Source organism: Tessaracoccus sp. MC1756 (assembly GCF_014164735.1).
Lineage (GTDB): Bacteria > Actinomycetota > Actinomycetes > Propionibacteriales > Propionibacteriaceae > Arachnia.
Genome location: NZ_JACJFZ010000001.1, coordinates 517,749 through 633,091, shown reverse-complemented (window position 1 = coordinate 633,091; position 115,343 = coordinate 517,749). Strand labels below are relative to the sequence as shown.

Annotated in this window: 105 protein-coding genes and 4 tRNA genes (2 of these 109 cut by a window edge); 26 read left to right on the top strand and 83 right to left on the bottom strand. The window is 67.3% G+C overall.

Annotated elements, in window-relative coordinates:
* The 3 genes from truA to H5393_RS02895 all read left to right on the top strand — a co-directional run.
* Positions 1-701: the 3' portion of a tRNA pseudouridine(38-40) synthase TruA gene (truA, locus tag H5393_RS02905; RefSeq protein WP_182763760.1), read on the top strand. It extends 103 nt beyond the left edge of the window; 701 of the gene's 804 nt are visible here — the last part of the coding sequence; its start codon lies off the left edge, out of view; it ends in the stop codon at positions 699-701.
* Complete coding sequence (locus tag H5393_RS02900; protein ID WP_182763761.1) at positions 698-1,294, top strand: class I SAM-dependent methyltransferase; 597 nt, start codon at positions 698-700, stop codon at positions 1,292-1,294. Before truA ends, H5393_RS02900 begins: the two co-directional genes overlap by 4 nt.
* A gap of 108 nt (positions 1,295-1,402) precedes the next feature.
* On the top strand, positions 1,403-2,014 hold the full coding sequence (locus tag H5393_RS02895; RefSeq protein WP_182763762.1) for a superoxide dismutase: 612 nt from the start codon (positions 1,403-1,405) through the stop codon (positions 2,012-2,014).
* Between the two features lie 66 nt (positions 2,015-2,080).
* Here the strand turns inward: H5393_RS02895 and H5393_RS14790 are convergent, their stop codons facing one another.
* The 14 genes from H5393_RS14790 to infA form a co-directional block, all read right to left on the bottom strand.
* Positions 2,081-4,048: an acyltransferase family protein gene (locus tag H5393_RS14790; protein ID WP_182763763.1), complete on the bottom strand. Its 1,968-nt coding sequence runs from the start codon at positions 4,046-4,048 to the stop codon at positions 2,081-2,083.
* Between the two features lie 17 nt (positions 4,049-4,065).
* Positions 4,066-4,707 (bottom strand): hypothetical protein, encoded by a 642-nt coding sequence (locus H5393_RS02885; protein WP_182765417.1) that lies wholly within the window; start codon positions 4,705-4,707, stop codon positions 4,066-4,068.
* A complete protein-coding gene (locus H5393_RS02880) occupies positions 4,704-5,849 on the bottom strand; it encodes a glycosyltransferase (RefSeq protein ID WP_182765416.1) in 1,146 nt (381 codons plus the stop codon). Before H5393_RS02880 ends, H5393_RS02885 begins: the two co-directional genes overlap by 4 nt.
* A 63-nt stretch (positions 5,850-5,912) precedes the next feature.
* Positions 5,913-6,704, bottom strand: a complete 792-nt coding sequence (locus H5393_RS02875; RefSeq protein WP_182765415.1) for an ABC transporter ATP-binding protein — start codon at positions 6,702-6,704, stop codon at positions 5,913-5,915.
* Entirely contained in the window at positions 6,704-7,606 is a 903-nt protein-coding gene (locus tag H5393_RS02870) for an ABC transporter permease (RefSeq protein WP_076058055.1), read from the bottom strand. The genes H5393_RS02875 and H5393_RS02870 overlap by 1 nt, the downstream gene beginning before the upstream one ends.
* A gap of 7 nt (positions 7,607-7,613) precedes the next feature.
* Positions 7,614-8,579, bottom strand: a complete 966-nt coding sequence (locus H5393_RS02865; protein ID WP_182765414.1) for an ABC transporter substrate-binding protein — start codon at positions 8,577-8,579, stop codon at positions 7,614-7,616.
* A gap of 77 nt (positions 8,580-8,656) precedes the next feature.
* Positions 8,657-9,619: an ABC transporter substrate-binding protein gene (locus H5393_RS02860; protein ID WP_076058049.1), complete on the bottom strand. Its 963-nt coding sequence runs from the start codon at positions 9,617-9,619 to the stop codon at positions 8,657-8,659.
* 88 nt (positions 9,620-9,707) lie between these two features.
* On the bottom strand, positions 9,708-10,244 hold the full coding sequence (rplQ, locus tag H5393_RS02855; protein WP_076058046.1) for a 50S ribosomal protein L17: 537 nt from the start codon (positions 10,242-10,244) through the stop codon (positions 9,708-9,710).
* A 36-nt stretch (positions 10,245-10,280) separates the two neighbouring features.
* Positions 10,281-11,303, bottom strand: a complete 1,023-nt coding sequence (locus H5393_RS02850) for a DNA-directed RNA polymerase subunit alpha (RefSeq protein ID WP_076058045.1) — start codon at positions 11,301-11,303, stop codon at positions 10,281-10,283.
* Between the two features lie 127 nt (positions 11,304-11,430).
* Positions 11,431-12,036, bottom strand: coding sequence for a 30S ribosomal protein S4 (rpsD, locus tag H5393_RS02845; RefSeq protein ID WP_076058042.1), 606 nt, complete (start codon positions 12,034-12,036; stop codon positions 11,431-11,433).
* Positions 12,037-12,068: 32 nt separating this feature from the next.
* Positions 12,069-12,476: a 30S ribosomal protein S11 gene (rpsK, locus tag H5393_RS02840; protein WP_182763770.1), complete on the bottom strand. Its 408-nt coding sequence runs from the start codon at positions 12,474-12,476 to the stop codon at positions 12,069-12,071.
* Between the two features lie 50 nt (positions 12,477-12,526).
* On the bottom strand, positions 12,527-12,901 hold the full coding sequence (gene rpsM, locus H5393_RS02835) for a 30S ribosomal protein S13 (protein WP_076058038.1): 375 nt from the start codon (positions 12,899-12,901) through the stop codon (positions 12,527-12,529).
* 192 nt (positions 12,902-13,093) lie between these two features.
* Complete coding sequence (gene rpmJ, locus H5393_RS02830; protein WP_002514836.1) at positions 13,094-13,207, bottom strand: 50S ribosomal protein L36; 114 nt, start codon at positions 13,205-13,207, stop codon at positions 13,094-13,096.
* 276 nt (positions 13,208-13,483) lie between these two features.
* Positions 13,484-13,705 (bottom strand): translation initiation factor IF-1, encoded by a 222-nt coding sequence (gene infA, locus H5393_RS02825; RefSeq protein WP_040284660.1) that lies wholly within the window; start codon positions 13,703-13,705, stop codon positions 13,484-13,486.
* 128 nt (positions 13,706-13,833) lie between these two features.
* On the opposite strand from infA, the gene H5393_RS02820 reads away from it, so the two are divergent.
* A complete protein-coding gene (locus tag H5393_RS02820; protein WP_182765413.1) occupies positions 13,834-14,121 on the top strand; it encodes a YciI family protein in 288 nt (95 codons plus the stop codon).
* 69 nt (positions 14,122-14,190) lie between these two features.
* Here H5393_RS02820 and H5393_RS02815 read toward each other — a convergent pair whose 3' ends face one another.
* The 16 genes from H5393_RS02815 to H5393_RS02740 form a co-directional block, all read right to left on the bottom strand.
* Positions 14,191-15,111, bottom strand: coding sequence for a neutral zinc metallopeptidase (locus H5393_RS02815; protein WP_182765412.1), 921 nt, complete (start codon positions 15,109-15,111; stop codon positions 14,191-14,193).
* Between the two features lie 44 nt (positions 15,112-15,155).
* The gene (locus H5393_RS02810; protein ID WP_182765411.1) at positions 15,156-15,515 is read right to left on the bottom strand and encodes a DUF1707 domain-containing protein; all 360 of its coding nucleotides are present in this window, start codon (positions 15,513-15,515) and stop codon (positions 15,156-15,158) included.
* Positions 15,516-15,546: 31 nt separating this feature from the next.
* A complete protein-coding gene (gene map / locus H5393_RS02805; protein ID WP_182763774.1) occupies positions 15,547-16,359 on the bottom strand; it encodes a type I methionyl aminopeptidase in 813 nt (270 codons plus the stop codon).
* Positions 16,360-16,361: 2 nt separating this feature from the next.
* Positions 16,362-16,940 (bottom strand): adenylate kinase, encoded by a 579-nt coding sequence (locus H5393_RS02800; RefSeq protein ID WP_182763775.1) that lies wholly within the window; start codon positions 16,938-16,940, stop codon positions 16,362-16,364.
* Positions 16,937-18,250: a preprotein translocase subunit SecY gene (gene secY / locus H5393_RS02795; RefSeq protein WP_182763776.1), complete on the bottom strand. Its 1,314-nt coding sequence runs from the start codon at positions 18,248-18,250 to the stop codon at positions 16,937-16,939. Before secY ends, H5393_RS02800 begins: the two co-directional genes overlap by 4 nt.
* 183 nt (positions 18,251-18,433) lie before the next feature.
* Positions 18,434-18,874, bottom strand: coding sequence for a 50S ribosomal protein L15 (gene rplO, locus H5393_RS02790; protein WP_182763777.1), 441 nt, complete (start codon positions 18,872-18,874; stop codon positions 18,434-18,436).
* A gap of 1 nt (position 18,875) precedes the next feature.
* Positions 18,876-19,058, bottom strand: a complete 183-nt coding sequence (gene rpmD / locus H5393_RS02785; RefSeq protein ID WP_076058020.1) for a 50S ribosomal protein L30 — start codon at positions 19,056-19,058, stop codon at positions 18,876-18,878.
* The gene (rpsE, locus tag H5393_RS02780) at positions 19,058-19,672 is read right to left on the bottom strand and encodes a 30S ribosomal protein S5 (RefSeq protein WP_076058018.1); all 615 of its coding nucleotides are present in this window, start codon (positions 19,670-19,672) and stop codon (positions 19,058-19,060) included. Before rpsE ends, rpmD begins: the two co-directional genes overlap by 1 nt.
* Positions 19,673-19,696: 24 nt before the next feature.
* Entirely contained in the window at positions 19,697-20,080 is a 384-nt protein-coding gene (gene rplR, locus H5393_RS02775; RefSeq protein WP_076058016.1) for a 50S ribosomal protein L18, read from the bottom strand.
* Between the two features lie 3 nt (positions 20,081-20,083).
* A complete protein-coding gene (gene rplF, locus H5393_RS02770) occupies positions 20,084-20,626 on the bottom strand; it encodes a 50S ribosomal protein L6 (protein ID WP_076058013.1) in 543 nt (180 codons plus the stop codon).
* 27 nt (positions 20,627-20,653) lie between these two features.
* Positions 20,654-21,058, bottom strand: a complete 405-nt coding sequence (gene rpsH / locus H5393_RS02765) for a 30S ribosomal protein S8 (RefSeq protein WP_182763778.1) — start codon at positions 21,056-21,058, stop codon at positions 20,654-20,656.
* Between the two features lie 76 nt (positions 21,059-21,134).
* Positions 21,135-21,320: a type Z 30S ribosomal protein S14 gene (locus H5393_RS02760; RefSeq protein WP_076058010.1), complete on the bottom strand. Its 186-nt coding sequence runs from the start codon at positions 21,318-21,320 to the stop codon at positions 21,135-21,137.
* A 7-nt stretch (positions 21,321-21,327) separates the two neighbouring features.
* Complete coding sequence (rplE, locus tag H5393_RS02755) at positions 21,328-21,957, bottom strand: 50S ribosomal protein L5 (protein WP_076058008.1); 630 nt, start codon at positions 21,955-21,957, stop codon at positions 21,328-21,330.
* The gene (gene rplX / locus H5393_RS02750; RefSeq protein ID WP_076058006.1) at positions 21,957-22,325 is read right to left on the bottom strand and encodes a 50S ribosomal protein L24; all 369 of its coding nucleotides are present in this window, start codon (positions 22,323-22,325) and stop codon (positions 21,957-21,959) included. Before rplX ends, rplE begins: the two co-directional genes overlap by 1 nt.
* A 1-nt stretch (position 22,326) precedes the next feature.
* On the bottom strand, positions 22,327-22,695 hold the full coding sequence (gene rplN / locus H5393_RS02745) for a 50S ribosomal protein L14 (protein ID WP_076058004.1): 369 nt from the start codon (positions 22,693-22,695) through the stop codon (positions 22,327-22,329).
* Positions 22,696-22,977: 282 nt separating this feature from the next.
* Positions 22,978-26,277, bottom strand: coding sequence for an ABC transporter ATP-binding protein/permease (locus H5393_RS02740; protein ID WP_182765410.1), 3,300 nt, complete (start codon positions 26,275-26,277; stop codon positions 22,978-22,980).
* A 146-nt stretch (positions 26,278-26,423) separates the two neighbouring features.
* Between H5393_RS02740 and H5393_RS02735 the strand changes: the two genes are divergently transcribed.
* From H5393_RS02735 to H5393_RS02725, 3 genes are all read left to right on the top strand, one after another.
* Positions 26,424-28,340 (top strand): hypothetical protein, encoded by a 1,917-nt coding sequence (locus H5393_RS02735; RefSeq protein ID WP_182765409.1) that lies wholly within the window; start codon positions 26,424-26,426, stop codon positions 28,338-28,340.
* Between the two features lie 75 nt (positions 28,341-28,415).
* A complete protein-coding gene (locus H5393_RS02730; protein WP_076060654.1) occupies positions 28,416-28,796 on the top strand; it encodes a phage holin family protein in 381 nt (126 codons plus the stop codon).
* Between the two features lie 26 nt (positions 28,797-28,822).
* Positions 28,823-29,446, top strand: coding sequence for a DUF6498-containing protein (locus H5393_RS02725; protein WP_182765408.1), 624 nt, complete (start codon positions 28,823-28,825; stop codon positions 29,444-29,446).
* 61 nt (positions 29,447-29,507) lie between these two features.
* Here H5393_RS02725 and rpsQ read toward each other — a convergent pair whose 3' ends face one another.
* The 14 genes from rpsQ to H5393_RS02655 all read right to left on the bottom strand — a co-directional run bounded on the left by rpsQ (position 29,508) and on the right by H5393_RS02655 (position 43,357).
* Positions 29,508-29,801 (bottom strand): 30S ribosomal protein S17, encoded by a 294-nt coding sequence (gene rpsQ, locus H5393_RS02720; RefSeq protein ID WP_076060656.1) that lies wholly within the window; start codon positions 29,799-29,801, stop codon positions 29,508-29,510.
* A 2-nt stretch (positions 29,802-29,803) separates the two neighbouring features.
* A complete protein-coding gene (rpmC, locus tag H5393_RS02715; RefSeq protein WP_076060659.1) occupies positions 29,804-30,034 on the bottom strand; it encodes a 50S ribosomal protein L29 in 231 nt (76 codons plus the stop codon).
* A complete protein-coding gene (gene rplP, locus H5393_RS02710; RefSeq protein WP_076060661.1) occupies positions 30,034-30,453 on the bottom strand; it encodes a 50S ribosomal protein L16 in 420 nt (139 codons plus the stop codon). The genes rpmC and rplP overlap by 1 nt, the downstream gene beginning before the upstream one ends.
* A gap of 2 nt (positions 30,454-30,455) precedes the next feature.
* Complete coding sequence (rpsC, locus tag H5393_RS02705) at positions 30,456-31,265, bottom strand: 30S ribosomal protein S3 (RefSeq protein WP_076060663.1); 810 nt, start codon at positions 31,263-31,265, stop codon at positions 30,456-30,458.
* A 3-nt stretch (positions 31,266-31,268) separates the two neighbouring features.
* The gene (gene rplV, locus H5393_RS02700) at positions 31,269-31,670 is read right to left on the bottom strand and encodes a 50S ribosomal protein L22 (RefSeq protein ID WP_076060665.1); all 402 of its coding nucleotides are present in this window, start codon (positions 31,668-31,670) and stop codon (positions 31,269-31,271) included.
* A gap of 27 nt (positions 31,671-31,697) precedes the next feature.
* On the bottom strand, positions 31,698-31,979 hold the full coding sequence (rpsS, locus tag H5393_RS02695) for a 30S ribosomal protein S19 (RefSeq protein WP_076060668.1): 282 nt from the start codon (positions 31,977-31,979) through the stop codon (positions 31,698-31,700).
* Positions 31,980-31,997: 18 nt separating this feature from the next.
* A complete protein-coding gene (rplB, locus tag H5393_RS02690; protein ID WP_182763783.1) occupies positions 31,998-32,834 on the bottom strand; it encodes a 50S ribosomal protein L2 in 837 nt (278 codons plus the stop codon).
* Between the two features lie 28 nt (positions 32,835-32,862).
* Positions 32,863-33,174 (bottom strand): 50S ribosomal protein L23, encoded by a 312-nt coding sequence (gene rplW / locus H5393_RS02685; RefSeq protein WP_182763784.1) that lies wholly within the window; start codon positions 33,172-33,174, stop codon positions 32,863-32,865.
* The gene (gene rplD / locus H5393_RS02680) at positions 33,171-33,908 is read right to left on the bottom strand and encodes a 50S ribosomal protein L4 (RefSeq protein WP_076060672.1); all 738 of its coding nucleotides are present in this window, start codon (positions 33,906-33,908) and stop codon (positions 33,171-33,173) included. Before rplD ends, rplW begins: the two co-directional genes overlap by 4 nt.
* Positions 33,905-34,561: a 50S ribosomal protein L3 gene (gene rplC, locus H5393_RS02675; RefSeq protein ID WP_076060674.1), complete on the bottom strand. Its 657-nt coding sequence runs from the start codon at positions 34,559-34,561 to the stop codon at positions 33,905-33,907. Before rplC ends, rplD begins: the two co-directional genes overlap by 4 nt.
* A gap of 11 nt (positions 34,562-34,572) precedes the next feature.
* The gene (gene rpsJ / locus H5393_RS02670; RefSeq protein WP_040284687.1) at positions 34,573-34,884 is read right to left on the bottom strand and encodes a 30S ribosomal protein S10; all 312 of its coding nucleotides are present in this window, start codon (positions 34,882-34,884) and stop codon (positions 34,573-34,575) included.
* 350 nt (positions 34,885-35,234) lie between these two features.
* Positions 35,235-38,195, bottom strand: coding sequence for a glycoside hydrolase family 2 TIM barrel-domain containing protein (locus H5393_RS02665; protein WP_182765407.1), 2,961 nt, complete (start codon positions 38,193-38,195; stop codon positions 35,235-35,237).
* 263 nt (positions 38,196-38,458) lie between these two features.
* Entirely contained in the window at positions 38,459-41,035 is a 2,577-nt protein-coding gene (locus H5393_RS02660) for a glycoside hydrolase family 101 beta sandwich domain-containing protein (protein ID WP_182765406.1), read from the bottom strand.
* Between the two features lie 33 nt (positions 41,036-41,068).
* Positions 41,069-43,357, bottom strand: coding sequence for a sulfatase-like hydrolase/transferase (locus tag H5393_RS02655; protein ID WP_182765405.1), 2,289 nt, complete (start codon positions 43,355-43,357; stop codon positions 41,069-41,071).
* Between the two features lie 203 nt (positions 43,358-43,560).
* Here H5393_RS02655 and H5393_RS02650 point away from each other — a divergent pair, with 203 nt between their 5' ends.
* The 5 genes from H5393_RS02650 (at position 43,561) to H5393_RS02630 (ending at position 49,470) form a co-directional block, all read left to right on the top strand.
* On the top strand, positions 43,561-45,387 hold the full coding sequence (locus H5393_RS02650; RefSeq protein ID WP_182765404.1) for a DUF294 nucleotidyltransferase-like domain-containing protein: 1,827 nt from the start codon (positions 43,561-43,563) through the stop codon (positions 45,385-45,387).
* Positions 45,384-46,055 carry an exonuclease domain-containing protein gene (locus tag H5393_RS02645; protein WP_182765403.1) on the top strand — a complete coding sequence of 224 codons (672 nt, stop codon included), beginning with the start codon at positions 45,384-45,386 and terminating at the stop codon, positions 46,053-46,055. Before H5393_RS02650 ends, H5393_RS02645 begins: the two co-directional genes overlap by 4 nt.
* A gap of 72 nt (positions 46,056-46,127) precedes the next feature.
* The gene (locus H5393_RS02640) at positions 46,128-47,879 is read left to right on the top strand and encodes a DEAD/DEAH box helicase (protein WP_182765402.1); all 1,752 of its coding nucleotides are present in this window, start codon (positions 46,128-46,130) and stop codon (positions 47,877-47,879) included.
* Between the two features lie 69 nt (positions 47,880-47,948).
* Positions 47,949-48,905: a glutathione S-transferase family protein gene (locus tag H5393_RS02635; RefSeq protein WP_182765401.1), complete on the top strand. Its 957-nt coding sequence runs from the start codon at positions 47,949-47,951 to the stop codon at positions 48,903-48,905.
* 22 nt (positions 48,906-48,927) lie between these two features.
* Complete coding sequence (locus tag H5393_RS02630) at positions 48,928-49,470, top strand: hypothetical protein (protein ID WP_182765400.1); 543 nt, start codon at positions 48,928-48,930, stop codon at positions 49,468-49,470.
* Positions 49,471-49,507: 37 nt separating this feature from the next.
* Here H5393_RS02630 and H5393_RS02625 read toward each other — a convergent pair whose 3' ends face one another.
* Positions 49,508-50,335 carry a uracil-DNA glycosylase gene (locus tag H5393_RS02625; RefSeq protein ID WP_182765399.1) on the bottom strand — a complete coding sequence of 276 codons (828 nt, stop codon included), beginning with the start codon at positions 50,333-50,335 and terminating at the stop codon, positions 49,508-49,510.
* 73 nt (positions 50,336-50,408) lie between these two features.
* Between H5393_RS02625 and H5393_RS02620 the strand changes: the two genes are divergently transcribed.
* Entirely contained in the window at positions 50,409-52,127 is a 1,719-nt protein-coding gene (locus H5393_RS02620; protein ID WP_182765398.1) for an NAD-dependent malic enzyme, read from the top strand.
* A gap of 51 nt (positions 52,128-52,178) precedes the next feature.
* On the opposite strand, the gene H5393_RS02615 is transcribed toward H5393_RS02620, so the two are convergent.
* Together H5393_RS02615 and gltX are read right to left on the bottom strand one after the other, a co-directional pair.
* Positions 52,179-56,999, bottom strand: coding sequence for a GDSL-type esterase/lipase family protein (locus tag H5393_RS02615; protein ID WP_182765397.1), 4,821 nt, complete (start codon positions 56,997-56,999; stop codon positions 52,179-52,181).
* Between the two features lie 146 nt (positions 57,000-57,145).
* Positions 57,146-58,525, bottom strand: a complete 1,380-nt coding sequence (gltX, locus tag H5393_RS02610; RefSeq protein ID WP_370585937.1) for a glutamate--tRNA ligase — start codon at positions 58,523-58,525, stop codon at positions 57,146-57,148.
* Positions 58,526-58,677: 152 nt separating this feature from the next.
* On the opposite strand from gltX, the gene H5393_RS02605 reads away from it, so the two are divergent.
* Both H5393_RS02605 and H5393_RS02600 read left to right on the top strand, forming a co-directional pair.
* On the top strand, positions 58,678-59,283 hold the full coding sequence (locus tag H5393_RS02605; RefSeq protein WP_182765395.1) for a DUF4112 domain-containing protein: 606 nt from the start codon (positions 58,678-58,680) through the stop codon (positions 59,281-59,283).
* A gap of 24 nt (positions 59,284-59,307) precedes the next feature.
* Positions 59,308-60,987 carry a glutamine--tRNA ligase/YqeY domain fusion protein gene (locus H5393_RS02600; RefSeq protein ID WP_182765394.1) on the top strand — a complete coding sequence of 560 codons (1,680 nt, stop codon included), beginning with the start codon at positions 59,308-59,310 and terminating at the stop codon, positions 60,985-60,987.
* 168 nt (positions 60,988-61,155) lie between these two features.
* Here H5393_RS02600 and H5393_RS02595 read toward each other — a convergent pair whose 3' ends face one another.
* From H5393_RS02595 to H5393_RS02565, 7 genes are all read right to left on the bottom strand, one after another.
* Positions 61,156-66,423 carry an alpha-L-fucosidase gene (locus tag H5393_RS02595; protein ID WP_182765393.1) on the bottom strand — a complete coding sequence of 1,756 codons (5,268 nt, stop codon included), beginning with the start codon at positions 66,421-66,423 and terminating at the stop codon, positions 61,156-61,158.
* Between the two features lie 236 nt (positions 66,424-66,659).
* The gene (tuf, locus tag H5393_RS02590; protein WP_182765392.1) at positions 66,660-67,853 is read right to left on the bottom strand and encodes an elongation factor Tu; all 1,194 of its coding nucleotides are present in this window, start codon (positions 67,851-67,853) and stop codon (positions 66,660-66,662) included.
* Between the two features lie 182 nt (positions 67,854-68,035).
* Entirely contained in the window at positions 68,036-68,497 is a 462-nt protein-coding gene (locus H5393_RS02585) for a GNAT family N-acetyltransferase (protein ID WP_182765391.1), read from the bottom strand.
* 91 nt (positions 68,498-68,588) lie between these two features.
* Positions 68,589-70,670 (bottom strand): elongation factor G, encoded by a 2,082-nt coding sequence (fusA, locus tag H5393_RS02580; protein WP_370585907.1) that lies wholly within the window; start codon positions 70,668-70,670, stop codon positions 68,589-68,591.
* Positions 70,671-70,752: 82 nt separating this feature from the next.
* Complete coding sequence (gene rpsG / locus H5393_RS02575; RefSeq protein WP_076060714.1) at positions 70,753-71,223, bottom strand: 30S ribosomal protein S7; 471 nt, start codon at positions 71,221-71,223, stop codon at positions 70,753-70,755.
* Entirely contained in the window at positions 71,223-71,594 is a 372-nt protein-coding gene (rpsL, locus tag H5393_RS02570; RefSeq protein ID WP_076060716.1) for a 30S ribosomal protein S12, read from the bottom strand. The genes rpsG and rpsL overlap by 1 nt, the downstream gene beginning before the upstream one ends.
* A gap of 350 nt (positions 71,595-71,944) precedes the next feature.
* Positions 71,945-75,073 carry a discoidin domain-containing protein gene (locus H5393_RS02565; protein ID WP_220488148.1) on the bottom strand — a complete coding sequence of 1,043 codons (3,129 nt, stop codon included), beginning with the start codon at positions 75,071-75,073 and terminating at the stop codon, positions 71,945-71,947.
* 420 nt (positions 75,074-75,493) lie between these two features.
* On the opposite strand from H5393_RS02565, the gene chvE reads away from it, so the two are divergent.
* From chvE to mmsB, 3 genes are all read left to right on the top strand, one after another.
* Entirely contained in the window at positions 75,494-76,639 is a 1,146-nt protein-coding gene (chvE, locus tag H5393_RS02560; protein WP_182765389.1) for a multiple monosaccharide ABC transporter substrate-binding protein, read from the top strand.
* A gap of 76 nt (positions 76,640-76,715) precedes the next feature.
* A complete protein-coding gene (gene mmsA, locus H5393_RS02555) occupies positions 76,716-78,251 on the top strand; it encodes a multiple monosaccharide ABC transporter ATP-binding protein (protein ID WP_182765388.1) in 1,536 nt (511 codons plus the stop codon).
* Between the two features lies 1 nt (position 78,252).
* The gene (gene mmsB / locus H5393_RS02550) at positions 78,253-79,443 is read left to right on the top strand and encodes a multiple monosaccharide ABC transporter permease (RefSeq protein WP_182765387.1); all 1,191 of its coding nucleotides are present in this window, start codon (positions 78,253-78,255) and stop codon (positions 79,441-79,443) included.
* 303 nt (positions 79,444-79,746) lie between these two features.
* On the opposite strand, the gene rpoC is transcribed toward mmsB, so the two are convergent.
* From rpoC to rplJ, 4 genes are all read right to left on the bottom strand, one after another.
* On the bottom strand, positions 79,747-83,676 hold the full coding sequence (gene rpoC / locus H5393_RS02545) for a DNA-directed RNA polymerase subunit beta' (protein ID WP_370585936.1): 3,930 nt from the start codon (positions 83,674-83,676) through the stop codon (positions 79,747-79,749).
* A 145-nt stretch (positions 83,677-83,821) separates the two neighbouring features.
* Entirely contained in the window at positions 83,822-87,295 is a 3,474-nt protein-coding gene (gene rpoB / locus H5393_RS02540; RefSeq protein WP_182765385.1) for a DNA-directed RNA polymerase subunit beta, read from the bottom strand.
* Between the two features lie 272 nt (positions 87,296-87,567).
* Positions 87,568-87,966: a 50S ribosomal protein L7/L12 gene (gene rplL, locus H5393_RS02535; RefSeq protein ID WP_182763807.1), complete on the bottom strand. Its 399-nt coding sequence runs from the start codon at positions 87,964-87,966 to the stop codon at positions 87,568-87,570.
* 45 nt (positions 87,967-88,011) lie between these two features.
* Positions 88,012-88,629 (bottom strand): 50S ribosomal protein L10, encoded by a 618-nt coding sequence (gene rplJ, locus H5393_RS02530; protein WP_076060734.1) that lies wholly within the window; start codon positions 88,627-88,629, stop codon positions 88,012-88,014.
* 335 nt (positions 88,630-88,964) lie between these two features.
* Here rplJ and H5393_RS02525 point away from each other — a divergent pair, with 335 nt between their 5' ends.
* The 3 genes from H5393_RS02525 to H5393_RS02515 are packed head-to-tail and all read left to right on the top strand — an operon-like array spanning position 88,965 to position 91,581.
* Positions 88,965-89,867, top strand: a complete 903-nt coding sequence (locus H5393_RS02525) for an ABC transporter substrate-binding protein (protein ID WP_182765384.1) — start codon at positions 88,965-88,967, stop codon at positions 89,865-89,867.
* A gap of 5 nt (positions 89,868-89,872) precedes the next feature.
* Positions 89,873-90,814: an amino acid ABC transporter permease gene (locus tag H5393_RS02520; protein ID WP_256437877.1), complete on the top strand. Its 942-nt coding sequence runs from the start codon at positions 89,873-89,875 to the stop codon at positions 90,812-90,814.
* A 14-nt stretch (positions 90,815-90,828) separates the two neighbouring features.
* A complete protein-coding gene (locus H5393_RS02515; RefSeq protein ID WP_182765770.1) occupies positions 90,829-91,581 on the top strand; it encodes an amino acid ABC transporter ATP-binding protein in 753 nt (250 codons plus the stop codon).
* 119 nt (positions 91,582-91,700) lie between these two features.
* On the opposite strand, the gene H5393_RS02510 is transcribed toward H5393_RS02515, so the two are convergent.
* The 12 genes from H5393_RS02510 to H5393_RS02455 all read right to left on the bottom strand — a co-directional run bounded on the left by H5393_RS02510 (position 91,701) and on the right by H5393_RS02455 (position 102,914).
* Positions 91,701-91,847 carry a hypothetical protein gene (locus tag H5393_RS02510; protein WP_182763810.1) on the bottom strand — a complete coding sequence of 49 codons (147 nt, stop codon included), beginning with the start codon at positions 91,845-91,847 and terminating at the stop codon, positions 91,701-91,703.
* A 244-nt stretch (positions 91,848-92,091) separates the two neighbouring features.
* A complete protein-coding gene (locus tag H5393_RS02505) occupies positions 92,092-92,730 on the bottom strand; it encodes a pyroglutamyl-peptidase I (protein ID WP_182765383.1) in 639 nt (212 codons plus the stop codon).
* Between the two features lie 83 nt (positions 92,731-92,813).
* A complete protein-coding gene (gene rplA, locus H5393_RS02500) occupies positions 92,814-93,515 on the bottom strand; it encodes a 50S ribosomal protein L1 (protein WP_182765382.1) in 702 nt (233 codons plus the stop codon).
* Positions 93,516-93,611: 96 nt separating this feature from the next.
* Positions 93,612-94,043: a 50S ribosomal protein L11 gene (gene rplK, locus H5393_RS02495; protein WP_076060749.1), complete on the bottom strand. Its 432-nt coding sequence runs from the start codon at positions 94,041-94,043 to the stop codon at positions 93,612-93,614.
* Positions 94,044-94,103: 60 nt separating this feature from the next.
* The gene (gene nusG / locus H5393_RS02490) at positions 94,104-94,904 is read right to left on the bottom strand and encodes a transcription termination/antitermination protein NusG (RefSeq protein ID WP_182765381.1); all 801 of its coding nucleotides are present in this window, start codon (positions 94,902-94,904) and stop codon (positions 94,104-94,106) included.
* Between the two features lie 4 nt (positions 94,905-94,908).
* Positions 94,909-95,403, bottom strand: coding sequence for a preprotein translocase subunit SecE (gene secE, locus H5393_RS14435; protein ID WP_370585906.1), 495 nt, complete (start codon positions 95,401-95,403; stop codon positions 94,909-94,911).
* Positions 95,404-95,487: 84 nt separating this feature from the next.
* Positions 95,488-95,560, bottom strand: a tRNA-Trp gene (locus H5393_RS02480).
* A 127-nt stretch (positions 95,561-95,687) separates the two neighbouring features.
* Positions 95,688-96,344, bottom strand: coding sequence for a response regulator (locus H5393_RS02475; protein ID WP_370585905.1), 657 nt, complete (start codon positions 96,342-96,344; stop codon positions 95,688-95,690).
* A 9-nt stretch (positions 96,345-96,353) separates the two neighbouring features.
* Entirely contained in the window at positions 96,354-97,583 is a 1,230-nt protein-coding gene (locus H5393_RS02470; RefSeq protein WP_182765380.1) for a histidine kinase, read from the bottom strand.
* Positions 97,584-97,667: 84 nt separating this feature from the next.
* Positions 97,668-99,110 (bottom strand): DEAD/DEAH box helicase, encoded by a 1,443-nt coding sequence (locus H5393_RS02465; protein WP_370585904.1) that lies wholly within the window; start codon positions 99,108-99,110, stop codon positions 97,668-97,670.
* Positions 99,111-99,307: 197 nt separating this feature from the next.
* Positions 99,308-101,128 carry an ABC transporter ATP-binding protein gene (locus H5393_RS02460; protein WP_370585903.1) on the bottom strand — a complete coding sequence of 607 codons (1,821 nt, stop codon included), beginning with the start codon at positions 101,126-101,128 and terminating at the stop codon, positions 99,308-99,310.
* Positions 101,118-102,914 carry an ABC transporter ATP-binding protein gene (locus H5393_RS02455; RefSeq protein WP_370585902.1) on the bottom strand — a complete coding sequence of 599 codons (1,797 nt, stop codon included), beginning with the start codon at positions 102,912-102,914 and terminating at the stop codon, positions 101,118-101,120. The genes H5393_RS02460 and H5393_RS02455 overlap by 11 nt, the downstream gene beginning before the upstream one ends.
* A 71-nt stretch (positions 102,915-102,985) precedes the next feature.
* Here H5393_RS02455 and H5393_RS02450 point away from each other — a divergent pair, with 71 nt between their 5' ends.
* Together H5393_RS02450 and H5393_RS02445 are read left to right on the top strand one after the other, a co-directional pair.
* A complete protein-coding gene (locus tag H5393_RS02450; RefSeq protein WP_182765378.1) occupies positions 102,986-104,176 on the top strand; it encodes an anaerobic sulfatase maturase in 1,191 nt (396 codons plus the stop codon).
* Between the two features lie 118 nt (positions 104,177-104,294).
* Positions 104,295-105,458, top strand: a complete 1,164-nt coding sequence (locus H5393_RS02445) for a M20 family metallopeptidase (protein ID WP_182765377.1) — start codon at positions 104,295-104,297, stop codon at positions 105,456-105,458.
* Between the two features lie 10 nt (positions 105,459-105,468).
* Here H5393_RS02445 and H5393_RS02440 read toward each other — a convergent pair whose 3' ends face one another.
* From H5393_RS02440 to H5393_RS02410, 7 genes are all read right to left on the bottom strand, one after another.
* A complete protein-coding gene (locus H5393_RS02440; protein ID WP_182765376.1) occupies positions 105,469-106,530 on the bottom strand; it encodes a peptidoglycan-binding protein in 1,062 nt (353 codons plus the stop codon).
* A 63-nt stretch (positions 106,531-106,593) separates the two neighbouring features.
* Positions 106,594-107,658, bottom strand: a complete 1,065-nt coding sequence (locus H5393_RS02435) for a UDP-N-acetylmuramate dehydrogenase (protein WP_370585935.1) — start codon at positions 107,656-107,658, stop codon at positions 106,594-106,596.
* A 43-nt stretch (positions 107,659-107,701) separates the two neighbouring features.
* Positions 107,702-108,109 carry a MaoC/PaaZ C-terminal domain-containing protein gene (locus tag H5393_RS02430; protein WP_182765374.1) on the bottom strand — a complete coding sequence of 136 codons (408 nt, stop codon included), beginning with the start codon at positions 108,107-108,109 and terminating at the stop codon, positions 107,702-107,704.
* Positions 108,102-108,533: a MaoC family dehydratase N-terminal domain-containing protein gene (locus H5393_RS02425; protein WP_182765373.1), complete on the bottom strand. Its 432-nt coding sequence runs from the start codon at positions 108,531-108,533 to the stop codon at positions 108,102-108,104. The genes H5393_RS02430 and H5393_RS02425 overlap by 8 nt, the downstream gene beginning before the upstream one ends.
* A gap of 77 nt (positions 108,534-108,610) precedes the next feature.
* Positions 108,611-108,781, bottom strand: a complete 171-nt coding sequence (gene rpmG / locus H5393_RS02420; protein ID WP_076060775.1) for a 50S ribosomal protein L33 — start codon at positions 108,779-108,781, stop codon at positions 108,611-108,613.
* A gap of 48 nt (positions 108,782-108,829) precedes the next feature.
* Positions 108,830-108,905: transfer RNA gene (locus H5393_RS02415), tRNA-Met, on the bottom strand.
* Positions 108,906-108,941: 36 nt separating this feature from the next.
* Positions 108,942-109,014: transfer RNA gene (locus H5393_RS02410), tRNA-Thr, on the bottom strand.
* A gap of 125 nt (positions 109,015-109,139) precedes the next feature.
* Between H5393_RS02410 and putP the strand changes: the two genes are divergently transcribed.
* The gene (gene putP / locus H5393_RS02405; RefSeq protein ID WP_182765372.1) at positions 109,140-110,627 is read left to right on the top strand and encodes a sodium/proline symporter PutP; all 1,488 of its coding nucleotides are present in this window, start codon (positions 109,140-109,142) and stop codon (positions 110,625-110,627) included.
* A gap of 1 nt (position 110,628) precedes the next feature.
* Here the strand turns inward: putP and deoD are convergent, their stop codons facing one another.
* Positions 110,629-111,339, bottom strand: a complete 711-nt coding sequence (deoD, locus tag H5393_RS02400) for a purine-nucleoside phosphorylase (RefSeq protein ID WP_182765371.1) — start codon at positions 111,337-111,339, stop codon at positions 110,629-110,631.
* Positions 111,340-111,426: 87 nt separating this feature from the next.
* Positions 111,427-111,511 (bottom strand) — tRNA-Tyr (locus tag H5393_RS02395).
* A gap of 125 nt (positions 111,512-111,636) precedes the next feature.
* Between H5393_RS02395 and H5393_RS02390 the strand changes: the two genes are divergently transcribed.
* Positions 111,637-112,128 (top strand): YajQ family cyclic di-GMP-binding protein, encoded by a 492-nt coding sequence (locus H5393_RS02390; protein ID WP_182763824.1) that lies wholly within the window; start codon positions 111,637-111,639, stop codon positions 112,126-112,128.
* Between the two features lie 17 nt (positions 112,129-112,145).
* The gene (locus H5393_RS02385; protein WP_182765370.1) at positions 112,146-113,027 is read left to right on the top strand and encodes an exodeoxyribonuclease III; all 882 of its coding nucleotides are present in this window, start codon (positions 112,146-112,148) and stop codon (positions 113,025-113,027) included.
* Here H5393_RS02385 and mptB read toward each other — a convergent pair.
* The 4 genes in view from mptB to H5393_RS02365 are tightly spaced (each overlapping or abutting the next) and all read right to left on the bottom strand, a layout consistent with a single transcriptional unit that may run on beyond the window.
* A complete protein-coding gene (gene mptB / locus H5393_RS02380) occupies positions 112,987-114,486 on the bottom strand; it encodes a polyprenol phosphomannose-dependent alpha 1,6 mannosyltransferase MptB (RefSeq protein ID WP_182765369.1) in 1,500 nt (499 codons plus the stop codon). The genes H5393_RS02385 and mptB overlap by 41 nt on opposite strands.
* Positions 114,470-114,790 carry a 4Fe-4S binding protein gene (locus H5393_RS02375; protein ID WP_182765368.1) on the bottom strand — a complete coding sequence of 107 codons (321 nt, stop codon included), beginning with the start codon at positions 114,788-114,790 and terminating at the stop codon, positions 114,470-114,472. Before H5393_RS02375 ends, mptB begins: the two co-directional genes overlap by 17 nt.
* Positions 114,787-115,239 (bottom strand): NADH-quinone oxidoreductase subunit C, encoded by a 453-nt coding sequence (locus H5393_RS02370; protein WP_182765367.1) that lies wholly within the window; start codon positions 115,237-115,239, stop codon positions 114,787-114,789. The genes H5393_RS02375 and H5393_RS02370 overlap by 4 nt, the downstream gene beginning before the upstream one ends.
* Positions 115,232-115,343: the 3' end of an NADH-quinone oxidoreductase subunit B gene (locus tag H5393_RS02365; protein ID WP_182765366.1), read on the bottom strand. The gene runs 275 nt beyond the window's last position; the window shows 112 of its 387 coding nt (coding positions 276-387); the start codon falls outside the window, past its right edge — the gene reads right to left on this strand; the stop codon is at positions 115,232-115,234. The genes H5393_RS02370 and H5393_RS02365 overlap by 8 nt, the downstream gene beginning before the upstream one ends.

Here is a 115,343-nt window from a genome sequence, read left to right as displayed (position 1 = left end):
GCAAGGTGCTGCGCCTCGCCGGGCCGCCCACACTGGTGGTCGCGGGCCGCACCGACGCGGGCGTGCACGCCCGACGCCAGACCTGCCACGCCGACCTGGACCTCGACGAGGACCCGTCGGCCACCCTGCTGCGCCGTCTCCGCCGCGTCCTCCCGGACGACATCGCCATCCGCGACGTCACCCCGGCCCCCGAAGGTTTCGACGCGCGGTTCTCGGCCATCTGGCGGCGCTACTGCTATCGCCTGACCGACGGGGTCGCCGATCCGCTGCTGCGCGGGCACATCACACCGTCGCGCGAACCGATCGACGTCGGCGCGCTCAACGCCGCCGCGGAACTGCTGATCGGGCTGCGGGACTTCGCCGCCTTCTGCCGGCCGCGCCAGGGTGCCACCACCATCCGCGACCTCCGGGAGCTCAGCGCCACCCGCCGCCCCGACGGCGTGATCGAGGTGCACCTGCTGGCGGACGCGTTCTGCCACTCGATGGTGCGCTCCCTGATGGGCGCGCTGACCGCCGTGGCGGCGGGGCGGCGCAGCCTCTCCTGGTTGGAGGAGGTGGCCGCCAGCAGCGTGCGCCATGGCGAGGTGCAGGTCATGCCGGCCCGTGGCCTCACGCTGGAAGAGGTGGGCTATCCGCCCGACGATGAACTGGCCGCCCGCGCCACCGCGGCGCGCGCCATGCGCACCCTGGAGACATCATGAGCCACTACTTCGACACCCCTGACCAGCCGCTGGTCACGCACGAGTTCACCGCCACCGTCTTCGGCAACGACCTGACGTTCACGACAGCCGGTGGCGTGTTCTCCGGGGGCCGCCTCGACCTCGGCACCTCCGTCCTACTGCGCGAGGTGAGCCCACCCGAGCGGGGCCATCTGCTGGACCTCGGGTGCGGAGTCGGCACCATCGCCGTCGGGCTGGCCGTGGCGGCGCCCGGCGTCACCGTCGACGCGGTCGACGTGAACGGCCGCGCCGTCGAGCTGACCCGGATGAACGCGCAGCGGCACGGTGTCGCCGAGCGGGTGCACGCCGTCGCCCCCGACGAGGTGCCCGCGGACGTGCGCTACGACGAGATCTGGTCGAATCCTCCGATCAGGATCGGCAAGCAGGCGTTACACGAGTTGCTCCTGACGTGGTTGCCGCGGCTCCAGCCTGACGGTGTCGCCTGGTTGGTCGTCGGGAAGAACCTCGGCGGTGATTCGCTGCAGCGCTGGCTGACGGACCAGGGGCATCCGACGGAGCGCGTGGCGTCGGCCAAGGGCTTCCGTGTGCTCAGGGTCGCCGCCTCAGGGGCCTGATTTCCCCGCCAGCGGAACCCGCTGAGAAGTTGAAGCGGTGACCAAATGGGCGGCATAGGATGGGGACCGTCAGCGCGCAACGGCGCGAGTCAACGATCAGGAGACACCATGACCTACACCCTTCCCGACCTCGACTACGACTACGGGGCACTCGCCCCGCACATCGCCCCGGAGATCATGGAGCTGCACCACAGCAAGCACCACGCCGCCTACGTGGCCGGTGCCAACACCGCCCTCGAGCAGCTCGCGGCCGCGCGCGACAAGGGTGACTTCGGCGCCGTGAACAAGCTCGAGAAGGACCTCGCCTTCCACTTGGGCGGCCACATCAACCACTCCGTCTTCTGGAAGAACATGTCGCCCAACGGCGGCGGCGAGCCCACCGGCGACGTGGCTGAGGCGATCGGCGAGTTCTTCGGTTCGTTCGACGGCTTCAAGAAGCAGTTCAACGCCGCCGCCAACGGCCTGCAGGGCTCCGGCTGGGCCATGCTCGTGTGGGACACCCTCGGCCAGCGCCTCAACATCAACCAGCTGTTCGACCAGCAGTCGAACGTGCCGGTCGGCCAGCTGCCCGTGCTGCAGCTGGACATGTGGGAGCACGCCTTCTACCTCCAGTACAAGAACGTCAAGGGCGACTACGTCAACGCCTGGTGGAACGTCATCAACTGGGACGACGTGGCGCAGCGCCTCTCCGCCGCCAAGAACGTCCAGCTCACCTACTGAGCCACCGCGTAACACGAAGACCCCGGGCCCAGGCCCGGGGTCTTCTCGTTTCGGCTGAGCCGCAGATCAGCTGCTGGCGGCCGTCAACACATTCTCGAGCACCTTCTCTGCGGTCTCGTAGCCGAAGGGGTCCACCAGGATGTGGCTGCCGTCGGGCCGCAACAGCTGCCCACCGGGCCGGGAGTCGTCGCACAGCGCCGGGCCGTCGGCACTCTCAGGCTCGGGGTCCTTGCACAGCAACGGATCCATCCGGAAGGTCTCCACCCTGTCGTCGCGCTGGGCCAGGTCGACGACGATGTCGTTCCACCGGCGGCGGTACTCGTCGTGGTTGACCATGAGATCCAGCAGCGGGTGGCACTCGTCCTCGGTGCAGCGGCTGAGCATGCCGGTGCCGGGGCGCTCGGTCTGCGCGATCACCAGAGTGGCGCCCTGAGAGGTGAGCCGATCGACGCTGGCCGCCAGGTCCTCTTCGAGCGCCTCCCAGAAGATTTCTTCGTCCGGTCCGACGATCCGTCCGTCGAGCCAGCGCTGGTGCACCTCGTAGCGCGACCACCAGAACACCGTCGCCGGACGCTCGGAGTCGATCTTCTCTGTCTGGATGTCGGCGACCATGGTGCAGTCGCCTGCACCCTCGTGGTCGGGCTTGAGGTACTCCTGCAACTCGATCGAGAGGGGCGGGCAGCCACCACGGGAGGCGTTGTCGACGACGAAGTCGTTGTCGCTGGCCACCTGGTCGAGCGATTCCATGAGGCGGAACGGCACGGAGTCGCCCACCACGATGAGGAGGTCCGGGTTGGTCTGCGGCACCGGCGAGCCGCCGGGGCTGACGGGTGTCGCGGGCGGGCGCGTACTGGGCACGGGCAGCCCGCGCAGCGCGGTAGCCCAGGTCATGATGATCACCATGATCACTGCGACGGTGAGCATCGTGCGCTTGAAGGTGAGCCACGTGGTGAAGCGGCCGCGACGGATGGGCTCCTCCACGAAGTGGTAGCTCAGCACCGCACAGATCAGCGTCGCCGCCAGCGCCACCGGAGCCCGCAGCATCCGGAACTCCTCCTTGTGGGCCACGTCCAGCCACACGCTCCACGGCCAGTGCCACAGGTACAGCCCGTAGGAGATCTGCCCGAGGTAGGTCATCGGCCGCCAGGACAGGAAACCCGACAGCATCGTCGGCGGAGAGACCACCAGCGCGCCGATCAGGAGCGTGACGCCCACGCTGAGGATCACCGCCCCGCCCTGGAAGTAGAAGGCGCTGGGTCCGGCCAGGAACGGCAGCACGGCCACGGCCGTCACCACGCCGACCGCCGCGATGAGACGGTGGTGGCGGTAGAAGACGGTGCGCACCGCGTGGTTGCTCATCACGATGGCCAACAGGGCACCGAGCAGCGGCTCGAACGCCTTGGTGTCGGTGCCCATGTAGGCGCGGTCAGGGGACGCCGGGTCGTACAGCACCATCAGCAGTGCTGCCGAGACGACGATGAGCACTGCCGCCACCACTCCGATGATGGTGGTGACCCGCTTGCTGCCACCCAACTTCGCGGCGACGAACGCGACGATGCCGATCAGCACTGGCCAGAAGAAGTAGAACTGCTCCTCGACGGCCAGGGACCACATGTGCAGCAGCAACGACGGCGTGCCGTCGGAGGCGAAGTAGCTGTTGGCGCCCATGAACCGCCAGTTTCCGAGGTACAGCACCGTCCAGAAGATGTCCCAACTGGCGTTGGCCTTGCGGAACAACGGCATCAGGAACGTGGCGTAGAGGAGTACCAGCAGCAGGATCAGCGTGGCGGCGGGCAGCAGGCGGCGGAATCGGCGCTGCCAGAACTTCCCGTACTGCGGCCTCCCGTGGCGCACGGTGTCGCGCAGCAGGCCGGAGGTGATCAGGTACCCGGACAGCACGAAGAACACGTCGACGCCGGCGAACCCCAGTTCCAGGTTGGGAACGCTGAGGTGGAACGCGATGACCAGGCCCACAGCGATGGTGCGGAGGCCATCAAGGCTGGGCACATAGGTGATGTTGTCTGCCGGCTGCACCCCGGGAGTCTAACGCGTCAGCCCGCGGAAGCACTTCCCCGGCGCCCCTTGCGGCCGTACACCCAGGGCGCCACCTCACGACCCGTCAGCCAGGCGTGCCAGACCGCGATCGCGACGAAGGAGCCCATCCAGGCGCCCAGCGCCCACCGGGTCACGCGGCGCAGCGGGAGTTCCCTGGTCAGCGGGACGAAGTTCACGGCCCCCACGCGGTTCGTCTCGTCCGAGGCGCAGGCGTCGAGCTCGTAACCGCCGACGGTCACCTTGGCCCAGGTGTGCCCGCGCAGCCACCAGGGGTTCTGGAAGCCGCGGACCATGGCCGCGTGCACCAGGCGGGTCTTGAAGCCCAGTTCGCGCAGCACGAGGAGGAGCACCGTGTTGTACTGGTGCGACCATCCCCGGTGCGAACTGAGCGCGCGCTCCGGCGGCTCCCACAGGTGCCACAGCGAATAGTAGGGAAAGGCCCGCGCGACAGCCTTCACCGCCTCGTCGGCCAGCGCCCGCCCGGTGGCTCCCGTCTCGCGGCACTGCTGGGCCAGGGCGGCGACGGTGTGGGGCCCGGACGCCAAAGGTCTGCACGGCGCCAGTGCCACCACCGGGACCAGCGCGCCGACCAGCGCCACCAGCGGCGACCAACCGATCTTGAGCCGCTTCTTTCTCACAGCCGTCTTCCCTTCGGATTGTGCGCGAAGCCTCGCAGCTTCCGGTACGGCACCTCGTCTGCCAGTTGTCTGTGCAGCGCCAACATCGCGTCGGTGGTGCGCTGCCAGGGATACCGCTCGGCGCGCGCCCGTGCCGCACGCCGCAGCTCTGGGCCGAGGCGCGGGATCAGGCGTTCCACGGCGTCGGCCAGGGACAGTGGGTTGGCGTCGCCGCGCTCGCCGGACGTGGCGTCGACCAGTTCGCTGGCTCCCCCGCTGGTGGAACTGACGACGGGGGTGCCGCACGCCAGCGCCTCGAGCACGGCGAGTCCGAAGGTCTCCGCGGGACACACGGACAGCGACACGTCGTGCTGCGCGATGCGCCTGGCCACCTCGTCGCGGCCGGGCACGAAGCCGTGGAAGAACACCGGCGCGTTGCCGGCGACCGCCTCCAGTTCGGCCTGGTCGGGGCCGGTGCCGTACAGGTCGAGCCGCACCGGATGGCCCCTCCGGTGCAGTTCGACGACGGTGGCCACGGCCAGCTGGGGGCTCTTCTCGTGGGAGAGCCTGCCCACGTAACAGAACTTGAGCACGCCGTCGTCGGCCGGTTCGCCCTTGTCGGGGTGGAACGTCTCCAGGTCCACGCCGAGCGGCACGAGCGCCAGGTTGGCGCCGGTGTCGGCGAACTCCTCCTCGGCGAAGCGGCTGGTGACCACGACGGAGTCGAAGTTGCGGGACAGACGGCGGTTCAGCCCACCGACGATGGTCTCGACGCCGAAGCTGGAGCGCACGAACATCGCGAGCATGTCGGATAGCCGCTCATGGCTGAAGAGCACGGAGCCGACGCTGCGCTTGGCGGCCCAGTTCGCCGCCGGCGAGAGGGTCCACTTGTCCGACACCTCGATGGAGGTGGGCCGGAACCTGTCCAGCACGTCGAGCACCCGCCAGGGTTGGAAGATCATGCGGTACTGCTCGGTGACCTTGGGGGCGCGGACCTGCACGAGGATGCCGGCCTCGGTCTCGAGGATCTGGTCCCTCTCCCCCGGCGCGACGAAGATGCGCGTGTGCCCGGCGTCGACGTAGCCCTGGCCCAGGGTTTCGATGACCACCTTCATACCCCCAGACGTGGGGCCGACGAAGTTGGCCAGCTGGGCGATGCGCATTGCCCTACCGTACCCATTCTGCGGGGCGTGAGCTCCCAGGGAACGAGGGACTGAGCCTGAGCGTCAGTCGAGCAGCGTGCGGTCCGACAGGCTGGCGCCCTTGATCTTGGCGAACTCCTGCGTGAGCTGCTCGGCCGTGATCGACTTCTTGGCCTCGTCGTCGACCTCGAGGACGATGCGGCCCTCGTGCATCATGATCAACCTGTTGCCCAGCTCGATGGCCTGGTGCATGTTGTGGGTGACCATGAGGGTGGTCAGCCGATGGCGCTCCACGGCCTCGCCGGTCAGGCGGGTGACCAGGGCGGCGCGCGCCGGATCCAGCGCGGCCGTGTGTTCGTCGAGGAGGAGGATGGCCGGTTGCGCATAGGTGGCCATCAGCAGGCTGAGTGCCTGGCGCTGGCCGCCCGACAGCATGCCCACGCGCATGTCGAGGCGGTTCTCCAACCCGAGTTCCAGCGTGGTGAGGGCCTCCTTGAAGACCGCGCGCTTGGGGCTGGTGACGGCCATCCGCAGGCCGCGCTTGCGGCCACGCTCGAACGCGATGGCCAGGTTCTCCTCGATGGTGAGGTGGGGCGAGGTGCCGGCCATGGGGTCCTGGAAGACGCGCGCGACCCACTTGGCCCGCTGGTGTTCCGGGGTGCGGCTGACGTTCTTGCCGTCGATCGTCACCGTGCCGCCGTCCACCGGGTACCGCCCGGAGACCACGTTGAGCATGGTGGACTTACCGGCGCCGTTGGAGCCGATGACGGTGACGAAGTCTCCCTCGTGGAGGGTGAGGTTGATGGCGTCCAGCGCGACCCGCTCGTTGACGGTGCCGGGGAAGAAGCGCTTCGTGACTGAGGCGAGTTCGAGCATCAGGCGACTCCTGCCTCTGCGGCCTGACGACGACGGCGTTGGCGGCGCAGTTTCTTGAGGGGACCCCACTGCGGCAGCACCAGGGCGAGCACGACGAGCACCGCCGAGATGAGCTTCATGTCGTTGGGGTTGAAGCCGTTGTTGAGGGCGATCTGGATGACGCCACGGTAGATGACCGAGCCGAGGGCTGCGGCCAGCACGGCCTGCCACACTGCGGTCATCCCGAAGATGGCCTGGCCGACGATGACCGAGGCCAGGCCTGCGACGATGAGGCCGATACCCATGGAGATGTCCGAGAATCCCTGGTACTGCGCCACGAGCGCGCCACAGAGGGCCACCATGCCGTTGGAGATCATCAGGCCGACGATCTTGGTGACGCCGGTGTTGATGCCCTGCGATCGGGCCATCATCTCGTTGTCGCCGGTGGCGCGGATGGACACCCCGAAGCTGGTGCCGAGGAACCAGTAGACCACCAGCCCGACGAGGAGCACGACGACGCTGAACGCCGCCACCGACATCCAGGTGCCGAGCAGCCGTTCGCCCCGGAACCAGCTGAACAGCGTGTCGGTGCGCAGCAGCGGCACGTTGGCCCGGTTGCCCATGATGCGCAGGTTGATGGAGTACAGCGCGATCTGGGTCAGGATGCCTGCCAGCAGGGGGTTGATGTTGCCCCAGACGTGGAGCAGCCCGGTGATGGCGCCGGCGAGCATGCCGGCGACCATCCCGGCGATCATCGCGGCCCAGACCGGCACCCCGTTCACGAGCAGGATGGCGCACGTGGCGGCACCTGTCGTGAACGAACCGTCCACCGTCAGGTCAGGGAAATCCAGGACCCGGTAGGTGAGGTAGACGCCCAACGCCATGATGGCGTAGAGCAGGCCGATCTCGAGCGCGATGATCATCTGGTACTCAGAACTTCTTGGTTGCGCGGTCGAGGACCGCCTGGGGCAACTCGATGCCCTGGGCTGCGGCCGCCTCTTCGTTGACGAACAGGTCGAACTGCTTCTGCGTCTCGACCGGGATGTCGGAGGCGGGAGTGCCCTCGAGCATCTTGAGCAGCACGGCAGCGGCATCCTTGCCCTGCTGGATGTAGTTCACCGAAAGGCCTGCGGTGGCGCCACGCTCCATGGTCGACTCGTCCGAGGCGAAGACCGGGACGGACTTCTGTTCGGCCACCTGCACGAGGGACTCTGCGGCGGAGACGACGGTGTTGTCGGTGGGGATCAGGTAGGCGTCGACGTCGAGCGACTCGGCGGCCTGCTGCACCTCTGCGGAGTTGGTGACGGTGGCCGTCTTGATCTCCATGCCACGGGATTCGGCGGCCTTCTCGGCCTCAGCGACCTGGACCTCGGAGTTGACCTCGCCGGAGGAGTACACGATGCCGACGGTGACGGCCTCGGGCAGGATCTCCTTGATGAGGTCGAGCTGCGCGTCCATCGGGTTGAGGTCCGACACGCCGGTGATGTTGGCATCTGGGGCGTCCCACTCCTGCATGAGGCCGGCGGCGACCGGATCCGTGACGGCGGCGAAGGCGATCGGCTTGTCGGTGATCACGTTGGCCAGTGCCTGGGCAGTGGGGGTCGCAATGGCGAGGTAGCCGTTGAAGTCCGCGCTGGCGAACGTGTTGGCGATGCTCGTGAGCGTCGACTGGTCGCCCTGGGCGTTCTGCAGGTCGATGGTGAGGTTCTCGCCCTCCGTGTAACCGGCCTCCGCCATGGCTTCCTTGAAGCCGTCTGCGACGGCGTCGAGCGCCGGGTGGGAGACGATGGTGGCGATGCCGATCTTGTAGGACTCGGTGGAGCCCTCATCTGCGGCGCCACAGCCGGTCAGTGCGAGCGCGGCGATGGTGCCGAGCGCGACAACCTTGAGTTTCATGTTTCTCCTTGCGCGAAAGGGTGAGTGCCTGTAAAGCGTAGGCTTCCGCGGCGCCGGTGGGCGCCGGCGTCCACCCCTCAGTACGTGGTGGCGGCTTCCTCGATGACTGCCTTGGGGATGGTCACGCCCATCCGCTCAGCGGCGGCGGGGTTGACCACGGTCTCCAGGGATTCCTGCAGTTGGACGCTGGTGTCGGCCGGCTCCCCTCCCTTGAGGAGTTCGACGATCATCTTGGCTGTCTGCAGACCCTGCGCCTTGTAGTCGGTCGAGAGTGCCGCGGCGGCACCGCGCTCCACCGAATCAGGATCCGAACTGACCAGCAGCGCCTGCTTCTGTTCAGCCACCTGCACCATGGACTCCATCGCCGAGACGACGGTGTTGTCGACGAGGGTGAAATAGGCGTCGACGTCCAGCGACTCAGCGGCCTGCTGCACCTCGGAGGAGTTCTGGATGGTGGCGGTCTTGACCTCGACCCCGAGTTGCCTGCCCGCCTCGATGGCCTTCTCGGCCTGCACCTGGGCGTTGACCTCGGAGGCCGAGTAGACGATACCCACGGATTCGACGGTGGGGTCGATGTCGAGGATCAGTTTCAACTGCTGGTCGGTGGGCAACTGGTCGGAAGTACCCGTGACGTTGCCGCCCGGCTTCTCCATCGAATCCACCAGGCCCGCGGCGACCGGATCGGTCACGGACGCGAACACGATGGGCCGGTCCTGGATCACCTGCGCCATGGCCTGGGCCGGCGGCGTGGCGATCGCCACGAACAGGTCGTGCTGAGAGGCGGCGTAGGTGTTGGCGATGTTGGTCAGAGTGGGCTGGTCCCCCTGGGGGTTCTGGAACTCGAGTGTGAGGTTCTCCCCCTCGACGTAACCCGCCTCGGCGAGGCCCTCCTTCACGCCCTCCCAGATGAGGTCCAGCGACGGGTGGGAAACGATGGTCACTCCACCGATCGACACCTGGTCCGGGGCGCTCTGTTGCGCGCCGCAGCCAGTGAGCAGCAGGGCGGCGACAGCCGCACCTGCAAGAACCCGTCGCAGCATCTGGTGTCTCCTCTGAACGGCCAAAACTAACGAAACCCTACCGGTAAAACAGAAGGGGCCCCACGACGGGGGCCCCTTCCGGATGGTGTCACTTGGACTCTGCAGCGTCCTCGTCAGCGGCCGTCTCGTCGGCCGCGGCGGGCGACTCCTCGGTCTCGGCGACCTCGTCGGTTTCGGCGACCTGATCAGTCTCCTCAACCTCTGCGATCTCCTCGGCCTTGGGCTCCTCGGCCGGTGCGGCCTTGGGCGCCTTGGCCTTCGGGGCCACGGCCTCGGTGATCAGTTCGATCACTGCCATGGGGGCGTTGTCGCCCTTGCGGGGGCCGATCTTGGTGATGCGGGTGTAGCCACCGTTGCGGCCTTCGAAGGTGGGGGCGATCTCGTCGAAGAGACGACGCACGACGTCGACGTCGGTGACCGACTGCAGCACCAGGCGACGGTTGTGCAGGTCACCGCGCTTGGCCTTGCTGATCAGACGCTCGGCAACCGGCTGCAGCAGCCGGGCACGGGTCTCGGTGGTGGTGATTCGGCCGTGCTCGAAGAGCTGGGTGGCCAGGTTGCGCAGGATGTGGCGCTGATGGGTCGGGCTACCGCCCAGACGGGCACCCTTGGTCGGCTTAGGCATTGATCAATTCTCCAGTGTGAGTAGCGGTGTGGGCGGTCAGTACTGCTCGGTCTCGGCGAAGTCAGCGTCTTCGTCGTTGTCCTCGTCGTAGCGCTCGATGGCCTGCAGCGGGTCGAAGCCCGGGTGCGAGTCACGCAGCGACAGGCCGAGGTTGGCGAGGGTCTCGCGAACCTCGTCGATCGACTTGCTGCCGAAGTTGCGGATGTCGAGCAGATCCTCTTCGCTGCGGGCCACGAGCTCACCCACGGTGTGGATGCCCTCGCGCTTGAGGCAGTTGTAGGAGCGGACCGACAGTTCCAGATCCTCGACAGGGAGGTTCAACGACTCGGCGATCTGCTCGTCGACGGGCGACGGGCCGATCTCGATGCCTTCGGCGTCCACGTTGAGCTCGCGGGCAAGGCCGAACAGCTCGACGAGGGTGGTACCGGCCGAGGCGACGGCGTCACGCGGCGTCATCGACGGCTTGGTCTCGACGTCGACGATGAGACGGTCGAAGTCGGTGCGCTGGGCGACGCGGGTGGCCTCGACCTTGTAGGTGACCTTGAGCACCGGCGAGTAGATGGAGTCGACCGGGATGCGGCCGATCTCGGAATCGGGATCCTTGTTCAGCACTGCGCTGACGTAGCCACGGCCGCGTTCGACGACGAGCTCCATCTCGAGCTTGCCGGTCTCGTTGAGAGTGGCGATGTGCAGCTCGGGGTTGTGGATCTCGACGCCTGCCGGGGGCTGGATGTCACCGGCGGTGACGGATCCGGCGCCTGCCTTGCGGAGGTACATGACGACGGGCTCGTCCTCCTCCGAGGAGATCACGAGGCCCTTGAGGTTCAGGATGATCTCGGTGACGTCCTCGACGACGCCCTCCACCGTGGAGAACTCGTGCTGGTTGCCTTCGATCTTGATGCTGGTGACCGAGGCACCCGGGATGGACGACAACAGGGTGCGACGCAGCGAGTTGCCGAGCGTGTAGCCGAAGCCGGGCTCGAGGGGCTCGATGATGAACCGGGACCGGTGGTCCGAGACGACCTCTTCCGTGAGGCCCGGGCGCTGTGCGATGAGCATGGTGTTTCCTCCCCGCGCCGACCGCTATATGAAGGCGCGAAATAGTGCTGAGCCCGACCGTCGGGCCCAGCGCCCCGCCCGGAGCGAGCCGGACGGGGCGGGTGGTGGGGCACAAGGCCCCGACGGATCACTTCGAGTAGAGCTCGACGATCATCTGCTCCTGGACATCGACCACGATCTGCTCGCGGACGGGGAGCTGGTGCACGAGGATGCGCATCCGGTTGGGACGGGCCTCCAGCCATGCGGGAACCGAACGCTCGCCGTGGGTCTCACGGGCGATGACGAACGGGGTCAGGTTCAGCGACTTCTCAGCCACGTCGATGATGTCCTTGGCGCGGACACGGTACGACGGGATGTTGACGCGCCCACCGTTGACCAGGAAGTGGCCGTGGACGACGAGCTGACGGGCCTGACGACGCGTCGAAGCGAAACCGGAGCGGTACACGACGTTGTCGAGACGCGACTCCAGGATCTGCAGCAGACGGTCACCGGTCTTGCCGGGGTGACGGTCGGCCTCTTCGTAGTAGCGACGGAACTGCTTCTCGAGGACGCCGTAAGCGAAGCGCGCCTTCTGCTTCTCACGAAGCTGCAGCGAGTATTCGGAGTCCTTCGTGCGACCGCGGCCGTGCTGACCCGGAGGGTACGGACGACGCTCGAAGGCCTTGTCGTTGCCGACAAGGTCAGTCCCGAGTCGACGGGACTTCTTGGTGATCGGGCCGGTATAACGAGCCATAATGTATTAGTCCTATTCTCTCTCGGGCCGGATCAGACGCGACGGCGCTTCGGCGGACGGCAGCCGTTGTGCGGTGTGGGGGTCACGTCGGAAATGGCGCCGACCTCCAGGCCGACGGCACCGAGCGAACGGATAGCGGTCTCGCGGCCCGAGCCCGGGCCCTTGACGAACACGTCGACGCGCTTCATGCCGTGCTCCATGGCACGACGGCCAGCGGCCTCGGCGGCCATCTGAGCGGCGAACGGGGTCGACTTACGCGAGCCCTTGAAGCCGACGGTGCCGGCGGAGGCCCACGAAATCACATTGCCCGTGGGGTCGGTGATCGAGATGATGGTGTTGTTGAAGGTGCTCTTGATGTGCGCCTGACCGGCGAGCACGTTCTTCTTTTCCTTGCGGCGGCCCTTGGTCTTGGCGCCGGCCTTGCGGCTTGCAGTAGCCATATGTTCTTAAGTCTCCTTGAGTCCTTGAGAGGAGGCGCTCGACCCGGAGGTCAGCGTGCCTTCTTCTTGCCAGCGACGGCCTTCTTCTTGCCCTTGCGGGTGCGGGCATTGGTGCGGGTGCGCTGACCACGAACCGGGAGGCCGCTGCGGTGGCGACGGCCCTGGTAGTTACCGATCTCCACCTTGCGGCGGATGTCGGCGGCAGTGCTACGACGGAGGTCACCCTCGATCTCGTAGCTGCCTTCGATGTGGTCGCGCAGCGCGACGAGCTGGTCGTCGGTCAGCTGGTGGACGCGGAGATCGCCGGAGACTCCAGTCGCGGCGAGGGTTTCGGCGGCGCGGGTACGACCGATGCCGAAGATGTAGGTGAGTGCGACCTCGAGGCGCTTTTCGCGCGGCAGGTCAACACCAACTAGGCGTGCCATCAGGCGGATTCCTTTCCTATGCGAAGGTGTGGGCGTGACGCGTCCCCGCCGCCTATGGCGCTCGACTCGAGCACCGACGGGGCCTTGGCCTTCGTCCAAGGGTGGTCGATCCCGCAGGGGGATCTAGCTATCACGTTGTTTCAGTTGTCAGGCGGAACCAGGCCTGGGGCCCTCGTCCGCGGTGGCCTGTGATCAGCCCTGGCGCTGCTTATGGCGCGGGTTGTCGCAGATCACCATCACACGACCGTGCCGGCGGATGACCTTGCACTTGTCGCAGATCTTCTTGACGCTCGGCTGAACCTTCATTCGAGCAACCTTTTCAATCGGCGACTGGGAGCGCAGGGCGCGCCCAATCTTGCGGTGGATGAGCTTGGTCGAAGTGGCCACGGGCACGCGGGCGCGCACGGGCATTGACGACCGAGGAGCAACTTTACGCTAGGCGTGCGCGGAAGGCAAAAGCACGCCCCACGTCCCGCCTCGGTGCGGGCAAGTGACCAACTCGCCGGTATGCAAAATAGAAAGCGCCGCCGGCCCACGGGGGACCAGGCAGCGCTGGAGAGGGTGCGGCGGGAGCCGCAGGTCTCACTTGTGTCGGTAGACGATGCGGCCGCGGGTGAGGTCGTAGGGCGACAACTCCACGACGACGCGGTCCGACGGCAGGATGCGGATGTAGTGCTGCCGCATTTTGCCACTGATCGTGGTCAACACCTTGTGGCCGTTGGCCAGTTCGACGCGGAACATCGCGTTGGGCAGGGCCTCGACCACGGTGCCCTCGAGTTCGAGAGCTCCCTCTTTCTTCGCCATAAACTCTCTTCTGTTCGCACCGGGCGCTCTGAGCGCGCGCCGGATGATACTGCAATCGGCAAGTTTACGCCCACAGCGGCCCCTCGCCAAACGGCGGTCCACACCCGCCGCGCCACTAGCCTGTCCCCATGGCCTATTTCGCAGTCCGCTACACCTACTCCGACGACAACGCCGAGCTCGACAGGGTGCGCCCCAGCCACCGGGAATTCCTGGCCTCCCTGACTGCCGGGCCCCTCGTGGCCAGTGGCCCGTTCGTCGGCGCCGCGCACCCCAGCGCAATGCTCCTCCTCAAGGCCGGATCCGCGGACGAGGTGGCGTCGGCCCTCGACGCCGACCCCTTCTGGGAGGCCGGCCTCATCGCCGAGCGCCTCGTCGAGGAATGGAATCCCATCATCGGCGTGTTCGCGGACAACTGAGTGGTCAGTTGACGCAGAACGCCGCGGGGTCGCGATGCTCGCAGGCCAACACCTCCCCAGCAGGAACTCCTAGGCGACCTGGTCGTCCGGCACGGCCCAGGTGTTGCAGTCGTTCATGGTGGCCGCGTAGAGGCCCCGGGTGCCCCAGTACAGCAGCGACTCTCGTGAGCCATGCACCCCGTCGGCACGCATCGTCTCGAGGCGCTCCATCCAGGACTCGTACTGTTCCTGCCCGAAGCTGAACGCGCTGTTGTGCCGGGTCATCGCGGCGGACCAACAGGTGGCCTGCAGCTCCGCGCGCCGCTCCAGCACGGGGGTGTTGGCCAACGCAGTCTTGGCCCGGGTGATGCCTGCCAGGCTCTGCAGGTGGTGTCCGTACTCGTGGTTGACCATCTCGTTGACCGACAGGTCCCAGGTGCGCGCCATGTCGAAGTGCCGGGCACCGAAGTGGACGCTGCCGCCCCCGGCCGAACAGTAGAACGCGGGCGCCTCCAGGTAGCCGCAGGCGCTGTCGTCACCCTCGCCGGCGAAGAACTGGACGCCCGGCGCCGTCGTCAGCCAGCCCAACTGCTGGAAGGTGGGCACCCAGGAGCGGTGCACGCAGAACCACTGGTCGCGCACCGCAGCCTCCCACTCCGCCTCGTCGCGGACGGTCTTCGGGGTGGCGCAGTGTTCCAGCGTGGCCGGCGCCAGCGCGTTCAGGGTGGTGACCTGCGCGTCGTAGAGCGGCGACAACGGGTCCGGGCCCGGCAACGGCTCCCAGGTCTGCTCCGGTAGGTCCCACTCCCCCGGCCCGGCCCCCGGCGCTGGGACCGGCTCGCCCTCGGCAGGAGCTGGTCCGGTATCGGGAGCGCGCTTCAGATTCATGCCGAAAATGACGAGGGCGAGCGACAGCACCAAGGTGGTCACCACAGCGATGAGGGTGGTGGGCCCCAGCCGGAATCGCGGCCTGGCCCGCCGAGGGCGGACGGTGTGGGATGAAGTGCGCATCCGTCACTCCCCCCGTCGGCTGCACTGCACGTGCAGGAAGTATCTCAGAAGATCAGCACGAGCAGGATGATCAACACCGCCACCAGGGCCACGCCCACGACGCCCACCATCATCGCGGCGGGCACCAGGCTGCGCGACTGCGCGATCTGTCCTGCCGGAACCCCGCCCTGCTCCACGATGGCGGGCACATGGGCAGCGGCTGCGGGCAGCTTCTCCATCACCGGGACCAGGTCGCCGAGGGTGCGCGCGTCGTAGACCACGTCCATGGCGGTCGAGTACTCGTCGTGGGTGAGACGTCCGTCGGCGAACGCGTCGTTGAGCCGCTGGGTGATGGAGGCGCGCTCCGTCTCGTCGATGGGGTCGCCTGGGCGTTGCAGGTACTTCGAGCTCGGTGGCAGCGGCATGAGGACAATCATAGGCCGCTGAAGGAGCGGCTCAGTCGGACAGCGGGCCGAACAGATCGCCGAGCCGGGAGGCCCCGCCGTCATGCTCTGTGAGCACCCAGATGCCGTGCTCTGTGAGCGCCACGGTGTTCTCCCAGTGGGAGCCGTTCGAGCCGTCGCGGCTGACGACAGTCCAGTCGTCGTCGAGCTCGAGGGTCTGGTGCGTGCCGGTGGTCAGCATGGGTTCGATGGCCAGCGCCATACCCACCGACAACCTGGGAGTGGGCCGACGGCGGTGCCAGTTGGGCACGTCCGGGTCCATGTGCATCTCCGAGCCGATGCCGTGGCCGGTGTACTCCCGCAGCGTGCCGTAGTGCGTGGGGAGGCTCTTGACGTAGCCCTCGATGGCCTTGGAGACGTCGCCCACCCGGCCGCCGTCGCGCATCGCCCTGGCGCCGGCCCAGAAGGCCTCGCGGGTGGCGTCGATGAGCGCTTCGTCCTCCGCGGTGCCGGACCCGACGATGATGGTGCGTGCCGCGTCGCCGTGCCAGCCCTCCACGATGGCGCCGAAGTCGATGGAGACCACGTCGCCGTCCTGCAGCACCCTGTCACCGGGGATGCCGTGGACCAGTTCGTTGTTGGTGGAGATGCACGCCACGCCCGGGAACGGGGTGCCGTAATCGCCGTAGCCCAGGAAGGAGGACTCCGCCCCATGGCGGGCCAGCACCTCGCGGCCCACCGCGTCGACCTCGGCCGTCGTGACCCCGACGGTGGCGGCCGCCACCATGGCGTCGAGGCCTTCGGCGACCACCAGGCCGGCCCTGCGCATGAGGCGCAGCTCGTCGGCCGACTTCAGTTCGATCATGCTCACCGGCGGCTGAGGTGCAGGTCGAGTTCGTCAAACATGCGCTGCTGCACTTCCTCGACAGTGCCGGTGCCCTCGATGTCGACGAGGAGGCCCTTCGACTCGTAGTGGAACAACAGCGGAGCCGTCTGGCCGGCGTAGACCTCCATGCGGCGACGGATGGTGTCGGCGTTGTCGTCCGCCCGGCCCTCCTTGGCCGCACGGGCCAAGAGCCGTTCGACGAGCGCCTCAGGCTCGACGTGTAGCGATACCACCGCGTCGAGTTGCTGGCCCTGCTCCGAGAGGTAGCGGTCCAGGAAGTACACCTGATGCATGGTGCGGGGGAACCCGTCCAGCAGGAAGCCGGGCTCGCAATCCGGCTGCGCGAGCCGATCGGCGACGATCTGCTCAGTCATGTCGTCGGGTACGTACTCGCCCGCGTCGATGATCTCCTTGACCTTGATGCCGAGCGGCGTCTGGTTCTTGATGTTGAACCGGAAGATGTCGCCGGTGGAGATCGCAGGGACACCGTAGCGGTCGGCCAGCGCTGTTGCCTGCGTGCCTTTCCCCGCGCCTGGGGCACCCATGATCAGCAGTTTCACCGCAGGAAGCCCTCATAGTTGCGCTGCTGGAGCTGGCTCTCGATCTTCTTGACCGTGTCCAGGGCTACGCCGACGATGATCAGGATGGAGGTACCGCCGAAGGGGAAGTTCTGCTGGGCGCCCACTGCCATGAAGGCGATGGTGGGGATGAGGGCGATGGTGGCCAGGTAGAGCGAGCCGGGCGCCGTCAGACGCGAGAGCACGTAGGCCAGGTAGCGCTCCGTCGGCTTGCCTGCGCGGATGCCCGGGATGAAGCCGCCGTACTTCTTCATGTTGTCCGAGACCTCTTCAGGGTTGAAGGTGATCGACACGTAGAAGTAGCAGAACGCGACGATGAGCACGAACTGGACCAGGTTGTAGACCCACGAGTACATGCCCGTGCCGGTGAAGTTGGCCTGGATCCACTGGGAGACGCCGCTCTCCGGCCGGAAGGTGGCGTAGAGGACGGGCAGGTACATGATCGACGAGGCGAAGATGACCGGGATGACGCCGGACTGGTTGACCTTCAGCGGGATGTAGGTGGTGGAGCCGCCGACGAGGCGACGACCGACCATGCGCTTGGCGTACTGCACCGGGATGCGGCGCTGGCCCTGCTCCACCCAGATGATGCCGAGCATGACGAGAAGACCGATGCCGATCACGAGGAAGAAGAGGATCCAGCCGGTGGCGCCCTGGTGCGACTGCTTGATGGACCACAGGCCCGTCGGGAAGCTGGCGATGATCTGGGTGAAGATCATGATCGACATGCCGTTGCCGACGCCGCGCTCGGTGATGAGCTCGCCCATCCACATGATGATGCCGGTTCCGGCAGTCATGACCATGACCATGGTGACCAGCGGGAACAGTTCATCGGAGTAGAGGATGCCCTCACAGCCCGGGAGCAGCTGTCCCGTGCGGGCCAGAGTCACGAACGCGGTGGCGTTCAGGATGGCCAGGACCAGCGTCAGGTAGCGGGTGTATTCGGTGATCTTCGCCGTGCCGGAGGCGCCCTCTTTCTTGAGGGCCTCCAGACGCGGGATCACGACGGTGAGGAGCTGGAGGATGATCGACGCGGTGATATAGGGCATGATGCCCAGCGCGAAGATCGTCAACTGCAACAGCGCCCCGCCCGAGAACAGGTTGATGATGTTGTAGATGCCGGCGGATGGCCCCTGAGTGGCGATGGCCAGACACTCATCGATGCGTGCCATGTTCACGTTCGGGGAAGGGATCGTCGACCCCAGGCGGAACACGGCGATGATGCCCAGCGTGAAGAGGAGCTTCTTACGAAGGTCCGGCGTCCTCAACGCATTAGCCAAGGCGGAGATCATCCGACCCCTACTTTCCAGGTAGCAGATACTTTCGACCGCGCAATCGCTGCACGGCAACCAGGGCAGCCTATCAAGCTGATAGTCCCTGCTGAAACTCAACTCACAGTGTGAGTGAGCGGGACAGGAAAGCGGGGCGGCTCCGGAACCGGAGCCACCCCGCCGTCTCTGTCTCTGGTGACCGAATCAGAGTTCGGTCACGGTGCCACCGGCACCCTCGAGCTTCGCCTTGGCGGAGTTCGAGAACGCGTTGGCGGTCACGTTGAGGGCAATGGAGACATCCCCGTTGCCCAGCACCTTGACCAGGTTGCCTGCGCGCACCGCGCCGGCCGCGACCAGATCCTCGACGCCCACTTCGCCGCCCTCAGGGAAGAGCTCAGCGAGGCGGCCGACGTTGACGACCTGGTATTCGACACGGAACGGGTTCTTGAAGCCCTTGAGCTTCGGGAGGCGCATGTGCAGAGGCATCTGCCCGCCCTCGAAGTTCGCAGGGGTGTTCTTACGCGCGCCGGTGCCCTTGGTGCCGCGACCTGCGGTCTTACCCTTCGATCCCTCACCACGGCCAACACGGGTCTTAGCCGTCTTGGCGCCCGGGGCGGGCTGCAGATGATGCAGTTTCAGCGCCATCTCACTTCACCTCTTCCACGGTGACCAGGTGGGCCACGGTACGGATCATGCCGAGAACCTCGGGACGATCCTCCCGCACCACCGAGTCACCGATGCGCTTGAGTCCGAGCGTACGCAGCGTGTCACGCTGGTACTGCTTGCCGCCGGCCGAAGACTTGGCCTGCGTGATCTTGAGGTCTGCCATCAGGAGGCCACCCCTTCTTTGGTCTCGCGGGCAGCGCGGAGGAGAGCCGCCGGGGCGACATCCTCAACCGGCAGACCGCGGCGCTTGGCCACGGCTTCCGGCATCTCGAGCTGCTTGAGCGCCACCACAGTGGAGTGGACGACGTTGATGGCGTTGGCCGAGCCGAGCGACTTGGCGAGCACATCGTGCACGCCGGCGCACTCGAGCACCGCACGGGTGGCGCCACCGGCGATCACACCGGTACCGGGGGACGCGGGGCGCAGCAGCACGACGCCACCGGCCTTCTCGCCCTGAACCGAGTGCGGGATGGTGCGCTGGATCAGCGGCACGCGGAAGAAGTTCTTCTTGGCCTCTTCAACGCCCTTGGCGATAGCGGCCGGAACCTCCTTCGCCTTGCCGTAACCGACACCGACCATTCCCTCGCCGTCACCGACGACGACCAGTGCGGTGAAGCTGAAGCGCCGACCGCCCTGGACGACCTTGGCGACACGGTTGATCGCCACGACCTTCTCGAGGTACTTGTTCTCTTCCTTGGAAGCCTGCTGGCCACGACGATCGTCACGGCCACGACGCTCCCCCTGAGCACCGCTACGGCGCTGCTGGGTTTCACTCATCGTGATATCCCTTTCCTTTCGTCGTTAGAAGCCGAGCCCGGCCTCGCGGGCGGCGTCGGCAAGTGCCGCGATCCGCCCGTGGTACTTGTTGCCGGCACGGTCGAAGACGACGTTCTCAACGCCGGCTGCCTTCGCACGCTCAGCGATGAGAGCACCCACCTTGCGGGCCTTCTCGGACTTGTCGGCCTCAACGGTACGCAGGTCGGCTTCCATGGTGGAGGCCGAAGCGAGCGTCTTGCCGGCCCGGTCGTCGATCACCTGAACGAACAGGTGACGAGCGGAGCGGGTGACAACCAGGCGGGGGCGCTCAGGCGAACCGCTGATCTTCTTACGGGCACGGAGCTGGCGACGCGAACGCGCAGCGCTCTTGGCGGCCAACGTCTTGTTGGTCCTGATCGAAATCGCCATGGATTACTTACCAGCCTTTCCAGCCTTGCGGCGGACGTGCTCGCCCGCATAGCGGACGCCCTTGCCCTTGTAGGGCTCAGGCTTGCGGAGCTTGCGGATGTTTGCCGCAGTCTCTCCGACGACCTGCTTGTCGATGCCCTGGATCGTCAGCTTCGTGGGGGTCTCCACGATGAAATCGATGCCCTCAGGGGCGTCGATGATCACCGGGTGCGAGAAGCCGAGCGCGAACTCGAGCTGCTTCGGACCCTTGGAGATGACACGGTAGCCAACGCCGACGATTTCGAGTTTCTTCTCGTAGCCCTCGGTGACGCCCACGATCATGTTGTTGACCAGGGTGCGCGTCAGGCCGTGGAGGGAGCGGGACTCACGCTCGTCGTTGGGACGGGTGATTTCCAGCTGGCCCTCGTCGGTCTTGTCAACGCTCAGCGGCTCAGAAATGGTCAGCGACAGCGAGCCCTTGGGCCCCTTGACGTCGACCTGTCGGCCATCGAGCTTGACGTCGACACCGGACGGGATGGTGATGGGCATCCTGCCAATTCGCGACATATCAGTTTCTCCTCTTCCTTCGCCCGGTCACCAGACGTAGGCGAGTACTTCGCCACCGACGGACTTGGCCTTGGCGTCACGATCGGTCAGAAGACCCTGCGACGTCGAGATGATGGCGATACCCAGGCCGCCGAGGACCTTGGGGAGATCGGTGGCCTTCGCGTAAACGCGGAGGCCGGGCTTACTCACGCGCTTGAGGCCCACAATGGAGCGCTCGCGCGAGTCGCCGTACTTCAGGGTCACCTTCAGGACCTTGCCGACCTGGCCTTCGACCTCGGTGAGCTCGTAATCGGTGATGTAACCGTTCTTCTTGAGGATCTCGGCGATGCCCACCTTGATCTTCGACGACGGCATGGACGTGGAGTCCTGGTACGCCTGGTTGGCGTTACGCAGACGTGTCAACATGTCTGCGATCGGATCAGTCATCGTCATGACTATTGCCTCTTTCTCACACCGGTTTCCGGCTGCCCGGACCTGGTGTTAGTTGATTCTGACGTAGTGGGTCTCGTCACCAGGACGACTTGGTCACGCCCGGGAGCTGACCCGCGTGGGCCATCTCGCGCACGCAGACGCGGCACAGGCCGAACTTGCGGTAGACCGACTTCGGCCGGCCACACTTCTGGCAACGGGTGTAGGCGCGCACCGCGAACTTGGGCTTGCGGGCTGCCTTGACCTTGAGTGCTGTCTTAGCCATTAGTTACTCACTTCTTCTTCTTGGCGTAGAACGCAGGACCGCGCTTGGTCTTCTGCTTCTTCGGGTCGTCCTGCGCCTTGAAGGGGAAGCCGAGGTGCTTGAGCAGAGCGCGACCTTCCTCATCGTTGGCGGCCGACGTCACAAAAGTGATGTCCATGCCACGGACGCGGTCGATCTTGTCCTGGTCGATTTCGAGGAACATGACCTGCTCAGACAGACCGAAGGTGAAGTTGCCGTTGCCGTCGAACTGGTTGCCGTTCAGGCCACGGAAGTCACGGATACGGGGCAGCGCCAGGGTCAGGAGACGGTCGGCGAATTCCCACATGCGGTCACCACGGAGGGTGACGTGGGCGCCGATCGGCATGCCTTCGCGCAGCTTGAACTGGGCGATCGACTTGCGGGCCTTCGTGACGGTGGGCTTCTGACCGGTGATCGCCGTGAGGTCCTTGAGGGCCCCTTCGATGATCTTCGAGTCACGTGCAGCCTCACCGACACCCATGTTCACCACGATCTTCACAAGACCGGGGATCTGCATGACGTTGGCGTAGTCGAACTCCTGCTGGAGTGCGGGCACGATCTCTTCGCGGTACCTGGTCTTCAGGCGCGGCATCGCGTTGGTGGTAGCGGTGGCGGTCATCAGATCTCCTCCCCCGTCTTGCGCGCGATGCGCACGGAGCGCTCCGCCTTGTACTCGGAACCGTCGGGACGACGCTTGGACACCTCGACGCGCTTGTAACCGACGCGCGTCGGGACCTCCTTACCGTCGACCTTCACCACGAGCTGCACATTGCTGACGTGGATGGGGGCCTCGACGTTGATGATGCCGCCTTCGACCTTGCGACCGGTCGCGGTCTGGGACTCACGACGGTGCTTCTTGACGAGGTTGACACCCTGGACCGTCACACGCTCGTTGGCGGGATCGACAGCGATGACCTCGGCGACAACGCCCTTGTCCTTACCGGACAGGACCTTGACGCGGTCACCCTTCTTGACGTGGAGCGACATGTCAGATCACCTCCGGGGCGAGCGAGATGATGCGCATGAACTTCTTGTCACGCAGCTCGCGGGCCACAGGCCCGAAGATGCGCGTGCCGCGGGGTTCACCGTTGGCGTTGAGGATCACGGCGGCGTTCTCGTCGAACTTGATGTAGGAACCGTCGGGACGACGGCGTTCCTTGGTGGTGCGGACGACGACGGCCTTGACCACGTCGCCCTTCTTCACGTTGCCGCCAGGGATCGCGTCCTTGACGGTGGCGACGATGGTGTCGCCGAGGAATGCGTAGCGACGTCCGGAACCGCCGAGCACACGGATGCAGAGAATTTCCTTTGCACCAGTGTTGTCGGCGACCTTAAGTCGCGACTCCTGCTGGATCATTACTACTCCTTGCTCCACCGGTTCCTCGTGAAAGGCCTTGTGAAACTAGAAACGAACCCCCTGGATTTTGCCAGGAGGGAACCCCCAGCTCGAGGGAGAGGAGGTTGTGGCGAAGCCTGGGAAAGGTCCCCCCGAAGGGGCACAGACCCAAGGCAACCTGATTAGTCTAGCCCAGCGGCACCAACGCGCGAAATCGCCCCCACTGAGCGGTTCACCCTACCCCACACCGGCCGCCCGGACCTGAGCGCCACTCCCCTGACCCGGTGGCCGACGCCGGCGGCGTCACTCGCTCCGCAGCGCCTCGACGGGGTCCTTGCGCGAGGCGGACGAGGCGGGCAGCAGACCCGCGACGGCGGTGAGCGCCATGCTGATCAGGACCAGGCCGACCGCCGCCTGCCACGGGAGGACCGCCACATTCGGGACGTCGAACCGGGCATAGACGATGGCGTTGGCCGGGATGGTGAGCAGCGCGGTGATCGCCACGCCCAACACGCCGGCGACGAAGCCGACGATGAGGGTTTCGGCGTTGAAAACCCGACGGATGTCGCGCTTGCTGGCGCCGACGGCGCGCAGGATGCCGATCTCCTTGCGCCGCTCCAGGACCGAGATGTAGGTGATCACGCCGATCATGATCGACGACACCACCAGGGAGATCGCCACGAACGCGATCAGCACGTAGCTGATGGTGTTGATGATGTCGGTGACCGAACTCATCAACGCACCCACCAGGTCGGAGTACGTGATGACCTGTCCTTCGCGCCCGGTGTCACGCATCCGCTCGTTGTAGGAATCGAGCAGGTCGGTGATCTGCGCTTTGGACTCGAAGTCGATGGGATAGATGTTGACGGCCGACGGCTCGTCGGGCGACGCGTAGCCCAGGGTCCTCATGGTGGACTCGTAGGTCGCCGCCCGGGTGGAGGCGGCCGACATCAGCAACTGCGTGAGCTCCTCCTGGCTCTTGTCCATCTGGAACGAGGCCATGAACGCGTCCTGGTCGATGCTCACCGCCCCCCGCAGGTCGTCGGCCAACCCGGCCATCGAGGATTCGACCGCACTGCCCAGCTGCGCGGTGATCTCGTCGGTCAGTTGCGCAGCGACATCACCCATGTAGACCTGCATCACCTGTTCGAGGTAGGAGCCGAGCTCCGCCTGGAGTTGCCGCTCCAGCGCGTCGGTGTCCACCACGTCCAGGGCGGTGTCGAGCAGCGCCTCCTGCTGGTCCGCGAGGAACACCTGGGCGTTGCCGCTCACGTCAGCGGGATCCAGGCCCTGCTCGGCGGCCCAGGCGAGGTAGGCACCCAGCTGGGTCTCGACGGCGGTTCGGTCGATCCCCAGTTCCAGCGCGATCGCAGTCAGCGTCGAGTCCGCCTCGGGTGAGGCCAGGAAGGCGGGCATGGCGACGGTCGGATCAGCCGGGTCCAGACCGTTCTCATTGGCGTAGATGGTGTACGTCTGCAGGAAGACCGGCAGCTGGGCCAGGATCTGTTCGGTGCTGACGGCGGGCAGCTCCGGCATCGGCACCGCGGGCATCTCGGGCAACCGGATGAGGCTGGCCGGATCGAGACCCTCCAGCACCGAGGTGAGGTCCAGCGGGGGCAGCTTCGCCGGGTCGACGCTGAGCGACGACATGTCTAGGTCCAGCTCGAGGCCGCTCAGATCGGGCTGCAGCTTCGATTCGTCGACGGTGAACGCGGCCGTGACGGCCTCCTCGTCGATGGTGAACAGTGAGGTCAGGTCCAGCTCCTCGCGGGGCGCCTCATCTGTGAATCCCCGGCCGGTGAACACATTGACCGACGGCTCGGCGAGCTGCTCGCGGACGATGGGCGCCTCCGCCGCCTCCGCCATCAGGTACTCGGTCATGGCCGGCGTGTAGTAGATGCCGGGGCTCAGGGTGGCGCTCCCGTCGCCGGTGGGCCGCGCGATCCCGACCACCTTCACCGGCGTGCCCTCCGCCACCAACTGCGCGACGTGGCTCTGGTCCTGGCTACGGTCCGTCCACACGTCGAAGTCGTCGTCGTGCACGTAGTAATCCGCCGCGTTCACCAGCTTGAACGAGACGTCCATCACCTGGTCGTAGGAGAAGTCCCGGGTGGTGGTGGGTGTGACGACGTCTTCTTCAGCCATCATCTGCCGGACCATCTCGTCGAGCTGGGCGGGATCGAGCAGTCCCATGGCGTAGAGCGCGAGGTCGCTGACGCCTCCGGTGTCCGTCAGCACCACGAGCATCTCGTCGTGCGCGGCGGGCCAGCGCCCGGAGACCACGTCGTACTGCTCCTCGACCAGACCCAGGTCGCCCACCAACTCGTCGAAGGCGCTGCTCCGCAACCCGGCGGTCACCCCGCCCGCCGCAGGGGAGCGCGCGAAGCCGAGCGCCACCATGGCCGCGTCGGGGTTCACCTGGCGGGGGTCGCTGCTCCCGTCGTCGGCGTACAGCTGGGGGGTGACGTCGTAGGTGTACTCGACGGCGTTGACCAGCGAGTCGATCCCGCCGCCGTTGTCGTCGAGGTAGGTCTTGAGTGAGCCCAGGTCGTTGGTGCCCACGCTCGAGAACATCTTGGCCATGAGCGGCACCTCACGCACCTGCGCGTCGTCCGCGCCGCCCGGCCCGTCGTCCCCCAGCCCGCCGGACACCAGCATCGCGGTCATGTCGAAACCCTGCGCTTGAATGGTGAGCGGGTACTGCGAGAGCGTGTCCTCCTCCACACCCTTGATGTAGCCCTGGACACCGTTGGCCAGGGCCAGGATGGCGGCGATGCCGATGATCCCGATGCTGCCGGCGAACGACGTCATGAGCGTGCGCCCCTTCTTCGTCATCAGGTTGTTGAAGGACAACGCGATGGCGGTGAGGAAGCCCATGCTCGTGCGACGGGCCCAGCCGTGGCCGGCCGGGGCGAGCGCTGCGGGGAGGAAGGGATCCGTGTCCTCCACCACCCGGCCGTCGCTGAGGTGCACCGTGCGCGTGGCGTACTGCTGGGCGAGCTCGGGGTTGTGGGTGACCATGACGACGAGCCGGTCCATCGCGATGCTCGTCAACAAGGCCATGATCTGGACGCTGGTGGCCGAATCCAGGGCGCCGGTGGGCTCGTCGGCCAGCAGGATCTCCGGATCGTTGATGAGCGCCCGGGCGATGGCGACGCGCTGCATCTGCCCGCCGGAGAGCTGGTTGGGCCGCTTGTGGATGTGCTCCCCCAGCCCCACATCCTCGAGTGCCGCCCGCGCCCGGCGGCGGCGCTCCGAACGCGTGACACCTGCCAGCGTGAGCGCGAGTTCCACGTTGGCCAGCACGCTCTGGTGCGGAATGAGGTTGTAGCTCTGGAAGACGAAGCCGACGCGGTTGTTGCGGTAGGTGTCCCAGTCGCGGTCGCGGTACCGCTCGGTGGAGACGCCGTCGATGACCAGATCGCCAGAGTCGTACTGGTCGAGCCCACCGATGAGGTTGAGCATGGTGGTCTTGCCGGAACCGGAGGGGCCGAGGACCGCGACGAACTCACTGTCGCGGAAGGCGATGGAGACGTCGTCGAGGGCGACCTGACTGAAGTCGCCTGTGGTGTACGACTTGCGCACATCCCTCAACTCGAGCATGTCGGGCCTCTCCTGATGGCGTGTGTTCCCGTTCCAGTTTCCCACTGACCGAAAACGGGTTGTCCACAGGGTCGGCAACGCGTGGTGATCCCGTGGACGGTTTGACCACAGTGGTGGTGCCAGACCCCATCCCCCTTGGAGAAACAATGACGTGGCGTCCGCTCTGTACCGCCCTGATCGCGCTGTTCACCTTCGCGCTCATGATCCCCACCGCCTCCGCCCGTCCGCAGGACGGCCACCTCACCGATTCGGGTCACATGGTGGCCCTTTCGGGCACCGGCACCAACTGGTACGGCGCCTACCACGTGGACAGGCAGACGGCCTACTGCGCGGACCTCATGGCGGACGGTCCCCGCAACGCCTCGTCCTGGGTACAGGCCCCGGCAGGCTACGTCCTCCGCAAGCAGAACCGGGCCAGCCACGGCACTCACGGCAACGGCAGCGCCGCGGCCACCGACCGTGAGTTGGCCGAACTGGCCTGGGTCCTCATGGCCACCGGACAGCAACCCGCGCCCGATATCGGTGCGGCGGTGGAGCACTTCGTGCGGCTACGGACCATCGACGGCGCACACCAGCAGGCCCGCGAGGAGCAACGCTGGGGCGCCGTCGTCACGGCGCACCCGGGTGCGCGGGCCCAGTTCGACCGGCTCGAGAGAGAGGCACGGCTCTATGCCGGCCCCTACACTCTGGAGTTCAACTGGCAGGTCCGGCCATCGCGCAAGTCCCCCACGGGGCACGTGATCGTGGCGGTCCGGAGCGCGGCTGGGGTGGCGGTCCCGCATCGTGCGTTCAGCGTCGCGGGAAGCGGCAACCTTCAGATCGTCGAGGCTCCCACGTCCACTGGGGAGGGCGGCGGCGCCCACGTGCGGGTTTCCCTCCCGTCCCCCGAGGAGTCCACGGTGCGGGGCACGTTGTCGGTCCAGGTGCGGGGTCTGCCCGGCGCCCGACCAAAGCTGTACCTCCCCCAACCGGCCACCGTGCAGCGCCTGCTCGCCGCTCCGGACCTGGTCAAACTGAACGACTCCGTGAGCGTGGAATTGAAGCCAGAGGTCTTCCACCCCACGCTCACCACCAGGACCCGCGACGTCATCGCGCACAGCGGGGCACCGGCGGTTGACATCATCACCCTGACGAAGGGCCGGCCAGGTGCGGAGTTCACCGGCACCAGCGCGCTGTACGGGCCGTTCGCCTCCCTGGCAGAACTGAAGACGTCCTCGCGCTCGGACGCGCCCCTGGTGGACACCGCAACGTTCTCCGGCAGATACGACGCCCATGGCGACGCGGAGGTGGCCACCACCGAGCTCCGCTTCCCAGAGGCCGGCTACTACACCTGGGCGGAATCCCTGGACGCGCGGCCGACGGTGGTGCCACCCGCTCCCCCTGCCTGGCCACAGCTGCCGGAGACCAGCGTGGTGCTGAACCCGAGCGTCACGTCAGTGCTGACCGCCGACGGGGCGCGGGAACCCGCGGAGGTCGGCACGGTACTGGCGGACCGGATCGACCTCGGCGGCATCCCTCCCGGCCTGGAGGTACCCGGCAGTGATGAGCCCCTCAGCGTCAGCGTCTCCGGGAGGATCGCCGGCCCCGTGGCCGCCGTCCGGACGGCGGCCGGGGACTCCTGCGAGGCCGTCGACTGGACGGATGCCGCCACCCTCGTCGAGTACGAAGACACGGCATGGACAGGGGAATCACTTGACGGGTTGGCGCGCTCTACGCCGACGACGCCGGGCTGCTACTCAGCGGAGGCGACGGTGACCATCAGGCACGGGACCGCCACTGTGGGCACCAGCCGGCATCCGTTGGGCGTCCCGGAACAGACCATCCTCGTCACCCCGGCACCACGGCCCACCCCCGAACTGCCCTCCCCCAGCCCGTCCCCGACTCCGTCACCGACGCCTTCACCGACGCCTTCACCGGCACCTTCGCCGACACCTTCGGCGCCGCCCTCCCCGCAGCCCACGCCGCTCGCAGCCCCGCCGTCGGGATCTGCCACGCAGACCACCCACAGCCCGTTCCCTGCAGTCACCCGCACCCGGCCGGGTCTCCCCTCCACCGGACGCTGACGGATGCGCGCAGATCAGGGGTTGATCAGGGTGCGAACCCCAGACGCGCACCACGCGCCGTGGCAGGCTTGAGACATGCAGTTCATCGGCAGGCTCATCGTCACCGCACTCGCCACCGCCATCGCGGTCTGGCTGGTGCCCGGAATCACGCTGTCTTCACCCACCCTCACGGACAAGGTGCTCACGCTGCTGGGCGTTGCGATCGTCTTCGGGCTGGTCAACGGCATCGTCGCGCCCCTCGTGAAGGGGCTGGGCACCTGTTTCATCGTGCTGACCCTCGGCCTCGCCCTGCTCGTCATCAACGCGCTCATGCTGATGCTCACCTCGTGGCTGGCGCGCCTCCTCGGCCTGGGATTCCAGGTCGACGGCTTCTGGCCCGCCTTCTGGGGAGCGATCGTGATCGCCATCGTCGGCGCCCTGTTCGGCGGCCTCCTCGGTAGCCGCAACAAGGACTGAACCCGTCCCCCGGCATAGTGGAGCCGGTGAATTCACCGTATCTACCAGCGATAGGGCTGGCGGTCATCAACTCGGCTGTGCAACTCGTCGGGGTGCTCGCCTTCGGCTGGCCGGCCGGCAACATCTTCCTGCTGCTCTGGATCGAGAACCTGATCATCACGCTGGTGGCGATCGTCCGCATGGCCCGCGTGACCGGCGCCCCAGATGGCGACGGCAGTGCGAAGGTGAACATCTCCATCCGGCTGCTGCTGGGCACCTTCATCCACGGCGTCTTCAGCGGCATCCTGGCCGTCTGGAGCGGTGTCGAACTCACGCTGGCCATGTTCGTGGGGCCGTTCGTACTGCTGGTGGTGCGCTACGCCGTCGAGACCCTCACCTGGTACCTGCGCGACGAGCGCCCCACCACTCTGTCGCAGGCCCATGGCTTCGCGGTGCGCCGAGTGGTCATGCTGCACTTCGCCATCATCGTGTGCTGGATGGTCATGGTGTTCGGCACCGTGCAGGAACAGCTCAACGGACTGCCTTCGGGGCTTCCCCCTCTCCCGCTCCTGGCGCTCAGCGCACTCCTGGTGATCAAGACCATCGCGGAGGTGCGTGCCGTCAGGCGCGGCCCCAACGCCGGCACGTCCTGGAAGTTGCCCACTCACTGACCCCGAACAACGCATTGGCCCGCCCCCGTGAGGGGGCGGGCCAATGTATGCGAACGGTGCCTTACTTGGCGCGCTCGATGATCTCAACCAGACGCCAGCGCTTCTGCGCCGACAACGGGCGGGTCTCCATGACGCGGACGCGGTCGCCGATACCGGCTTCGTTGTTCTCGTCATGGGCCTTCAGACGGGAGGTCTTGTTCATGACCTTGCCGTACAGCGGGTGCTTCACGCGATCTTCGACGACGACGACGATGGTCTTGTCCATCTTGTCGGAGGCGACGATGCCGGTGAGCACCTTGCGGCGGTTACGGTCCTCGACCACAGGGGTCTCGGAGGGGGTGGTGGAATCAGTCATGGTCACTTCTCCTCAGCGGGCTCGTCCACGATGCCGAGGTTGCGTTCCTGCAGCACGGTGTAGATGCGGGCGATGTCCTTGCGGACGTTGCGCAGCCGGCTGCTCGACTCCAGCTGGCCGGTGGCCGCCTGGAACCGAAGACCGAACAGTTCCTCCTTGAGCTCAACTACCTTGGCGTTGAGCTGGTCACGCGACAGACCACGCAGGTCGTGTGCGGCGAGAGACTTACTCATCAGTTGTCACCTGCTTCGCGCTTGATGAAGCGTGCCTTGAAGGGCAGCTTGTGGATGGCCAGACGCATGGCCTCGCGGGCGACATCTTCAGTAACACCGGAGAGTTCGAAGATGACCCGACCGGGCTTGATGTTGGCGATCCACCACTCGGGGGAACCCTTGCCGGAACCCATGCGGGTTTCGGCCGGCTTCTTGGTCAGGGGGCGGTCCGGGTACACATTGATCCAGACCTTACCGCCACGCTTGATGTGACGGGTCATGGCGATACGAGCGGCCTCGATCTGACGGTTGGTCAGGTACGAGGGTTCGAGCGCCTGAATGCCGAAGTCACCGAAGGCGAGCTTGGTGCCGCCCTTGGATGCACCGCTCCGCTTGGGGTGGTGCTGCTTACGGAACTTGACGCGACGAGGAATCAGCATGCTCAGGCTCCTGCGTTCTCAGTTGCGGGCGCAGCCTCAGCCTGGGCTGCGTCGGCGCGACGGCGACCGCCGCGCTCGGGACGGTCACCGCGACCTTCGCCGCGTGCCGGGCGACGGCCCGGACGCTGCTGACGGCCAGCGGGGGCGGCCTGACGGGCAGCCTTCTGAGCGGCGCGCTCGGCGCGGGTGCCGGCGACGTCGCCCTTGTAGATCCACACCTTCACGCCGATACGGCCGAACTGGGTGCGGGCCTCGTAGAAGCCGTAGTCGATGTCTGCGCGGAGGGTGTGCAGCGGCACCTGGCCGTCGCGGTAACCCTCGGAGCGGGACATTTCAGCGCCACCGAGACGACCGGAGCACTTGATGCGGATACCCTTGGCGCCCGCACGCATGGCGGTCTGCTGGGCACGACGCATGGCGCGACGGAAGGCGACACGGGCGCCGAGCTGTTCGGCGACACCCTGGGCGACGAGCTGCGCATCGATCTCGGGGTTCTTGACCTCGAGGATGTTCAGCTGGATCTGCTTGCCGGTCATCTTCTCGAGCTCAGCGCGCGTCTTCTCCGCCTCGGCGCCGTTACGGCCGATGACGATGCCCGGACGGGCGGCGTGCAGGAAGATGGTCACGCGCTCGGAACGACGCTCGATCTCGATCGACGAGATGCCGGCGCGCTCGAGGTTCTTCGTCAGGAACTCGCGGATCTTGACATCCTCGCCCACGAGCTCCGCGTACTGCTTGTCGCTGTACCAACGGGTCTTGTGGTCGGTGGTGATGCCCAGGCGGAAGCCATGCGGGTTGATCTTCTGGCCCATGACTCAGGCTCCCTTCGTCTCGCGGGGTTCGACAACCACGGTGATATGCGATCCACGCTTGAGGATGCGGCTGGCCGAACCCTTGGCGCGGGGGCGGATCCGCCGGAGGGTGACGCCCTCGTCGACGAATGCTTTGGAGATGTACAGGTCGTCAGACCGCAGGGCCTCAGCCGACTCCGCGTTGGCCACGGCCGAAGCCACAACCTTGAAGACCGGCTCGGAAGCGGCCTGCGGGGCGAACTTGAGGGCGACGAGGGCGTCCTTGACGTCCATGCCGCGTACCAGGTTGACGACGCGACGGACCTTCGTGGGGCTCATCCGGACGTGCCGCGCGATGGCGAACGAGCCAGGACGATCCCCGAGCAGGTTCTCGCGACGACGGCTGTTGCCGTTTTCGTTGCTCATTGTTGAATCAGTTCCTTATCTCGCGCCTCAGCGGCGACGGGCCTTCTTGTCGTCCTTCACGTGACCCCTGAAGGTACGCGTCGGAGCGAACTCGCCCAGCTTGTGACCGATCATGGACTCGGTGACGAACACCGGGACGTGCTTACGGCCGTCGTGCACCGCGATGGTGTGCCCGAGCATGTCGGGAATGATCATCGAACGGCGCGACCAGGTCTTGATGACGTTCTTGGTGCCCTTCTCGTTCTGAACGTCCACCTTCTTCTGCAGGTGGTCGTCGACGAAGGGGCCCTTCTTCAGGCTGCGTGGCATATTTCTTCAGGCTCCCTATCAGCGCTTCTTACCGGTCTTGCGACGGCGGACGATCAGGCGGTTGCTCGCCTTGTTCTTGCTGCGGGTGCGGCCTTCAGGCTTGCCCCACGGCGAAACCGGGTGACGGCCACCGGACGTGCGGCCTTCGCCGCCACCATGCGGGTGGTCGTGCGGGTTCATGACAACACCGCGGACGGTCGGGCGGACGCCCTTCCAACGCTTGCGGCCTGCCTTGCCCCAGTCGATGTTGGACTGCTCGGCGTTGCCGACCGCGCCGATGGTGGCGCGGCAGCGGACATCGACCATGCGCATTTCACCCGACGGCATACGCAGCGTGGCGTACTTGCCTTCACGGGCGACCAACTGGATGGCGGAACCGGCGGAACGGCCCAGCTTGGCGCCACCACCGGGACGCATCTCCACCGCGTGCACCGTGGTGCCGACGGGGATCTGACGCAGCTCCAGGTTGTTGCCCGGCTTGATGTCGGAGCCATCCCCAGCGGAGATGACGACGCCCTGCTTCAGGCCGGCCGGCGCGATGATGTAGCGCTTCTCGCCGTCGGCGTAGTGCAGCAGCGCGATGCGAGCGGTGCGGTTGGGGTCGTACTCGATGTGAGCGACCTTGGCCGGTACGCCGTCCTTGTCGTAGCGCTTGAAGTCGATCAGGCGGTAGGCCTGCTTGTGTCCACCACCGATGTGACGGGTGGTGATACGACCGGAGTTGTTACGACCACCGGTCTTCGGCTTGGCGACGAGGAGCGACTTCTCCGGCGTGGAGCGGGTGAGCTCGACGAAATCGGACACACTCGAGCCGCGACGGCCCGGCGTAGTCGGCTTGTACTTACGGATACCCATGAAGTTTCAGTTCCTTCTCTAGTTCCGGTCAGCCAACCGGCCCGGCGAAGATGTCGATGCTCTGACCCTCGGCAACGGTGACGATCGCGCGCTTGGTGTCGGCGAGCTTTCCGGTGCCGTAGCGGGTGCGACGACGCTTGCCCTGACGGTTGAGGGTGTTCACGGACACGACCTTGACACCGAAGATGGCCTCAATGGCGATCTTGATCTCGGTCTTGTTCGCGTCGGGCGAGACGACAAAGGTGTACTTGCCGTCGTCGAGCAGGTTGTAGCTCTTCTCGCTCACCACGGGACGCAGGATGACGTCGCGGTGATCACGGATCTTCAGCGCTGTCGTCACTTGTCCTTCTCCTCAGTGTTGTCGGCCTTCTTGGCCTTCTTCGCCTTGGGCGCCTCTTCGACAGCGGCTTCCTCAGCGACGGGCTCTGCCACCGCGTAGTCCTCGTTCTTGTCCGCGACGAACGCGGCAAGAGCGGCGGAGGTGAACACGATCTTGTCGTTGGCCAGCACGTCGTAGGTGTTGAGCTGGTCAACCGCGATCAGGTGCAGCGACGGGACGTTGCGCAGGCTCAGCCAGGCGTTGTCCTCGAAGCGGTCCAGGACGACGAGCGCCTTGCGGATGTCGCCGGCGACCTTGGTCAGGCCTGCGAGTGCCACCTTCGTCGACGGCTTGTCACCGGCGATCTCGGAGATGACGTAGACCTCGCCGTCACGGGCGCGGTCCGACAGGGCGCCACGGAGGGCGGCCGCAATCATCTTCTTGTTGGTGCGCTGGGCGTAGCTGCGCGGCGTGGGGCCGTGGACAACGCCACCGCCGGTCCAGATCGGGGAGCGACGCGAGCCGTGGCGGGCACGACCGGTGCCCTTCTGACGCCAGGGCTTTGCGCCACCGCCGCGAACCTCGCCGCGGGTCTTGGTGTCGTGCGTGCCCTGACGGGCCGCGGCCAGCTGGGCCACGACGACCTGGTGGATCAGGGGAATGTTGGTGTTCGCGTCGAACAGCGCGGCGGGGAGGTCGGCCTTACCGGCCTTCTTGCCCTTGGCGTCCATGACGTCGATGGTCAGATCGCTCATGCTGCGTCACCCTTCCTAGCTGCGGTGCGGACGACGACGAGGGACCCGTTGTTACCGGGGATGGCGCCGCGCACGATGAGCAGGCCACGTTCCGCGTCGACGGCGTGGATCTTCAGGTTCTGCACGGTCACCTTGGCGTTGCCCATGCGGCCCATCATGCGGGTGCCCTTGAAGACACGGCCGGGGGTGGCGCAGCCACCGATGGAGCCGGGGGCACGGTGCTTGCGGTGCACGCCGTGAGAGGCCTTGAGGCCGGAGAAGCCGTGGCGCTTCATGACGCCCGCGGTGCCCTTGCCCTTGGTGGTGCCGGTGACATCGATGAACTCGCCGTCGGCGAAGAGTTCAGCGGTCAGTTCCTGACCGAGCTCGAACTCCGACGCGTCGGCGGTGCGGATCTCCAGCAGATGCTTGCGGGGCGTCACATCAGCCTTGGCGAAGTGGCCAGCGGCAGGCTTGGTCACGTGCTTGGCCTTGATGGCGCCGAAGCCGAGCTGCACGGCGTTGTAGCCGTCAACCTCGGGGGTGCGAACCTGGGTCACGACGCAAGGGCCGGCCTGGATCACGGTCACGGGGACGACCTTGTTGTTCTCGTCCCACAGCTGGGTCATGCCGAGCTTGGTGCCCAGGATGCCCTTCACGATTCGTTCACTCATTTCAGCAGACCTCACGGAAGCTTGATCTCGATGTCGACACCCGCAGGCAGGTCAAGACGCATCAGCGAATCGACTGTCTTCGGCGTGGGATCGAGGATGTCGATCAGACGCTTATGCGTGCGCATTTCGAAATGCTCACGGCTGTCCTTGTACTTGTGGGGCGAACGGATGACGCAGTACACGTTCTTCTCCGTCGGCAGCGGCACCGGGCCGGCCACCTTCGCACCCGTGCGAGTCACGGTGTCGACGATCTTGCGCGCCGAGCTGTCGATGACCTCATGGTCATACGCCCGCAGCCTGATGCGGATCTTTTGTCCAGCCACAGTCGTTCCTAACTTCTCTTGCCCTTTGGAAATTTCAAGTTCCTGCGGGGTAAAACCCCTTGTCACTCCGTACCACGCGGCCGGGAGTGTCGGCCATTTCGTCTCAACTCAAGCGGCCCTCCCAGGAGGGTGAACCTCATTGATTTGCGCCGCCCGGACCCAGTGATGGATCCAGCTGCCCGACTCCGTTCCAGAGATGTCCCGCAGCGCAGACACGCCACCGAACTCCTCGCGGAGCAACCTGACTATTTAAGCACGCCTCCGGGACACGTCCAAATCGGGGGTGTCCGAAACGCTCCGGGTCTGTGCGGGCGCTCCCCGCACAGACCCAGGTGTCGCCCTGCGGAGCGTCAGAGGTGGAAGCGCAACGCCCACTGCGCGGCGCGCGGGCGCAGCTGGTACTCGGGTCGGACGTCGGGCCCACACGACCGGCCGCCGAGGCCCTGCTGCTGCGCGTCCAGGTATAGATGGGTACCCGCCGACGGGGCCAGCTCGTGGGGATGCGTGGCAGCCGTGACCTGGTGGACGTCGTGCGCCCGCAGGGTGAAGCCGGGCAGCTCGCCCGCCACCGGTTCCGCGGAGACGGTCATCCCCAGCTCCGGCAGCGTCAGTTCCCGCAGGTCGCTGCGATGGCCGCTCTCCTGCGGGACCGCGTAGTCGACGACGAGGTCCTCGATCGCCGAGTCGAACCGTCCGACATAGGCCGCCGCGTGGGAATCGGCATAGTTCTCCGCCGGGCCGGTGCCGAACCACTCAGCTCGCCCCAGCCCCTCGGGGAGGGTGAAGTGCAGGCCCACGCGGGGCCAACCGCCCGTCCAGCCCGCCGTCGGCAGGGCGGAGGCATCCAAGCGGAGGCCGTGGTCGTCCAACGTCCAGACCAGTTCGACAGTGACCGCCCGTTGCGTCGCCGCCGGGGCGTAGCGGTGCAGCATGGTCACCGACCCCGGCGCGGTGCGCACGGCGACGACGCGCCGCTGCAGCCTGTCCAGACCGGCTGCGCGCCACTGCTTCTCCCAGGCGGGCCGGTCCGCGACGACATGCCGCGCGACGGCGGGCTCCTCCTCCGCATAGGAATAGAAGCCGTCCAGCCGGTCGTTCTCGGTGGGGGCGCGCCACAGCTCGAGGCGTGGGCCCACCACGGCGCGGCCACCGATGGACATGAGGTCGCCGGTGCGCGCGTCGAAGCGCCCGGGACCCAGCGTCAGCACACCGTCCTCGACGAGGGGGAGTTCGGCGGAGACGAGCGGGCGCAGGGCGGGGGGTGCGTCTGCCAGCAGGACCTGGCCCCGGCTGACCACGTGCCCCTCCCCCGCCCACCCGTTGTCGCCCGCCAACACGGCCTCGACTGTGCGCCACAGTTCACCGTCGCGCGGCTCGAAGCCGGGCAACGAAACGACCGCGAGGGCGCCCGGGGCGAGCGCGTCGACCTTCAGCTCGCCGGAGCCGATCTGGCGCCCGTCGAGTTCGTCGCGCCAGACGAACCGCAGGTCCGCAGTGTCGCCGGCGTGGCGGCGGTTCTCGATCCACGCCTCGCCTGCGGTGACGTGCAGCTTGATGGGTGTGATGACGGCCGCGTACTCGGCGAGCATCGGGCTGGGGGTGCCGTCGGAGAGCAGCATGCCGTCGGTCACGAACGAGCCGTCGTGGAGGGGCTCGCCGAAGTCGCCGCCGTAGCCGAAGAACTCCTGCCCGTCAGCGGTGCGGGTGCGCAGACCGTGGTCGCGCCACTCCCAGACGAAGCCACCGTGCCACTGCGGGAGCTTGTCGAACAGCTCCTCGTAATCCGCCAACCCGCCCGCCCCGTTGCCCATGGCGTGGGCGTATTCGCACAGGATCATCGGCCTCGCGGCGAGCGCCGCGGCTCGCCCCGGCGAGCCGAACCTGTTGTGTCCGAGGCCCGCGGACAGGTCCTCCATCTCTTCGAGCGAGGGGTACATCCGAGAGACGACATCGGTGTAGCGACCCTCGAAGTCGGGCTCATAGTGCACGGGGCGCTCAGGATCCCGACGGCGGAGCCACGACGCCATCGCCGCGGCGTTCTGGCCGGTCCAGGACTCGTTGCCCAACGACCAGGCGATGATCGACGGGTGGTTCTTGTCGCGCTCGAAGAACCGCTCGATGCGGTCGAGGAGTGCAGCACGCCACCGTGGGTCGTCGGTGGGGTTGTCGACCCACCCGTCCATTTCGAAGCCGTGCGTCTCCAGGTCATTCTCCGCGATCACCCACAGGCCGATCTCGTCGGCCAGGTCCAGCAGCCGCGGGTGCGGTGGGTAATGCGCGGTGCGCAGCGCGTTGATGTTGTGCCGCTTCATGAGGCGGAACTGGTCGCGTACGGCGTCCTCGTCGAAGACGCGGCCGTGGTCCGGGTCGTAGTCGTGGCGGTTGACGCCGCGCAGCCGGAGCTTGCGTCCGTTGACGCGCCACTCGTGCCCGACGATCTCGATGCGGCGGAAGCCGACGCGGAGGCTGCGGGTCTCGGCGTCGTTGGCGACCTCGGCGTCGTACAGGGTGGGGCGGTCGGCACTCCAGGGGGCCACCTCGCCCACCTCGATGACGGCCACGTCCCGGGCCGATGCGAAGGTGGTCTCCACCCCCAGCGCCGCGACGCGCACGGTGATCGGGTAGGCCGCGTCGGCGGCCCGCAGCTCTGGGAGGAGGCGGCCATGACCGGTGGCGGGGTCGAAGTCGGCCCGGAGCCACACGTCGTCGATCCCCGCCGCAGGACGCGCGAGCACGGCGACCGGGCGGAAGATGCCGGGCAGCCACCACTGGTCCTGATCCTCCAGGTAGCTGGCGGCGGACCACTGGTGCACGCGCACGTGCAGTACGTTGACGCCCGGCCGGGCCTGTTGCGTGACGTCGAGTTCCTGGGTCAGGCGGCTGCCACGCACGACGCCCACCTCGACCCCGTTCAGCGACACGATCGCCAGCGACTCGACGCCGTCGAAGCGGAGGTGGACCCTTTCGCCGAAGTCCCCCTCGAGCTCGAACGTGGTGCGGTAGTCGCCGGTGGGGTTCTCGTCGGGCACGAACGGCGGGTCCACCGGGAAGGGGTAATTGATATTGGTGTAGGCCGGCCTGCCCCACTCCTCGCGCCCCTGCAGCACCCAGTGCGAGGGCACCGCGATGCTGTCCCAGCCCGAGTCGTCGAAGTCGACCGCCGCTGCCCCCTCCGGCGCCAGGTCCGGGCGGGCGGCGAAGTGGAACCTCCAGGTGCCGCTGAGGTCGAGCTCACCCGCCGTCGACGCGATGCGCGCGCGCGGCTGTACGCGCTCGCCTGATCCGGGGGAATACGACGTGATCTCGGACATGCAGGACCTCTCGGTGCCGGGTTGGAGGGGACAATCCACCCTAGTGCCCGGCTCGGGAAGCGCCAGTGGACAACCGAAGGCGCGGGCAAATGCTCAGCGTGTGGGCTCAGTTCGTGAGGCGCGAGCAGACGCGGCCCAGCGGAGGGACCCGGCGATCCTGGCAGGGCCCGATTTCAGTGCTGGATGTGGCGCCGAGGACGGCAACAAACCGAGCAGTGAAGCAAGCTCATGCCGCACGCGGGCGCGCCCGGCTCAGGTGAGGGTCAGCCGCGCTTCTCGGGGCCTCCGAACATCACGATGTTGTTGAACACCCACTGGTTACTCTGCGAGAAGGTGTACCCACCCGCAGCCTTTGCGGTTGCGGCATACACCGTCGTCGTCGTGTAGGAACGACACGCGCCCCTGCCCGTGGCGGCAGTGTCACACTCGGTCCGCCACTGGCGGCCGCCGGAGGTGAACAGCCCCTTGGTGGTGGAGCCCGGATCGCCCAGCGGGTTGCCCTTCCAGGCCTCCCGCGTCATGAACGGCAGATACGTCAAGTTGTTGAACGCCCACCCCGACTTCCGGACGAACGCGCCGTTCTCGACCTTGACCACCGTCGCCCAGATCTCCGTGCGGCAGCGCTCCGCCTGCGAATACGGTTCGCACACGGTGTTCCAGTCGCGGCCGTTGATCCCCTTGTGCAGCCCGGCCAGGGTGTAGGGCGCGGTCCGCACGAACTTCGCGGGGGTGGTCGACGTGGGCGTGGGCTCGGGCGACGGGCTGGTGGGCGGCGTCGGGACGGCCTTCGGCGACACGGTGATGGTGAAGCCGGCCGTGGCCGTGAGCCCTGCGGCGTCGCGCGCCGTCACGCTCACGGTGTACGTGCCGGCCTTCGTCGGAGTGCCGGAGATGACCCCGGTGGAGGGGTCCATGGCCAGACCCTCGGGAAGTCCCTGCGCCGCATAGATGAGTGGTCCCCCCTCGGGGTCTGTGGTCTGCACCGTGATGGTCACGGCCGCGCCCACCTTCGCCGAGGTGTTCGCGACGGTGAAGCCGGCCGGGGGCAGGCTCTCGCCCGCCGGCGCCTCGGAGGCCGGGAACAGGACGTAGGCGGTGGCGGGCTGCGCCACGATGGCGAGCTGTCCGCCGGTGGGCGTCACGGTGCCCACCTTCGCGCGGCCCTCGTCCGTCAGCCTGAACAGGGTCAGGGAGGGTTGGTTGAGCCACGCATCCGTCAGCTGCCAGGTGGTGGTGCCACCGGCGGGGTTGTAGTGGTAGAGCCGGTCCGGACCCACGTCGGTCCACTCCGCGCCGCCGTCGTGCCAGGGCAGCAGGTAGGCGCCATCCTTGGCGACGGTGGCGCCGTCGAAACGCACCTCGGTGGCGGTGGCGACGGTACCGTTGGCGAACGCAGCCTCGGCACCGGTGCGCCTGGTGAGGGCGGAGCGCTGCAGGAACTTGGCCGGCAGGTTGGTCTCCCACACCGCCGACATGAAGCCGGCGTCACCCTCGGCGACCTCCTGTGCCGCGCCCAGGATCGGGTCGTCGTCCCAGCCGTCACGCAGGCCGTTGAACACGAAGCGGATGACGTCGGAGTCCCTGCCCGGGTTGACGGTGGGACGTGTGGCGACCACCCAGCCCTGCTCCTGGAGGGCGGCGTTCAGCAACTGCGCGGCAGGATCGTCGAGTGCCTCGTCGAAGGAGAGCGTGTCCACGTTGAGCGGGCCAGAATCCCACAACTCCTGGTAGCCCGCTGCCAGGCCCGGGACGGGGGTCGCCGCGCTGACGTCGTAGCCGAAGGTGGTGTTCAGCGACACACCCTCGTCAGAGAGGGCGGTGAGGTCGTCGGTGGTGGCGGGATCTGGCGCCGCCACCCCGGTCAGCACGACGCGCTGGCCGAGGTTCTCGGTGGCGGCCGAGAGCCGCCGGGTGGCTGCACGGATGTCGGCGGCGGCGCCGGACGGGGCGCGGACGATGACCTCATCGGCCACCTCCTCCGCACCGTTGCCGAAGTCCAGCACCCGCCCGGCGGCAACACCCGCGTCCTGCCAGTCGACGGCGCCGTCACCGTTGGCGTCCCTGGCGAGCTCGACCTCGACGTACGGGTCTGCGCCGCCCTGGCCGATGCCTGACCACGTGCCCGCCCACAGCGATCCCAGCGGTTGGGTATCGCCGGACCGGATCCGGCGTTCCCAGCGGCTGTTCGCATCGGCGCCGGTGGCGTTGGTCCCGAAGGCTGCCGCCAGGTTCGACTCGTGCGCCAGCGCGAGCCACGAGCCGGCTACCGCTCCAGGAGCAGCGTCGGTCAGCTTCTCGTAGGTGTCTCCGCCGGCCCGGCCCTCCACCGCCACGCGTGCGGTGGTCAACTGGGCGGCCGGGTCGGAGCCGTCGAGCGTCACCAGGTCGTGGTTGGGGATGCGGAGACTCTTGACCACGGCCCCGGGATCTTCCAGGTCCGTGAGCGTGAACCGCAGCCTCTGGCCAGAAATCTCCGCCACCACCGTCAACGAGACGCCGGTCAGGTTGGGGAAAGACAGGGCATAGGACGCGCTCCTCCTGTCGTGCGCCACGACGGGGTCCGCAACGGTCACGGGCTGGCCGGCGCCGTTGACCTCGACGGTCGTGAGTGCCGCTCCGAGGCGGCCGGCCAACTGGTCGTCGCCGAGGCGGTAGTCCACCACCTGGGGGAAATCGGGGTGCAGGCGGACCTTGAAGTCGTAGTCCTGCAGTTCGATGGCGCCGGCGGGCACCACCACGGCCGGGTCGCTGTGGGCGAACTGACCGCTGAGGGTCACGCCGCCCACGGAGAGGGCCGCGGCGGTGATCATGGAGGCGATGCGGTGCTTCTTCAACAACATGTCGATCTCAATCCTTCTCAAATGCTCGGGCACTCAGCGCCAGAACTCGATCTCGCGCACCACGAAGTGCTGGCCGCTGGCCTCGTAGGTGCCGGGCGTCTCGAGCCGGACGTGGGTGGCCGTCCCGGGCGCGAAGGTGATCGTGCTCCACGTCGACCCCGCGCTTCCGCCGATCGCGTACTCCTGGGTGGCGACGGTGGTCCAGTTGGTGCCGTCCCCGGAGACCTTCACGTCCAGCGTCCGGGGACGCTCCGTGTCGCTGCGGAGCAGGAACCGCACCTGGGCCACCGTGACGGCGGTCGGCGCCTGGGCCTGGATCCAGTGGGGCGGCGCGGCGTGCGACGGCGTCCACTGGCTGTGCCAGAAGGTGTCGGTGTTGCCGTCGAAGGCGTGCTCAGGGCGCCCGCCCCGGCCGTTCCCGGAGAGGTCTGTGGAGGAACTCGCCGTGAACGTCCAGCCCGTGGTGGGCACGCGCACCGGATCCTCCAGCGGCGGCGTGGAGGCCACAACGCTGGCCGTCGCCGTCGCCGTCGCCACCTCACGGTGGCCGACGAGGTGCTTCGCGGAGGCGGTCAGTTGCTGCGCGCCAGAGGCCGCCGCAGGGACCGTCACCTGGAAGACGAACTCCCGGCTGCCGCCCGGGTGGATCGCCGCCCGGCTGCGTCGCGGCGCCTGCACCGTCCAGCCGGCAGGGGCCTCCAGGTGCAGCTCAACGCGGGTGTACGGCTTCTCGCCGTGGTTGTCGAAACGGACCGCTACCTGCGCCGTCTCGCCCGGCGGTAGGTAGGCCGGCGGGTCGATGACGAGGCCATTGACGCTCCACTTCTCCCGTGCCACGGTGGGCTCGGTCCATTCCTGCTTCATCAGGGCGAGCATGGAGACCGCGAGCGACGGGTTCTCGGCGGCGACGTTGACATTTTCGCCGAGGTCGGTGGCCAGGTGGTAGAGGCGGAAGTCCCACTGGTCGTCGGCGACGGTGCGGTCCTTGGCCGGTGCGAACCGGATCGCCTTCCAGTCGCCGTGCCGCACCGCCTCGGCGGCCCGGGTGACGGAGCCGCCCTCTGCCGCGTTGGCGCGCGAGGTGGCATAGGGCTCGACCCGCCACCAGTACAGGGGCCGCTCCCGGAGCGGCCTCCCGTAGTCGCTGCTGCTCGACGTGGAGGCGTCGAACGTGCTGCGGATGGAGCCGCCGTCGATGAACGGCGGAACCGGGGCACCGGCGAGGTCGGCGAGCGTCGGCAGGATGTCCCAGAACGCCAGCGGCTGTGAGACCTCGCTACCGGCGTTGCTGCCCATGTAGCCGGGCGCCCAGATGATGGCCGGTGTCCGGATGCCGCCTTCGTGAAGGTTGCGCTTGTAGCCGCGCAGCGGCCCGTTCTCGTCGAAGAAATCAGGGTTGAGCGGGATGCCCGCGTGCGAGGCCTCCTCATGGGGACCGTTGTCGGAGAGGAAGATCACGATGGTGTCGTCGGTGATACCGTGCTGCTCGAGCTTCGCGACGATCTGACCGACGTGGCCGTCCATGCGGGTGATCTGGGCGGCGTGAGCCTTCTCGCCCTCCCCCCACGGTTCGTTCGCGTAGGGCCCGTAGTCCGGCACCTGTTGCGGGGAGTGGGGGATGTTCGTGGAGACCAGCACCATGAACGGCTTGTCCCTGTTGGCGTCGATGAACTCGAGAGTCCGATCGGTCACCAGATCCGGCGCGTAGGCGCCGTTGGCGCCGTTGTAGTTCTCGGGGATCTCGACCCGGGTCTGGTTGTGCCAGAGATAGGTCGGGTAGTACTGGTGCGCGTGGATGTGGGTCAGGTAGCCGAAGAACTCGTCGAAGCCCTGGAGATTCGGGTGGCCGTGGTGGCCAGGCGCATCCGGCGAGAAGCCCCACTTGCCGAACAGCGCCGTGGTGTAGCCCCGTGACTGGAGGAGGTGACCGAAGGTGACCTCGTCCGGCAGGAACGGGTCGTCGACCGAGGTGGTGGGGTTCTGCCGGACGGTGGCGTGGCCCGTGTGCATGCCCGTCAGCAGCGTGCAGCGCGACGGCGCGCAGACGGCGGCGCCGGCGTAGAAGTCGGTGTAGCGCACCCCTTCGGCCGCCAATTTGTCGAGGACGGGGGTCTTGATCTGTTGTTGCCCGTACGAGCCGAGCGTGCCGTAACCCAGGTCGTCGGCGAGCACGAGCACCACGTTGGGCGACCTGCGGCCGGATGACGCCGCCTGCGCGCTCGTCGACCTCCAGGCCGCACCCGCGAACGCCGCAGCGCCCATGGCGCCACCTCCTGCCGCCAGGAACGCCCTCCTGTTGAACGGTGCTGTGTGACCCTGCATCGATCCTCCTTGATCCGACTGCGCAAACTCGGGCCATCCAAGCACCCCGTTCCGGGCCATCTCCGCGGACGGAGTCCAAGTGCGCAATCGCGGCGCGCGCATCCCGATGCGCCGCCCCGGGCAGTCGGGCACAGCGGGCTGAACCCCTCGTCGCCACGCAGAAGCTAGGCTGGGCGAGACGCTTCTGATCAAGGGGGATCACCGTGTCCGAGTTGGCCGAAACCATCCAGTTCCTCGCGGCCCGCGAGCCCTGGTCGCTGCTGAGCGCCTCGCAGATCGAGTCTTTCGCACGCCGCGCCGTGGGGCAGTACGTCCGACGCGGAGACGTGGTGCTGGCCGCGGGGCAGGCGCCCTTGGCGATGTTCGTAGTGCGGTCGGGAGCCGTCGAGATCATCGACGCCAACGGTGTGCTGATCGACCATGACGAACAGGGCGATTGCTTCGGCCAGTCGTCGATCCTCGAGGAGCGGCCCTCCCGGTTCACGTTCACGGCCATCGAGGATTCGCTGCTGTGGTCGTTCGCCCCGGAGGTGGTGCGCGAGCTCGTCGCCTTCCCGGAGGTGCGGCGCTTCTTCACGGAGGCCCGGCTGGGTGACGCGACGCGCCACGTGCCGGAGGGTGGGCCGGTGCTGCAGGTGCCGGTGCGCGAGATGATCACCCGCTCCCCCATCACCATCGATCTCGGGCACACCGTCCGGCAGGCCGCCAGCGCCATGACCGAACACCGCGTGAGCGCCATCCTCGTCACCCGCGGCGACGGCGACCTCGCCGGCATCCTCACCGACCGCGACCTGCGTCGCGTGGTGGCCGACGGCATCGACGTGGACAGCCCTCTGTCGGCGGTGATGAGCCACACCCCGTTCACGATCGGCGCGGATGCGCTGGCGCTCGACGTGCTGCTGTCCCTCGTCCAGCACAAGATCCACCACCTCCCCGTGCTCGAGGACGACAGGGTGCTGGGAATGGTCACCTCCGGCGACCTCATGCGCCTGGAGCGCTCCAGCCCCCTGTACATGGTGGGTGACCTGGCCAGGCAGCACGATGTCGCCGGGCTGGTGAAGGTGATGGGCAGGATCCCGAACCTGGTGGGCAGGCTGCTGCGCCAGGACGCCACCGCCGAGGACATCACACGCATCATCAGCCGCACCACCGAGGCGCTGGCCCAGCGCATCGCCGAGATGGGCGAGGCCCAGCTGGGCGCGCCCCCGGTGCCCTACGCCTGGGTGGCGCTCGGCTCGTTGGCCCGGCAGGAGCAGGCGTTGGGCTCGGACCAGGACCACGCCTTCATCCTCAGCGACGACGCGCTACCGGAGCACGACGAGTACTTCGCGGCGCTGGCCGAGTACTGCACCGCCGCCCTGGTGGAGTGCGGTTTCCCGCGCTGCCGGGGAGAGGCGATGGCCACCAACCCGCGGTGGCGGATGCCTGTGCGCGAGTGGCAGCGCACCTTCTCGAACTGGCTGGCCGCCCCGACGTCGGAAGCGGTGCTGAACTCGTCCATCTTCTTCGACATGCGGCCCCTCCACGGCGACCACACCCTCTACACCGCGCTCCAGCAGCGCGTGCTGCGGGCCGCCCCGGAATCCACCCGCTTCCTCGGCCACCTGGCCAAGCACGCCAACGCGGCCGAGGTCCCCGTCGGGTTCCTCCGCGGTTTCGTCGTGGAGAAGCGTGGCCAGCACCGCGACCGGCTCGACATCAAGCTGGGCGGCATCAACCCCATCGTCGACGTGGCCCGGATCTACGCGCTGCGCTGGGGATTGCCGCAGGTCAGCACCCGCGCCCGGCTCGCCGCCGCGGCTGAGCACGGCGCAGAGGTGGAGAACCTGCTCGATGCCCACGAGTTCCTCGGCTACATCCGGCTGCAGCACCAAGGTCGCCAGGTGGCCGCCGGCAGCGAACCCGACAACCACGTGAACCCCGAGGACCTGTCCGACTTCGAACGCAGATCGCTGCGCGATGCGTTCGTGATCGTCGGCAAGGCGCAGGCGGCGCTCAACGTGGCGTTCCAGACGCAGTTCATCTCATGAGGTGGTCCCTCAGGCGCAGCAACGCCGGGCTGTCCGACAGGGTCCCCGAGGGCGGACTCAGGCGCTACCTGCAGACCGAGCCCCCGCCGCGGAACACGCCCATCGACCAGGTGCCACTCCTCGCGGTGGACTTCGAGACCACGGGTCTCATTCCGGGCACCGACAAGGTCATCTCGGTAGGCATGGTCGACGTGGACGGCCTGCGCATCCCCATGGGCAGCGCCACCAACTACCTCGTCAACCCCGGGGAGGGCGTGGGCCAGTCCGCGATCATCCACCAGCTCACCGACGACGAGGTGCTCGCGCACGGCGTGACCACCGAGGAGGCCCTCGACAGGCTGTTCCACCGCCTCGCCGGGAGGGTGCTGCTCGCGCACCACGCGACGATCGAGGTGGGGTTCATCGCCGCAGCGGTCAAGCGCGTCTACGACGTGAGTGTCACCCTGCGCGCCGTCGACACCCTCGGGCTCGGGCTGCGGGCGCTCGGCATGGACGAAGACCATCCGCGTGATGCCCTGCGCCTCTGGAAGCTCCGCCGAAGGGCCGGACTGCCGAGCTACAAGGGCCATGACGCTGTCGTAGACGCCCTCGCCTGCGCTGAGTTGTACCTGGCGCTGGCCCAGGAGTTGCAGCTCCGGGATCTGGGCGCGGCCCTGCGCCTCTCCTGACGCCGACGGCAGGTCAAGCGGACACGCGGATGCTTTGCAAGGTGGGGTTGGGGGGTTAAAGTCGGGCCGCGTATGTCCTCCTCGGCTCTCGACCACCTCTCCCCCGCCTTCCCCCAGCGCGCCGCCTGGGGCACTGCGTCGTCCTTGCGCGCCTGGCAGCAGGAGGCACTGGACCAGTACGAGCGGGACCAGCCCAAAGATTTCCTCTGTGTCGCCACGCCCGGCGCAGGCAAGACCACCTTCGCCCTGCGCGTCGCCCTCACGCTGCTACAGACCCGGAGGGTCCGGCGGATCGTCGTGGTGACACCCACTGAGCACCTGAAGGTCCAGTGGGCCGATGCCGCAGCCCGGGTCGGCATCCAGCTCGACCCGGGGCTCGGAGGCTCCTCGAAGCGGGGACGCTCGCGGGAGTTCCACGGCTCCGCGGTCACCTACGCTGGCGTGGCCGCCCGCTCCTACGTCTACGAGGCACTCTGCCACTCGCAGGAGACGTTGGTGATCTTCGACGAGATCCACCACGCCGGCGACTCCAGGAGCTGGGGCGAGGCCATCGTCTACGCCTTCACGCCCGCGGCCCGCCGCCTGTCGCTGACCGGTACCCCGTTCCGCTCCGACGAGAACCCGATTCCGTTCGTGGCCTACGACGAACTCGCCCCGGGCGTGAAGCAGTCGCGGGCGGATTACACCTACGGATACGCCGAGGCCCTGGCGGATTCCGTCGTGCGCCCCGTCATCTTCATGAATTACGGCGGCCCCATGCGGTGGCGCACCAAGTCCGGCGACGAACTCGAGCTCGACCTGGGCGTGCCCACCACCAAGGACCTCACCGCCCACGCGTGGCGCACCGCGCTGTCGCCCACCGGCGACTGGATCTCCGCGGTGCTGCGCGCTGCAGACCAGCGGCTCACCGAGGTGCGGCGGCATCTGCCTGATGCGGGCGGCCTCGTGATCGCCACCAACCAGACCACAGCCCGCGCCTACGCTCGGCTGCTGACCGAGATCACCGGGGCCAAACCCACGGTCGTGCTCTCCGACGACACCAAGGCCAGCGGCAGGATCGACGACTTCTCCGCCTCCGAGGACCGGTGGATGGTGGCGGTCCGGATGGTGTCCGAGGGCGTCGACGTGCCGCGGCTCGCCGTCGGCGTCTACGCGACGGCCACCTCCACCCCCCTGTTCTTCGCGCAGGCCGTCGGACGCTTCGTGCGTTCACGCCGCAAGGGCGAGGTGGCCACCGTCTTCCTCCCCACCGTCCCCGTGCTGTTGGCGCACGCCGCCACCTTGGAGAAGCAGCGCGACCACGTGCTGGGGCGCCCCAAGACCGACGAGACCGACATCTGGGCCGAGACCGAGGCGCTCATGGAGGCCGCGAACCGCTCGGAGTCGGCCTCCGACGACCTGTTCGGCGAGTTCGAGGCGCTCGAATCCAAAGCGACCTTCGACCACGTCCTGTTCGATTCCCAGGCCTTCGGCATGCATGCGGAGCCCACCAGCCAGGACGAGGCCGATTACCTGGGCCTGCCCGGCCTGCTCGATGCGGGCCAGGTCAGCCAACTCCTCGCGGAACGGCAGCGCCGCCAGATGCGCCGCCGCGAGCGCGAGGACACGAAGGCGGAGCCGGAGGTTGCGCTCCACCGGGCCATGGCCTCGAAACGCAAGGAGCTCAACTCGCTGGTCAGCCAGTACGCCCGGCTGAAGGGCGTGCCGCACAGCCATGTGCACGCCGACCTCCGGCGGGAGTGCGGTGGCCCGCCGCTGGCCAAGGCCTCGCAGGCGGAGGTGGAGGAACGGGTCAGGTCCATCCGGGCGTGGTTGCGCGGCTGACCTTGGGCCTGCAGCACAAGATTCCTCCCCGCTCTGGAATTAAGTTGAAACGTAAACTATGATGGGCGCATGAGCGAACAGCAAGAGCATTCCACTGGCGGCGTCTATTCCTCCAAGGGCAAAGAGTTCAGCCGCGACACCCGCTACATCGAGACCCGGATCGTCGCCGAGCCCCGTGAGGGCACCGACGACTACCCCGCCGTGCCGAACCGCTACCGCCTGATCGCCGCCTACGCGTGCCCCTGGGCCAACCGCGCCATCATCGTGCGCGAACTGCTGGGCCTCGAGGACGTCATCTCGATGGGCAACCCAGGCCCCACTCACGACGCGGATTCCTGGACGTTCGACCTGGATCCCGACGGCGTCGACCCGGTGCTGGGCATCGCCAAGCTCAAGGAGGCCTACGAGAAGCGTTTCCACGGCTACCCGCGCGGCATCACCGTGCCCGCCATCGTGGACGAGACCACCGGCGAGGTGGTGACCAACAACTTCCCGCAGATCACCGAGGACCTCTACTTCGAGTGGCAGCAGTTCCACAAGGAGGGAGCCCCCAACCTCTGGCCGGACGACGTCCGCGAGGAGATGGAGGAGGTCATGCAGCGCGTCTACACCGAGGTGAACAACGGCGTGTACCGCTGCGGGTTCGCCGGCTCCCAGGAGGCCTACGACGCCGCCTACGACAGGCTCTGGACGGCCATGGACTGGCTCGAGGAGCGCCTGGGCGGCCGCCGCTACCTGATGGGCGATCAGATCACCGAGGCCGACGTGCGGCTCTTCACCACCCTGGTGCGCTTCGATGCCGTGTACCACGGCCACTTCAAGGCCAACCGCAACAAGCTCAGCGAGATGCCCAACCTGTGGGGTTACGCCCGCGACCTGTACCAGACGCCCGGCTTCGGCAACAACGTGGAGTTCGACCAGATCAAGGACCACTACTACATCGTCCACACGGACCTCAACCCCCTGGGCATCGTGCCGAAGGGTCCGGACCTGGGCGGCTGGGACACCCCGCACGGCCGAGGCTGACCCAAGTAGACTTGAACGCGTGATGACAAGCAACGATGCGGTGCGCCGTCCAGACGGCCGCCGGCGGCTCGCCGAGTGGTTCGCAGCCGTCGTCGCATCCAGGGCAGGGGCCCCGGGTGCGGCCACCGGCCCGTCGGCGCGCGTGCAGTCCGTCAAGGAGGAGTTCGCAGCACTCCGCTCCAACCTCATCTACCGCATCGAACACTCCGCCCTGTTCGATGACGCGGCGTTGCTCACCAGGGAGTTCCACCTGGCGCTGATGCGCTGGGAGGACGCGCAGGACAACAACGACGACGACCTGTTGCAGCGCGCCGCGTCGGAGGTGGAGTTCTCGTTCCGCACGGCGAGGTCGCACGCGGAGACCGTCGGGCTCACGCACCTGCCGGCCGGCTCCCGCGCCAAGGCAGACCGCGCGATCCGCGCCGTGCGCCTGGCAGAGCGCGCAGCCAGCGAGGAGGAGCGCGAGGAGGCCGTCGCCCACGTGGCAGGCCTGCTCGACGCGCTGTCTCTATACTACCTACCGTCGCCCACCGAGGTGCCCCACCTGCTGGGCACGACCCCCTGACCCGGACCCGTGCGGCCCCACCGGAGGGTCGGCGGGCTCACAGGCTCCGCAGCACCGCGTCCAGCATCTCTTCGGTGAGCCTGCCCGTGAACGTGTTCTGCTGGCTCACGTGGTAGCACCCCACCAGCGCCACCTCCCGCCCTTCCGGAGTGCGAAGCGTGGCGCGGGCCCCGTGCCCGAACCTCGGTTTGGGTTTCGGCACCTCCCACCCGGCGTGCCGCACGGCCGCCAGCGTGGCGTCCCACCCGATGCCGCCCAGGCACATGATGGAGCGCACATGCGGGGCCGAGACCCCCAGATCCGCATCGAGCCAGGGCGCGCAGGCCCGCTTCTCCTCGGTGGTCGGCTTGTTCTGCGGCGGAGCGCACCGCACCGTCGCCACGATCCGCACCCCGATCAATTCCAACCCGTCGCCGGCGTGCTGCGACGTGGGCTGCGTCGCCATGCCTGCCCGGTACAGCGCGGCGTAGAGCCAGTCCCCCGACCGGTCGCCTGTGAAGTTGCGCCCCGTCCGGTTCGCGCCGTTGGCCGCCGGCGCCAGGCCGACGATCAGGACCGGGGCGTCGGTGGGCCCCAGCGCCGGAGCGGGCCGGCCCCAGTACGGCTGGTCCGCGAACGACGCCCGCTTCTGCACCGCCACCAACTCGCGCCACTCAACGAGGCGGGGACAGGCGCGGCACACCGAGACCCGCGCGTCGAGCTCCCGCGGCGCGATGCCTCGCGCCAGCCGGGCAACGTCGTCGGGGGTGTGGGCCACCGGGGTCGACGGCGTGGCCGGGTCACCGGGCCAGCCGGTGCCCGGCGGCACCGGGGAGGCGAACAGCTGCCCGGTGATGGGGTGCGGGAGATGAGGCGACGGGCGCATGGGGCGACTCTAGTTCGGTCCCAGCCCGCCGGACGTCGCAACCTCGCCACCTCGCCAGCACTAGGGTGGGCGTATGCCCAAGCGCCAATACGAGTCCCTCCCCGGCAGTCACGGATCCCGCGTCCGCATCAAGACCCGCGGCGGGGCGGTACTGCGTGATCCGCGCATCAACCGGGGTACGGCATTCACCCACGACGAGCGGGAGAAGCTCGGCCTGACCGGCCTGTTGCCCAGCCACGTGACGCCACTCGAGGCGCAGCTGCACCGCTCCTACATGCGCTTCAAGAACGCGACCACCCCCCTGTCGAAGTTCTCGTATCTCCAGGGCCTGCGGGAGCGCAACTCCGTGCTGTTCTACCGGCTCCTCAGCGAACACCTGGAAGAGGTGATGCCGGTGGTCTACACCCCCACCATCGGCGAGGCGATCAAGGAGTTCAGCTTCTGGTTCCAGACCATGGACGGCGTCTTCCTATCGATCGACCGACCGGAGCTGGTGGAGGCCTCCCTCCGCGCCACGGAACTGGGCGCCGACGACGTCGACATCCTCATCGTGACGGACTCCGAGGGCATCCTCGGCATCGGCGACCAGGGCGTGGGCGGCATCCAGATCTGCAACGGGAAGAAGTCGCTGTACACGGCCGCCGCGGGCATCGACCCCGACCGCATGCTCTCAGTGGTCCTCGACGTGGGCACGGACAACCTCAAGCTGCTCAATGACGAGTTGTACTTGGGCGAGCGGCACGCGCGCGTCCGTGGTGAGCGCTACGACGCCTTCGTCGCCTCGTTCGTCGCGGCGGCCCAGACCGTCTTCCCCAACGCCATGATCCACTGGGAGGATTTCGGCGCCAGCAACGCGCACCGCCTCCTCGACGCCTACCGCGGCGACATCTGCACCTTCAACGACGACATCCAGGGCACCGCGGCCGTCGTGGCGAGCGCGATCCTGGCGGGTGTCCAGGCCAAGCGGGAAAAGCTCGGCCAGCAGCGCTTCGTCATCCACGGCGGCGGCACGGCAGGCGTCGGGATCGCCGACCTGCTCGTCGACCTGCTCGTCAAGGAGGGGCTCACCCAGGACGAGGCGCGCAGGCTGTTCTGGGTGACCAGCAGCCGCGGTCTCGTCACCGACGACGCCACCCAGCGCTTCCGCGACTTTCAGCGCCCGTACGCCAGGGGCATCGGCGAACTGGGTGAGTGGGACCTCAACCACCCCGGTGTCTACACGCTGGCCGACATCGTGCGCAACGTGCATCCCACCGTCCTGATCGGCACCTCGGGGCAGCCTGATTCCTTCTCCGAGGACATCATCCGCGACATGGCCGCCCACGTGGAGCGCCCGCTCATCCTGCCGCTGTCCAACCCGACGACGCTCGCCGAGGCCCTGCCGGAGGACCTACTGGAGTGGACGCACGGCCGGGCCCTCATCGCCACGGGCTCACCGTTCCAGCCGGTGCTCCGCGACGAAACGACCTACACCATCGCGCAGGCGAACAACGCCCTGGTGTTCCCCGGCCTGGGTCTGGGCGTGGCGGTTTGCAACGCTGAACGGGTGACCGACTCGATGATCGCGGCCTCTGCGGAGGCCGTGGCCTCGCTGGCCGAGGCCCGGCAGCTAGGGCAGTCGCTGCTGCCCAGCATCAACGACCTGCGGCGCGTCTCCGCGACGGTGGCCATCGCCGTCGCACGGGCTGCAGAGGCCGACGGTGTGGCCAGGGAACCTCTCACCAACCCGGTGCAGCAGGTGTTCGAGTCCATGTGGATGCCGAAGTACCCGGAACTCGTCTTCGACGAATAGTCCCGCGCCCCCTCCGGCCCGGCGTAGGTGCCCGGCCGGAGAGTGCATGGGTCACTGCCGGCGCTCGGGTCCTCCGAACATGACGATGTTGTTGAACACCCACTGGTTGCTCTGGCTGAAGGTGTAGCCACCCGCAGGCTTCGCCGTGGCCGCGTACACCGTCGTCCACGTGTACGAACGGCACGCGCCCCTACCGGTGGCGGGGGTGTCACACTCGGTCTTCCAATGCCTGCCGGCAGAAGTGAACACACCGTTCGTGGTCGAATCGAGGTCACCCAACGGGTTGCCCTTCCACGCCTGACGCGTCATGTACGGCAGGTACGTCAGGTTGTTGAACGCCCACCCCGACTCGCGGACGAACTGGCCGTTCTCGACCTTTACCACAGTGGCCCAGATCTCCGTGCGGCAGCGCTGGGTCTGCGAGTAGGACTCACACTGCGTGAACCACTCACGACCGTTGAACAGGTGCTTGCCCGGCAGCGTGTACGGCACCGTCGGGACGTACTTGTCCGAGGCCGGCGTGGTCGTCGGCTTGCCCGAGGGCGTGACCGTCGGCTTGACCGAAGGCTTCACCGACGGACTCGGCGACGGGCTCGGCGACACCGACGGCGAAACGCTGGGCGTCGGAGAGGCCGAGGGTGAAGGCGACGGATCGGGAGCATCCTCCAGCGGCAGCGTGATGGTGCCGCTGAAGGTGTTCGACACGTTTCGGTCGCCGTTGGCTGCCGCCACGGTGCCTGACAGGGTGAACGCCCCGTCGGCAGCGGTGAGCGCTGCAACATCGGTGGTGGTCAGCGTGTGGCTGCCGTTGGTCGTCAGCTGTGCCCCACGCGCCAACTTGTCGGCCGTCGCCGCCCCGGTCACCGATGTCAGGTCGACGTTGCCCGTATTGGCGATCACGTCACGGAACGCGACCTGATCACCCACCGACGCCACGCCGTCGGCGTCGGAGTCGACGAACGTCAGCGTGCGGGTGCCGGCGATGGCGGGCTTGCGGTCGATGACGTTCACCAGGGAACCGGGCACGTTGATGGTCAGCTTCGGTAGCACCGTGCCGGAGGCCGGGTGGACCTCCCACACCGTCGCCGGGTCGAAGTAGCCGCGCGCGATGTCCTCCGCCGTGACCACGTGAGCCGACGTGGTGCACACGTAGGAACCGCCGGCGGGCAGTGCGCTGTAGCGGCAGTTACCCGCGCCGTCGGCCTGGACGAACGGAGTGAACGGGCCGCTGATCGGCTCGATCCGCTGCGTCACGTTGCCCGTCGACTGCACCGTGAAGTCGAATCCGACGCGTGCGCCGACCGTGTATGGGTTGGTGGCGAGGTTGCGCGACTGGTACGCAGCGTTGGCGGCGCCAGTGATCGTCGCCCCCAGCTTGGGATCGGCGCCGACCTGGATCCGGGCGTCGCCGCGCAGGTCGAACGTGCCGGCCTTCAGCTCCACGTCACCGACGTGACTTGCGTCCGGGGATCCGGCCGGAATGGCCAGCGTGAGTTCCACCGTGATCGAGGCACCCGGCGCGACCGCCGGGGTGGCGACCTCAGGGCTCACCCAGCCGTTCCGGAGGCGCAGCAGCGCCGAGCCCGCGGGGAGGGTCCGGGTGTCGTCGTTGCGGACGGTCACCGGAACCTTCACGCTCTGTCCGGCTTGGCCCTTGGCGACAGTCTCCTGGAAGCCCGCCTTGAAGGGGTTGAGCCAGGCCTCGTCGAACGCGCCGTAGGAGATGTGGGCGTCCTGGGGCTCGAAGAGCACGCCGAAGGTGCCGTCCTGCAGGGCCAGCAGGTCGGAGTACATCATCGTGTCGGTGCGGAAGGTCTTGGCCACGGGCCAGGTCTTGCCCTCGTCGTAGGAGTACCAGATCGTGCCGTTGGTGCGGCTGGTCGCCCTCGCGTTGGACAAGAGCAGTTCCTTGGCGCGGTCGCTGCCAGCTTCCGCGTCGGGGTGCATCCGAATGATCGACGCGTTGTTGCGCGGGTCCAGCAGGGTTTCGTCGAGGACGCGCTCCGTCCAGGTGTGACCCCCGTCGTGCGAGTACGCCACCCAGCGCGCGTTCGCGCCACCGTTGTAGCGCGAGTTCATCATGAGGGTGCCGTCGCTGAGTTCCACGACCTTGTTCTCATCCATGTTCACGCCGATCATCTCGCCGCGCTGCCAGGTCTGGCCGTTGTCGTCGGAGTAGATCGAGTAGGCGTAGATCTGGAGGTCGGTGTTGCGCGAGGCGTACTGCTGGACGAGACGCCCCGCGTACTCGCCGCGGGTGATCTGGATGCCGTGACCCGACGTCGCGAACTGGCCCAGGACGTTGGCCGGCTTCACGACCTCCGTGAGGGAGCGCTGCACCCACGTGTGGCCGTTGTCCTTCGACACGGCGACGGCGGCGCTGATGACGTTGCGGTCACCGTCGTTGTTGCCGACCACCGAGCCGAAGACGCCCTGGTTCTTGGAATACACGTGGAAGTTGAACAGCGTGTCGGTCTCGGCGTCGTAGAGGTACGACGGATCCGAGTAGCCGAAGCGCCAGGCCCCCTGGTTGCTGGTTCCCCGGTGCGAACCGCGCGCGATGTAGGTCATCTCGCCCCAGGTCTTGCCCCCGTCGGTCGAGCGGCGCTGGACGATGGAGTTGGGGTTCGGAGAGTCGCCGCCGCCGGGCCGGCCGTCGTAGGAGGCGAGGATGTCGCCGTTGGGCAACTGGATGATGCCCGGGATGCGGTAGTTCGAGAACTCCTTGTCGGGCGACTGGAGCGCGACTGTGGCGAACTCCCCCATGCCGCGAGCAGGCATCTGGGGCTGGGTACCACCGTCGTAGTCGAGCGCCCAGATGCGTGAGGAGCCCGGCACGAGCTCGATCTGCGTCAGGACGAACTTGGCCAGGGACAGCTGACCCTTGTAGTTCAGCGTGCCGTCGGTGAACCACTGGTCCGCGATGGCGGGGCGCGCGGCGTTCTGCTGCGCGGCCCAGCGGTGCGCGTCGAGGAGGCCGACGCCGTCGCGGGCCGCCAGTGTCCGCAGGGACTCCGCGTAGGGAGCGGCCGCAGCGTCGAGCTGGGCCGGGGTCATGACGACCGCCACTGCACCGTCGGCCAGGATGGCGTCGATGACGGCGTCGACATTGGCGGTGAACTCGGCCACCGGCGCCTCCGCTGCGGTCACGTCGGGCGCGACGAAGACGGCATCGGGATTCTGCGGGACGACCTCGGCGGTATAGCGCTCGAGGAGGTCGGCGGACGTCAAGGCGTCCAGGGCTGCGTTGGAGACGTAACGCATCCGGTTGCGAATGTTCGCGGCCATGTCGCCGCGAAGCACCTCTTCCAGGGCCTGCACGTAGTTCTTCGCGAAGATCGGTTCGGTGACGCCGGCGGTGGTTGCGCCGCCCAGGAACGACCACATGGTCGCCTCCGAGTTGGGGTACAGCGGCTTGAGCAGCGCCGCCGCGGTCTGGTTGGCCGGGATCAGATCGATGTAGTCGATCTCCCCGGCGTAGTACCACCGCGGGAGCGTCGTGACGCCGGTTGCGCCCGCCGTCAAGGTGGTGAGTGCGAACCGGTCGGGGTTCAACTCGTTGGGGCTGGACAGGGGTCCGTTCAGGTCGGTGGTGCCGTCGATGGTCCAGCTCAGGGCGTTCGCGCTGAAGTTGACTGAGAGCACGTGCCACTGGCCGTCGTTGACGGTGCGTGCGCCCGTGTGCCAGTTGTAGCCGCTGCCGAAATCGCGGCCGATGCGCACGCGGTTGTTGAAGAGCGTGACTTCGAGGCGTTTGCCGTCGGGGCCGGCGAGTCCGGCGAGCACCATCGTCTGCCCGCTCGCGAACGTGGCAGACGTGCGGAAGCGGATGTTGACCTTGCCGTTGGACGAGGCCGCGAACGCCGAGATGTCCCCGCCGTAGTTCAGGGCAGTGGTGCCGTTGAAGGTGGTGGCGACGTTCCACTCGACGACGCCGGGCGCCTCGGAACCGCGCTCGCCTTGGCTGGCGAGCGTGTAGGTCTCGTCGATCTCGGGACCGGTGCGGGGCACGCTCACGACGTCGCCGCTGGTGGCCAGCTCCGAGGCGGGGTCGAGGAGGCCGAGGGAGTCGAGAGCTACGCGGGCCCAGCGGAGGTGGCCGTGCTCGTTCGGGTGGATCTCGTCGTTCATGATGGCGGGGTGCGACAAGCCGCCCTGGCTGATCTCGCGCCAATATGTGGCGACGTCGACCATCAACACGTCGTCTTCAACGGCGAGTTCACGCACGGCGGTGAAGTAGATCTCGAGGTTGGTGTTCATCTGAGCGTTCTGGGTACCGTTCTGCGTCTGCAGCACGGGGATCCCTCCCGCCGTGCGAATGGCGGCGACGGCCCGCTTGAGTTCGGCGCGGAACTGGTCCAGCGGCACGAGAGGCGCGTTCTGTCGGCCGTCGTTCATGGCCAGCGCGATCATCACGACGTCGGCCTGGCGGTCGGTGACCCAGGAATCGAAGTTGAGGTCGAGGCACGGCTGGCTGGGATCGCCCGCGGGGCAGATGGTGCGGCCGGACGACACGGCGGTGTTCAGCACCACGTCCTGGGAGCGGTCGTGGCCGTTGACGGGCGTGGTGCGCAGGTACTGGTCGAAGTACTCGGTGTAACGCTTGTAGCCGTTGGTGTGGACGATGCCATGGGTGATCGAGTCTCCGGTGAACAGCCAGCGCATGGGCTCGGCCTGCGCGAGTCGCTGCTCGAGATCCTGGTGGTCCGGCAGTGAAACGTTGAGCTGCTTCCAGCCCGCCGTTGTCGTGGGCAGCTGTGCCGCCGTCGCCGCCTGACCGGGGGTGAGCCCCAGGATGAGCGCGAGGCCGAGGAAGAGGCTTGTCGCGTATCGGGTCAGTGGCGCTCGGCGCACACTGGATTGCTTGACCATCGAATCTCCATCGCCGTCGGTGGAACGCCGGCGGCCCACACTTCCGGCGCCGGAGAATTTACGTGGGTTCGATGATGCCTGTGACGGTCTCCAACGTCTCGAAACAATCACTCTTCATGCGCGCATGGGAGCGCCCTTCCGTGCCCTCACAAGGTGGTGCGCAGCGCCCGCAACCGTTCCAGCGAAGACTCCCGCCCGAGGATCTCCATGGACTCGAACAGTGGCGGCGACACCCGGCGGCCCGAGATCGCGACGCGGATCGGCGCGAAGGCGAACTTCGGCTTGATGCCCATGCCCTCCACGAGGCGCTCCTTCAGTGCGGTCTGGATGGAATCGGTGTCGAACGGCACCTGCTCGGCCACCGCGATGGCGGCGTCCAGCACCTCGGCGGCGTTGTCGGGCAACGCGGCTGCAGCGTCGTCGGCGACGGTGAGTTCGCCGTCGGCCACGAAGAGGTAGTCCAGTTGAGGCAGGGCGTCCTTCAGCAGCACGAGCCGCTCCTGGATGATCGGTACCGCCTTGCGCAGCACGGCCACCTGCTCCCCGGACGGGGTCCAGTGCGCCTCCTCGAAGGCCATGATCCGGTCCGCCAGTTCTTCGGCGGACAACGAGCGGAGGTAGTGGCCGTTGAGCCAGTCGAGCTTCTTCAGGTCGAAGATGGGGCCGACGGGGTTCACCTTCGCCCAGTCGAACTCCTCGACGAACTGATCGAAGGTCTTGACCTCCTGCTCGTCGTCACCGGCGTACCCGAGCAGCTGCAGGAAGTTGCGCACCGCCTCCGGGAGGTAGCCCTCCTCCTTGAACCACATGAGACGGGCGGCAGGGTTCTTCCGCTTGGAGATCTTCGACTTGTCCGTGTTGCGCAGCAGCGGCATGTGGGCGAACTGCGGCAGTTCCCAGCCCAACCACTGGTACAGCAGGACGTGCTTCGGCGTCGAGGAGATCCACTCCTCGCCGCGCACCACCGTGGTGATACCCATGAGGTGGTCGTCGACCACGACGGCCATGTGGTAGGTCGGGAAACCGTCGGCCTTCAGGATCACCTGGTCGTCGGGGCGGGGTGCCTTCACCTCGCCGCGCACGATGTCCTGGAACGTCAGCGGCACGTCGTCGGGGATGAGCATCCGCACGACAGGGGTCTCGGAGAAGCCGGCCAGCTGGGCGCGCTCGTCGCGGGTCATCCCGTGGCACAGTCGGTCGTAGCCCGTGACCGAGGCCTTGGACTGCTCCTGCTCGCGGCGCAGCTCGACGAGCCGCTCGGACGAGCACCAGCAGTAATAGGCATGCCCGGCCTCGACCAACTGCTCGACGAACGGCCGGTAGGTGGTCAGCCGCTCCGACTGGCGGTAGGGGCCGTGCTCGCCGCCCACGTGCGGGCCCTCGTCAGGCTGCAGGCCCAGCCAGGCCAGGGATTCGTAGATCTGGTCCTCAGAACCCGCCACGAGGCGGGCCTGGTCCGTGTCCTCGATCCGCAGGACGAACTGTCCCCCCGTCTTGCGGGCCCAGGCCAGGTCGAACAGAGCCATGAAGGCGGTTCCGACGTGGGGGTCTCCGGTGGGTGAGGGGGCGACGCGGGTGCGGGCGGGGATCACTGTTTCGCTCATAGTGGACCCAGCCTATCGGGCCTCACCCGTGAGGCTACTGGTCATGCCCCCCAACTCGCGCAACACTGGAGCGTATGAGTCAGGAACCGCCTCCCACGCCGGCCAGCGCCATCGAACGCGCGCGCAAGGTGGCCGAGCAGGCGCTGTCCGGTTCAACGACCGACCCGACGCTGAAGGCCGCGCGCGACCGGACGAAGCGGGACCTGGGCAACGTGCCGAAAGAATCGCCGGCGAAGCTGACCCGCGCCCTCTCGTACGTGCTCGACGACCTGGTGCAGGTGCCCGGTACCAAGATCCGCATCGGCGTGGACCCGGTGCTCTCGATCGTGCCGTGGGCCGGCACCGCCGTGGGAGCCGTGTTCGGCGGCAGCATCCTCGTCGACGCCATTCGGCTGCGTGCCCCCATCCCGGTCATCGGCCGCATGGCCTTCAACTCGCTGCTCGACTGGCTGCTCGGCATGATCCCCTTCGTCGGCGCCATCTTCGACGCGGCCTACCGCTCCAACAAGAAGAACCTCAAGCTCCTCAACGGAGCCATCGAGAACCGCGAACTGGTCAAGCAGTCCTCCGTCCGGTACTGGATCGCGGTGGGGGCCCTCGTGGCGGTGCTGCTGGCCGTCGTGATCGCCATCCCCATCCTGCTGATCCTGGGGCTCGCAGACCTTGCCGCCGCGCGGTAGCCGGAGCGTGCTAACTTACCCGTCATGACTCAGTCATCAGCCATGCCCTCGAACTTCATCTACGACGCGGTGCGAGCCGACGTCGAGCAGGGCAAGCGTGGCGGCCGGGTCCAGACCCGTTTCCCACCCGAGCCGAACGGCTACCTGCACATCGGGCACGCGAAGGCCATCGTGGTCGACTTCGGCGTCGCCACCGACTTCGGCGGCATCTGTCTGCTGCGGCTGGACGACACCAACCCGGAGACCGAGGAGACGAGCTTCGTCGACTCCATCATCGAGGACATCGAGTGGCTCGGCTACGAACCCGCCGATGTGCGCTACGCATCGGACTACTTCCAGAAGCTCTACGACTGGGCGGAGCAGCTCGTCGAGAAGGGCCTGGCCTACGTCGACGACCAGGACGGCGACGCAATCTCCGCAGGCCGCGGCGGGTTCGGCAAGCCGGGGGTCAACTCCCCGTATCGTGACCGCAGCATCGAGGAGAACCTCGACCTGTTCCGCAAGATGCGCGCCGGCCACTACGCCGACGGTTCGCGCGTGCTGCGCGCGAAGATCGACATGAATCACGAGAACATGCAGCTGCGTGATCCAGTGATGTACCGCATCCGCAAGGTTGCGCACCACCGCACCGGCGACGACTGGCCGATCTACCCCAACTACGACTGGGCCCATGGCCAGTCGGACGCGATCGAGGGCACCACGCATTCGTTGTGCACGCTCGAGTTCGAGTCGCACCGCCCGCTCTACGACTGGTTCCTGGAGCAGCTCGGCGTCGAGGACGGCCCGCGCCAGTACGAGTTCGCCCGCCTCGAGTTGACGCACACCATCACCTCGAAGCGCCGCCTGGCGCGGCTGGTGATGGACGGCGTCGTCGACGGCTGGGACGACGCCCGGATGCCGACGCTCCGCGGCCTGCGGCGCCGCGGCTACCCGGCGGCCGCCATTCGCCAGTTCATGCTCGAGGTGGGCACCACCCGCACGAACTCGCGCCAGTCCATCGAGGCGCTCGAATCCTACGTGCGCCGCGAACTCAACGCCACGGCCCAGCGCCGCATGGTGGTGCTCAACCCGTTGAAGCTGCGCATCACCAACTGGCCCCTCGACGACAGCGGGCAGCCGGTGGTGGAGCACTTCGAGGTGTCCAACAACCCGGAGCGCCCAGAGGACGGCACCCGCCAGGTGGAGTTCACGGGCGAGCTGTGGATCGAGCAGGACGACTTCCGCGAGGTCCCCCCGCCGAAGTACTTCCGCCTCTCCCCCGGCCGCGAGGTGCGCCTGCGCGGCGCCTACTTCGTGACCGCCACCGACGTGGTGAAGGACGAGAACGGCGAGGTCGTCGAGGTGCTGGCCACCTACGACCCCGCGTCGAAGGGCGGCAATTCGGCCGACGGGCGCAGGGTGAAGTCGACGATGCACTGGGTCTCGGCCGAGCATGCGGTACCGCTGCGGGCCGCGCTGTACGAACGGCTGTTCACGGCGGAGGCCCCCGGCGAGGCGACGGGCGAGGCGCTCGACGACCTCAACCCGAACTCGCGTCAGCTGGTCAACGGCTGGGCCGAGGAAGCGCTGGCAGACGCGGCGCCCGGCGAAGTGGTCCAGTTCGAGCGCCTCGGCTACTTCGCAGCCGACCTCGACGAGGACATGCTGTTCCACCGCACCGTCGGGCTGCGCGACGAATGGGCCGCCATCCAGAAGCGCGGCTGACACCCCCCCCCCATACTGATGCGGGCCCCCGAGTTGTTCCGGGGCCCGCATTCGCTATTCACCGGCAGTATGCAGGTGCGGAGACTCGCAGTCTCCAGGAAGACGCGAAGAAGGCCTCGGAGCTTGTGCTCCGAGGCCTTCGGCTATTCCGCTGCCGGCCAGTATGAGTCAGCCGCGCTTCTCGGGGCCTCCGAACATCACGATGTTGTTGAAGACCCACTGGTTGTTCTGCGAGAAGGTGTAGCCACCCGCAGGCTTCGCCGTGGCGGCGTACACCGTCGTCATCGTGTAGGAACGGCACGCGCCCCTACCTGTGGCGGCGGTGTCGCATTCGGTCTTCCACTGCCGACCGGCCGACGTGAGCTCCCCGGCCTGACCCAGCGGGTTGCCCTTCCAGGCCTGACGCGTCATGTACGGCAGGTACGTCAGGTTGTTGAACGCCCACCCCGACTCGCGGACGAACTGCCCGTCCTCGACCTTGACCACGGTGGCCCAGATCTCGGTGCGGCACCGCTCGGTCTGCGAGTACGCCTCGCAGGTCGTCATCCACTGACGGCCGTTGAAGTCGTGCGTGCCGGGCTCGGTGTACGGCGCGGTCCGGACGAACGTGTCGGACGGCTTGGTCGGGGTCGCCGTCGGCTTGACCGAAGGCGACACCGAGGGCTTCACCGAAGGCGACTTCGAGGGGCTCGGCGACACCGAGGGCGAAACGCTCGGAGACGGCGACGGAGACGGCGGCGGAGACGCAGCCAGCGTCACAGTGACCGTTGCGGTGCCGCTGGCCGTGCCGTCAGTGGCGGTCACCGTGACGGCGCCCACCGCCTGGGCTGCGGCCACGGTGATCTTCGCCGTGGCCACACCTACCTCGTTGGCGGGCACGGTCACCGTCGTGCCTCCGAGCGTCACCGTCACGTCGGCGCCGGGCACGAACCCAATGCCTGTCACGGTCACCTCAGAGTCCTGCTCAGCCGTCGTCGGGGTCACAGACACCCGCGCGTCCGTCAGCGGGGCATCTGTGAGGTCAAACACCTCGACGGGCCCTCGCAGGTTGACCTCTGCGATCTGCGCCCAGGGCTGGCTCTGCCCGCCGGCCCCGGTCACGGCCGACGTCGACGTCAGACGCAGGTACCGCGTGGTCACGGGCTGGTCGAAGGTGACCGTCTTGGCGTCGGTGCTCGACGCGTCGAAGTTGCCCTTGGCCACCTGCGTGTAGACGGCATCCGCGGGGTCCGCGAAGGACTGGGCCTGCAGTTCGGTCGCGGTCCGCGTGCCGAAGGTGCCCGTCGCCGAGTGCACCTCGAAGCCGACGATCTGCCCGTTACAGGCTGCCGGATTGATCGAGGAGCCACACGCCGACTTGGGGCGGGGCACGTACGTCAGCGAACCGATCGTCTGCACCGACCCGAAATCCACGGTGATGAAGTGCGGGTGCGGCGGGTTCGAGCCCTCCCACTGCGTGTGCCAGAACGACGCCGGGTTGCCGTCGATGGCGGCGGTGACGTAGCCGTTGCCCCCGCCTTCGGCCGGTTCCGCCGAGTTCCACGCCACGACGCCGGAGATGGCGACCGGGGCGGCCGGGTTCACCAGGGCGATCTGCGCCGACACAGCGCCGGTTTCACCCGTCGGGGTCAGCACCGTGGCGGTGATCACTCCCGACGTGCCCGACTGCGGCGCCCGCACCGTGACGGTGGCGGTGCCATCGCCGGCGGGAACCCACTGACGCGAGGGGGAGACGACCCAGCCTGCCGGAGCATCCACGGCCAGCACGCTGTCGGCGGGCAGACCGTTGGTGATCAGCGAGATGGTCTGGGTGGTGCCCAGCGTCATACCGGTGGGCTCGCCGGCCAGCTCCACCAGTGGAGCGCGGTTCACCACGAGCTCGAAGGTGGTGCTCGCGGAACCGCCGCTACCGTCGCTGACACTGACCGTCACCTGGTTGGTGCCCGTGGCGGTCGGCGAGCCGGAGATGAGGCCGGTCTGGGCGTTGATCGTGACGCCGGATGGGAGGCCGGTCGCCGAATACGTCAACGCGTCCCCATCGCGGTCGGACGCCAGGATCTGGATCGCGACGTCGCGTTCGACGATGGCGCTCTGGGCGCCCACGTCGGTGATGCGGGGCGCACGGTTGCTGTCGGAATCGACGAACACCTCAAGGTTCTGGCTCTCGTCGTACGACGCGAACCAGTCTTCGGCCGGGGCAGCACCGATGGTGGGCAGGACTTTCCCGTCGTACGTGGTGATCACGACGGGCTCGTCCGCGGTGCCGTAGGCCCACAGGCGGGCGCTGGAGTCGTCGCACGACGTGCCCGACTTGAAGAAGACCGTCGCACTCGGCGCCAGGTCCAGGGTGCGCAGCTGCTCAAGCGAGTTCAGCGGCGCGGTCTGGGTGCCGGGGCCGGCGGTCGGGGCTTCACAGTCGATCCAGATGTCCGTGGGTCGACCGGGGTCCTGCTCCAGGGTCTGGTAGAGCGACAGGTTCGCGATGCCGTAGGTGCCGCGTGCCGAGGGCACGGTGACGCGGAACTCCTGGGCGGTCACGGGCGTGTCCAGGCGCCAGATGCGGTTGACACCGACTGCACGGCCGGTGGCGATCTGCTGCCAGTTGCCGGCGACCTTGGCCTCGACCCTGATGTCGCGGATCTGCTGACCGTGGTCCGAGGAGTCCTCGCTGACGCTGATGCGGTTGACGCGCTGGGGTGAGCCCAGGTCGATCAGCAGCGGTGTGGTGTCATCGCCGCCGTCGGAGACCCACGACGAGCGGCTGTTGCCGTCGGTGATCTCGTGGGTGGTCCCACCACCGACGGTGACAGCGCGGCCGAGCGCGAGGTCGTTGCCGAACGCCTTGCGACGCAGCTGTGCGAAGTCCATGATCGCGTCGACGTTGGATTGCGAGAGTCGACCCTCCGTCGTCGGGGGCACGTTCAGCAGCAGGACGGAGTTGCGGCCAACCGAGGCATCCCAATGGTTGTCCAGCAGCGCCTGCCCCGTCTTCGGGGTGTCCTTGCCAGGGCCCCAGAACCAGCCCGGGGTGAGCTTCATGTCGGCCTCGGACGGCCACCAGTGCAGGTGGGTCGCCCGACCGTCCTGCGTGGCGGAGACGATCTGGTCGTCGAAGCCGTACAACTGGTCGAAGTTGCCCGATTGGACGGCGCCGATCCTGCCGCCGGGTTCGCTCTCGTTGACCGGTACGACAGCCCACTCGTCATTGCGGGCCGAGCCGTGCTCGTTTCCGACCCAGCGGATGTCGCGGCCACCCACGGCGATCTGCGCCTTGGGTTGCAGCTTCTTGATCAGGTCGTAGTACGCCGAGTAGTCGAAGCGCTCGGTGCCGGAGGTGTTGCCGCCGGCGCCGTCGAACCAGACCTCGTCGACCTGGCCGTACTGGGTGAGGACTTCGTACAGCTGGTTCAAGAAGTACTGGCCGTAGTCGGTGGCGTTGTAGTTGTAGGTCGGCAGGTCGCCGGCGGCCACTGCTGCCGAGCGGTCGTCACCCTCCACCAACGTGGGAATGGTGCGGGGCGTCGCTGAGGAACCGTTGGCGTAGATGCCCTTGATCTCGGCATTCGAGTCAGCCGGTGACAGGTACAAGCCCACGCCCATGCCGTACTTGCGCGCGGCATCGGTGAACTCCTTGACGATGTCGCCTTCGCCGTTCTTCCACGGGGAGGCGGAGATGTCGTAGTCGGAGTAGCGGGTCGGGTAGGACAGGAAGCCGTCGTGGTGCTTGACGGTCAGCACTGCCATCTTCATGCCGGCGTCGCGCAGGTTCTTCAGCCACGAGTCGATGTCGGCGTTGGTGGGATTGACCTTTTCCGCCGGGTAGGTGCCGTAGCCCCACTCGATGTTCTCGAAGGTGTTGGGGCCGAAGTGCAGGAAGCCGGTGTACTGCAGTTCCTGCCAGTCGAGCTGCTCCGCCGTCGGGCGGACGGCGCTGGCCTTGGCGACGATGTCTTCGCGGCAGTCCTCTGCGGCGACGGCGACGAAGTTTCCAGTCTCGAAGGGGCCGCCTTCGCAGGTGGTGCCCGGATCCTGCGTCTGGAACAGGAAGGCTTCGCTGCGGAACGCCTCGTTCAGCTGGGCCAGGCGGGCGCGCTGGATGGTGCCGGCGAATCCGCGGTCGAGGCCGGCGGTGTTGACGTCGTTTCCGAAGGCGGTGCCACCGGGGATGGCCTGACGCATCAGCGTGGTGGCGGTGATGGTGGGACCGGCCACGCCGTCGAGCCAGAGGTGCATCTTCGCGCCGCCCTCGGGCTGCGGGTCGTAGGCCACCGAGATGACGTGCGACGCTCCAGCGGCCGGAAGCGCGATGGTGGCGATGTGATTGGACCAGTTGCCCGCGGTTCCCGTGGGGTTGCTGGAGAAGCCGTAGCGGAGCTGGCCGTCCTGGTAGCGGACGAAGGAGTTGCCGCCGAGCGCGAAGACGGTGGCGAGGGTGCGCTGCGTTGCCGAGGGCGTGAACTCGAGCTCGGCGACGAAGCCGGCGTCCAGATTCACCGCGCTGAGTGGGTTCGGATCGGCCAGGAAGTTGAGCGCGTGCGTGGCGGCGCTCAGAGTCGCCTGGCCGCCGCCGACGGTGGCGCCGTCACGGGACGTCAGGGCACCTTCCACGGTCTCCTCCGCCGCGGGCACGTAGGCCGTGCCGTCGAGCGAGCCGTCGAACGAGACGTCGAGCAGGTCGGTGGTCAGGGCACGCGGCTGGAACTCGAAGGCCACGTCGGCCGAGCCGTCGGTGGCGGCGACGCGGACCTCGTGCAGCGTGCCGGGCATCCCACGGTCCTGTCCCGCCGGGTGCACGTCGTTGCCGAAGCCGAACATGTTCGCCGAGCCGCTGGCGATCACGAGGGGGTGCGGGCCGGTGACCGGGGGCATGGCGACCCCGTCGAGCATGAGGTCGACGGTGGTCTGGGCGGCCGTGTAACGGTAATGCAGTGAGATCGCATGGCGTTCCCCGTCCGACGGCAGGTCCACGTCGCGCGTGTTCTTGGTCCAGGATCCGCCGAGGTTCGTGTCCCAGCCGTAGCGCAGCCTGCCGTCCTGCGCACGGACGTAGAAGTTGCCACCCGCGGACATGATGGTGTCGAAGTGCTCGACGGCGTCGGGGGTGTACTGCACCTCCATGAGGAAGCTCTTCGTTCCGCTGTCGAGCACGAAGTTGTTCGGCAGGAAGCGGATGCCCTCGGTTCCTCCGGCGAGGACGACGCCCTCGCCGGGCACTTGGTCCTCGTTCCCGTCCATTCGCTGCAGCGTGCCGCGCTTGAGCTCCGCTCCCTGGGCTGTGTAGTCCTCCGTGCCCACGAGAGAGCCGCCGAAGGCGACGTTCAGCGAGTCGCGCTCTGCTGCTTGGGCGGGTTGGAGGGTAGGGGTCATGGTTGCGGCGAGAGCCACAGCGAGGGCGCTGACGAGCACCTTGCTGAAGCCTGCGGATCGCTGGCGCACGGGCATTGGTCTCCGATCCTGATCAACTCTGATCCAGTGACGTCATGCTAGAGGGCCTTGTTAGCGTTGCCACGATATGGACAACGCGACTGCGCGACAGCGCTGCGCGGGAAGGACCAGCTCACCCACGGGTTCTGCGTCACACCGCTTGGGGGAGGCGCCGGCAGATGAGGCAGGACGGCGAAGGGGCCGCACAGCCAAGCTGTGCGGCCCCTTCGCGGGATCAGTAGATCAGATCACTTGAGGATCTTGGTGACATTGCCTGCACCGACGGTACGGCCGCCTTCACGGATGGCGAACTTGAGGTTCTCCTCCATGGCGATCGGCTTGTTGAGGTGCACGGTCATCTCCGTGTTGTCGCCGGGCATGACCATCTCGGTCCCAGCGGGGAGCTGGACGACGCCGGTCACGTCGGTGGTGCGGAAGTAGAACTGCGGGGAGTAGTTCGAGAAGAACGGCTTGTGACGGCCGCCCTCTTCCTTGTTCAGCACATAGACGTTGGCCTCGAAGTCGGTGTGCGGGGTGGTCGAGCCCGGCTTGATGACGACCATGCCGCGCTCGACGTCTTCCTTCTTGGTGCCGCGGAGCAGCAGGCCGACGTTCTCGCCAGCGCGACCCTCGTCGAGGATCTTGCGGAACATCTCAACACCGGTGACGGTGCTGGTCTGCTTCTGCTCACGGATGCCGATGATGTCGACGGTGTCGCCGGTGTTGACGACGCCGCGCTCGATGCGGCCGGTGATGACGGTGCCACGACCGGTGATCGTGAAGACGTCCTCAACGGGCATCAGGAACGGCTTGTCAGTGTCGCGCTCGGGCTGCGGGATGTACTCATCCACGGCCTCCATGAGCTCGAGGACCGACTTGCCCCACTTCTCGTCGCCGTTCAGGGCGGGGAAGGCGGCAACGCGGACGATCTTGGTGTCTTCGAAGCCCTGAGCGCTCAGGATCTCGTCGAGTTCCATCTCGACCAGGTCGATGAGGTCAGCGTCATCATCGTCGATCATGTCGCACTTGTTGAGCGCGACGACGATCGCCGGCACGCCGACCTGGCGAGCCAGGAGAATGTGCTCGTGGGTCTGAGCCATCGGGCCGTCGGTGGCGGCGACCACGAGAATGGCGCCGTCCATCTGAGCCGCACCGGTGATCATGTTCTTGACGTAGTCAGCGTGTCCGGGGCAGTCGACGTGTGCGTAGTGACGCTTCTCGGTCTGGTACTCGACGTGCGAGATCGAAATGGTGATACCACGCTGGCGCTCTTCGGGCGCCTTGTCGATCTGGTCGAACGCCGAGGCAGAGTTCCACTGCGGGTACGCGTCGTGCAGCACCTTCGTGATCGCCGCGGTGAGAGTGGTCTTGCCGTGGTCGACGTGTCCGATGGTGCCGATGTTGCAGTGCGGCTTGGTCCGCTCAAACTTGGCCTTTGCCACGAGGGCTCCTTCTTGGATCTCGCCACGCACTCTGCGCAGCTCTAGATTTTTGGGGTTCCTGATGCCGGTAGGGCACAAGGGACTCATTCATTTTTGTCCAGTGAGCGCCGATAGTCAAACCAGAGGTGCCCACACTGATCGGTCAGTCTAGCGAACATGTTCAAGCAGCGGCGCGGCGAGGCTCAGATCCGGCCCAGGTGGCCCCAGGGTGAGGGCCGCACCATCGTGATGTGGGCGATCCCGGCCTCCTCGAACGGCTCCCCCACCCGTTCGAACCCGAATCCCGCATACAGACCCTGGACGTAGGTCTGGGAGTGCAAGACGATCGGTTCGGGGCCCAACCGGCCCACAGCCTCCCGGAGGAGCACCCGGGCAAGGCCCCGACCGCGCCGGTCGCTCCGCACCGCCACCCGACCCAACGCCCAGAAGGCGCCGTATTCCGGCGTGGCGAGCCTGAGCGTGCGCAGGTAGGCCGCCGCTCCCCCGTCGTCATGGATGGAATAGTGCAGCGTCTGCGGTGCGCGGTCGTGCTCGTCGAAATCCTGGACGTCGGCGCGCTGCTCCACGTAGAACACCATGGTGCGCAGCACGGCGATGTCGAAGAACTCGTCCTTGCCCAGTTCGCTCCAGGTCCTGATCCGCATGTCCACAACGTCACTGTATAGAAGACCGGAATGCGAGACCGGCCGAGAGCTCACGCTCCCGGCCGGTCTCAAGACATCCTAGGGTCGAGTGTTACTCGCCCTTCGCCTTGGCGACGATCTCCTCCATGATGTTCTTGGGGGTCTCGGCGTAGGAATCGAATTCCATCGAGTAGTTGGCCTGGCCCGAGGTCTTCGAGCGCAGGTCACCCACGTAGCCGAACATCTCCGAGAGCGGCACGAGCGCCTTGACGACACGGTTGCCGTGAAGCTCGTCCATGGACTGGATCGAGCCACGACGCGAGTTCAGGTCACCGATGACGGTGCCCAGGTAGTCCTCGGGCGTGGTGACCTCGACGGCCATGACGGGCTCCAGGATTGCCGGGTCCGCCTTGCGCGCGGCTTCCTTGAAGGCCATGGAGCCGGCGAGCTTGAACGCCAGCTCCGAGGAGTCGACGTCGTGGTAGGCGCCGTCGGTCAGCGTCACCTTGATGTTGTCGACCGGGTAGCCGGCGAGCACGCCGAACTGCAGGGCCTCCTTGACGCCGGCGTCCACCGCGGGAATGTACTCGCGGGGGATGCGGCCGCCGGTGACGGCGTTGACGAACTCGTAGCCGGAGCCGGGCTCGGTGGGCTCGAGGTCGATGATGACGCGCGCGAACTGGCCGGAGCCACCGGTCTGCTTCTTGTGCGTGTACTCGACCTTCTGCACCTTGCGGCGCAGGGTCTCGCGGTACGCGACCTGCGGCTTGCCGATGTTCGCCTCGACCTTGAACTCCCGCTTCATGCGGTCGATCAGGACGTCGAGGTGCAGCTCACCCATACCGGCGATGATGGTCTGCCCGGTCTCCTCGTCGGTGTGGACCCGGAAGGTGGGGTCCTCCTCCGCGAGACGCTGGATGGCGTGCGACAGCTTCTCCTGGTCCGACTTCGTCTTCGGTTCGATCGCCTGCTCGATGACGGGGTTCGGGAAGGTCATCGACTCCAGCACGATGGGGCTGGCCGGGTCGCACAGGGTCTCGCCGGTGGTGGTGTCCTTGAGCCCCATGACCGCGCAGATCATGCCGGCACCGATGGAGGGGATCTCCTCACGCTTGTTGGCGTGCATCTGGTAGATCTTGCCGATGCGCTCCTTGCGGCCCTTGGTCGAGTTGAGGACCTGCGAACCAGACTGCAGGACGCCGGAGTAGACGCGCACGAAGGTCAAGCGACCCAGGTGCGGATCGGCGGCGACCTTGAAGGCGAGAGTCGACAGCGGCTCGTCGTCGGAGGGGTGACGCTCGAGCTTGACGTCCTCGTGGCCGGGCTTGAAGCCGTCGATGGCGGGCACGTCGAGCGGCGACGGCAGGTAGGCGACGACCGCGTCGAGCAGGGGCTGCACGCCCTTGTTCTTGAACGAGGTGCCACAGACCACGGCGGTGAAGGTGTTGGTGATGACGCCCTTACGGATGGCCGCCTTGACCTGCGCGACCGAGGGCTCCTCGCCTTCCAGGTACAACTCCATGATGTCGTCGTCCACGTCCGCCACCCGCTCGATGAGCGTGGCGTGGGCAGCCTCGGCCTCGGCCCGGAGCTGGGCGGGGATCTCCTCGACGTCGTAGTCCTCGCCCATGGCGGTCTCGCCGCGCCACGTCAGCGCGCGCATCTCCACGAGGTCGACGACGCCCAGGAAGTCACCCTCGGAGCCGATGGGCAGCTGCAGCAGCACCGGATCGGTGTTGAGGCGCTCGCGGATCGTCCTGACGACGTGGCTGAACGAGGCGCCGGTGCGGTCGAGCTTGTTGATGTAGCAGATGCGCGGCACGCCGTACTTGGTGGCCTGGCGCCACACGGTCATCGACTGCGGCTCGACGCCGGCCACGCCGTCGAACACCGCAACAGCGCCGTCGAGGACGCGGAGCGAACGCTCGACCTCGACCGTGAAGTCCACGTGGCCGGGGGTGTCGATGATGTTGATCAGGTGGTCGTGCCAGAAACAGGTCGTCGCGGCGGACGTGATCGTGATGCCGCGCTCCTGCTCCTGCTCCATCCAGTCCATGGTGGCCGCGCCGTCATGGGTCTCACCGATCTTGTGGTTCTTGCCGGTGTAGAACAGGATGCGCTCGGTCGTGGTGGTCTTGCCGGCATCAATGTGCGCCATGATGCCGATGTTGCGAACCTTGTTCAGGTCGGTCACAGTTCGGTCCTTCTCGAGTATCGAAGAGTCAAGTCGTTAGACGGTGAGAGCCCCCGTACCCTGCGGTACGGGGGCAGCTGAATCACCAGCGGTAGTGGGCGAAGGCGCGGTTGGCCTCAGCCATCTTGTGCGTGTCCTCGCGGCGCTTCACGGAAGCACCCAGACCATTCGAGGCGTCGAGGATCTCGTTCATGAGACGCTCGGTCATCGTCTTCTCGCGACGAGCGCGGGAGAAGCTGACCAGCCAACGCAGCGCCAGAGTGTTCTGACGGCCGGGCTTGACCTCGATCGGCACCTGGTAGGTGGCACCGCCGACGCGACGGGACTTGACTTCGATCGAAGGCTTGACGTTGTCGAGAGCCTTCTTCAGCGTCTGCACCGGGTCGGTACCGGTCTTGGCGCGGGCGCCCTCGAGGGCGTCGTAGACGATGCCCTGGGCGACGGACTTCTTACCGTCGAGCAGGATCTTGGAGACGAGCTGCGAAACGAGCGGCGAACCGTAAACGGGGTCGATGACCACGGGACGCTTCGGGGCGGGACCCTTGCGAGGCATTACTTCTCCTTCTTGGCGCCGTAGCGGCTGCGGGCCTGCTTGCGGCCCTTGACACCCTGGGTGTCGAGCGAACCACGGACGATCTTGTAGCGCACACCGGGGAGGTCCTTCACACGACCACCGCGGACGAGCACCATCGAGTGCTCCTGAAGGTTATGGCCGACGCCCGGGATGTAGGCGGTGACTTCGATGCCGGAGCTCAAACGCACACGCGCGACCTTACGGAGCGCGGAGTTCGGCTTCTTCGGCGTGGTGGTGTACACGCGAGTGCACACGCCGCGACGCTGGGGCGAGCCCTTCAGCGCGGGCGTATTGCTCTTGGACGGTTTGTCCCTGCGGCCCTTCCGGACCAGCTGCTGAATAGTTGGCACCTGTTTGGTTTCACTTTCGTTGTCTGGATATTGGCGGGGGTTTCCCTGGCGCAGGTCTCCGTGTCATCGTTCCGGGTCACCGTTCCGGGCAGAAACACAGTTGGCTGCCGTGCGAACTCCGCACGCGTCAGGGTTCCTCGCAACGTTTAGGAACTGACCGTCATGCCAGGGCACGCACAATCGCGCCCTAGTCTGGGCACGCTTGCCAAGATTACTCCACCGGTGCCCGAGGGTCAAAAATCACGCGGACCACCATGCCCCCCAAGGTGGGCTGCCTCCAGCACCCCGTTACAGGAGCCGGCCGCCCTCCCGTCAGGGAAGGTGGCCGGCTCATGCCCCCAGGTGCACCGTCAGCGCTTCTCCGGTCCCCCGAACATCACGATGTTGTTGAACACCCATTGGTTGCCCTGCGAGAAGGTGTACCCACCCACAGGCTTCGCCGTCGCCGCGTACACCGTCGTCATCGTGTAGGAACGGCACGCGCCCCTGCCCGTGGCGGCGGTGTCGCACTCCGTGCGCCACTGCCTGCCGGCCGACGTGAACACGCCGTCGTTCGTGGAGCCCGCGTCGCCCAGCGGATTGCCCTTCCAGGCTTCCCGCGTCATGAACGGCAGATAGGTCAGGTTGTTGAACGCCCACCCCGATTCGCGGACGAACGTGCCGTTCTCGACCTTGACCACGGTGGCCCAGATGTCGGTGCGGCACCGCTCGGTCTGCGAGTACGGCTCACAGGTGGTCATCCACTGGCGACCGTTGAAGGTGTGCCTGCCGGCCAGGGTGTACGGCGCAGTGCGGACGAACGTGCCGGTGCCCGTCGTAGCAGTGGGCTTCACCGTCGGCGACTTCGACGCGCTCGGCGTCACGGTCGGCTTCACGGTGGGCGTCGCAGACGGGGAAGGCCCGACCTTCGGCTGCACCGAGATGGTGAACTCCATCAGAGCCACGTTGCCCGCGGCGTCGGTGACCAGCACCGTCACCTCGTGGTCTCCGACGGCGTTCGTCGTGCCCGAGATCACGCCGGACTGGGCGTTGATGCTGAGTCCTGCCGGCAGGCCGGTGGCGGAGTGGACCAGTGGCGTGGAGTCATCCTGCGCTCCCACCCGGATGGTCGCGGCCACGCCCGCCGTGACCTGGGTGGTGGCCAACTGCGTGACCGCGGGAGCGGAAATGTCTCCCTGGGGATCGATCTCCACTGCGGGGATGATCACCTCGTAGAGCGAGAGGTAGGGGCTCAATGCCTTCTCAGTCACGTTGATGCGCACGTACCGCGCATCGACCTGGTCGAACTCGAGTTGGTCCACCCGCTCCCCTGCGCTCTGGGCGCTCCTGGAGCCGACTTCGGTCCAGGTCACTGCGTCGTCCGAGACGAGCACGGTGTAGGCGGCGGCAGCGGCCGCTTCCCAATGGACCTGAACCTGATCCATGGCGCGCCGGACACCGAGATCGATCTGCAGCCACGTGGGCATCGCATAGCTGGCAGACCAGCGCGTGCGCAGGTTGCCGTCGAGGGTGTTCTCCGGACCGAACGCCGGTGCCTCGTTGCCGGAAGCGGTGGCGGTGGCGCCATCGGTCAGCGGACGCGGCCCGTTGACCACGACCTCCCAGGCGCTCGCACCTGCTTCGGACTTTGCCGAGACCCGCACGTACCGGCCGATCATGGCAGCGAACTCGACGCTGTTGCCGGTGGCGTGCACCGCGGCCGCGCGCCAGTTCTCGCCGTCGTCGGAGATCTCCACGTGGTACGAGGTGGGCAGGGGTTGGGCCCAGGCGACGTCCACGCTCGCGATGGTGTTCGACGCACCGAGGTCAACCACGAAGGAGGGGTCCTTCTGCGTGCTGACCCAACGCGTCGTGCGGCTGCCGTCGGTGAGCGCCGCAGCGGGACCCTCCGGAGTGCTGGACGAAGCGGTGACGCTGGCATTGCGGCTCAGCTCGACGGTACCGGGCTGCGACACCGCACCGATGGTGGTCAGACCGGGGCCCCGCCCGATCTCGCGGACCCCCGCGGTGAACTCGGCGTAAGTGCGCGTCGGCGTCTGTGCATTCCACGTCTTCTGGGAGATGACAGGGAAGGAATCCTCGATCAGACCGTCGACGTCGAGTTCGGTGTAATCGGCGTCCACCAGGTCGTTCCACACCGCGAACCGGGCGCCGTTGGGCCCACCCGCCGGCACGATGTCGGTGGCGTCGAGCCGGTTGGGCAGCCACACGTCGTAGAGACGCTGGTTGTTGAGGCCTTGGCCGTGGTAGTAGTTCGCGAACGGCACCACATAGAGGGTGGAGTCGTTCATGTTGATGTATTCGTAGCCGTCAGCCTCTGCACTGGCCATCCCGTACCAACCGTTGTTCCAAGCGCCGATCAGCACGTCACGGTCATAGCCGGCAGCTGAACCGTGCATCACCGTCATGGAGCCCCACGCGGCCGGCTTCTTGCCGTGGCTGCGGATGTACTCAGCCATCTCATTGAAGAAGTCCCGGTACTCCTCGGCCTCTGACCGGCTGTACTCATCCGCGCCGAAGTGGACGACCGGGCCCTCGAACCAGTCGATGAATTCGCCGAAGATCAGCTTGATCATCTCGCGCGTCTCCGGCTTGGAGAGGTCGAGCATGTCGTCGTCCCCTCCGTTGAGTCCCAGTTCGGGTCGCCACTGGATGAACGCCAGCGAGTGTGCAGGCACGTCGATCTCGGGCGTGATCACCACAGCGTTATCGGCCGCAGTCTCCTCGAAGGAGCGCCAGGTCTCGCGGTCGTAGCTGCCGTCCTCTGCCGCCAGACCGGCCAGCTCGGGGTTGTCCGAGGCGAGGCGGAAAGCGGCGTACCCGTCCTGCCAGCCGGTGCTGGGGCGAGGGATCTGGTTGTCGTTCAGGTGGATCTGGAAGGAGTTCAGCTTGTACCAGCCCATCATCTTGATGTAGTCGCGCAGGAACTCGGGTGTGAAGTAGCGGCGGGCGACATCGAGCATGAAGCCACGGTCGGCGTAATCGGGCCAGTCGTGCGCCGTGCCGACCGGGAACTGGTCGCGTCCCTCTGACTGCATCAAGCCCTGCAGGAGAGTGCGCGTTCCGTAATAGAGACCCTGCTCACTGTGAGCGGTGATCGTCACCTGGTCCTCGCCGGCGACAAGCTCGTAGCCCTCGGCGTTGAACAGCTCGCCGGCCCCTGTGACGCTGAGCTCCTCATCGATCAGCAGGACGATATCCGCGGAGCCCGTGGTCGCGGTGGTCTGCGCAGGGAAGCCGGTGTAGGCGGTGAGGTCATCGACGAAGCGGCTGGCGAGATCCGCGGCTTCTGGCGCGGCGACGGTCGTCGGTCGAGCCGCATCCTGTTGGAAGGTGCCCTGGCCCCCCACCCATTGCTGTAGTTCCGGAACGATGAGCGGTGCGGCGTTGGGCTGCGCGTTCGCGTGCGGTGCCGCAAGCGTGCTGCCGACCATCGCCACTGCCATGACGGGGACAAAATACCGAGCCAGTGATTTCACCATGAATCCTTTCGACGCCCCAAGACACCATCCCGGGGTTCCTTGTGTCTGCAGGTTGGGGCGATGTGCTCACCCACCATGAGCAACACACCCAAGGGCCGGCCAGCCTTCGGCACCGGGTTCGGGGCCGGACCGATCGGCTCGAACGCGTCTGCGCAGGGGCGGATGATACCGCGGCGACACCTCGATCCGCAGTCGGGGTGGCCTAGGGATTCGTTATGAAACCGAGACTGATCGATTGCGCGATTCACGTTGACGGGGGCCTCTCAGTTGAGCACCATGTGACAAAGAAAACCGTTTCACGGGTCCTCGTATGCCGCCCCGTGTCACACATGCCGATTCGTCGGAGAGGGCATCAGAGCCCCACCCAGGGATGGCCAGAGTTGGCCTCCACTGATCCGTTTCTAGGAGGAAACGATAATGAAGCTCAATCGTCGCGGGTTCATCGGGCTGGGCGCTGCCAGCGTTGCCGTCCTCGGTCTGGCCGCCTGCGGAAATGACTCCCCTGCACCCGGGAGCGATCCGACCACCTCCGCCAGCGCCAGCGCCGGCGGAGGGGAAGCGGCAGCCGGCGGCAAGGTCGGCGTCTCGATGCCCACCCAGACCTCCGAGCGCTGGATCGCCGACGGCGACGCCGTCAAGTCGCAGCTCGAGGAGGCCGGCTTCGAGGTCGACCTGCAGTTCGCCAACGATGACATCCCGACCCAGTCGCAGCAGGTCGACCAGATGATCACCCAGGGCGTCAAGGTCCTCATCATCGCCGCCATTGACGGCACCGCGCTCGCACCGCAGCTGGATGCGGCGGCCGCAGCCGGGATCAAGGTGATCTCCTACGACCGTCTGATCCGCGACTCGGAGAACGTCGACTTCTACGTCTCCTTCGACAACTTCAAGGTCGGCGTCGCGCAGGGCCAGTCCCTCATCGACGGCCTCGCTGAGCGCTTCAGCGCCGAGAAGCCCGCCAACATCGAGCTGTTCGCCGGATCGCTGGACGACAACAACGCCCACTTCTTCTTCAACGGCGCCATGTCGGTCCTGCAGCCGAAGATCGATGCCGGCGAGTACGTCGTCCCGTCGGGCCAGACCTCCATCGAGCAGGCGGCCATCCTCCGCTGGCAGCAGGAGACCGCGCAGAAGCGCATGGAGGACCTCCTCACCGCCAACTACAGCGACAAGAAGCTCCACGGCGCCCTGTCCGCCTACGACGGTCTCTCGCGCGGCATCATCACCGCACTGGAGAACAACGGCTACGGCGGTGACACCTTCCCGATCGTCACCGGTCAGGACGCCGAGATCGCCTCGGTCAAGCTCATCAACGACGGCATCCAGTACTCGACGATCTTCAAGGACACCCGTCTCCTGGCCGAACAGGCCGTCAAGGCCGCCGTCGCGCTGCTCGAGGGCAACGAGCCCGAGGCCAACGACACCGAGACCTACGACAACGGCGTGAAGGTCGTGCCGTCGTACCTCCTCGACGTCACCACCGTCACCAAGGACAACGTCACCGAGGCCCTTGTGGACACCGGCTACTGGACCCAGGAGCAGGTCGACTCCGGCGTTGCCTGATCCCCGGTAACTGACGCGATGGGGCCGGTGGTTGAATACAACCGCCGGCCCCATCCCAATTGAAAGCAGGCATACCTTGAGCGACATCATTCTCGAGATGCGCAACATCACCAAGGAATTCCCCGGTGTGAAGGCGCTGTCAGACGTTAACCTCAGCGTGCGGCGGGGCGACATCCACGCCATCTGCGGTGAGAACGGAGCTGGCAAGTCCACCCTCATGAAAGTGCTGTCCGGCGTTTACCCGCACGGTACCTACGACGGCCAGATCTTCTTCGATGACGAAGAGGTCAAGTTCAACTCGATCAACCAGTCCGAAGCCAAGGGCATCGTCATCATCCACCAGGAGTTGGCGCTGGTCCCTCAACTGTCCATCGCGGAGAACATCTTCCTCGGCAACGAGCAGGCGGAGAGCGGCCGCATCAACTGGCACAAGACCAACCAGCGCGCCGCCCAACTGCTGCGCCAGGTGGGCCTCGACGAGAACCCCACCACCCTCATCCAGGACATCGGGGTCGGCAAGCAGCAGTTGGTGGAGATCTCGAAGGCGCTCTCCAAGAAGGTCAAGCTCCTGATCCTCGACGAGCCCACCGCCGCCCTCAACGACACGGACTCGGCGCACCTCCTCGGCCTGCTGCGGCAACTGCGCGATGAGGGCATCACGTCGATCATGATCTCGCACAAGCTCAACGAGATCATCTCCATTGCCGACGCCAACACGATCATCCGTGACGGAATGACGATCGAGACCATCCAGAAGGGCCCGGAGATGCAGCAGAGCCGCATCATCAAGGGCATGGTCGGCCGCGACCTCGAGCATCTCTACCCCGACCACGAGCCGAAGATCGGCGAGGAACTTTTCCGCATCGAGGACTGGTCCGTCATGCACCCCACCATCCCGGGGCGCAAGACCATCGACGACGCCAGCCTCAACGTCCGCGCCGGCGAGATCGTCGGCATCGCCGGCCTCATGGGCGCGGGCCGAACCGAACTCGCCATGAGCGTCTTCGGCGAGGCGTGGGGCCACAAGATCAGCGGAAAGGCATACCTGCATGGCAAGGAGGCTGACCTCTCCTCCGTGCACCAAGCGATCAACGCCGGCTTGGCGTACGCCACCGAGGACCGCAAACGGTTCGGCCTCAACCTGATCGACGACATCCGCCGCAACATCTCCGCCGCCTCCCTCGACCGGCTCAAGACTCCCCTCGGGTCGGTCAATGCCAACGAGGAGATCAAGCGCGCCGAGCAATTCCGGGGCAGCATGCGCATCAAGGCACCGTCGGTGATGACGATCGCGGGGCAACTGTCCGGCGGTAACCAGCAGAAGGTCGTCCTCTCCAAGTGGATGATGACCGAACCCGAGGTGCTCATCCTCGACGAGCCGACCCGAGGAATCGACGTGGGCGCCAAATATGAGATTTACACCATCATCAACTCACTCGCCGACGCAGGCAAGGCCGTCATCGTGATCTCGTCCGAGTTGCCCGAACTGCTCGGCATCTGCGACCGCATCTACACGCTGGCCTTCGGGCGCATCACCGGCGTCCTGGATCGCGGCGAAGCAAACCAGGAGAACCTCATGACACTCATGACCAAGGAAAGGGAGGCTGCCTGACATGGCAAGCGTCAAGAACATGCTGGGGGCGGTGAACCTCCGCCAGAGCGGCATCTTCCTGGCCCTGGTGGCCATCGTCATCCTCTTCCAAGTCTGGACGAAGGGCCTGCTGCTCAGCCCGCCCAACGTGACCAACTTGGTGCTGCAGTACTCCTACATCCTGGTGTTGGCGATCGGCATGCTGTTCGTCATCGTCGTGGGCCACATCGACCTGTCCGTGGGATCCGTGATCGCGCTCGTGGGTGCCATTGCGGCAACCCTCGTGATCAAGATGGGGCAGGCGTGGTGGGTCGCGGTGGTCGCCGGGCTCGCAGTCGGCCTGCTGATCGGCCTCTGGCACGGCTTCTGGGTGGCTTACGTCGGCATCCCCGGCTTCATCGTGACGCTGGCCTCCATGCTGCTGTTCCGTGGCGCGACGTTCATGGTGCTGGGTTCCATCTCCCTGTCCCCCATGAGCAACGAGTACAAGCAGATCGCCACGGGGTTCCTCCAAGGCCTCTTCGGCACAGTCCCCATCTTCGGCAAGGAAGTGGACATCTTCACGCTACTGGTCGGCGTCCTGGCCGTGGCAGGGTTCATCTTCAGCGCTCTGCGCACGCGCGCCGCCCGCATCCAGTACGAGCAGCCGGTGGAGAAGGCGGGCCTGATGATCGCGAAGTTCGCCGCCATCGGCGCAGCAGTGCTCTTCTTCGCCTTCCAGCTCTCGGTGAGCCGGGGCTTCCCGATCGTGCTGTTCATCCTGGCCGCCCTGATCCTGCTCTACGCGTACCTGTCGCAGAACACGGTCTACGGTCGCCACACCTACGCCATCGGCGGCAACATCCATGCGGCCCGCCTCTCGGGCGTCAACGTGAAGCGCACCATCATGCTCGTGTACGTGCACATGGGTCTGTTGTCGGCCATTGCGGGCATCATCTACTCCTCGCGCGCGAACGGCGCCCAGCCCGCCGCAGGTAACGGCATCGAACTCGATGCCATCGCCGCCTGCTTCATCGGTGGCGCAGCGGTCACGGGCGGCGTCGGCCGGGTCGTCGGTGCCATCATCGGTGGCACGATCATGGCAGTCATGACCAATGGCATGCAGCTGCTCGGCGTGGAGGCACCGACGCAGCAGGTCGTCAAGGGCCTCGTGCTGCTCCTCGCCGTTGCGTTCGACCTCGTCAACAAGCGGCGCGCAGTGTCCAAGGGGTAACTTCCCGGACACGGCAGCAGGGCCGGATACCGATTCGCGGATCCTCGTGGTCCTCGCAACACCTGCTGTAGGTGATCTGAAGCACATCATGCACACGCCCGGCTGGCTCGTCCCAGCCGGGCGTTGTGCGTGGTCAGCGGTCCAACCGATCCGGCGAGCAGCCTCACCCCGCGGCACGCGGCGCTGCGCAACCGAACTCGCCGTGCAACTCCACACAAAGACACGGTCCCCGCAACTCCCAAAACGTTGGGTGTTGCGAGGACCGTGAGAACCGCGGTGAGTGTCTGCCCCTTCGGATCAGGTTCAGCGAATCTCGCCGAAGTCCATCTCGTCGAGCGGCACGGCCGGGCCGACCACGTCAGAGCCGAACGCGTAGTCGTACGGGTCGTAGCTCATCGTGTAGGCGGTGGCGCGGGCCTCTTCGGTGGGCTCGACCCGGATGTTGCGGTAACGCTCGAGACCGGTGCCGGCCGGGATCAGCTTGCCGAGGATGACGTTCTCCTTCAGGCCCAGGAGCTTGTCGCTCTTGCCCTGGATGGCGGCATCCGTGAGGACCTTGGTCGTCTCCTGGAAGGACGCGGCCGACAGCCACGACTCCGTCGCGAGCGACGCCTTGGTGATACCCATCAGCACCGGACGACCCTCGGCGGGCTTGCCACCCTCGGAGAGCGCCCGACGGTTCGAGGCCTCGTAGCTGGGACGGTCCACGAGCTCGCCGGGCATCATGTCGGTCTCACCCGAGTCGATGACGGTGACGCGACGCAGCATCTGCCGGATGATGATCTCGATGTGCTTGTCGTGGATGGGGGCGCCCTGCGTGCGGTACACACGCTGGACCTCCTCCACGAGGTGCTCCTGCACCTTGCGGAGACCACGCACGCGAAGCACGTCCTGCGGGTCCACCTGGCCGGCGGTCAACTGCTGACCGATCGACACGCGGACGCCGTCCTGGATGTGGATGCGCTGACCCGTGTTGTCCTCGAACTCGAGGCGGGTGCGGCGGCCGACCGGGTACTCCAGGTCTTCGCCACCGTCGTCGCGCACGATGACGATCTTGCGCGAACGGTCGCCGTCCTCGATCCGCACGACGCCGTCGGCCTCTGCGATCGGTGCCTTGCCCTTGGGCTGGCGGGCCTCGAAGAGCTCGGTGACACGCGGCAGACCCTGCGTGATGTCGTCGCCAGCCACACCACCGGTGTGGAAGGTACGCATCGTCAGCTGGGTACCGGGCTCGCCGATGGACTGGGCAGCGACGATACCGACGGCCTCGCCGACATCCACGAGCTTGCCGGAGGCCAGCGAACGGCCGTAGCACATGGCACAGGTGCCGGCAGCCGACTCACAGGTGAGCACGGAGCGGACCTTGACCGTGGTGACCCCGGCCTCGACCAGCTTGAGAATCTCGGCGTCGCCCAGGTCGGTTCCGGCCTGGACCAGCACGTTGCCCTGGGCGTCGACGGCGTCGACGGCCAGCGAGCGTGCGTAGACGGCGGTCTCCACGTCGACCGGGGTCTCCACGGAGGCGTCCTTGGCGAACGGCTCAGCGGGGATCTCGATCGGGCGGCCCGTCTCGTCCGCACCCGCGGTGGTCCACTTGGCGATGACCTTGGTGAGGCCACGCTCGGTGCCGCAGTCCTCCTCGCGGATGATCACGTCCTGCGAGACGTCGACCAGACGACGGGTCAGGTAACCGGAGTCTGCGGTACGCAGAGCGGTGTCGGCCTGGCCCTTTCGGCCACCGTGCGTCGAGATGAAGTACTCGAGCACCGACAGGCCTTCGCGGAAGTTGGACTTGATCGGGCGGGCGATGATCTCGCCCTTCGGGTTGGCCACGAGTCCTCGCATGGCGGCGATCTGACGCATCTGCGTCATGTTTCCTCGAGCGCCCGAGTCCACCATCATGAAGATGGGGTTCTCGGTCGTGAAGTTCGCCTTCATGGCCTCCGTGAGTTCCGTGGTGGCGTCACCCCAGATGCCGATGAGTTCGGACCGACGCTCGTCCTCGGTCAGCTGACCGCGGTCGTAGAGCGTGTCGATCTTGGTCGCGCGACGCTCGTAGACGTCAAGGATCTCGGCCTTCTGCGGCGGGGTCTGGACGTCCGAGATGGACACCGTCACGCCGGAGCGCGACGCCCACTTGAAGCCCACGTCCTTCAGGTTGTCGAGCGCAGCCGCGACCTTGACCTTCGGGTACGTCTCCGCCAGCTCGTTGATGATCGGGCCCAGCACGCGCTTGCCGACGACGGTGTTGACGTAGTGGAAGTCCTCCGGCAGCGCCTCGTTGAAGAGGGCGCGACCGAGCGTGGTCTCCACCAGCACCGAACCGTCGGGGCGGGGCTCGACGCCGTCCACGACGACGTCACGCAGCACGATGCGGCACTTGGCGCCGATCGACAGGTCGCCGCGGTCGAAGGCCATGATGGCCTCGGCCAGCGACGAGAAGAGCCGGCCCTGTCCCTTGCCCTCACGTTCGGAGGTGAGGAAGTAGTGACCGATGATCATGTCCTGCGTGGGCATGGTCACGGGGCGGCCGTCTGCCGGCTTCAGGATGTTGTTGGTCGAGAGCATCAGCACGCGTGCCTCAGCCTGGGCCTCGGCCGACAGCGGGAGGTGCACAGCCATCTGGTCACCGTCGAAGTCGGCGTTGAACGCCGTGCAGACGAGCGGGTGGATCTGGATGGCCTTGCCCTCGATGAGCTGGGGCTCGAACGCCTGGATGCCGAGGCGGTGCAGGGTTGGTGCACGGTTCAGCAGCACGGGGTGTTCGGTGATGACCTCTTCGAGGACGTCCCACACGACGGGGCGCTGACGCTCCACCATGCGCTTGGCGGCCTTGATGTTCTGGGCGTGGTTCAGGTCGTCGAGACGCTTCATCACGAACGGCTTGAACAGCTCCAACGCCATGGCCTTCGGCAGACCGCACTGGTGCAGCTTCAGCTGAGGACCGACCACGATGACCGAGCGACCAGAGTAGTCGACGCGCTTGCCCAGGAGGTTCTGCCGGAAGCGACCCTGCTTGCCCTTGAGCATGTCGGAGATCGACTTCAGCGGGCGGTTGCCCGGCCCGGTGACGGGACGGCCGCGACGGCCGTTGTCGAACAGCGAGTCGACGGCCTCCTGAAGCATCCGCTTCTCGTTGTTGACGATGATCTCGGGGGCACCGAGGTCGATCAGCCTCTTGAGACGGTTGTTGCGGTTGATGACGCGGCGGTACAGGTCGTTGAGGTCCGAGGTGGCGAAGCGGCCACCGTCGAGCTGCACCATGGGGCGCAGGTCCGGGGGGATGACCGGGACGACGTCCAGCACCATCGACGAAGGCGCGTTCTGGCCGTTGAGGAAGGCGCTGACCACCTTGAGGCGCTTCAGGGCACGCGTCTTGCGCTGGCCCTTGCCCGTGGCGATGGTCTCGCGCAGCGAGATGGACTCGGCCTTCAGGTCGAAGTCCTGCAGGCGCCGCTGGATCGCCTCGGCGCCCATGGAACCCTCGAAGTACTTGCCGAAGCGCTTCTTCATCTCGCGGTAGAGGATCTCGTCGCCCTCGAGGTCCTGGACCTTCAGGCCCTTGAACCGCTGCCACACCTCGTCGATGCGGTCCAGCTGACGCTGCGCACGGGTGCGGATGAGGTTGGCTTCCTTCTCGCCCGCCTCGCGCACCTTGCGCTTGACGTCGGCCTTGGCACCCTCTTCCTCAAGAGCGGCCAGGTCCTCCTCCAGCTTGCGCATGCGGGTTTCGATGTCCGCGTCACGCTTGCCGGCGACCTGCTTGGACTCAGCCTCGACCTTCGCCTGCAGCGAGGAGAGATCGCGGTGGCGGCCCTCCTCGTCGACGGAGGTGATCATGTGCGCAGCGAAGTAGATGACCTTCTCGAGGTCCTTCGGCGCGATGTCCAGCAGGTAGCCGAGACGGCTCGGGACACCCTTGAAGTACCAGATGTGGGTCACGGGCGCGGCCAGCTCGATGTGGCCCATGCGCTCGCGACGCACGTTGCTCCGGCTCACCTGAACGCCGCAGCGCTCGCAGACGATGCCCTTGAAGCGGACCCGCTTGTACTTGCCGCAGTAGCACTCCCAGTCACGGGTGGGGCCGAAGATCTTCTCGCAGAAGAGGCCGTCACGCTCCGGCTTGAGGGTTCGGTAGTTGATGGTCTCGGGCTTCTTGACCTCGCCCTCGGACCACTTCTGGATCTGCTCGGTGCTCGCGAGACCGATCCGGAGTTCATCGTAGAAGTTCACGTCCAGCACGTTTGGCTTCTCTTTCCCCTACTTCGGCAGTAGGCGCCTGTGAGACATCGGCGATCTCGCCTGTCTCGGATTTCAAGTGTGTGCGAGCGAAGCAAGCTCCGCTGGTGGGCTCACGTGGGGCGCAGCCCCCCGCGGATCAGACTTCGCCGACGTCCATGAAGTTGTCGCTACCGGGACGGCGACCGAGATCGATACCGAAGTCTTCGGCCGAACGCATGTCGTCCTCCGAATCGGTCAGGTCGATGACGGTCCCGTCGTCGGAGAGCACCTCTACGTTCAGGCAGAGGGACTTCATTTCCTTGACGAGCACCTTGAAGGACTCAGGGATGCCCGGCTCGGGGATGTTCTCCCCCTTGACGATCGCCTCGTAGACCTTGACGCGGCCAGGCACGTCATCGGACTTGATGGTGAGCAGTTCCTGCAGCGCCCAGGCGGCACCGTAGGCCTCGAGGGCCCACACCTCCATCTCACCGAAGCGCTGGCCACCGAACTGGGCCTTACCGCCGAGCGGCTGCTGGGTGATCATCGAGTACGGGCCGGTCGAGCGGGCATGGATCTTGTCGTCGACCAGGTGGTGGAGCTTCAGCATGTACATGTAGCCCACGCCGATCTTCTCCGGGTACGGCTCGCCGGAGCGGCCGTCGAAGAGGCGGGCCTTGCCCGTGGAGTCCACCAGTCGGTCACCGTCGCGGGTGGTCAGCGAGTTGGCGAGGAGACCAGCGATCTCCTCCTCGTTGGCACCGTCGAACACGGGGCTGGCAACCTTCGCGTCGCCGTCGACGTAGCCGAGGCCGACGTCACGGAGGCGCTCGGCCCATTCCTCCTGGACCGCGGTGATGTCCCACCCGGTCTTGGCGATCCAGCCGAGGTGGTTCTCGAGGACCTGGCCCACGTTCATACGCGAGGGCACACCCAGCGGATTCAGCACGATGTCGACGGGCGTGCCGTCCTCGAGGAACGGCATGTCCTCCACCGGCAGGATCTTCGAGATGACGCCCTTGTTGCCGTGGCGGCCGGCGAGCTTGTCGCCGTCGGAGATCTTGCGCTTCTGGGCCACGTGCACGCGCACCAACTGGTTCACGCCGGGGGGCAGTTCGTCGTCGTCCTCGCGGTTGAACACGCGCACGCCGATGACAGTGCCGGATTCGCCGTGGGGAACCTTGAGCGACGTGTCGCGCACCTCGCGGGCCTTCTCGCCGAAGATGGCGCGCAGCAGGCGCTCCTCCGGGGTCAGCTCGGTCTCGCCCTTGGGCGTGACCTTGCCCACCAGGATGTCGCCGGCGGAGACCTCGGCGCCGATGCGCACGATGCCACGCTCGTCGAGATCAGCCAGCATCTCGTCCGAGACGTTCGGGATCTCGCGGGTGATCTCCTCGGCGCCCAGCTTGGTGTCACGGGCGTCGACCTCATGCTCCTCGATGTGGATCGAGGTGAGGACGTCGTCCTGCACGATGCGCTGCGACAGGATGATGGCGTCCTCGTAGTTGAGGCCCTCCCACGGCATGAAGGCCACGAGGAGGTTCTTGCCGAGTGCCAGTTCGCCCTGGTCCGTGCAGGGGCCGTCTGCCAGCGGGGTGCCGATCTCGACCCGGTCGCCCGGGCCGACCAGCGGACGCTGGTTGATGCAGGTGCCCGCGTTGGAGCGGACGAACTTGTCCAGCTTGAAGCTGGAGTAGGTGCCGTCGTCGTTGGCGATCTCAAGGAGATCTGCCGAGACGGAGCTCACGACGCCGGGCTTGCGGGCCAGGGTGACGTCACCGACGTCGACGGCGGCGCGGTACTCCATACCGGTACCGACCACGGGTGACTCGTTGCGGAGCAGGGGTACCGCCTGGCGCTGCATGTTGGCGCCCATGAGGGCACGCGAGGCGTCGTCGTGCTCGAGGAACGGGATCAGCGCCGTGGCGATGGAGACCATCTGGCGCGGGGACACGTCCATGTACTCGACCTCGGCGACGGGGACCTCGTCGGCGTCGCCGTGCTTCAGGCGGACGAGGACGCGCTCCTCCGTCAGGCGGCCATCCTCGTTCACTGCGGCGTTGGCCTGCGCGATCGAGTAGCGGTCCTCCTCATCAGCGGTGAGGTAGTCGATCTGATCCGTCACGTGACCGTCGACGACCTTGCGGTACGGGGTCTCGATGAAGCCGAACGCGTTGACCCGGGCGAACGAGGCCAGCGAGCCGATGAGGCCGATGTTCGGGCCTTCAGGCGTCTCGATGGGGCACATGCGGCCGTAGTGCGACGGGTGGACGTCTCGGACTTCCATGCCTGCGCGGTCGCGGGACAGACCACCGGGGCCCAGCGCGGACAGACGACGCTTGTGCGTCAGGCCGGCGAGCGGGTTGTTCTGGTCCATGAACTGCGACAGCTGCGAGGTTCCGAAGAACTCCTTCAGCGCCGCGGTCACAGGGCGGATGTTGATCAGCGTCTGCGGCGTGATGGCCTCGATGTCCTGCGTGGTCATCCGGTCGCGCACGACGCGCTCCATGCGGCCCAGGCCGGTGCGGAGCTGGTTCTGGATCAACTCGCCCACGGTGCGGAGACGACGGTTGCCGAAGTGGTCGATGTCGTCGGCCTCGACGGGGAGGTCACCCAGGAATTCCTTGTGCTCGTGCAGGGCGACGATGTAGCCGATGGCTGCGGAGATGTCGTCCTCGGTGAGCACCTGCTGATCGAACGGGAGCTCGAGGCCGAGCTTCTTGTTGATCTTGTAGCGGCCGACCTTCGCCAGGTCGTAGCGCTTGTCGTTGAAGTAGTAGTTCTCGAGCAACTGCTGCGCAGCGTCACGTGCCGGGGGTTCGCCCGGACGGAGCTTGCGGTAGATGTCGAGGAGGGCCTCGTCCTGCGTCTTGACGGTGTCCTTCTCGAGCGTCAGCCGCATGGACTCCGCGTCGCCGAACTCAGAGAGGATGCGGTCTTCGGTCCAGCCGAGCGCCTTGAGCAGGACGGTGACGTTCTGCTTGCGCTTGCGGTCCAGGCGTACGAAGACCATGTCGCGCTTGTCGATCTCGAACTCGAGCCACGCGCCACGCGACGGGATGACCTTGCAGGAGAAGATGTCCTTGTCCGAGGTCTTGTCGGGGGTCTGCTCGAAGTAGACGCCGGGCGAGCGCACGAGCTGCGAGACGACGACACGCTCGGTGCCGTTGATGATGAAGGTGCCACGGTCCGTCATCAGCGGGAAATCACCGATGAAGACGGTCTGGGACTTGATTTCACCGGTCTCGTTGTTGGTGAACTCAGCGGTGACGAAGAGCGGTGCCGCGTAGGTGGTGTCGCGGTCCTTGCACTCCTCGATCGTCCACTTGGGCTCTTCGAAGCGGTGGTCGCGGAACGACAACTGCATCGAGTCCTGGAAATCGGAGATGGGTGAGATCTCGGCGAAGATCTCCTCCAGGCCGGAGCGGGTGTTGACGTCGGTGCGGCCGGCAGCGAGCTGCTCTTCGACCTTCGCCCGCCAAGTCTCATTCCCGATCAGCCAGTTGTATGCGTCGATCTGCAGGTCCAGGAGGTTGGGAACCTCCAGAGGCTCGTGAATCTTCGCGAACGAGATACGACCGGTGGACGAGACGACATTGGTGTTCTTCAACGCAGAGCGCGAGGCGGCCAAGATTGGGTCCTTCCAAGAACGCTTGAAGCAAATATCCGTGCATGGCGAACTGCCCGTGTCAAATCACGGGCGCAACGCATAGCGGGGCAAAGAACCACTATAGATCAAATCGCCGCGGACGGCAACAACCGCGGGCCCCCGGATTTCGGCCTGCGGTGGAAGGGTCGACGTCGACCTCGCGGGATCGATGATACCGCTCCGGCTGCCGGTGGCAAGTGAAACGGCCCGCCCCCTTGCGGGGACGGGCCGTCGGAAGAGTTGGTGACTCTAGATCACTTGAACTCGACGGTGCCGCCGGCGGCCTCGAGGGCCTCCTTGGCCTTGGCAGCGGTGTCCTTGTCGACGCCCTCGAGCACCGGCTTCGGGGCGCCCTCGACGAGGTCCTTGGCCTCCTTCAGCCCGAGGGAGGTCAGAGCGCGCACCTCCTTGATGACGGCGATCTTCTTCTCGCCGCCCGAGGTCAGGATGACGTCGACCTTGTCGGAGGCAGCTTCCTCGTCGCCGTCGCCAGCGGCGTCGCCTGCAGCGGCAGCCGGAGCGGCTGCAACGGCCACCGGAGCAGCGGCGGTCACGCCGAAGGTGTCTTCGAACAGCTTCACGAACTCGGAGAGCTCGATGAGGGTCATCTCCTTGAAGGCGTCAAGGAGCTCTTCGTTGTTGAGCTTAGCCATGAGGCTTTCCTTTCAGATTGGTCCGCAGCGTGCGGAACAGTGTTGTTATTCCGCAGCTTCCGCTGCTTCAGGTGCCGCTTCCGCGGCGGGGGTCTCGTCCGTGGCTTCGGTGGCCGGCGCGGAGCCAGCACCACCGATCAAGGAGGGGTCAGCCTGTGCGGCGTCGCGCAGCGCGCCGAGCACGCGAGCGCCCTGCGACAGCGGGGCAGCCAGCATGTAGGCGGCCTTGGCCAGGTTGGCCTGGAGCGCGCCTGCCATCTTGGCCAGCAGAACCTCGCGGGATTCGAGGTCGGCCAGCTTCAGAACAGCCTGGGCGTCGAGGAACTTGCCTTCCAGGACACCACCCTTGATTGCCAGAGACGGATTTGCCTTCGCGAAGTCACGCAGCCCCTTGGTGGCGGCTGCGATGTCACCCGTGACGAAAGCGATAGCCGTGGGGCCGGTGAGGGTCTCGTCGAGCCCTTCGATTCCGGCTTCCTTGGCAGCGATCGCCGTCAGGGTGTTCTTCGCAACGGCGTAGGTGGCGTTCTCACCGAGCGAACGGCGCAGCTGCTTGAGCTGTGCCACGGTGAGACCGCGGTACTCGGTCAGCACTGCCGCTCCGGACTTGCTGAAAGCCTCAGCCAGTTCCGAAACCTTGGCAGCCTTATCCGGCCTCGCCATATGAGTCTCCTTCCGGTCTAACACCTCTGCCCGCCGTGAAGGGCGGCCCGAGGGCCGAAGTGACGCAAGACACAAAAAAGCCCCGGCGCTCAGGCGGCGCGGGGCGGACAGGTATGACCTATTCTTCTCACGTTCACCTGCGCGGGTGCCATGTGGCTTTATGGCTGTTGAGCCACCTGCGGTCTTCGGCTCCCGAAACGATACCGGATGCCCACCCGGGCGCCAAATCGTCGGCGCCGGCCACCCCTGGAGCTGCACCAATGCAGTCCCAGAGGCCCCGTCCATTAAGATTTGGCAGTTGAATCATCCCGTATCCGCCTTGAGAGAAGACTGACATGCGCCGAATCCTCGCCGCCAGCTTGCTGGCCGCACTCACGCTGACCGCCTGTGGCGGGCAGGACGCCTCCGGGCCGGCCGACGCCGGCGACTCCACGGACCGCAGCCACGACGTGTCCGGCGTCCAGAAGGTGGACGAGATCGCGGCCCTGCTGCCCGCCGCCGTCGCTGACAAGGGCACCCTGGTCGTCGGTGCCGCCGTGGACTACGCGCCGGCCGAGTTCCGCGCCGATGACCTGCAGACCGCCATCGGCTACGACGTCGACCTCAGCAAGGCGCTCGGCAACGTGCTGGGCCTCGAGGCCGAGGTCGTCGATGGCGAGTTCGCCTCGCTGCTGGCCGGCATGGGCTCGAAGTACGACATCGGCATCTCGTCGTTCACCATCACCCCCGAGCGCACCGCCAGCTACAACATGATCAGCTACATCACGGTCGGGTCCAGCTTCGCCGTCAAGAAGGGCAACCCCGACGGCCTCAACCCCGACGACGTGTGCGGCAAGGCCATCGGGGTCCAGACCGGCACATGGCAGGAGGAGGAGCTCGGCATGTTCAACGAGGAGTGCGCCGCCGCCGGCAAGGAAGCCATCGAGGTCCTCTCGTACCCCCGCCAGAGCGACGTGACCACCAATGTGGTGGGCGGCAAGGCCGACGCCTTCTACGCCGACTCCACCGTCGCCAGCTACTCCGTGGCCATCACCGGTGACCAGCTCGAGGTCGTCGGTGACGTCCGCGACGCGGCCCCGCAGGGCATCGTCGTGCCGCAGGACGACGCCGCCCTCACTGAAGCGGTGCAGAAGGCCATGCAGCACCTCATGGACGATGGCACCTGGCAGGCCATCCTCGACTCCTGGGGTGTCGACGAGGCCGCGCTGGACACGGCTGAGCTGAACCCGGAGGGCTGATCCCCGTGCCCACCCGACCGGAGTTGATCCGCGCGCGCCCCGTGCCCAGACCCAGCGTCTGGATCTGGGCGGCCATCGTCCTGGTGCTGTTCGCCCTGCTGGTCTACAGCCTGTTCACGAACCCCAACTACCGCTGGGACGTGGTCGGCCAGTACCTCTTCGACGCGCGGGTCATCTCCGGTGTGGGCTGGACCCTCATCCTGACGGTGCTGGCCATGGCGCTCGGCATCCTGCTGGCGGTCACCACCGCCATCATGCGGATGGGCACCAATCCCATCCTGCGCGCCGTGGCCTACGTCTACATCTGGTTCTTCCGCGGGACCCCCATCTACACCCAGCTGGTGTTCTGGGGCCTCATCGCGGTGCTGTACCCCCGGATGGGGGTGCCGTTCGGCCCCGAGTGGCTGCAGTTCGACACGCAGGACGTGATCAACGCCACCGTCGCAGCCGTGCTCGGTCTGGGCCTCAACGAGGGCGCCTACCTCTCGGAGATCGTGCGCGGCGGGCTCAGCTCCGTCGACAAGGGCCAGTGGGAGGCGTCGACAGCGCTGGGCATGAAGCGCTCGACCACGCTTCGTCGCATCGTCATCCCGCAGGCCATGCGCGTGATCGTGCCGCCCACGGGCAACGAGACCATCTCCATGCTGAAGACCACCTCGCTCGTGCTGGCAGTGCCGTTCTCGCTGGAGCTGACGTTCGTCACCAACGCCATCGGCAACAAGAGCTTCCTCCCTGTGCCGCTGCTGATCGTCGCCGCCATCTGGTACCTGAGCATCACCTCGGTGCTGATGGTGGGGCAGGCGCGCCTGGAGCGCTACTACGGTCGGGGGTTCGACAACTCGGAGACCGCCGGCGGAGGCAAGGCCAAGGGCGTCTCGAAGAAGCAGCAGGCCATCCTCGCCTCCGGTACCGTCCATGAAGACCCCAATCTGGAGGTGACCCCGTGACCACCGCAACCCCCATGGTCGATGTCCTGGGCGTGCACAAGTTCTTCGGTGAACTGCACGTCCTCAAGGGCATCGACCTCCAGGTGCAGAAGGGCGAGGTGTGCGTCGTGCTAGGCCCCTCAGGCTCCGGCAAATCCACCCTCATCCGCTGCATCAACGAACTGGAGCAGATCAGCGCCGGCCGCCTCTACGTCGACGGCGACCTCATGGGTCTCCGCGAGGTCGACGGTGTGCTGCACCGGCTCAGCGACAAGCAGATCGCCAAGCAGCGCGAGCGCGTCGGCATGGTGTTCCAGCGCTTCAACCTCTTCCCCCACATGACCGCGCGCGAGAACGTGATGGAAGCGCCGCGCCAGGTCCGCGGCCTCGGGAAGGCTGAAGCCGCCACGCTGGCCGACGAGCAACTGGCCCGCGTCGGACTCTCGGACCGAGCCGACCACTACCCCGCCCAGCTCTCCGGTGGGCAGCAGCAGCGCGTGGCCATCGCGCGGGCCCTGGCGATGCAGCCGGACCTGATGCTGTTCGACGAGCCCACCTCCGCGCTCGACCCGGAACTGGTGGGCGAAGTGCTCAGCGTGATGAAAGAACTTGCCGCCAGCGGGATGACGATGGTCGTGGTGACCCACGAGGTCGGCTTCGCCCGTGAGGTCGCGGACCAGGTGGTGTTCATGGACGACGGCGTGATCGTTGAACGCGGCACCCCCCGCGATGTCATCGACAACCCGCAACAGCAGCGCACCGCGGACTTCTTCGCCAAGGTCCTCTGAAGTCCCTCCCCTGGCCACTCCGGACGCTCACACCGAGACTTCTTCACCGGCGGTCATGAAACAACGAGGCCCCGAGCGATCCGTAGATCGCCGGGGCCTCGGAGAAGGACCAGGGGTGGTTACCAGACCCTGGTGCCCTTACCGCCGCGCATGGGGACGAAGTTGAGGATCAGGCCAACCACGATCAGGATGATTCCGATCCAGGTGAGGATCGAGATGTTCGCGATCAGGCCAATGATGAGGAGGATGATTCCGAGTACTACCATGATGGCCAACCCCTTCGGTTGATGGTCTTTCCAAGCGGGGTACCGCTCTTCCCAACTAGCTTTCCGGTGTTGCAGAGCGGGGCAACACATCCAAACGGGTGAGTTGCCCCAGTGTGATTTGCGATATCCCCGGCGCGGATCCGCAGCGCCCGACGCTGCCGCCAGCCCAGTCTCCGCCCGCTCGCGCTGCGTCGTCCACGCGGTCCTGCCCTGCCGGGCCCGCGTCGAGGTCGGAGAGGCGCGGCTACTCCGAGAGCACGGAGAGGCTCACGACCCAGACCGTTGCGCACAGCGCCGTGACGACCTCTTCGATGGACATCTGGTCCATCGCTACACCGCCCACGGCAGGTGTGTCCGTCTCGGATCCCACCAGCGCCGTCCCCGCCGCCCGGACCGCAGGGACGTGCAGGAAGCCCGCAGGACCGTCGAAGCAGGTCAGCGCAGCCCGGAACGTGGCGTTGCAGACATAGCGGCCGGCGTCGTCGCTGACCTCGGCCGCCACGCCTGCGGCACGCACGGCCCGGACGATTCCGTCCACGTCCAGCCGTGACGGCAGACGCGGCACGAGGTCGTCGATGGGCCCGGAGGGCTGTGCTCCATCGTTGTCAGGGATGCGGGCCCGCCGCTCGTTGACGGCCCAGCGCTCCGGCGTGACGAGGGGTCGGCCGCCGGCCTCGCCGACGCAGATCACGGCGTCCGGCCGCACGGCCTCGATCGACGCTGCCAGCGCCTCGGGGGCCCGGTCGAAGGACACCGGAAGGATCACTGTGTGCAACTCGACCGAGGGATTCGACCAGGTGGCACCGAGTTCCCGGACGGCGTCGCCGCTCGCGTTGGCCGCATCTCCGCCGAACGGTTCGAACCCGGAGACAAGAATGCGCATGGGTGTCAGTGTGACACCCATGCGCATTCTTCGTAAGTGGGAGGTCCGTCGACCGGTCGCGAGCGGCTGGTCGGTGGGACCGATCAGGCCTCGGCGGGCTTGAGTGCCGAGCCGTCGATGCTGACGGACGGGCTCATGGTGGCCGAGACGGCGACCTTGCGGAGGTAGCGACCCTTGGCCGCGGCCGGCTTCAGGCGCAGGACCTCGTCGAGGACGGCGAAGTAGTTCTCAGCGAGCTGCTGCTCCGTGAAGGAGGAGCGGCCGATGATGAACTGGAGGTTCGCGTGACGGTCCACGCGGAACTCGATCTTGCCGCCCTTGATGTCGGCGACGGCCTTGCCGGTGTCCATGGTGACGGTGCCGGTCTTGGGGTTCGGCATCAGGCCACGGGGGCCGAGGACGCGGCCCAGACGGCCGACCTTGCCCATGAGGTCAGGAGTGGCGACGACTGCGTCGAAGTCGAGGTAGCCGCCGGCCACCTTCTCGATCAGTTCGTCGGTGCCGACCTCGTCAGCACCCGCCGCGCGTGCAGCGTCAGCCTTGTCACCGGCGGCGAAGACGAGGACCCGTGCCGTCTTGCCAGTGCCGTGCGGAAGGTTGATGGTGCCGCGGACCAACTGGTCCGCCTTGCGGGGGTCGACGCCGAGGCGCATGGCCACGTCGATCGACTCGTCGAACTTGGCCGTTGCCATCTCCTTGACGAGGCGGATGGCCTCTTCAGGGCTGTAGGCCTGGCCTTCGGCGCGCTTCTCGGCGGCCGCCTTGTATGCCTTGCTGTGCTTCATGCTGGTTCCTTGTGTTTGTGCCGGGCTCGTGACCCGGTCCACCAGTTCTGGCGTGGGGAGCACTCCCCTACCAGGGATGTGTGTTCGGGGTTCAGATCACTCGGAGACGGTGACGCCCATGGAGCGGGCGGTGCCTTCGACGATCTTCATGGCGGCCTCGACGTCATTGGCGTTGAGGTCCGGCAGCTTGGTGGTGGCGATCTCGCGGACCTGGTCCTTGGTGATCTTGCCGACCTTGTCAGCCAACGGGTTGGCCGAACCGGACTTGAGACCCGCCGCCTTCTTGATCAACTCGGACGCCGGGGGCGTCTTCGTGATGAAGGTGAACGTGCGGTCCTCGTAGATCGTGATCTCGACGGGGATGATGTTGCCGCGCTGGGACTCGGTCTGGGCGTTGTACGCCTTCACGAATTCCATGATGTTGACGCCGTGGGGGCCGAGAGCGGTACCGACCGGCGGGGCAGGCGTGGCTGCGCCGGCCTGCAGGGCGACCTTGACGAGCGCCGCAACCTTCTTCTTGGGAGGCATGGGTGGGTCCTTTACCTATACGGATGGATGGCGCGCCCGGAACAGGCGCGACGCACAATCTTAGACGACCTTCTCGACCTGCTTGAAATCCAGGTCGACAGGGGTCTCACGGCCGAGGATCTCGACGAGAGCGATGAGCCGCTGATTGTTGGCGTTGAGTTCGGTGATCGTGGCGTGCACCCCGGCAAAGGGGCCGTCCGTCACCATGACGGAGTCGCCGACCGCCAAGTCGACGACTTCGACCTTCTTCTTCCGTGCGGCCTCGGAACCCGCGTGAGCGGCGTTGACCTTGGCGACGACGGAAGGAGTCAGCATGTGGAGGACCTCGTCGATCGACAGCGGCACGGGCTGCTGCCCCTGGCCGACGAAGCCGGTGACGGAGGGGGTCTGGCGGACGGCGCTCCAGGAGTCGTCGGTCAGTTCCATCCGGATGAGGACGTATCCCGGGAGGACGCAACGCGTGACAGTCTTGCGGCCGTTGTTGCGTACCTCGACGACGTCTTCGGTGGGGACGACCGTCTCGAAGATGTAGTCCTCCATGTTCAGCGTGGTGACACGCGCGTCGACGTTCTGCTTGACGCGGTTCTCCATGCCGGAGTAGGTGTGGATGACGTACCAGTCACCGAACTTGGATTCGAGTTCCTCGCGCAGCTCGTTGATGGCTGCCTCGAGGGCCTCGTCGCGGTCCTGGGAGGCCTTGTCGGCGGCCTCGTCCGGCTCTTCCTCAGCCAGTTCGGCGAGTTCGATGGTGGTGTCGTCGTCCTCGGCGACGCCCAGCGCGCCGAGGTCGATCTCCAGGTCATCGGTGGAGGTCTCTTCGATCGGGCCGAGGTCGACCTCAAAATCAGAGTTGTCAGTCATGGATTCAGCTCCCAAACAACTGCAGCAGCGACCAGCCGAAGAAGAGATCCAGCGAGCCGACGATGGCGATCATGATCAACACGAACACCAGGACGGCGCTGAACATCGAGATCGTCTGCGGCCAGGTGGGCCACACGACCTTCTTCAGCTCGGAGCCCGACTGCTTGGCGAATTCGACCGGGTTGGAAGCCCGGTAGGGGTCATCGTGCTCAGCGAGCGCTTCGGAGCGCTTGCGGGTGACGGTGTCCTTCTTGCGGACAGGGACCTTGACGGTACGACGGACCGGTGCCAGCGCAGCGGCGGCTTCCTGCTCCTCCGGGGTGAAGTCCTTCTCGAGCTCGCCGAGGGTGATGTCCTCGTCGGCTTCGGCGACTTCCTCTTCGGCGGCAGCCAGCGCTTCGGGATCCTCGATCTCGACGGCGTCGTCTTCGGGCGCGTCGGGCTCCCCGGGGACGAAATCTTCGTTCTCCGGTACTGCGTCGTGCGACTTGTCGCTCACGCCGTCATCCCTTCGCTTGACAAACAAAATGCCTCCGGCTCGGAGGCCGTAGGCGGGGCGAGACAGCCATTGCTGACCATCTAGCAGGGCAGGAGGGACTCGAACCCCCAACCTGCGGTTTTGGAGACCGCTGCTCTGCCAATTGAGCTACTACCCTTTGGCGGTTGGATTACCGAATGGACCGTGTCGTGTGGACACGCTCCGACCTTGGCAAATTGAACCGGTGCTCGTCCACTATAGGGGTTTTCCGGGCCTGAGTCGAACCAACCTCGACCCGCGCAGTCTCAGTGATCGACCAGCCCGTGCTGATACGCCGACACGACCACCTGCACCCGGTCACGCAACCCCATCTTGCGCAGGATCGCACCGACGTGGGACTTGATCGTGGACTCGGAGGCGAAGATCGTCTGACCGATCTCAACGTTGCTGAGACCCTGGGCGACCAGAGCGAAGACCTCGTGTTCCTTCTCAGAGAGCTGTGTGAAGCCGGCCGGCGGGGCGGGCTTCTCCTGGAAGGACGAGTCGAGCAGCGCGGCGAGGTCCTCCGGCGCGATGACGCCGTTGCCGCTGTGCACCGTGCGGATGGAATCCGTGAGCATCTGCGGGGTGATGTCCTTCAGCAGGAACCCGCTGGCGCCGTGCCTGATGGCGGTGGCCGCGCGGTCGTCGAGGTTGAACGTGGTGAGCACCAGCACCTTGACGCCGGAGCCGGAGGCGACCGCGTTGTCCAGGATGCGGCGAGTGGCCTCCACACCGTCGACCCCGGGCATGCGGATGTCCATCAGGATCACATCGGGGTCGAGCTGGGCTGCCAGCGCGACCGCCTCCTCACCGTCGGTGGCCTCCCCCACAACCTCGAGGTCGTCCTGCGCGTTGACGATGACCCGGATGGCCGAGCGGAACAGTTCCTGGTCGTCGACCAGCATGACGCGGATGGGCACGCGTTACTCCTAGTTGGTTCGCAGCGGCAGCCAGGCGGTGGCGGTGATGACCTCACCGTCGGCGCTCTGGTGCCGGTTGAGTTCGAAACTACCGCCCACGGCGCCGAGCCGCGCGCTCATCCCGGCGATCCCTCCGCCGTGGAGCGCCCTGGAGAGGGTGTGGCCGCCGTCGAGGTTGCGCACCTCCATGGTGAGCCGGTCCGCCCACGTCAACGCGACGGCGATCTGCCTGCCGTGTTCGCCGTGCTTGATGGCGTTGGTGAGCATCTCCTGCAGCACCCGATAGGCGACTGTCTCGGCGTCGGGCGGCAACGCCCGGCTCTGCCCCAGTTGGGTGACCTCGAGGTCTACGCCCGATGCCCGCACGCTGTCCAGCAGGGCGCCCAAGCCACCGGGAGGGGCGGGCACCGACGGGTGGTCGCCGCGGGCCGCGTGCAGCACCTCGCGGATCTCCCCGAGGGATCGGCGGGCGCACACGGCGATGTTGTTCATGGATTCGTGCAGGTCCTGGGTGTTGGTGAGGTACTGCGCTGATTCGGCCTGCATCAGGATCACGGCCAGGGAATGGCCGACGACGTCGTGGACGTCGCGAGCGAGCCTGGCGTTGGCGGCCTCGGCCGCGGCGACCCTGGTGAGGCGCTGCTCTTCCAGGACGGCGTGCTGTTGCGCCTCGATGGCCCGGGTGCGCTGCCACTCGGCGTCCTCTGCCCGGGTCTGTTGCGCCCGGACCTGCGCCGTGGAGCGTTGCCGCAGACCCAGCAACCACGGTGCACCGAGGAAGGACGCCACGAGCCCGAAGGCGAACGCGGTGCCACCCAGCCCGAGGTACTGGTGTCCCCAGAAGAACTCCTGCCCGAGGAGGGTGCCCGCGATGAGCGCACCGAGCGCCAACGAGACGCCGGAGATAATGACGGTGGCGCGGGACCCGAACCGCGTGGCGGTGTAGGCCAGCCAGGCGCCGGCGACTACCTGGACGAGCAGCGGCAGGGGTTCGTTACCCACCATCAGCAGGAAGAGGCTGCCCGCCCAGAAGATGCCGAGCGAGGTGCCCGGCTGGCGACGGGCGATGACGAGCACAGCGACCATGAACAGCGCCCCGATGGCCCGGTCCGGGGCGGGGCTGGCGAACGCGTACAGAAGGAAGGTGGGCGCCCCGAGGACCACCGCGACGCCGAGCGCGATCCGGTCTGCGAGGAGTCCCCACGCGACACTGTCGGGACGGGCGTGGGCTGCTGGCATGAGGCCAACATACGGCGCCACGCCCGCGGGCGACATCCGACTCGAGGTCAGAGCCTCTGGTACTTCCCGGCGGGGTGGGCCGGATCAGCGGCTGCGACGACGCCCGCCGCCGGCTGCGGAGAATGCTGCGGCGCCACCCACGCGCGGCTGGCCCTCGGTGCGACGGCCACCCCCGTCACGCTGCGAGCGCGGCTGTTCCCCGCTGCGCCGGCGCTGCGCACGGGGCTGTTCCCCGCTGCGCTCGCGCTGGGAACGAGGCTGCTCCCCGCTGCGGGAGCGCTGGCCGGACGGCTGCTGGTCGCCGCTCGCGGCACGGCGACGCCCGCCGCCGTTGCCGCCGCCGCGCTGCTGTTGTTGCTGGGGCTTGGCTTTGATGATGCCGCCGGGGAACTCGCGCTCCCCGGGCGCGATCTCCAGCAGCACGGGGTGCCGCTCGTCGGCGCGTGTGACGGTGGGCTTGACCCCTGCCTTGCGCGTCAGGTCACGCACGTCGCCGCGCTGTGCGTCCAGCATGAGGGTCACGACGGTGCCCTCGGCCCCGGCGCGCGCGGTGCGGCCGGAGCGGTGGGTGTAGGCCTTGTGCTCGACCGGGGGGTCGGCATGGATGACCAGAGCAACGTCGTCGACGTGGATGCCGCGGGCGGCCACGTCGGTGGCGACCAGGGTCTGGGCGGTCCCGGACTGGAACGCGTGCATGGAGCGCTCACGGTCGTTCTGGCTCATGTTGCCCTGCATCTCGACGGCGGGTACGCCGGCGGCATTGAGCTGGCGGGCGAGCTTCGTCGCGCGGCGCTTGGTGCGGGTGAACACCACCGTGCGGCCGGGCGCGGCGGTCAGGTTCACCAGGACCGGGAGGTGCTGCTGGTCGCTGACGTGCAGCACGTGGTGGTGCAGGGTCGGGACGGGCGAATCCGCGGAATCGGCCTCGTGGGTCTTGGGCTGGTGCAGGAACTGCTTCACGAGCGTGTCCACGGCCTTGTCGAGGGTCGCGGAGAACAGCATCCGCTGGCCGTTCGACGGGGTGGCCGACAGCAGACGGCGCACCGACGGCAGGAAGCCGAGGTCCGCCATGTGATCTGCCTCGTCGAGGATGGTGACCTCGACGGAGCCGAGGCTCACGTGGCCCATCTCGATGAGGCTCTCCAGGCGGCCGGGGCAGGCGACGACCACGTCGACGCCCTTCGTCAGCGCGACGACCTGGGGCCGCTCCTTTACGCCGCCGAAGACGGTGCGCGAGGTCAGCCCGGCGACGGCTGCCAGCGGGGCGAGGGCCTCGTCGATCTGGTTGGCCAGTTCACGGGTGGGCGCCAAGATGAGCGCGCGGGGGCGCTTGGGGGTGCGGCGGGTACCGCTCGCCATGAGCCGGGCGACCATGGGCAACAGGAACGCGTACGTCTTGCCGGAGCCGGTGCGGCCGCGGCCGAGCACGTCGCGGCCCAGGAGCGAGTCCGGCAGCGTCGCGGCCTGGATGGGGGTGGGGACGGTGATGCCGCGATCCTCGAGGACGGCGGCAAGCTGTGCGGGCACGCCAAGCGCGCCGAAGGACTGAGAAGTCAAAGGGTTCTCCCGATAGGGCGATGCAGCGGTTCTGCCCGGCGCGGAAATCTCATCCGCAGCGCGATGGCATCAAAGAAAAAGATCAGAGTTACCCGGAGCAGAACATCCGGGCGCTGTGTCCACAGTAGCGCGCGCAGCCCCAAACCCTCGCATCGGGGCCTTGGCGGCTAGGCCAAGGAGGCCAACCAGGCGGCGTGCAGGTCGGCGTAGCGACCCCCGCCGGCGATCAGTTCCGCAGGCGTGCCGTCCTCGACGATGCGGCCGTGGCTGAGCACCAGCACCCTGTCGGCGATCTCCACCGTGGAGAGCCGGTGTGCGATGATGACGGCGGTCCGGTCGGCGAGGATCGTCGACAGCGCCGCCTGGACGAGGCGTTCCGTAGGGATGTCCAGCGAGCTGGTGGCCTCGTCGAGGATCAGAACCCGCGGGTCGGCCAGCACGACGCGGGCGAAGGCGACGAGCTGGCGCTGGCCGGCGGACAACCGCGAGCCGCGCTTGCCCGTGTCGGTGTCGAACCCGTCCGGCATGGCCTCGACGAACGTGTGGGCACCGACGGCGCGGGCCGCCGCGACGACCTCGTCGCGCGTGGCGCCCGGGCGGCCGAAGGCGATGTTGTCGGCGATGGTGCCGGCGAAGATGAAGTTCTCCTGGGTCAGCAGCGTGACGTGCCTGCGCAGGGTGGCGTCGTCGAGGTCACGCACGTCGACGCCGTCGAGGCGCACGGCTCCCGCCTGTGGGTCGTAGAACCTGGCGATGAGCTTGGCGATGGTGGTCTTGCCCGCGCCCGTGGTGCCGACGAGGGCGACGGTCTGCCCGGCAGGGATGTCCAGGTCGAGGCCCGGGAGCACCGGGGCGTCCTCCACGTAGGAGAAGTGCACGCCGCCGAGGGTGACCGCTCCCCTGACGTCCGGCAGGGCGGCCGGGTGCTCGGGGTCTGCCACGTCGTCGTCCTCGTCCATCACGCTCGAGATCTTCTCCAGCGCGGTGAGCGCCGACTGCAGGGTGGAGATGAACTGGCTGAGGTCCTGCATCGGGTCGAAGAACATGCGCAGGTACAGCACGAAAGCGGCCATGGTGCCGATGGAGACGCTTCCCCCGGCCGCGAGGTAGCCGCCGGCGAGCACCACCAGCACGATGCCGAGGTTGCCGATGAACTGGATCCCGGGCATGGCGCGGGCGAAGATGCGCATCGCGCGTACGTTGGAGTCGCGGTAAGTCAGCGCGACGTCCTCGAAGATCTCGCCGGCCCGGGGCTCGCGGCGGAACGCCTGGACGGCCTTGATGCCGGTCATGGTCTCGATGAACTGCACGATGACGATGGCCGACTGCGTGCGGACGGCGCGGAACGCGCGTGTGGACGCGCCGGCGAACCACCGCATGAGGAGCAGGAGCGGCGGATAGCTGAGGAAGGCGACGAGGGCCAGGCGCCAGTCCAGGCTCAGCATGATGACGCTGGAGCCGACGATGGTCAGCGCGGCGATGATCACCACGTCGAGGCCCTGCAGCACGAGCTCCTGCACGGCCTCGACGTCGCTGGTCATGCGCGACACGGCGCGCCCGGAGGTGTAGCGGTCGTGGAAGCCGATGCTGAGCCGTTGGAACTTCTTGTAGAGGCGGCGGCGGAGATCCAGCAGGATGGCGTTGCCGATCCGGCCGGAGCTGCGCAGGAAGGTGATGCGGGCGGCCACCTGCACGACGATGGCGACCGCCATCAGGCCCAGGGTGGGGAGCAGCACGCTGTCGTCGGTGAGCCCGTCGTCGAGCACGTTGCGCACGAGGACCGGCACGACGAGACGGGCGGCCGCCTCGACGACCACGACGCCGACGAGGAGCAGCAGCCAGGTGCGCCACGGGCGGACGAGGGTGGCGAGCAGCCGGCGCGACGGAGCGCGCAGGCCTGCGGACGAGTCACGTTCCTCGTCGATCTCCTGCTTCACCCCCCGCCACGCGACGTTCGGGTCATCGGGGTGCTGCGGCTCAGTGCTCACCGTTGTCGCCTTCCAGCGAGATGGCGTAATCGGCCGACAGCAGTTCGCGATACTCCGGCACCGTCGCCAGCAGTTCGCTGTGCGTGCCGGTGTGGGCGATGCGCCCCTCGACCAGCATCGCCACCCGGTCTGCCAGGAGAACGGTGGACGCGCGGTGCGCCACGACGACCCCGGTGACCCCGACCAGGGTGGATCTGAGGGCCTCCTCCACCTCTGCCTCGGTGTGGATGTCGAGGGCGCTGAGGGTGTCGTCGAGCACGAGCACGCGGGGCTGGACGAGGATGGCGCGGGCCAGCGCCAGCCGTTGTCGCTGGCCACCGGAGAGGCTGAGCCCCTGCTCGCCGAGACGGGTGTCGAGGCCCCAGGGGAGGTCGTGCACGAACTCCGCGCGGGCCACCCGCACTGCTTCGGCGATCTCCCCCTCCGTGGCGTCGGGACGGCCGAGCGTGAGGTTCTCGCGGGCCGACATGGAGAACAGGATGGGGTCCTCGAACGCGGTGCCGATGAGGCTGCGCAGCTGCCGCAGGTCCAGGTCGCGAAGGTCCACGCCGTCGAGCAGGATCTGGCCGCCGGTGACGTCGACGAGGCGCGGGATCAGCGAGACGAGGGTGGACTTGCCGGAGCCGGTGCCGCCCACCAGCGCCACGGTCTCCCCCGGCGCGATGTCGAGGTCCAGGTCGCGCAGGGTGGGTTCATCGGCGTCGGGGAACTGGAAGGTGACTCCGCGCAGTTGCAGGTGCCCGCGCGGCTCCTCGATGGTCTTGTCGCCGCTGACGATGGTGACCGGCGCATCAAACACCTCGGCGACGCGGTTGGCCGCCGTCGCAGCCTCACGGGCGAAGGAGAGCAGGAAGCCGAGGCTGCCCACCGGCCACGCCAGGGACAGCAGCAGCGTCACGAACGTGACGGCCGCGCCGAGGCTGAGCGCGCCCTCTGACACCCCGTAGCTCACGCCGAACAGGACGATCAGCAACAGGACCGAGGGGAAGATCTCCAGCAGCGTCCAGAGCACGGAGGCCAGGTTCATGCGCCGCACGCCGCTCTCGGCGAGCGCGGCGGCGCGCTTGTCGAAGGCCTCGAACGAATGACCGGTGCGGCCGAACGAACGGATGACGCGCACCCCGTGCAAAGACTCCTCGGCTGCCGAGGCCACGTCGCCCGTCTGGTCCTGCACCCGCCGCGAGATGCGGCCGAAGCGGCCCATGAGAGCGAACACGGCGATGACGACGGGGATGACCGAGATCAGCACCGCCACGCCCACCTGCCAGAGCGTGACCACCATGATCCCGACCACCACGACGATGTGCAGCGAGCTCATCGCCAGCATCACCAGGCCGAACGACATGAAGCGACGCAGCAGACCGAGGTCGCTCATGATGCGGCTGAGCAGTTGGCCGGATTCCCACGCCTTGTGGAAGCCCAGCGGGAGGCGCTGCAACTGGTCGAAGAGGTCGAGGCGGATGTTGGCCTCGATGTGCGAGGTGGCGCGCGACATGATCCACCGGCGCACGAAGCTCATGAGCGCCTCGAAGGCCCCCACCCCCAGCAGCGCCAACGCGTACCAGAGCACCCCGACGACGTCGCCGCGGCGGATGGGCCCGTCGACGACGGCGCCGAGCAGCAACGGGATGGCGACGCTGGCCAGCACCTGGAGCGGGGCCAGCGCGAACGACGTGATGAACTGCGGCGCGAAGGGGCGGATGTAAGGGAGGAAGCGCAACACGTCTGCGCGCTTGGGTTGTGCCGCGGCCAGCGCATATCGGCGGGGGGACTCGGCAGGAAGCACCGGGCCACACTACCCGGTCGCGGCAACGGTTTCGGCGGCCAACGGGATGCTCCCCCTTGTAAGGTTGCGAGGTGATCCCGATCCCGTTCTCCGTCGTCAGCAAACCGACGGGGGCTGCCTGCAACCTCGACTGCACGTACTGTTTCTTCCTGTCCAAGGACCTGCTGTACGACGAGGACAAACGGCAGTGGATGTCGCCGGAGCAGCTGGACACCTTCATCCGGGAGTTCCTGGGGGGCCAGCCCGACGGCGAGGTCACGGTGGCCTGGCAGGGCGGCGAGCCCACCCTGCGGGGCCTCGACTTCTACCGGACGGCCGTCGAGCTCACCCAGCGCTACCGACGCCCGGGGCAGCGGGTGCAGCAGTCCATCCAGACCAACGGCACGCTGCTGGACGACGAATGGTGCAGGTTCCTGGCCGAGGAGAACTTCCTGGTCGGCCTCTCCGTCGACGGCCCGCAGCACCTCCACGACACGCACCGCGTCAACAAGGCAGGCCGCGGCACCCACGCGCAGGTCATCCGCGGCTGGGAGTTCCTCCGCAGGCACGGCGTCGAGACCAACATCCTGTGCACGGTGAACTCCGCCAACGGCGACCACGGGGCCGAGGTCTACCGCTACTTCCGCGATGTGCTGGGCGCAACCTTCCTGCAATTCATCCCCATCGTCGAGCGGGCCGGCTACGAGGCGCCCGACGGGAAGCGGTTGCTGTACCTCCAGCAGGGCAACGACGTCACGGACCGCTCGGTCGACCCCGGTCAGTGGGGCCGGTTCCTGAGCGAGGTGTTCGACGAGTGGCTCAATGCGGACGTCGGCAGGGTCTTCGTCCAGCACTTCGACGTGATGCTCGCCGCCCGCTTCGGGCAGTATTCGCTGTGCGTCCACTCCCCCGAGTGCGGCACCGCGCTGGCCGTCGAACACAACGGCGATGTTTACAGTTGCGACCATTACGTCGAGCCGGGTTACAAGCTGGGCAACGTGGCCGACGGCGGGTTCCAGCAGTACCTGCAGCTCCCGGAGCAGCGCGAATTCGGGCGGTCGAAGAGGACTTCGCTGACTGAGCAGTGTCGCCGTTGCCCTGTGCGCTGGGCGTGCCACGGCGGCTGTCCCAAGGACCGTTTCGCCACCTCGGCCGACGGCGAGCCCGGCCAGAACTATCTGTGCGAGGGCTACTACGGCTTCTTCTCCCACGCCGCCCCCACCATCGAGCTGATGGCCCGCGCCGTCGCCTCGGGTCGCCCGGCGTCTGACGTCAGGGGCTGACCCCGCCGGCTGACGAGGACCCCTGGCCGAGTGGGTACGGGGGTCTCGTGACGGTCACGCGACCAGGACGATGGTGCGTGAGCACCCACCATTGCCTTCTTCGGTAGCCTTGGCAGCTATGAGCCTGCTCGAGGAGCTGACTGCCGCCGTCGACGGCGTCCTGCCCGAAGCGGCCGCCCTCAGGCGCGCCATCCACGCCGATCCCTACATCAGCGGCGAGGAGGGGCCCACCCGGGACCGGATGGTGCGGGCCATGGGCTGGCTCGACTGGACGCCGGTCGCTGGGACAGGAGCCTGGGCCCGGCTGGGCCCGGCCGGCCCAGCCGTCGGGCTGCGCGCCGAGCTGGATGCCCTCCCGGTCATGGAGGCCACCGGCGTGGAGTGGGAATCGCGGCGCCCCGGCGTGGCGCACGCCTGCGGCCACGACGTGCACATGGCGGCCCTCTGGGCCGTGACGACCGCCGCCCGTGGCCTCGAGCTGCCCGTCGGCCTCGTGCCCGTGCTGCAGCCGCGCGAGGAGGTGACCCCGCCCGGCGCCGGTGACGTCGTGCGCTCCGGCCTGCTGGACGAGCAGGAGATCGAGGCGATGATCGGCGTGCACCTGCAACCGCAGGTGGACCGGGGCGTCGTCTCGACGGGGGCCGGCGCGGTCAACGCCGCCTACGACTCCTTCGAGATCGTGGTGCGCGGTCGCCCGGGTCACGGCGCGTACCCCCATGTCGCCGTGGACCCGATCAGCGCGTTGGCCACCATCATCGGCGAACTCCAGAGCCTGCCCGGCCGCATCATCAATCCCACGCACCCCACCGTGATCTCGGTGGGACAGATCGCGGGCGGCACCGCACACAACGTCATCGCGGACCAGGCCAGTTGCCAAGGCTCCATCCGCACCTACTCGGAGGCGGACCGGACGCTGCTGCACGAGGCCGTGGCACGGCTGGCGTCGGCGGTCGCGGAGTCGCGCGGCGGCCAGGCGACCACCCGCTTCGTGCGGGGCGGCCCGGCCCTGCTGAACGACCCCGGGCTGGTGAAACGCATCGATCCGTTGCTGCGCGGCCTGGGGTTGACGGTCGCGGAGACGCCGTTCCGGTCCTGCGGCTCAGACGACTTCGCGGAGTACGGCCGCGAGGCCGCCTCCGTCATGTGCTTCGTCGGCACCGGCCATGTCGACGGCGTCGGCCTCCACCACGGGGCGTTCCTGCCCGGGCGCGAGGCGCTGCAGTTGGCCGCGCACGCGTTCGCCGCCGGCTTCGTCGCCGCCGCCGCGTTGATAGCGGCGTGAGGCGGGGCGTTCAGCCGAGGAGGCGGGCCCACGTGGCGTAACTCGAGTGGCCGCTGCCCTCGATGCGGTGCAGTTGCTGGAAGGCGCGCAGCGCCTTGTCCGTGGCCGCGTCGAAGGAGCCGGTGATGGCGACACTGCCCCCCTTGAGCTGCAGATGGGTCTGGAGGACGCGGACGCCCTCGCCCTTCGCCCCGGACGCGAGCTCGGGCAGCAGCGCCTGCCACGTGGCGTCGTCCACCTTGCCGGTGACGGTGAGCTTCTGGGCCCGCTGGAACGCGCTGACGGCGGCCGTGGTCTGCGAGCCGTAGATACCGTCGACGCCGATGCCGGCCTCGAGCGTGTTCAGCAGCCGCTGCAGTGAGCGCACGGTGTCGCCGCGGCTGCCGACCAGCAGCTGGGGGAACATCGTGTAGGGGTCCACGGTGGTGACCGGCGGCGTCGGACCGTTGGGATCCATGCCCTCCGGGTAGCCGGGGCCCTGACCACGCAGGTTGTACTGGTACAGGTTGTGCGAGCGCATGATGCTGATGACCAGTTCCGAGTACTTCGGGTCCGTGGCGTAGCCACCCTTGCGGACCTCTGTGACGAACTGGTCCGGGTAGTCGACGTACTGGAAGGCCGGCGCATAGCGCGTCAGCGTCGTCAGCAGGCGGGCGAAGTCACGCGTCGAATCGAGCCAGCTCGCGTAGGTGCGGAACTCGTCGACGATGTAGTACTTGGTGCCGTCGGAGCGGTACTCGGCGGTGCGGATGGGCACGCAACCGGTCTGGAACGGCGACACCGTGGACGTGCACTTGATGTTGAACAACGTGTTGACGTCGTACACCACGCCGTCGGCGGTGACCTGACCGGTCATCGACGAGCGGCCCCAACCCGTCTCGAGGGCGGCCATGCCGATCGTCACGGAGGCTGGGATGCCGAACTCACGTTCGGTCTGCTGGGCGTCCTTGACCAGCTTCGCGATGAAGTCGCTGGCCGTGCTGCCCGCCGCTTCCTGCTGCCGCTGGAGCATCGGTACGGCCACGACGGCGAGCACTACTGCCACCGCCGCGAGCTTGAGCCATCGTTTCATCTGGAATCACCCTCCGGGAGGAGGCTAATGGCAGGGGCACGGCGCGCGGAAATATCTCAAGCATCACTTGAGGTCGGGCAACGCCGTTCCCACGAGGTTGACCTCCGGCACCAGACGGATCCCGAAACATGCTGCCACGCCGTCGCGGACCTCGGCGGCGAGAGCCACCAGGTCTGCGGCCGTGGCCGAGCCACGGTTCGTCAGGGCCAGGACGTGCTTGCCGGAGAGCCTGGCCTGGCCATCCCCGTGTCCCTTCGCGAAGCCGGCGTGCTGGATCAACCATGCCGCGCTGGACTTGATCCGGCCGTCCGCATCCGGGAAGCGCGGGGCCTCCGGCGGCAGCGCCGCCGCTTCGTCCGCGCCGAGGATGGGGTTGGTGAAGAAGGAGCCCGCACTCCAGGAATCGTGATCCGCCTCGTCGAGCACCATGCCCTTGGAGCGGCGGATGGCCAGGACGGTCTCCCGGACGCGGGTGGCGTCGACGCGCCCGCCCGGCGCGGTGTCGAGGCGACCTGCGAGTTCTGCGTAGCGGATGGGTGCCCCCAGGGAGCCCAACCGGAACTGGAACCCCACCTCCAGGACGAGGTAGCGGCCGGGCTCACGCTTGAAGCGGGAGGTGCGGTAGCCGAAGCCGCAGTCCGTGAGGGGGAAGGTGCGCTGCGCGCGTTCCTTCCTGTCCCAGGTGCGCACGGAGGTGATGGTCTCCGCGACGTCGGAGCCGTAGGCGCCGACGTTCTGGATGGGGGTCGCTCCCACGCTGCCGGGGATGCCGGACAGCATCTCGATGCCGCTCCAGCCGTTGGCGACGGTGTGGGCCACGAAGGTGTCCCAGTTCTCGCCCGCCGCGACACGGACCGCCGCTCCCCCGCAGTCTGAGACATCGGCGGTGATGCCGGTGGTGCCCACCCGCACGACAGTGCCGGGGAAGCCGGCGTCGCTGACGAGCAGGTTGGAGCCGCCGCCCAAGACCAGGACCGCCTCATCACGGCGGTCGCAGTCCGTGACGATGTCGATCAGTTCACGCTCGGTGCGCGCCACGACGAACCGCTCGGCCGGGCCACCCACGCGCAGCGTCGTGTGGCGGGCCAGCAGCGGGGAATCCGGGATGGGCGGGGCGTGGGTGTCGATCGCGACGCGGTCCAGGCTGCAGGACGCGGCCTCTCCCCCGGCCTCAGTCAAGGCGCACCTCGGCGCGCGCTGCGCCCAGCACCGCGTCGTGGCCGCAGGTGGCGGTGATGGCGAGCTTCGCCACCCCGTCTGCCACCTCTGTCACCTTGGCCGTATAGACCACCTCGGTGCCCTCATCGGTGTCCGGGACGACGACCGGACGGGTGAAGCGGACGAAGTAGCTGAGGACCCTGGCCGGGTCCCCCGCCCAGTCCGTGACGATCTTCAGGCCAGCGCCCATGGTCCACATGCCGTGGGCGACGACACCCGGCAGCCCGATGGCCTGCGCATGGCGGTCGGAGAAGTGGATCTCGTTGAAATCCGTGGAGGCACCTGAGTAGCGCACCACCGTGGAGCGGGTGACCTTGACCCTGAGTTCGGGCAGCTCGGTGCCGACGGTGACCTCACTCATCGCTGTCCTCCTGGGGGCGCGTGTGCATCAGGGTGGAGCGCGCCTCGCAGACCGCTTCACCGTCGACGGTGAGGTCCACCAGCACGGTGATCATCTCCAGGTTGCCCCGGTTGCGCACCTTCTCGATGCTCAGTTCGGCCACCACGGCGTCACCGGGGCGCAGCGGGCGGTGGAAGGCGAAACTCTGGTCCGTGTGCATGGTGCGGTTGAGCGCCAGTCCGAGTTCCTCGTCGCCGAACAATGCGCCCCAGGCCTGGGCCGCGATGACGGCGGCGAAAGTGGGTGGGGCGACGGGGTCCTCACCCGAGTAGGCGGGGTTGTCATCGCGCACGGCTGAAGCGAATTCGGCGATCTTGGCGCGGCTGACCACGTACGGCGGAGCGGCCGGGTAACGGCGGCCCACGTGTTCGGCGGAAATCGGCATGCCTCCTACGTTACCGCCCCACCAACGGCAACGGCCGCTCCCTCGACGGGAGCGGCCGTTGTGGTCAGCGGTAGGGATCAGCGGGTTTCGCGGTGCGCCTGGTGGGTGCGGCAGCGCGGGCAGAACTTCTTGAGTTCGAGACGATCCGGCGTGTTACGACGGTTCTTCTTCGTCACGTAGTTGCGCTCCTTGCATTCGGTGCAGGCGAGCGTGATGATCGGGCGGACATCCCCGGACTTCTTAGCCATGATCTTCCTTAGCTTGCGGCGCGTAGCGCGTGTTCTCTGCTGACAATGTGGTGACGAGGGCGGGAATCGAACCCGCGACACAGCGATTATGAGCCGCTTGCTCTACCGACTGAGCTACCCCGTCAGGAGTTCTTTCCCTGGTGGAGCAGGGAAAGAACAGAGCCCCCATGCGGAATCGAACCGCAGACCTTCTCCTTACCATGGAGACGCTCTGCCTACTGAGCTATAGGGGCCAGCCGACGACCAACAGTACATCACCCAATTCGGAGAGCACAAATCGGAGGTTCCCCCTTCCTGAGGCGCGTCTGGTCGGGTATTCCGGTCGGCCCGGGCCACCCCTCCATTTAAGCTTCGGGCCATGATCTGGCAACTGACAGCGATGGCCCTGTACATGGCCGGCATGCTCTACATCGGGTACCGGGCGACCAAGCAGGTAGAGGACCTGGACGACTACATGCTGGGTGGCCGACGGCTGTCCCCGGCGGTGGCGGCCCTCTCGGCCGGAGCCTCGGACATGTCCGGCTGGCTGATGATGGGCCTGCCGGGCGCACTGTACGCCGCCGGTCTGTTCCAGGCCTGGATCGCGATCGGCCTCACGATCGGCGCGTGGCTGAACTGGCTGCTCGTCGCGCCGCGCCTGCGGAGCTACACAGAGATCGCCCGCAACTCGATCACCATCCCGTCGTTCTTCCAGCACCGCTTCCGCCACGACTCCCCGGTGATGCGCGTCGCCGCCAGCCTGATCATCCTGGTGTTCTTCACCTTCTACGTCTCCTCCGGCATGGTGGCCGGCGGCAAGTTCGTGGAGTCGACCTTCGACCAGCCCTATCTGCTGGGCATGCTGATCGTCTCCGGCGTGGTCATCACCTACACCCTGTTCGGCGGCTTCCTGGGCGCCACGTACACCGACGTCGTCCAGGGCATCCTGATGTTCGTCGCGCTCCTGGTGGTGCCGATCATCGGCCTCATCGCCGTGGGCGGCATCGACGAGGTGATGGCCGGTATCCGCGCCGTCGAGGCGCACGACGGGCTGCCGCGCCTCAGCCTCAGCGCGGGTGGCACGCTGATCGGCGGCATCTCCGCGGCGGCGTGGGGCCTGGGCTACTTCGGCCAGCCGCACATCATCGTGCGCTTCATGGCGATCCGCTCGGCCCGGGAGACCAGGGTGGCCCGCCGCATCGGCGTCACCTGGATGGCGCTCGGCCTCCTGGGCACCTGCGCCACCGCGCTGGTCGGCATCGCCTACTTCAACCAGCACCCCAACGAGTTCGTCTCCAGGGATCCCGAGCAGGTCTTCCTCGTCCTGTCCTCCGAGGTGTTCCACCCGTTCCTGGCGGGCCTCGTCCTGGCGGCAGTGCTGGCCGCCATCATGTCGACGCTGTCGTCGCAACTCGTGGTGTGCTCCTCTGCCGTCATCGAGGACCTCTACAAGCTGGTCACCAAGCGGACGATGACCAAGCGTCAAGAGGTCGTCGCGGGGCGCCTCGGCGTGCTGGCGGTCTCCGTCATCGCGCTGCTGCTGGCCATCAACGACGACAACCCGGCGGTGTTGCTGCTCGTCGCGTTCGCCTGGGCCGGGTTCGGGGCCAGCTTCGGCCCGACGATCATCCTGAGCCTGTTCTGGAGGCGCCTCACCTCGCAGGGCGCGCTCTGGGGCATGGTGAGCGGCGCCGTCGTCGCCTTCGTCTGGGGCCGGACGGAAACCCTCAGCAGCACTCTGTACGAGATCGTGCCCGGCTTCCTGGCGAATCTCCTGGTGGCGGTCGTGGTGTCGCTGCTGACGGCGCCCCCGGCGCCCGAGGTGGTCGATGAGTTCGAGGAGGCCGTCGCAGCGTCGAAGGCCTGACTCAGGCGCGCAGCGCCGCGACGGCGGCCTGCAGTGAGTCCGTGAACATGGTCTCGCGCTCTTCGGCCGTGAGGTCCCCCGAGCCGTCCTTGAGATGGTCCGACACGGTGAGCACGGCCAGCGCCTCCTTGCCGTGCGTCGCGGCGCAGGCGTACAGCCCGGCCGCCTCCATCTCGACGCCGAGGGTGCCCAGCTTGTCGAGCGCGGGGATGATGTCCATCCGCGAGGAGTAGAAGAAGTCGCTGGTGTAGACCGATCCGACGTGCACCGTCCGGCCGGCGCCCCGAGCCTGGTCCACCGCGCCGCGCAGCATGTCGTAGCTGGCGGCCAGCGATAGGCTCACGCCCGGCACGTCGATGGTGGCAACGCTCGAGTTGGTGTGGGCGGAGACCGCCACGATGACGTCCTTCACCTTCACCTTCGACGAGATGCCTCCGCAGGTGCCCACCCGGCAGATGCGCTCCACCCCGAACTGCGAGTACAGCTCATGGGCGTAGATCGAGAGCGAGGGCACACCCATGCCGGAGGCCATTGCTGTGACGGGCACGCCGTCGAACGTTCCGGTCCAGGCCCCGATGCCGCGCACGTCGGAGACCAGGCGGACGTCCTCCATGTGGTCGCGGGCGATCCGCTCGGCGCGCTTCGGGTCACCGGGCATGATCACCAGGGGGGCGATGTCGCCGGGTTCGCAGGCGATGTGGGGAGTGGCCATCGTGGGCACCTTTCTCAGTGGGGCTTGCGCATCACACACTAGATGCGACAACGCGAATAAGGCCCCGAATCAATCCGATTCGGGGCCTGGTGGCAAGTGTTGGATTCGAACCAACGTAGGCTACGCCGACGGTTTTACAGACCGCTCCCTTTGGCCGCTCGGGCAACTTGCCATTCACCGGTTGACCCGGCGACGCACAACTCTAGCAGTAGGAATCAGGCAGGTACAAAGCGCCTCCGGTGGAGTCCGTGCTGGCACAATGTGAGGACCCGATCACCGACCGAACCCAGGAGAACCATGGCTGCGGATAGCTCATTCGACGTCGTCAGCAAGGTGGACCGCCAGGAGGTGGACAACGCCCTCAACCAGGCGGCCAAGGAGGTTGGCCAGCGCTTCGACTTCAAGAACGTCGAGGCGAAGATCGCCTGGTCCGGCGAGGCCATCGAGATGGAGGCGAACTCAGAGGAACGGGTCAAGGCCATCCTCGACGTGTTCCAGACCAAGCTGCTGCGGCGCGGCGTCAGCCTCAAGGCGCTGGAGACCGGCGACCCCCGCGTCTCCGGCAAGCTGTGGAAGATCACCGCGACCACCCGCGAGGGCATCAAACAGGAGGACGCCAAGAAGGTCTCCAAGCTCATCCGGGACGAAGGCCCGCGCGGCGTCAAGACCCAGATCCAGGGCGAGGAACTGCGCGTCTCGTCCAAGAGTCGCGACGACCTGCAGGCCGTGCAGCAGCTGATCAAGGAAGCGGACTTCGACTTCGCCGTGCAGTTCGTCAACTACCGCTGAGGCTAAGCTTCGGCACCATGCGCATCGGTACCCACAACGTCAACGGCATCCGTGCGGCGCTCCGCCGCGGCTTCCGAACCTACTGGGACGGTGCCGGGGCCGACGTCATCGCGCTGCAGGAGGTGCGCTGCCGCGTCGGCGACCTCCCCTCGGACGCGTTCGCCGGCTACCACGTGACGCTGGACGCGGGGCAACTCGCCGGGCGCAACGGCGTGGCGGTGCTCACCCGGGAGAAGCCCGCCCACGTGCGGGCCCTCTCGGAGTCGGTTACCACAGTGGCCCCGGACGGCGAGCCGGAGGAGGTCGACGCGGAGCGGATCATCAGCCGCGATCTGGCGTCATTCGCCGGCGAGGGCCGCTACGTCGAGGTCGACCTGTCCGACGCCCCGCTGAGGGTGGCGTCGCTGTACCTCCCGAAGGGCTCCGCGTGGCCCTACGAGGAGGACGGCGAGGAGAAGTACCAGCGCAAGATGCGCTTCATGCGCGGGCTCGCCCGGGTGCTGACCACGTCGCGCCGCGAGGCGGCGGCGCAGGGCCGCGAGTTCCTGGTGATGGGCGACTTCAACATCGCCCACACGCGCCACGACCTGAAGACCTGGCGCACCAATCAGAAGTCCGAGGGCTTCCTCCCAGAGGAGCGCGAGTGGTTCGGTGCCCTACTGAGCCCGCGCAGCCTCGTCGACGTCGTGCGACGCCTGCACCCGGACACCGACGGCCCCTACAGCTGGTGGTCGTGGCGCGGCCAGTCCTGGACCACCGACGCCGGCTGGCGTATCGACTACCACCTGGCCTCCCCCGGGCTGGCCGCGCGGGCGACCCGGGCCTGGGTGGGCCGGGAGGCCACCTACGAGGAGCGGATCAGCGACCACTCTCCGGTGCTGGCTGACTACTCTCTGTGATGGGTTGGCGCAGCTCGTGGGTGTGCACCGCCCAGTAAGACGCCGCGAACAGGATCAGCACCATCATCCACAGCCCGTTGCGGATGCCGAAGTTCATCGCGTTGAACCCCAGCAGGATCACGGTGGCGACGATCGCCCAGCGCAGCGCCCGTGACGACGGCCGGGTCACCGGCAGCAGCACGGCTCCCCACAGCAGGTACCAGGAGTGGATGGCCGGGGCGCAGAAGGCGAACCACAGGAACGAATAGCTGATGAAGTGCAGTGGCCGCTTGCCCAGGTGCCGCCACGCGAACCAGCCGATGCCCGCCACGGCCGCCACGGCGCCGATGCCGCGGAACACCGTGATGACGGCGCGGCCGGTGGGGTCCAGGCCCGCCCAGGTCACCGGGTACTGCACGATGAAACCGGCGACGGTGAAGGGCGACACCGTGTCCACCATGCCGGGCACGTTGATGGCGTTGACCCAGCCGAAGCCGAGCCCCGACACCAGCGAGATGCCCGCGAAGACCGCCACTGAGATGGCGAGCGACGCCGTCGCCTTCAGGGCCGCCCACATCGTCGGCCGCCATCGCCACGACGCCCAGGGGTGCACCAGGAAGGGCAGCGCGACCGAGACGAGGAACGCGGGCTGCTTGATGGCCGCGGCGAGGCCCATGATGAGGGCGCCGAGCCACCAGTGTCGCCATTTCAGGGTGACCCAGATGCCCAGCAGCATCAGGCCTGTCATCTGGGAGTCGTTGTGCGCCCCGCCGATGAAGTCGATGACCAGGATCGGGTTGAGCACGGCGAACCAGCTGGCCATGGCGGGATCGACGCCCACCCGCTCCGCGATCCGGGGCACCATCAGGCCGATCAGCACCACGCCCACCAGCGCGGGGAGCCGCATCAGGACGGCCGAGAGGTACGGGTCGAAGGCCGCCACGTTGACGAGCCCGTGGCTCATCCACAGCGACAGCGGGCCGTACGGCGCGGTCGTGCCGCGCCACACCCACGCCACCTGGTCGGCGTAGTAGCCGGGCAGGATGCCGGGGCCGACGGCGTAGGGGTTCAACTGGTTGTGGAGCAGCCAGCCGTGGGCGGCGTAGGAGTAGGCGTCGTGGGAGAAGATCGGTGGGCCGAACAACAGCGGCAGAGACACGATGGCCAGCACCGCCCAGTGCCGCAGTTGCGGCTGCCCCATGGCCCGACGGCGGGCCGGCCGGAGCCTGAACCACGCCTCGAGCATCAGCATGAGGCCCAGCAGCGTGGCGATGGTGCCGAACCAGCGGGTGGTGGGCCCGTCGATGCGCCAGGCGCGCAGCACGTCCCAGATGGGCGAGGCCTGCGGGAGGTACGCGGGACTCAGCGAGCCGATGAGGATGCCGAGGCTGCCGAGGAAACCGAACCAGACGCCACGCGTGGCGGCGGCCTGCCTCAGATCTGACCACGCGCCCCGGGCAATGTCACCCGTGCGTCGCACCGGGGGCCAGTTGCTCACGGTGGTGCAGCAGGTCCACCAGGCGGTCTGCCGAAGGCACGTGCGCGCCGCCCCACACGAGCGCGTCGGTGGGGCACTGCTCGATGCACACGCCGCAGTACATGCACAGGGACCAGTCGATGGCGAAGGAGTCGAGCACGTTGTGCGTGCGTGGGCGGGCGCCGGGCGCGGGCAGCGTCTGCTCCTGGTGCGAGGTGAGCGTGATGCACCACGTGGGACACTCCCTGGCGCAGATCATGCAGGAGGTGCAGCGTTCCTCGATGAGGTCGATGGAGCCGTGGATCATCGGGCGCCCTCCACTCCGGGTGGCAACAGTTTGCGGCGGCCGGGCTCGGAGGAACCAGGCTCGACGGCGCCCGGCCAGGGCTTGGCCTGGCGCGGCGCGAGCAGGACGTCCTTGCGTAGGGGGGCGCCGCCCGCGTGATGGATCAGGGGGCGGTTGTCCCCGCCGTCGAAGGTGACGCCGAAGAAGTCATGCACCTGGCGCTGCAACCACGCGGCGCCGGGGAAGACCGCCGCCACGTCCGGCAGGTGCGCATCGTTGCGGGGGGTGCGCGTCACCAGGTCCGCGCGGTCGCGGGTGACCGGGTTCTCGAGCGTGAGGATGACCCGGATCTCGTCCGAGCGGCCCAGCTCGTCGACGGCGGTGAGGTTGATCAGCAGGCTGAACCCGGCGCGGCGGGCGGCCGCCGTCTCGTCGGCCCACTCCTGCGCCGGGATCTGGTACTCAGCCACGGAGGCCAGCCAGATACTCGTCGAGCGCGGACGGCGGCGGTGGGCAGCCGGCGATGAAGTGGTCCACGGGGACCAGCTCCTCGCCGCCCTTCACGACGGCGTAC

Coding starts and splice junctions, on each gene's coding strand:
- H5393_RS02900 (WP_182763761.1), top strand. CDS start 698: ATGAGCCACTACTTCGACACCCCTGACCAGCCGCTGGTCACGCACGAG.
- H5393_RS02895 (WP_182763762.1), top strand. CDS start 1,403: ATGACCTACACCCTTCCCGACCTCGACTACGACTACGGGGCACTCGCC.
- H5393_RS02880 (WP_182765416.1), bottom strand. CDS start 5,849: ATGCGCATCGCCCAGCTGGCCAACTTCGTCGGCCCCACGTCTGGGGGT.
- H5393_RS02875 (WP_182765415.1), bottom strand. CDS start 6,704: ATGCTCGAACTCGCCTCAGTCACGAAGCGCTTCTTCCCCGGCACCGTC.
- H5393_RS02870 (WP_076058055.1), bottom strand. CDS start 7,606: ATGATCATCGCGCTCGAGATCGGCCTGCTCTACGCCATCATGGCGTTG.
- H5393_RS02865 (WP_182765414.1), bottom strand. CDS start 8,579: ATGAAACTCAAGGTTGTCGCGCTCGGCACCATCGCCGCGCTCGCACTG.
- H5393_RS02860 (WP_076058049.1), bottom strand. CDS start 9,619: ATGCTGCGACGGGTTCTTGCAGGTGCGGCTGTCGCCGCCCTGCTGCTC.
- rplQ (WP_076058046.1), bottom strand. CDS start 10,244: ATGCCTAAGCCGACCAAGGGTGCCCGTCTGGGCGGTAGCCCGACCCAT.
- H5393_RS02850 (WP_076058045.1), bottom strand. CDS start 11,303: ATGCTCATCGCACAGCGCCCGGGCCTCACGGAAGAGGTCGTCTCGGAC.
- rpsD (WP_076058042.1), bottom strand. CDS start 12,036: ATGGCTCGTTATACCGGCCCGATCACCAAGAAGTCCCGTCGACTCGGG.
- rpsK (WP_182763770.1), bottom strand. CDS start 12,476: ATGGCTACTGCAAGCCGCAAGGCCGGCGCCAAGACCAAGGGCCGCCGC.
- rpsM (WP_076058038.1), bottom strand. CDS start 12,901: ATGGCACGCCTAGTTGGTGTTGACCTGCCGCGCGAAAAGCGCCTCGAG.
- rpmJ (WP_002514836.1), bottom strand. CDS start 13,207: ATGAAGGTTCAGCCGAGCGTCAAGAAGATCTGCGACAAGTGCAAGGTC.
- infA (WP_040284660.1), bottom strand. CDS start 13,705: ATGGCGAAGAAAGAGGGAGCTCTCGAACTCGAGGGCACCGTGGTCGAG.
- H5393_RS02820 (WP_182765413.1), top strand. CDS start 13,834: ATGGCCTATTTCGCAGTCCGCTACACCTACTCCGACGACAACGCCGAG.
- H5393_RS02815 (WP_182765412.1), bottom strand. CDS start 15,111: ATGCGCACTTCATCCCACACCGTCCGCCCTCGGCGGGCCAGGCCGCGA.
- H5393_RS02810 (WP_182765411.1), bottom strand. CDS start 15,515: ATGCCGCTGCCACCGAGCTCGAAGTACCTGCAACGCCCAGGCGACCCC.
- map (WP_182763774.1), bottom strand. CDS start 16,359: ATGATCGAACTGAAGTCGGCCGACGAGCTGCGCCTCATGCGCAGGGCC.
- secY (WP_182763776.1), bottom strand. CDS start 18,250: ATGATCTCCGCCTTGGCTAATGCGTTGAGGACGCCGGACCTTCGTAAG.
- rplO (WP_182763777.1), bottom strand. CDS start 18,874: ATGGCGCTGAAACTGCATCATCTGCAGCCCGCCCCGGGCGCCAAGACG.
- rpmD (WP_076058020.1), bottom strand. CDS start 19,058: ATGGCAGACCTCAAGATCACGCAGGCCAAGTCTTCGGCCGGCGGCAAG.
- rpsE (WP_076058018.1), bottom strand. CDS start 19,672: ATGAGTGAAACCCAGCAGCGCCGTAGCGGTGCTCAGGGGGAGCGTCGT.
- rplR (WP_076058016.1), bottom strand. CDS start 20,080: ATGGCGATTTCGATCAGGACCAACAAGACGTTGGCCGCCAAGAGCGCT.
- rplF (WP_076058013.1), bottom strand. CDS start 20,626: ATGTCGCGAATTGGCAGGATGCCCATCACCATCCCGTCCGGTGTCGAC.
- rpsH (WP_182763778.1), bottom strand. CDS start 21,058: ATGACGATGACTGATCCGATCGCAGACATGTTGACACGTCTGCGTAAC.
- H5393_RS02760 (WP_076058010.1), bottom strand. CDS start 21,320: ATGGCTAAGACAGCACTCAAGGTCAAGGCAGCCCGCAAGCCCAAGTTC.
- rplE (WP_076058008.1), bottom strand. CDS start 21,957: ATGACCGCCACCGCTACCACCAACGCGATGCCGCGCCTGAAGACCAGG.
- rplX (WP_076058006.1), bottom strand. CDS start 22,325: ATGTCGCTCCACGTCAAGAAGGGTGACCGCGTCAAGGTCCTGTCCGGT.
- rplN (WP_076058004.1), bottom strand. CDS start 22,695: ATGATCCAGCAGGAGTCGCGACTTAAGGTCGCCGACAACACTGGTGCA.
- H5393_RS02740 (WP_182765410.1), bottom strand. CDS start 26,277: ATGCTCGAGTTGAGGGATGTGCGCAAGTCGTACACCACAGGCGACTTC.
- H5393_RS02735 (WP_182765409.1), top strand. CDS start 26,424: ATGACGTGGCGTCCGCTCTGTACCGCCCTGATCGCGCTGTTCACCTTC.
- H5393_RS02730 (WP_076060654.1), top strand. CDS start 28,416: ATGCAGTTCATCGGCAGGCTCATCGTCACCGCACTCGCCACCGCCATC.
- rpsQ (WP_076060656.1), bottom strand. CDS start 29,801: ATGACTGATTCCACCACCCCCTCCGAGACCCCTGTGGTCGAGGACCGT.
- rpmC (WP_076060659.1), bottom strand. CDS start 30,034: ATGAGTAAGTCTCTCGCCGCACACGACCTGCGTGGTCTGTCGCGTGAC.
- rplP (WP_076060661.1), bottom strand. CDS start 30,453: ATGCTGATTCCTCGTCGCGTCAAGTTCCGTAAGCAGCACCACCCCAAG.
- rpsC (WP_076060663.1), bottom strand. CDS start 31,265: ATGGGCCAGAAGATCAACCCGCATGGCTTCCGCCTGGGCATCACCACC.
- rplV (WP_076060665.1), bottom strand. CDS start 31,670: ATGAGCAACGAAAACGGCAACAGCCGTCGTCGCGAGAACCTGCTCGGG.
- rpsS (WP_076060668.1), bottom strand. CDS start 31,979: ATGCCACGCAGCCTGAAGAAGGGCCCCTTCGTCGACGACCACCTGCAG.
- rplB (WP_182763783.1), bottom strand. CDS start 32,834: ATGGGTATCCGTAAGTACAAGCCGACTACGCCGGGCCGTCGCGGCTCG.
- rplD (WP_076060672.1), bottom strand. CDS start 33,908: ATGAGCGATCTGACCATCGACGTCATGGACGCCAAGGGCAAGAAGGCC.
- rplC (WP_076060674.1), bottom strand. CDS start 34,561: ATGAGTGAACGAATCGTGAAGGGCATCCTGGGCACCAAGCTCGGCATG.
- H5393_RS02665 (WP_182765407.1), bottom strand. CDS start 38,195: ATGTCCGAGATCACGTCGTATTCCCCCGGATCAGGCGAGCGCGTACAG.
- H5393_RS02660 (WP_182765406.1), bottom strand. CDS start 41,035: ATGTTGTTGAAGAAGCACCGCATCGCCTCCATGATCACCGCCGCGGCC.
- H5393_RS02655 (WP_182765405.1), bottom strand. CDS start 43,357: ATGCAGGGTCACACAGCACCGTTCAACAGGAGGGCGTTCCTGGCGGCA.
- H5393_RS02645 (WP_182765403.1), top strand. CDS start 45,384: ATGAGGTGGTCCCTCAGGCGCAGCAACGCCGGGCTGTCCGACAGGGTC.
- H5393_RS02640 (WP_182765402.1), top strand. CDS start 46,128: ATGTCCTCCTCGGCTCTCGACCACCTCTCCCCCGCCTTCCCCCAGCGC.
- H5393_RS02635 (WP_182765401.1), top strand. CDS start 47,949: ATGAGCGAACAGCAAGAGCATTCCACTGGCGGCGTCTATTCCTCCAAG.
- H5393_RS02630 (WP_182765400.1), top strand. CDS start 48,928: ATGACAAGCAACGATGCGGTGCGCCGTCCAGACGGCCGCCGGCGGCTC.
- H5393_RS02625 (WP_182765399.1), bottom strand. CDS start 50,335: ATGCGCCCGTCGCCTCATCTCCCGCACCCCATCACCGGGCAGCTGTTC.
- H5393_RS02620 (WP_182765398.1), top strand. CDS start 50,409: ATGCCCAAGCGCCAATACGAGTCCCTCCCCGGCAGTCACGGATCCCGC.
- H5393_RS02615 (WP_182765397.1), bottom strand. CDS start 56,999: ATGGTCAAGCAATCCAGTGTGCGCCGAGCGCCACTGACCCGATACGCG.
- gltX (WP_370585937.1), bottom strand. CDS start 58,525: ATGGCTCTGTTCGACCTGGCCTGGGCCCGCAAGACGGGGGGACAGTTC.
- H5393_RS02605 (WP_182765395.1), top strand. CDS start 58,678: ATGAGTCAGGAACCGCCTCCCACGCCGGCCAGCGCCATCGAACGCGCG.
- H5393_RS02600 (WP_182765394.1), top strand. CDS start 59,308: ATGACTCAGTCATCAGCCATGCCCTCGAACTTCATCTACGACGCGGTG.
- H5393_RS02585 (WP_182765391.1), bottom strand. CDS start 68,497: ATGCGGATCAGGACCTGGAGCGAACTGGGCAAGGACGAGTTCTTCGAC.
- rpsG (WP_076060714.1), bottom strand. CDS start 71,223: ATGCCTCGCAAGGGTCCCGCCCCGAAGCGTCCCGTGGTCATCGACCCC.
- chvE (WP_182765389.1), top strand. CDS start 75,494: ATGAAGCTCAATCGTCGCGGGTTCATCGGGCTGGGCGCTGCCAGCGTT.
- mmsB (WP_182765387.1), top strand. CDS start 78,253: ATGGCAAGCGTCAAGAACATGCTGGGGGCGGTGAACCTCCGCCAGAGC.
- rplL (WP_182763807.1), bottom strand. CDS start 87,966: ATGGCTAAGCTCAACAACGAAGAGCTCCTTGACGCCTTCAAGGAGATG.
- rplJ (WP_076060734.1), bottom strand. CDS start 88,629: ATGGCGAGGCCGGATAAGGCTGCCAAGGTTTCGGAACTGGCTGAGGCT.
- H5393_RS02525 (WP_182765384.1), top strand. CDS start 88,965: ATGCGCCGAATCCTCGCCGCCAGCTTGCTGGCCGCACTCACGCTGACC.
- H5393_RS02515 (WP_182765770.1), top strand. CDS start 90,829: ATGGTCGATGTCCTGGGCGTGCACAAGTTCTTCGGTGAACTGCACGTC.
- H5393_RS02510 (WP_182763810.1), bottom strand. CDS start 91,847: ATGGTAGTACTCGGAATCATCCTCCTCATCATTGGCCTGATCGCGAAC.
- H5393_RS02505 (WP_182765383.1), bottom strand. CDS start 92,730: ATGCGCATTCTTGTCTCCGGGTTCGAACCGTTCGGCGGAGATGCGGCC.
- rplA (WP_182765382.1), bottom strand. CDS start 93,515: ATGAAGCACAGCAAGGCATACAAGGCGGCCGCCGAGAAGCGCGCCGAA.
- rplK (WP_076060749.1), bottom strand. CDS start 94,043: ATGCCTCCCAAGAAGAAGGTTGCGGCGCTCGTCAAGGTCGCCCTGCAG.
- nusG (WP_182765381.1), bottom strand. CDS start 94,904: ATGACTGACAACTCTGATTTTGAGGTCGACCTCGGCCCGATCGAAGAG.
- H5393_RS02470 (WP_182765380.1), bottom strand. CDS start 97,583: ATGCCAGCAGCCCACGCCCGTCCCGACAGTGTCGCGTGGGGACTCCTC.
- H5393_RS02445 (WP_182765377.1), top strand. CDS start 104,295: ATGAGCCTGCTCGAGGAGCTGACTGCCGCCGTCGACGGCGTCCTGCCC.
- H5393_RS02440 (WP_182765376.1), bottom strand. CDS start 106,530: ATGAAACGATGGCTCAAGCTCGCGGCGGTGGCAGTAGTGCTCGCCGTC.
- H5393_RS02430 (WP_182765374.1), bottom strand. CDS start 108,109: ATGAGTGAGGTCACCGTCGGCACCGAGCTGCCCGAACTCAGGGTCAAG.
- H5393_RS02425 (WP_182765373.1), bottom strand. CDS start 108,533: ATGCCGATTTCCGCCGAACACGTGGGCCGCCGTTACCCGGCCGCTCCG.
- rpmG (WP_076060775.1), bottom strand. CDS start 108,781: ATGGCTAAGAAGTCCGGGGATGTCCGCCCGATCATCACGCTCGCCTGC.
- putP (WP_182765372.1), top strand. CDS start 109,140: ATGATCTGGCAACTGACAGCGATGGCCCTGTACATGGCCGGCATGCTC.
- deoD (WP_182765371.1), bottom strand. CDS start 111,339: ATGGCCACTCCCCACATCGCCTGCGAACCCGGCGACATCGCCCCCCTG.
- H5393_RS02390 (WP_182763824.1), top strand. CDS start 111,637: ATGGCTGCGGATAGCTCATTCGACGTCGTCAGCAAGGTGGACCGCCAG.
- H5393_RS02385 (WP_182765370.1), top strand. CDS start 112,146: ATGCGCATCGGTACCCACAACGTCAACGGCATCCGTGCGGCGCTCCGC.
- H5393_RS02375 (WP_182765368.1), bottom strand. CDS start 114,790: ATGATCCACGGCTCCATCGACCTCATCGAGGAACGCTGCACCTCCTGC.